This is a genomic window from Marinobacter confluentis, from assembly GCF_004785685.1.
In the GTDB taxonomy this organism is placed as follows: domain Bacteria; phylum Pseudomonadota; class Gammaproteobacteria; order Pseudomonadales; family Oleiphilaceae; genus Marinobacter; species Marinobacter confluentis.
In genome coordinates, this window is the sequence record NZ_SRPF01000006.1 from 1 (window position 1) to 114593 (window position 114593).

107 protein-coding genes, 1 tRNA gene and 1 riboswitch (1 of these 109 running past the window's edge) are annotated in these 114593 nt (G+C 57.9%); of the genes, 44 read left to right on the forward strand and 64 right to left on the reverse strand.

The window, feature by feature from the left end; all coding sequences use genetic code 11:
- The first annotated feature begins 95 nt into the window (after positions 1-95).
- Genes E5Q11_RS15695 through E5Q11_RS15715 form a run of 5 tightly spaced genes read left to right on the forward strand, consistent with a single transcriptional unit; the run spans position 96 to position 5985 of the window.
- Positions 96-1550 carry a calcium-binding protein gene (locus E5Q11_RS15695; RefSeq protein WP_135804399.1) on the forward strand — a complete coding sequence of 485 codons (1455 nt, stop codon included), beginning with the start codon at positions 96-98 and terminating at the stop codon, positions 1548-1550.
- 16 nt (positions 1551-1566) lie between these two features.
- A complete protein-coding gene (locus E5Q11_RS15700) occupies positions 1567-2298 on the forward strand; it encodes a hypothetical protein (protein WP_135804400.1) in 732 nt (243 codons plus the stop codon).
- A gap of 29 nt (positions 2299-2327) precedes the next feature.
- A complete protein-coding gene (locus E5Q11_RS15705; RefSeq protein WP_135804401.1) occupies positions 2328-3068 on the forward strand; it encodes a hypothetical protein in 741 nt (246 codons plus the stop codon).
- Between the two features lie 54 nt (positions 3069-3122).
- The gene (locus tag E5Q11_RS15710; RefSeq protein WP_135804402.1) at positions 3123-3767 is read left to right on the forward strand and encodes a hypothetical protein; all 645 of its coding nucleotides are present in this window, start codon (positions 3123-3125) and stop codon (positions 3765-3767) included.
- Between the two features lie 22 nt (positions 3768-3789).
- The gene (locus E5Q11_RS15715; protein WP_135804403.1) at positions 3790-5985 is read left to right on the forward strand and encodes a patatin-like phospholipase family protein; all 2196 of its coding nucleotides are present in this window, start codon (positions 3790-3792) and stop codon (positions 5983-5985) included.
- A 20-nt stretch (positions 5986-6005) separates the two neighbouring features.
- Here the strand turns inward: E5Q11_RS15715 and E5Q11_RS15720 are convergent, their stop codons facing one another.
- The 3 genes from E5Q11_RS15720 to E5Q11_RS15730 form a co-directional block, all read right to left on the reverse strand.
- Positions 6006-6680 (reverse strand): GntR family transcriptional regulator, encoded by a 675-nt coding sequence (locus E5Q11_RS15720; RefSeq protein ID WP_135804404.1) that lies wholly within the window; start codon positions 6678-6680, stop codon positions 6006-6008.
- Between the two features lie 103 nt (positions 6681-6783).
- Positions 6784-8220 (reverse strand): cardiolipin synthase, encoded by a 1437-nt coding sequence (gene cls, locus E5Q11_RS15725; protein WP_135804405.1) that lies wholly within the window; start codon positions 8218-8220, stop codon positions 6784-6786.
- Positions 8217-9329: an AraC family transcriptional regulator gene (locus E5Q11_RS15730; RefSeq protein WP_225315066.1), complete on the reverse strand. Its 1113-nt coding sequence runs from the start codon at positions 9327-9329 to the stop codon at positions 8217-8219. Before E5Q11_RS15730 ends, cls begins: the two co-directional genes overlap by 4 nt.
- 311 nt (positions 9330-9640) lie before the next feature.
- Here E5Q11_RS15730 and E5Q11_RS15735 point away from each other — a divergent pair, with 311 nt between their 5' ends.
- The 4 genes from E5Q11_RS15735 to E5Q11_RS15750 all read left to right on the forward strand — a co-directional run bounded on the left by E5Q11_RS15735 (position 9641) and on the right by E5Q11_RS15750 (position 13100).
- Positions 9641-10432, forward strand: coding sequence for an alpha/beta fold hydrolase (locus tag E5Q11_RS15735; RefSeq protein WP_135804406.1), 792 nt, complete (start codon positions 9641-9643; stop codon positions 10430-10432).
- 97 nt (positions 10433-10529) lie between these two features.
- Entirely contained in the window at positions 10530-11621 is a 1092-nt protein-coding gene (locus E5Q11_RS15740) for an SMP-30/gluconolactonase/LRE family protein (RefSeq protein ID WP_135804407.1), read from the forward strand.
- A complete protein-coding gene (locus E5Q11_RS15745; RefSeq protein WP_135804408.1) occupies positions 11614-12093 on the forward strand; it encodes an acyl-CoA thioesterase in 480 nt (159 codons plus the stop codon). The genes E5Q11_RS15740 and E5Q11_RS15745 overlap by 8 nt, the downstream gene beginning before the upstream one ends.
- A gap of 20 nt (positions 12094-12113) precedes the next feature.
- Positions 12114-13100 (forward strand): NADP-dependent oxidoreductase, encoded by a 987-nt coding sequence (locus E5Q11_RS15750; protein WP_135804409.1) that lies wholly within the window; start codon positions 12114-12116, stop codon positions 13098-13100.
- A gap of 24 nt (positions 13101-13124) precedes the next feature.
- Here E5Q11_RS15750 and E5Q11_RS15755 read toward each other — a convergent pair whose 3' ends face one another.
- The 3 genes from E5Q11_RS15755 to E5Q11_RS15765 all read right to left on the reverse strand — a co-directional run bounded on the left by E5Q11_RS15755 (position 13125) and on the right by E5Q11_RS15765 (position 17696).
- Positions 13125-14972 (reverse strand): cation:proton antiporter, encoded by a 1848-nt coding sequence (locus E5Q11_RS15755; RefSeq protein ID WP_135804410.1) that lies wholly within the window; start codon positions 14970-14972, stop codon positions 13125-13127.
- A gap of 27 nt (positions 14973-14999) precedes the next feature.
- Positions 15000-15797: a tRNA cyclic N6-threonylcarbamoyladenosine(37) synthase TcdA gene (gene tcdA / locus E5Q11_RS15760; protein ID WP_135804411.1), complete on the reverse strand. Its 798-nt coding sequence runs from the start codon at positions 15795-15797 to the stop codon at positions 15000-15002.
- A gap of 123 nt (positions 15798-15920) precedes the next feature.
- Positions 15921-17696 carry an acyl-CoA dehydrogenase C-terminal domain-containing protein gene (locus tag E5Q11_RS15765; protein ID WP_135804412.1) on the reverse strand — a complete coding sequence of 592 codons (1776 nt, stop codon included), beginning with the start codon at positions 17694-17696 and terminating at the stop codon, positions 15921-15923.
- Positions 17697-17849: 153 nt separating this feature from the next.
- Between E5Q11_RS15765 and E5Q11_RS15770 the strand changes: the two genes are divergently transcribed.
- Positions 17850-18593, forward strand: coding sequence for an SDR family NAD(P)-dependent oxidoreductase (locus E5Q11_RS15770; RefSeq protein ID WP_135804413.1), 744 nt, complete (start codon positions 17850-17852; stop codon positions 18591-18593).
- Positions 18594-18670: 77 nt separating this feature from the next.
- Here the strand turns inward: E5Q11_RS15770 and E5Q11_RS15775 are convergent, their stop codons facing one another.
- The 3 genes from E5Q11_RS15775 to speA form a co-directional block, all read right to left on the reverse strand.
- Complete coding sequence (locus E5Q11_RS15775) at positions 18671-19324, reverse strand: ChrR family anti-sigma-E factor (protein WP_135804414.1); 654 nt, start codon at positions 19322-19324, stop codon at positions 18671-18673.
- Complete coding sequence (locus tag E5Q11_RS15780) at positions 19321-19920, reverse strand: sigma-70 family RNA polymerase sigma factor (RefSeq protein ID WP_135804415.1); 600 nt, start codon at positions 19918-19920, stop codon at positions 19321-19323. The genes E5Q11_RS15775 and E5Q11_RS15780 overlap by 4 nt, the downstream gene beginning before the upstream one ends.
- A gap of 156 nt (positions 19921-20076) precedes the next feature.
- A complete protein-coding gene (gene speA, locus E5Q11_RS15785) occupies positions 20077-21987 on the reverse strand; it encodes a biosynthetic arginine decarboxylase (RefSeq protein WP_135804416.1) in 1911 nt (636 codons plus the stop codon).
- A gap of 213 nt (positions 21988-22200) precedes the next feature.
- On the opposite strand from speA, the gene speE reads away from it, so the two are divergent.
- Positions 22201-23082, forward strand: a complete 882-nt coding sequence (speE, locus tag E5Q11_RS15790; RefSeq protein ID WP_135804417.1) for a polyamine aminopropyltransferase — start codon at positions 22201-22203, stop codon at positions 23080-23082.
- Positions 23083-23146: 64 nt separating this feature from the next.
- On the opposite strand, the gene E5Q11_RS15795 is transcribed toward speE, so the two are convergent.
- Together E5Q11_RS15795 and glnK are read right to left on the reverse strand one after the other, a co-directional pair.
- A complete protein-coding gene (locus E5Q11_RS15795) occupies positions 23147-24427 on the reverse strand; it encodes an ammonium transporter (protein WP_135804418.1) in 1281 nt (426 codons plus the stop codon).
- A 78-nt stretch (positions 24428-24505) separates the two neighbouring features.
- Positions 24506-24844 (reverse strand): P-II family nitrogen regulator, encoded by a 339-nt coding sequence (gene glnK / locus E5Q11_RS15800; protein WP_135804419.1) that lies wholly within the window; start codon positions 24842-24844, stop codon positions 24506-24508.
- A 365-nt stretch (positions 24845-25209) separates the two neighbouring features.
- Between glnK and E5Q11_RS15805 the strand changes: the two genes are divergently transcribed.
- The gene (locus E5Q11_RS15805) at positions 25210-25467 is read left to right on the forward strand and encodes an accessory factor UbiK family protein (RefSeq protein ID WP_135804420.1); all 258 of its coding nucleotides are present in this window, start codon (positions 25210-25212) and stop codon (positions 25465-25467) included.
- A 16-nt stretch (positions 25468-25483) separates the two neighbouring features.
- Here the strand turns inward: E5Q11_RS15805 and E5Q11_RS15810 are convergent, their stop codons facing one another.
- Positions 25484-26722, reverse strand: coding sequence for a glycerophosphodiester phosphodiesterase family protein (locus tag E5Q11_RS15810; protein ID WP_135804421.1), 1239 nt, complete (start codon positions 26720-26722; stop codon positions 25484-25486).
- Between the two features lie 169 nt (positions 26723-26891).
- Here E5Q11_RS15810 and E5Q11_RS15815 point away from each other — a divergent pair, with 169 nt between their 5' ends.
- Complete coding sequence (locus tag E5Q11_RS15815; protein ID WP_135804422.1) at positions 26892-28415, forward strand: YifB family Mg chelatase-like AAA ATPase; 1524 nt, start codon at positions 26892-26894, stop codon at positions 28413-28415.
- A 62-nt stretch (positions 28416-28477) separates the two neighbouring features.
- A complete protein-coding gene (trmB, locus tag E5Q11_RS15820) occupies positions 28478-29194 on the forward strand; it encodes a tRNA (guanosine(46)-N7)-methyltransferase TrmB (RefSeq protein ID WP_135804423.1) in 717 nt (238 codons plus the stop codon).
- 30 nt (positions 29195-29224) lie between these two features.
- On the opposite strand, the gene E5Q11_RS15825 is transcribed toward trmB, so the two are convergent.
- From E5Q11_RS15825 to E5Q11_RS15870, 10 genes are all read right to left on the reverse strand, one after another.
- Positions 29225-29749, reverse strand: a complete 525-nt coding sequence (locus E5Q11_RS15825; protein WP_135804424.1) for a hypothetical protein — start codon at positions 29747-29749, stop codon at positions 29225-29227.
- The gene (hemW, locus tag E5Q11_RS15830) at positions 29749-30882 is read right to left on the reverse strand and encodes a radical SAM family heme chaperone HemW (protein WP_225315065.1); all 1134 of its coding nucleotides are present in this window, start codon (positions 30880-30882) and stop codon (positions 29749-29751) included. The genes E5Q11_RS15825 and hemW overlap by 1 nt, the downstream gene beginning before the upstream one ends.
- Positions 30879-31481, reverse strand: coding sequence for an RdgB/HAM1 family non-canonical purine NTP pyrophosphatase (gene rdgB, locus E5Q11_RS15835; RefSeq protein WP_135804425.1), 603 nt, complete (start codon positions 31479-31481; stop codon positions 30879-30881). Before rdgB ends, hemW begins: the two co-directional genes overlap by 4 nt.
- Before the next feature lie 2 nt (positions 31482-31483).
- Entirely contained in the window at positions 31484-31930 is a 447-nt protein-coding gene (locus E5Q11_RS15840) for a DUF4426 domain-containing protein (RefSeq protein WP_135804426.1), read from the reverse strand.
- An 18-nt stretch (positions 31931-31948) separates the two neighbouring features.
- Entirely contained in the window at positions 31949-32551 is a 603-nt protein-coding gene (gene metW, locus E5Q11_RS15845) for a methionine biosynthesis protein MetW (RefSeq protein ID WP_135804427.1), read from the reverse strand.
- A complete protein-coding gene (gene metX / locus E5Q11_RS15850) occupies positions 32548-33696 on the reverse strand; it encodes a homoserine O-succinyltransferase MetX (protein ID WP_135804428.1) in 1149 nt (382 codons plus the stop codon). Before metX ends, metW begins: the two co-directional genes overlap by 4 nt.
- Positions 33697-33813: 117 nt before the next feature.
- Positions 33814-35790 (reverse strand): dynamin family protein, encoded by a 1977-nt coding sequence (locus E5Q11_RS15855; protein WP_135804429.1) that lies wholly within the window; start codon positions 35788-35790, stop codon positions 33814-33816.
- A gap of 261 nt (positions 35791-36051) precedes the next feature.
- The gene (locus E5Q11_RS15860; RefSeq protein ID WP_135804430.1) at positions 36052-36633 is read right to left on the reverse strand and encodes a YggT family protein; all 582 of its coding nucleotides are present in this window, start codon (positions 36631-36633) and stop codon (positions 36052-36054) included.
- A 56-nt stretch (positions 36634-36689) separates the two neighbouring features.
- A complete protein-coding gene (gene proC, locus E5Q11_RS15865; RefSeq protein ID WP_135804431.1) occupies positions 36690-37523 on the reverse strand; it encodes a pyrroline-5-carboxylate reductase in 834 nt (277 codons plus the stop codon).
- A gap of 69 nt (positions 37524-37592) precedes the next feature.
- Positions 37593-38294, reverse strand: a complete 702-nt coding sequence (locus E5Q11_RS15870; protein WP_135804432.1) for a YggS family pyridoxal phosphate-dependent enzyme — start codon at positions 38292-38294, stop codon at positions 37593-37595.
- A gap of 143 nt (positions 38295-38437) precedes the next feature.
- Here E5Q11_RS15870 and E5Q11_RS15875 point away from each other — a divergent pair, with 143 nt between their 5' ends.
- The 3 genes from E5Q11_RS15875 (at position 38438) to E5Q11_RS15885 (ending at position 42294) form a co-directional block, all read left to right on the forward strand.
- Positions 38438-39472, forward strand: coding sequence for a type IV pilus twitching motility protein PilT (locus E5Q11_RS15875; RefSeq protein ID WP_135804433.1), 1035 nt, complete (start codon positions 38438-38440; stop codon positions 39470-39472).
- A gap of 171 nt (positions 39473-39643) precedes the next feature.
- Entirely contained in the window at positions 39644-40765 is a 1122-nt protein-coding gene (locus tag E5Q11_RS15880; RefSeq protein WP_135804434.1) for a PilT/PilU family type 4a pilus ATPase, read from the forward strand.
- Between the two features lie 116 nt (positions 40766-40881).
- A complete protein-coding gene (locus E5Q11_RS15885) occupies positions 40882-42294 on the forward strand; it encodes an OmpP1/FadL family transporter (protein WP_135804435.1) in 1413 nt (470 codons plus the stop codon).
- 27 nt (positions 42295-42321) lie between these two features.
- Here the strand turns inward: E5Q11_RS15885 and E5Q11_RS15890 are convergent, their stop codons facing one another.
- On the reverse strand, positions 42322-42714 hold the full coding sequence (locus E5Q11_RS15890; protein ID WP_135804436.1) for a hypothetical protein: 393 nt from the start codon (positions 42712-42714) through the stop codon (positions 42322-42324).
- A gap of 210 nt (positions 42715-42924) precedes the next feature.
- Positions 42925-45669: a DNA polymerase I gene (polA, locus tag E5Q11_RS15895; protein ID WP_135804437.1), complete on the reverse strand. Its 2745-nt coding sequence runs from the start codon at positions 45667-45669 to the stop codon at positions 42925-42927.
- A gap of 153 nt (positions 45670-45822) precedes the next feature.
- Between polA and E5Q11_RS15900 the strand changes: the two genes are divergently transcribed.
- Positions 45823-46122: a DUF2782 domain-containing protein gene (locus tag E5Q11_RS15900; protein ID WP_135804501.1), complete on the forward strand. Its 300-nt coding sequence runs from the start codon at positions 45823-45825 to the stop codon at positions 46120-46122.
- Between the two features lies 1 nt (position 46123).
- Here E5Q11_RS15900 and E5Q11_RS15905 read toward each other — a convergent pair whose 3' ends face one another.
- Entirely contained in the window at positions 46124-46600 is a 477-nt protein-coding gene (locus E5Q11_RS15905) for a fibronectin type III domain-containing protein (RefSeq protein WP_135804438.1), read from the reverse strand.
- Between the two features lie 254 nt (positions 46601-46854).
- Here E5Q11_RS15905 and E5Q11_RS15910 point away from each other — a divergent pair, with 254 nt between their 5' ends.
- The gene (locus E5Q11_RS15910) at positions 46855-47250 is read left to right on the forward strand and encodes a hypothetical protein (RefSeq protein ID WP_135804439.1); all 396 of its coding nucleotides are present in this window, start codon (positions 46855-46857) and stop codon (positions 47248-47250) included.
- A 61-nt stretch (positions 47251-47311) separates the two neighbouring features.
- On the opposite strand, the gene E5Q11_RS15915 is transcribed toward E5Q11_RS15910, so the two are convergent.
- Together E5Q11_RS15915 and pyrE are read right to left on the reverse strand one after the other, a co-directional pair.
- Entirely contained in the window at positions 47312-47965 is a 654-nt protein-coding gene (locus E5Q11_RS15915; protein ID WP_135804440.1) for a DUF4124 domain-containing protein, read from the reverse strand.
- Between the two features lie 78 nt (positions 47966-48043).
- Positions 48044-48682, reverse strand: coding sequence for an orotate phosphoribosyltransferase (gene pyrE, locus E5Q11_RS15920; RefSeq protein ID WP_135804441.1), 639 nt, complete (start codon positions 48680-48682; stop codon positions 48044-48046).
- A gap of 81 nt (positions 48683-48763) precedes the next feature.
- On the opposite strand from pyrE, the gene E5Q11_RS15925 reads away from it, so the two are divergent.
- On the forward strand, positions 48764-49570 hold the full coding sequence (locus E5Q11_RS15925; protein WP_135804442.1) for an exodeoxyribonuclease III: 807 nt from the start codon (positions 48764-48766) through the stop codon (positions 49568-49570).
- A gap of 68 nt (positions 49571-49638) precedes the next feature.
- Here the strand turns inward: E5Q11_RS15925 and rph are convergent, their stop codons facing one another.
- On the reverse strand, positions 49639-50355 hold the full coding sequence (gene rph, locus E5Q11_RS15930) for a ribonuclease PH (RefSeq protein ID WP_135804443.1): 717 nt from the start codon (positions 50353-50355) through the stop codon (positions 49639-49641).
- Positions 50356-50479: 124 nt separating this feature from the next.
- On the opposite strand from rph, the gene E5Q11_RS15935 reads away from it, so the two are divergent.
- The 5 genes from E5Q11_RS15935 (at position 50480) to E5Q11_RS15955 (ending at position 55156) form a co-directional block, all read left to right on the forward strand.
- The gene (locus E5Q11_RS15935) at positions 50480-51343 is read left to right on the forward strand and encodes a YicC/YloC family endoribonuclease (RefSeq protein ID WP_135804444.1); all 864 of its coding nucleotides are present in this window, start codon (positions 50480-50482) and stop codon (positions 51341-51343) included.
- A gap of 119 nt (positions 51344-51462) precedes the next feature.
- Positions 51463-52095: a guanylate kinase gene (gene gmk / locus E5Q11_RS15940; protein WP_135804445.1), complete on the forward strand. Its 633-nt coding sequence runs from the start codon at positions 51463-51465 to the stop codon at positions 52093-52095.
- 97 nt (positions 52096-52192) lie between these two features.
- Complete coding sequence (gene rpoZ / locus E5Q11_RS15945) at positions 52193-52405, forward strand: DNA-directed RNA polymerase subunit omega (protein ID WP_135804446.1); 213 nt, start codon at positions 52193-52195, stop codon at positions 52403-52405.
- A 151-nt stretch (positions 52406-52556) separates the two neighbouring features.
- Complete coding sequence (locus tag E5Q11_RS15950) at positions 52557-54701, forward strand: RelA/SpoT family protein (RefSeq protein ID WP_135804447.1); 2145 nt, start codon at positions 52557-52559, stop codon at positions 54699-54701.
- A gap of 68 nt (positions 54702-54769) precedes the next feature.
- The gene (locus tag E5Q11_RS15955; protein WP_135804448.1) at positions 54770-55156 is read left to right on the forward strand and encodes a RidA family protein; all 387 of its coding nucleotides are present in this window, start codon (positions 54770-54772) and stop codon (positions 55154-55156) included.
- Positions 55157-55220: 64 nt separating this feature from the next.
- On the opposite strand, the gene E5Q11_RS15960 is transcribed toward E5Q11_RS15955, so the two are convergent.
- Positions 55221-56099 carry an NAD-dependent epimerase/dehydratase family protein gene (locus E5Q11_RS15960; protein WP_135804449.1) on the reverse strand — a complete coding sequence of 293 codons (879 nt, stop codon included), beginning with the start codon at positions 56097-56099 and terminating at the stop codon, positions 55221-55223.
- A gap of 49 nt (positions 56100-56148) precedes the next feature.
- Between E5Q11_RS15960 and E5Q11_RS15965 the strand changes: the two genes are divergently transcribed.
- The 3 genes from E5Q11_RS15965 (at position 56149) to E5Q11_RS15975 (ending at position 60660) form a co-directional block, all read left to right on the forward strand.
- On the forward strand, positions 56149-57126 hold the full coding sequence (locus E5Q11_RS15965) for a hydrogen peroxide-inducible genes activator (protein ID WP_135804450.1): 978 nt from the start codon (positions 56149-56151) through the stop codon (positions 57124-57126).
- 8 nt (positions 57127-57134) lie between these two features.
- Positions 57135-59210, forward strand: coding sequence for an ATP-dependent DNA helicase RecG (gene recG / locus E5Q11_RS15970; RefSeq protein WP_135804451.1), 2076 nt, complete (start codon positions 57135-57137; stop codon positions 59208-59210).
- Between the two features lie 82 nt (positions 59211-59292).
- On the forward strand, positions 59293-60660 hold the full coding sequence (locus E5Q11_RS15975; RefSeq protein WP_135804452.1) for an aminoacyl-tRNA deacylase and HDOD domain-containing protein: 1368 nt from the start codon (positions 59293-59295) through the stop codon (positions 60658-60660).
- 12 nt (positions 60661-60672) lie between these two features.
- On the opposite strand, the gene E5Q11_RS15980 is transcribed toward E5Q11_RS15975, so the two are convergent.
- The 4 genes from E5Q11_RS15980 to E5Q11_RS15995 all read right to left on the reverse strand — a co-directional run bounded on the left by E5Q11_RS15980 (position 60673) and on the right by E5Q11_RS15995 (position 64610).
- On the reverse strand, positions 60673-61128 hold the full coding sequence (locus E5Q11_RS15980; protein WP_135804453.1) for a DUF2489 domain-containing protein: 456 nt from the start codon (positions 61126-61128) through the stop codon (positions 60673-60675).
- A 29-nt stretch (positions 61129-61157) separates the two neighbouring features.
- Positions 61158-63452 carry a molybdopterin-dependent oxidoreductase gene (locus E5Q11_RS15985; protein ID WP_135804454.1) on the reverse strand — a complete coding sequence of 765 codons (2295 nt, stop codon included), beginning with the start codon at positions 63450-63452 and terminating at the stop codon, positions 61158-61160.
- 179 nt (positions 63453-63631) lie between these two features.
- The gene (locus E5Q11_RS15990) at positions 63632-63886 is read right to left on the reverse strand and encodes a TIGR02647 family protein (protein WP_135804455.1); all 255 of its coding nucleotides are present in this window, start codon (positions 63884-63886) and stop codon (positions 63632-63634) included.
- A 112-nt stretch (positions 63887-63998) separates the two neighbouring features.
- Positions 63999-64610, reverse strand: a complete 612-nt coding sequence (locus E5Q11_RS15995; RefSeq protein ID WP_135804456.1) for a PEP-CTERM sorting domain-containing protein — start codon at positions 64608-64610, stop codon at positions 63999-64001.
- Between the two features lie 261 nt (positions 64611-64871).
- Here E5Q11_RS15995 and E5Q11_RS16000 point away from each other — a divergent pair, with 261 nt between their 5' ends.
- Entirely contained in the window at positions 64872-65552 is a 681-nt protein-coding gene (locus tag E5Q11_RS16000; protein WP_135804457.1) for an SOS response-associated peptidase, read from the forward strand.
- A gap of 102 nt (positions 65553-65654) precedes the next feature.
- Positions 65655-65825: riboswitch (yybP-ykoY riboswitch) on the forward strand.
- A gap of 6 nt (positions 65826-65831) precedes the next feature.
- Positions 65832-66392, forward strand: a complete 561-nt coding sequence (locus E5Q11_RS16005) for a manganese efflux pump MntP (RefSeq protein WP_135804458.1) — start codon at positions 65832-65834, stop codon at positions 66390-66392.
- A gap of 138 nt (positions 66393-66530) precedes the next feature.
- Here the strand turns inward: E5Q11_RS16005 and arsN2 are convergent, their stop codons facing one another.
- The 12 genes from arsN2 to rpsU all read right to left on the reverse strand — a co-directional run bounded on the left by arsN2 (position 66531) and on the right by rpsU (position 81270).
- Positions 66531-66956, reverse strand: coding sequence for an arsenic resistance N-acetyltransferase ArsN2 (arsN2, locus tag E5Q11_RS16010; RefSeq protein WP_135804459.1), 426 nt, complete (start codon positions 66954-66956; stop codon positions 66531-66533).
- A gap of 329 nt (positions 66957-67285) precedes the next feature.
- Positions 67286-68143, reverse strand: coding sequence for an IS3 family transposase (locus E5Q11_RS16015; RefSeq protein ID WP_168215674.1), 858 nt, complete (start codon positions 68141-68143; stop codon positions 67286-67288).
- Positions 68140-68448 carry a transposase gene (locus E5Q11_RS16020; RefSeq protein WP_210426337.1) on the reverse strand — a complete coding sequence of 103 codons (309 nt, stop codon included), beginning with the start codon at positions 68446-68448 and terminating at the stop codon, positions 68140-68142. Before E5Q11_RS16020 ends, E5Q11_RS16015 begins: the two co-directional genes overlap by 4 nt.
- A gap of 142 nt (positions 68449-68590) precedes the next feature.
- On the reverse strand, positions 68591-69247 hold the full coding sequence (locus E5Q11_RS16025) for a DUF4145 domain-containing protein (protein WP_168215675.1): 657 nt from the start codon (positions 69245-69247) through the stop codon (positions 68591-68593).
- 251 nt (positions 69248-69498) lie between these two features.
- The gene (locus E5Q11_RS16030; protein WP_135804462.1) at positions 69499-74580 is read right to left on the reverse strand and encodes an AAA family ATPase; all 5082 of its coding nucleotides are present in this window, start codon (positions 74578-74580) and stop codon (positions 69499-69501) included.
- Positions 74581-74778: 198 nt separating this feature from the next.
- Complete coding sequence (locus E5Q11_RS16035) at positions 74779-75156, reverse strand: hypothetical protein (protein WP_135804463.1); 378 nt, start codon at positions 75154-75156, stop codon at positions 74779-74781.
- A gap of 590 nt (positions 75157-75746) precedes the next feature.
- A complete protein-coding gene (locus tag E5Q11_RS16040; protein ID WP_011786638.1) occupies positions 75747-76061 on the reverse strand; it encodes a HigA family addiction module antitoxin in 315 nt (104 codons plus the stop codon).
- A 12-nt stretch (positions 76062-76073) separates the two neighbouring features.
- Positions 76074-76352, reverse strand: coding sequence for a type II toxin-antitoxin system RelE/ParE family toxin (locus E5Q11_RS16045; protein WP_011786639.1), 279 nt, complete (start codon positions 76350-76352; stop codon positions 76074-76076).
- A gap of 667 nt (positions 76353-77019) precedes the next feature.
- Positions 77020-77096: transfer RNA gene (locus E5Q11_RS16050), tRNA-Ile, on the reverse strand.
- 94 nt (positions 77097-77190) lie between these two features.
- Positions 77191-79038, reverse strand: coding sequence for an RNA polymerase sigma factor RpoD (gene rpoD / locus E5Q11_RS16055; RefSeq protein ID WP_135804464.1), 1848 nt, complete (start codon positions 79036-79038; stop codon positions 77191-77193).
- 138 nt (positions 79039-79176) lie between these two features.
- Positions 79177-80910 (reverse strand): DNA primase, encoded by a 1734-nt coding sequence (dnaG, locus tag E5Q11_RS16060; RefSeq protein ID WP_135804465.1) that lies wholly within the window; start codon positions 80908-80910, stop codon positions 79177-79179.
- 144 nt (positions 80911-81054) lie between these two features.
- A complete protein-coding gene (gene rpsU, locus E5Q11_RS16065) occupies positions 81055-81270 on the reverse strand; it encodes a 30S ribosomal protein S21 (protein WP_007153483.1) in 216 nt (71 codons plus the stop codon).
- Between the two features lie 203 nt (positions 81271-81473).
- Here rpsU and tsaD point away from each other — a divergent pair, with 203 nt between their 5' ends.
- Entirely contained in the window at positions 81474-82529 is a 1056-nt protein-coding gene (gene tsaD, locus E5Q11_RS16070; protein WP_135804466.1) for a tRNA (adenosine(37)-N6)-threonylcarbamoyltransferase complex transferase subunit TsaD, read from the forward strand.
- Here tsaD and plsY read toward each other — a convergent pair.
- The gene (plsY, locus tag E5Q11_RS16075) at positions 82526-83119 is read right to left on the reverse strand and encodes a glycerol-3-phosphate 1-O-acyltransferase PlsY (RefSeq protein WP_135804467.1); all 594 of its coding nucleotides are present in this window, start codon (positions 83117-83119) and stop codon (positions 82526-82528) included. The two genes, tsaD and plsY, sit on opposite strands and share 4 nt — an antisense overlap.
- A 167-nt stretch (positions 83120-83286) precedes the next feature.
- Between plsY and folB the strand changes: the two genes are divergently transcribed.
- Positions 83287-83628 carry a dihydroneopterin aldolase gene (folB, locus tag E5Q11_RS16080; protein WP_135804502.1) on the forward strand — a complete coding sequence of 114 codons (342 nt, stop codon included), beginning with the start codon at positions 83287-83289 and terminating at the stop codon, positions 83626-83628.
- Positions 83628-84140 carry a 2-amino-4-hydroxy-6-hydroxymethyldihydropteridine diphosphokinase gene (gene folK, locus E5Q11_RS16085; protein ID WP_135804468.1) on the forward strand — a complete coding sequence of 171 codons (513 nt, stop codon included), beginning with the start codon at positions 83628-83630 and terminating at the stop codon, positions 84138-84140. The genes folB and folK (E5Q11_RS16085) overlap by 1 nt, the downstream gene beginning before the upstream one ends.
- On the opposite strand, the gene pgi is transcribed toward folK (E5Q11_RS16085), so the two are convergent.
- The 10 genes from pgi to dksA form a co-directional block, all read right to left on the reverse strand.
- Complete coding sequence (gene pgi, locus E5Q11_RS16090; RefSeq protein WP_135804469.1) at positions 84137-85807, reverse strand: glucose-6-phosphate isomerase; 1671 nt, start codon at positions 85805-85807, stop codon at positions 84137-84139. The genes folK (E5Q11_RS16085) and pgi overlap by 4 nt on opposite strands.
- Before the next feature lie 33 nt (positions 85808-85840).
- On the reverse strand, positions 85841-86689 hold the full coding sequence (gene panC / locus E5Q11_RS16095; protein ID WP_135804470.1) for a pantoate--beta-alanine ligase: 849 nt from the start codon (positions 86687-86689) through the stop codon (positions 85841-85843).
- Positions 86686-87480: a 3-methyl-2-oxobutanoate hydroxymethyltransferase gene (panB, locus tag E5Q11_RS16100; RefSeq protein WP_135804471.1), complete on the reverse strand. Its 795-nt coding sequence runs from the start codon at positions 87478-87480 to the stop codon at positions 86686-86688. Before panB ends, panC begins: the two co-directional genes overlap by 4 nt.
- 94 nt (positions 87481-87574) lie before the next feature.
- Positions 87575-88087 carry a 2-amino-4-hydroxy-6-hydroxymethyldihydropteridine diphosphokinase gene (gene folK, locus E5Q11_RS16105; protein WP_135804472.1) on the reverse strand — a complete coding sequence of 171 codons (513 nt, stop codon included), beginning with the start codon at positions 88085-88087 and terminating at the stop codon, positions 87575-87577.
- 3 nt (positions 88088-88090) lie between these two features.
- Positions 88091-89425, reverse strand: a complete 1335-nt coding sequence (pcnB, locus tag E5Q11_RS16110) for a polynucleotide adenylyltransferase PcnB (RefSeq protein ID WP_225315068.1) — start codon at positions 89423-89425, stop codon at positions 88091-88093.
- Between the two features lie 719 nt (positions 89426-90144).
- On the reverse strand, positions 90145-91551 hold the full coding sequence (locus E5Q11_RS16120) for a sigma-54-dependent transcriptional regulator (RefSeq protein ID WP_135804474.1): 1407 nt from the start codon (positions 91549-91551) through the stop codon (positions 90145-90147).
- A gap of 7 nt (positions 91552-91558) precedes the next feature.
- Positions 91559-94516 carry an ATP-binding protein gene (locus tag E5Q11_RS16125; RefSeq protein ID WP_135804475.1) on the reverse strand — a complete coding sequence of 986 codons (2958 nt, stop codon included), beginning with the start codon at positions 94514-94516 and terminating at the stop codon, positions 91559-91561.
- Positions 94506-94682 (reverse strand): hypothetical protein, encoded by a 177-nt coding sequence (locus tag E5Q11_RS17800; protein WP_168215676.1) that lies wholly within the window; start codon positions 94680-94682, stop codon positions 94506-94508. Before E5Q11_RS17800 ends, E5Q11_RS16125 begins: the two co-directional genes overlap by 11 nt.
- Positions 94683-94732: 50 nt before the next feature.
- On the reverse strand, positions 94733-95611 hold the full coding sequence (gene gluQRS, locus E5Q11_RS16130) for a tRNA glutamyl-Q(34) synthetase GluQRS (protein ID WP_135804476.1): 879 nt from the start codon (positions 95609-95611) through the stop codon (positions 94733-94735).
- Positions 95612-95622: 11 nt separating this feature from the next.
- Positions 95623-96063, reverse strand: a complete 441-nt coding sequence (gene dksA, locus E5Q11_RS16135; RefSeq protein ID WP_135804477.1) for an RNA polymerase-binding protein DksA — start codon at positions 96061-96063, stop codon at positions 95623-95625.
- 179 nt (positions 96064-96242) lie between these two features.
- Between dksA and sfsA the strand changes: the two genes are divergently transcribed.
- Complete coding sequence (sfsA, locus tag E5Q11_RS16140) at positions 96243-96974, forward strand: DNA/RNA nuclease SfsA (RefSeq protein WP_135804478.1); 732 nt, start codon at positions 96243-96245, stop codon at positions 96972-96974.
- Between the two features lie 30 nt (positions 96975-97004).
- Here the strand turns inward: sfsA and E5Q11_RS16145 are convergent, their stop codons facing one another.
- Entirely contained in the window at positions 97005-98582 is a 1578-nt protein-coding gene (locus E5Q11_RS16145) for a bifunctional aminoglycoside phosphotransferase/ATP-binding protein (protein WP_135804479.1), read from the reverse strand.
- Between the two features lie 122 nt (positions 98583-98704).
- Between E5Q11_RS16145 and mrcB the strand changes: the two genes are divergently transcribed.
- Positions 98705-101023: a penicillin-binding protein 1B gene (mrcB, locus tag E5Q11_RS16150; protein ID WP_135804480.1), complete on the forward strand. Its 2319-nt coding sequence runs from the start codon at positions 98705-98707 to the stop codon at positions 101021-101023.
- A complete protein-coding gene (locus E5Q11_RS16155; protein WP_135804481.1) occupies positions 101020-101574 on the forward strand; it encodes a tetratricopeptide repeat protein in 555 nt (184 codons plus the stop codon). Before mrcB ends, E5Q11_RS16155 begins: the two co-directional genes overlap by 4 nt.
- Positions 101575-101618: 44 nt before the next feature.
- On the opposite strand, the gene E5Q11_RS16160 is transcribed toward E5Q11_RS16155, so the two are convergent.
- On the reverse strand, positions 101619-102566 hold the full coding sequence (locus E5Q11_RS16160; RefSeq protein WP_135804503.1) for a DUF4382 domain-containing protein: 948 nt from the start codon (positions 102564-102566) through the stop codon (positions 101619-101621).
- Positions 102567-102838: 272 nt separating this feature from the next.
- Between E5Q11_RS16160 and E5Q11_RS16165 the strand changes: the two genes are divergently transcribed.
- The 4 genes from E5Q11_RS16165 (at position 102839) to E5Q11_RS16180 (ending at position 105910) form a co-directional block, all read left to right on the forward strand.
- On the forward strand, positions 102839-103378 hold the full coding sequence (locus E5Q11_RS16165; RefSeq protein WP_263641515.1) for an RNA polymerase sigma factor: 540 nt from the start codon (positions 102839-102841) through the stop codon (positions 103376-103378).
- Positions 103379-103388: 10 nt separating this feature from the next.
- Positions 103389-104066 carry an anti-sigma factor family protein gene (locus tag E5Q11_RS16170; RefSeq protein WP_135804483.1) on the forward strand — a complete coding sequence of 226 codons (678 nt, stop codon included), beginning with the start codon at positions 103389-103391 and terminating at the stop codon, positions 104064-104066.
- Positions 104066-104476: a hypothetical protein gene (locus E5Q11_RS16175; RefSeq protein WP_225315061.1), complete on the forward strand. Its 411-nt coding sequence runs from the start codon at positions 104066-104068 to the stop codon at positions 104474-104476. The genes E5Q11_RS16170 and E5Q11_RS16175 overlap by 1 nt, the downstream gene beginning before the upstream one ends.
- Before the next feature lie 69 nt (positions 104477-104545).
- On the forward strand, positions 104546-105910 hold the full coding sequence (locus tag E5Q11_RS16180) for a tetratricopeptide repeat protein (protein WP_168215677.1): 1365 nt from the start codon (positions 104546-104548) through the stop codon (positions 105908-105910).
- A 57-nt stretch (positions 105911-105967) separates the two neighbouring features.
- Here the strand turns inward: E5Q11_RS16180 and E5Q11_RS16185 are convergent, their stop codons facing one another.
- From E5Q11_RS16185 to E5Q11_RS16210, 6 genes are all read right to left on the reverse strand, one after another.
- A complete protein-coding gene (locus tag E5Q11_RS16185; RefSeq protein WP_135804486.1) occupies positions 105968-106882 on the reverse strand; it encodes a lipase family alpha/beta hydrolase in 915 nt (304 codons plus the stop codon).
- 171 nt (positions 106883-107053) lie between these two features.
- A complete protein-coding gene (hemL, locus tag E5Q11_RS16190) occupies positions 107054-108334 on the reverse strand; it encodes a glutamate-1-semialdehyde 2,1-aminomutase (RefSeq protein WP_135804487.1) in 1281 nt (426 codons plus the stop codon).
- A 16-nt stretch (positions 108335-108350) separates the two neighbouring features.
- On the reverse strand, positions 108351-108995 hold the full coding sequence (gene thiE, locus E5Q11_RS16195) for a thiamine phosphate synthase (protein ID WP_191964487.1): 645 nt from the start codon (positions 108993-108995) through the stop codon (positions 108351-108353).
- Complete coding sequence (gene thiD, locus E5Q11_RS16200; protein WP_135804489.1) at positions 108995-109786, reverse strand: bifunctional hydroxymethylpyrimidine kinase/phosphomethylpyrimidine kinase; 792 nt, start codon at positions 109784-109786, stop codon at positions 108995-108997. Before thiD ends, thiE begins: the two co-directional genes overlap by 1 nt.
- Positions 109787-109793: 7 nt before the next feature.
- Positions 109794-110216 (reverse strand): protoporphyrinogen oxidase HemJ, encoded by a 423-nt coding sequence (hemJ, locus tag E5Q11_RS16205; protein WP_135804490.1) that lies wholly within the window; start codon positions 110214-110216, stop codon positions 109794-109796.
- Positions 110217-110219: 3 nt separating this feature from the next.
- Positions 110220-112025, reverse strand: coding sequence for a chloride channel protein (locus E5Q11_RS16210; protein ID WP_135804491.1), 1806 nt, complete (start codon positions 112023-112025; stop codon positions 110220-110222).
- 152 nt (positions 112026-112177) lie between these two features.
- Between E5Q11_RS16210 and argC the strand changes: the two genes are divergently transcribed.
- The 4 genes from argC to erpA all read left to right on the forward strand — a co-directional run.
- Positions 112178-113215: an N-acetyl-gamma-glutamyl-phosphate reductase gene (gene argC, locus E5Q11_RS16215; protein ID WP_135804492.1), complete on the forward strand. Its 1038-nt coding sequence runs from the start codon at positions 112178-112180 to the stop codon at positions 113213-113215.
- 9 nt (positions 113216-113224) lie between these two features.
- On the forward strand, positions 113225-113968 hold the full coding sequence (locus tag E5Q11_RS16220; RefSeq protein ID WP_135804493.1) for a DUF6776 family protein: 744 nt from the start codon (positions 113225-113227) through the stop codon (positions 113966-113968).
- A 1-nt stretch (position 113969) separates the two neighbouring features.
- Positions 113970-114446, forward strand: coding sequence for a bactofilin family protein (locus E5Q11_RS16225; protein WP_135804494.1), 477 nt, complete (start codon positions 113970-113972; stop codon positions 114444-114446).
- A gap of 64 nt (positions 114447-114510) precedes the next feature.
- A protein-coding gene (gene erpA, locus E5Q11_RS16230; protein ID WP_135804495.1) for an iron-sulfur cluster insertion protein ErpA crosses the window boundary here: on the forward strand, positions 114511-114593 show its start. The gene runs 271 nt beyond the window's last position; the window shows 83 of its 354 coding nt (coding positions 1-83); its start codon is at positions 114511-114513; its stop codon lies off the right edge, out of view.

The window sequence follows — 114593 nt, forward strand, 5'->3', positions numbered from 1 at the left end:
GAATACAACGATGAACGTCCCCACGATTCATTGGAAGACCTGACGCCATGGGAATATCTGGCGAAATACCAACAGGCGGAAAGCTCTAATCAGCGGTGCAACTAAAACAGGGATGTTTACACCTAGTCGAAGCCTATTATGAAGTGGTGAATGATAGCGCCAACGAAACGATCAGTTTCGATGAAGCCATCGAAGAATTCGGCAGTTTCGAACTGGTGACAGGTCCTGATGGTGAGTCAGTAAGGGTATTTAAAGATGAAGAAGGTCGCGTTGCCTACATCATACGCTCGGGCGATATAGACCGCAGTGATGCAACCGCCGATGAGGACTCTTTCGAAATTTCCTTAGTGCAAGGTATTAATCTGGTTACAGGTGCTCTGGATTACTTTACCGACGAACTGGGGCGAGTCCTGGGAACCTACCAGTTGCAGAACACACTGGAGAGCGTTGAAGAAAACCAGTTGCCAGGAGGGCGACTTGAGCTGGAATACATTGCGGAGAAAAGCGCATCGGAACTAGAGGCCCTTTTTCAAAGCGATCCCGCAGTCCGTTTCGCACTGACCAAAGGGAATGTGTATGCGATTCGCGAGGACCTGGCCGTTTACGACAGTTCAGAGTTAGCCCCCGAAAACTTCTCAGATGAGTACATCCGCGATCGCATTCGCTTCATGGAAGCCCTCCGCTTCGATTCGAATGAGGAAGACACCGCGTTCCGTGACCTGGAAAGTGGGCTCAGCGCTGGTGCGAACCCGTCGTCCGGCCTGTTCGGAGAACGCGTCATTTTTGGGAGTGAGCGCGATGAGGTTATCGAAGGATCCGAGTTTGGTGAGGATAAACTTTATGGCGGTGGCGGACGCGATGTTCTGTCGGGCTTGGGCGAAGATGATCACCTCGAGGGCAACGAAGGAAAAGACACTCTCATCGGTGGCGCAGGTGACGACATATTAGTAGGCGGCGAGGGCAATGACCAACTCACCGGCGGCACCGGCTTCGACGAATACCGCTTCCGCCCGGGCGACGGCGCAGACACTGTCTACGACATTGACGGCCTGGGTCGTATTCTGATCGGTGACGACACAGAGCTTGTTGGCACCAATGAAGTTGCGGCTCTCGAAGAGGGAAACACCGTCTGGAAAAGTGCCGACGGCGAGACGGTTTACACACTCGTGGACGGGTCCCTCGACGAGGGAACCCTCGAAATCACCGGTCCCGGATTCGAGGCGGACGACAGCATCACCATTCAGAAATTTCGCAATGGCTATCTGGGGATCAATCTCAATCCCGAGCGCGATATTACCCTGACCCCCGGCGATGGCGGCAGTTCAACGACGCTGGTTGAGGGTGGTGCGCGCGCGTTCCAGTTGGAACTGAACCGCCCCGCCGAAGCGGGTGACCGGATTGTGCTCAGTCTTGGTGGCGAGGGGGCGGATGCGGTTGTGGCCCGTTTTGGCGGTGACGTCCTACGGTTTGCGGAAGGAAAGGTAACGGTTGAAGTGAGATTTACCGCCTGTGCTGGGGCAGCGCATTCATCAAGCAAGCTAGCCTGCTGAAAGCCAGGAGTGAAATATGACCATCAATCAGTTGAGACAGTGGAGACATCAGCACGGCATTTTACTTACGCGGGTGGCAGTGTTTTTGTGCGCGCTCGGCATTTCAAGCTTTTCCAGTGCAGGTCAAAAGCCACCTGACATTCCCCCTGAGATTCAAGCGCGGCTTGATCGACTTACGGCTCCGCCACCGAAGCATCACCTCATTAAGGTTGGCCAGCATGTGTTCAAAGTGCCGGTTGAGTATGTGATGCAGTATTCTCAGAGCAGCGAAGACTTTTTTTCCATGTTGATTTATTTGCCCGGAATGATTCCCTATAAACAGTCGATAAAACAGGATGTATCTCAGGTTGTATCGGATCGGGTTGAGGTGCTCGTGAGAGATGGCGGTGTTGCAGAGGTTGAGCAGGCGGCCAGAAATTGGCAAAGAAGACTGGAGAGTAGCAGCGGGGGCCTAGTTGAATACACCGAAGTGCCAAGCCTGAAAACCACAACGTCAAAGTCCGCTTCCACCCGCGTCTACTTCGCGGAAAAAACGGACTCGATATTGAATCAAGAAATCCTGATGATTCTTTGTGGCCGTGCCGGTCCGCTTCATGAGGTCGGCACTTGCTCTACTCGATTTTCTCCTTTTCCTGGGGTGATCATAAAGTTGCGGTTCGATCGCAAAACGCTTCCTCAGTGGAGAGATGTTGTCTCCCATGTTTCCCAACTATTGAAAGACTTCAAGGACGATGAAAATGACTTATAGATTCTCCAATGCTCAAATTAACGAAATAAGTGATCTCCACAGATGACAGTGATAAAAAAAACAAGCTCATCTTTCTGGCATTGATGCTCGTCGCCGCAACGATTTTTTTTGTTTTCGTTTGGGTAGGCAACGGTAAAGGCGATCAAACGGCAAGCTCAAATTCTGGAGGGGCTGAGCGGGTGGTGCAATGCCTGTATGAAAAGGGCGAGCCATTTTTAGGGGCGATTAAAAATACAGTATATGACGCTAAGCGTGGCTGCCACGCTATGACGTATTGGATTCCGAAAAGTTTCGATCATGATCTAGTTCCAAGCTATGGCAAAACTCGACAATCGCTATCCGTCACTCTTCCCCAGGAAAGTGATATCAGCAAACAATTGTATGAGATTCATGGTGTACAGGGTGATGTTCGCGCGCAGATATGGCCATTGGACTTTGACAAACAGCTCAATGAAAAAAGAGAGTTCTCAAAAGCGCGCGGTTATCTTGATCTTTCAGAGAAGGACGAGCGTTTCTTGGTTAGGAGTACTGGAGACGAATCGAAGACTTATTACTCGATTCAGAGAGAGTATCCGTTTTTTCTCAACTGCACAATGCGGAACAAAGGATCGGATAACCCACCTGAGTTTCTATTTTGTAAGGTTTGGACCAGCACCTGTAACCGTATGGTCTTGATCTATGCGACGTTCGGTGAACCCTTTCAAAACTTGAAAAAAGTTGATGCTATTCATCAAGACTTAGTGCGACCGCTATTTGACGTCTGTGACTAATGTCCCGGGTTTCAACTATGATGTGGGTATTCAGACAAGGTCAGAGGTAGGATCATGTTCCAACTGGTTTTCAAAGGCGAGTGTACACCCGGTACCGATCCGGAAGAGGCCCGTAGCAACGCTCGAACCCTGTTCAAGGCCAATGCTGACCAGATTACCAAGATGTTCAGCGGCCAGCCGGTGGTTATCCGCAACCGGCTCGAGGAAGTCCAGGCGGAAAAGTACCGGGGCGTCTTGAAAAAACACGGCATGGTTGCCTACGTCGAGCCAATGGAGGGGGCGGCACCCAAACCGTCTTCGGCCAGAGCAGAGCCTTCCGCGCCAGAAGAGCCTTCAGCTCAGAAAAAGCCCTCGGCTCCGGAGCAACCTTCAGCTCCGCCTCAGCCGGCTGCCTCCGAATCCACTCCTTCCCGTGCTGGCGGATCAGTAAAAGTCGAACCGGGCGACAGGCCCAACGTGGCGGGCGAAAAAGTGGACAGCATTCTTTCCGGGTCTGGCCTGACGCTTGACCCGGTGGGCGTTACCCTCGCCGAGCATAAGGAAGCCGAAGCCCCGATGTTCGAGCATCTCGATGAATGGACCCTGGCACCACCCGGCGCTGAACTTGTCGAAGCCCGGGAGGCACCGCCGCCGTTAGTACCGGACGTGTCCCATCTGTCGCTGGCGGATCAGGACGATGAACCCGGGCGTAACGGGTGAGCCACCATAGTCAGGGATAGTGATGTCGTTCCAACGGATTCTGGTTTTGCTGATTACGCTAACCGCGGCCACGGTGGCCGCGTCAGAGCGCCCGAAAGTTGCCCTGGTATTCAGTGGCGGTGGTGCCAAGGGCATGGCCCACGTTGGCGTGCTGCGGGTGCTGGAGGAAATCCGGGTGCCGGTGGATATGGTGGTTGGCACCAGCGCCGGGTCGGCGGTTGGCGCGCTCTATGCGTCGGGCATGCCGGTCAGGGACATAGAGGCCCGTTTTATCAATCTGGACTGGCTCTCCAGCTTCCGGGATGATCCGGGCCGGGTGTTCAAGCCGGTCCGCCGCAAACGCCAGGATTGGCGGTTTCCCATTACTCCCGGCATTGGCGTAAGCGCTGAGGGCCTGGAGCTGGGCGGGGGCATTATCGCCGGCCAGAACCTTGGTTTTATCCTCAATGAACTTACCCGCGACGCTGCACTGATTGAGGATTTCGATCAGCTTCCCATTCCCTTTCGCGCAGTCGCAACCGATCTGGAAACCGGTGAGGCGGTGGTCATAGGCAGCGGCAATCTGTCTGAAGCTATCCGCGCCAGTATGAGTGTACCCGGCGTCTACGCACCGGTTACCCGTAACGGCAAACTGCTGGTCGATGGAGGCGTGGCGAACAATCTGCCGGTATCGGTGGCGCGGGACATGGGGGCCGATATTGTGATTGCCGTCGACATTACCGATCCGCTGATGGACAAGGGGCAATTACGGGATGCTTTTACCGTCGTTGGCCAGCTCACTACCTTGCTCACCCGCCGCAACACTGAGTATCAGCTCGACCTGCTTGACGACGATGACCTGTTGATCCGTCCGGATCTGGGCGAGCTGTCTTCTGCGGATTTTTACCAGGCAGCGCCATTTTTCGAGATTGGCGCGACCGAGGCCCGCAAGCATTCTGTCGCCCTGAACCGGCTATCGGTGAGCAAAGATGAGTGGGCGGCCTATCGACGCCAGCTGGGCACCGAATCCCTCAGCCCTTCAGTCATCAACCGCATCAAAGTGGCCGGTGGCGACCGGCTGGCATCCGACTTTATTGCCTCGCGCATCCGGCAGTCCGAAGGCGATCCGCTGGACACAGACCAGTTGGAGCTGGATCTGAAACGCATCTATGGCCTGGGTTACTACGAAACCCTGTCGTACTCGCTGGAACCGGGTGACGGGGATGGGGCCGTCCTGCTGATTCAGGCCCGCCGGAAAAGTTGGGGGCCCAATTACCTGTCGTTCGGGCTGAACTACGAGGATAACTTCGAGAACAAGACCGACTTCAACCTGGCGGCATCGCTGCGGATGACGGAGCTCAATGCTCTGGGCGCAGAATGGAGCACCGGTCTGCAACTGGGCACCGAACCCTGGGTACGCACCGAATGGTTCCAGCCCCTGGACTACGGCTATGAACGCTTTCTGACCCTGGGAGGGGAATTCCGGCGCGAGACGTTCAGCGCTTTTGATGGCCAGGGCGAGCGGATCACCGAGATTGACCTGTCTACCAGTGAAGTCGATCTGTCCCTGGGTATGGAAATGGGGGTGAACAATCAGGTCAGGCTGACCGTGAGGCGTGGGTACGCCACCGTGGATGAGCAGGTGGGCGACCGGATTGTTCCCTACAAATACATTCAGAAGGGCAATGTGAACCTGGCGTTCGAGCATGACTCCCTGGACGATGCCTTTCTGCCGGAATCCGGTGCCTTTGCCGGGTTGCGCGGACGGCTGGAGCGGCCCGGCCTTGGCTCGGACCGTGAGTTTGACTCGATCCGGGCCATGGCCCTTGGCGCGAGGACCTGGGACAAGACCACCGTGACCGGGCTGGTGTTTGCCAATGCGGTCACCGGTGGTGTGGCTGGTATCGAGAACTCGGTTATTCTGGGGGGCTTCCAGCGGCTGTCGGCGTTTAGCCAGGGCGAAGTGGCGGGCGAGGATGCGGCCCTGGCCAGCGTATTTGCCCGCCGTTCATTCGGTGGTCCTTTCCTGCCCTGGTTTGCCGGCGCCGGTGCTGAAGCGGGCAATGCCTGGTCTTCTCTGGGCGATGCCCGCTGGGAGAATCTGCTGTATTCCTGGAGCCTGTTTGCCGGCATCGAGACGGTCATTGGTCCGGTGCAGTTTTCCACGGCCTACAACAATGAAGACGACTGGAGCGCCTACCTGAACGTTGGCTTCTCGTTTACCCAACTGTTTGACTAACGGTGCTCGGCCGGGCTGAATCAGGCGGTTTCCGTGCTTGCCCCCAGGGCCTGAAGCACCTGCTGGCACTGCTGGCGGGCATAGACCGCAAGTATGTCAGCCATGCGCTCTTCGTCCTGGGCGCGAATGGCGTCGATAGAGTCCCTCACGTGTGCGAGATTGTCGTCCAGTACCTGGTTACCGCCGCTCTGAAATGCCACGAAGGCGCAACGTTTGGCGGAAGGCCACAGGTCCTGAATCGCGGACACGATAAAATAGTTGTCTGCATGAGTCAGGGATGCCTGGGTGTATTCGATGCCCTGTTCCATAAAGCCTACCAGATCATTGCGCCCGTAGCTGTCTCTCATCTGCTCATAGAGTGATTCCAGTCTGTCCATATCTTTCTGCTGCCATTGCCGAACCAGCTTGCGCCCGGTGTGGGTCAGGTACAGCTGAAGAACCTCGTAAAGACTGCGGACAAAAAACTCATCCAGCGGTGTAACAAAGGCGCCTTTGCGGGGGACGTTCTGGACCAGGTGGCGTTTTTCCAGTAGCAGCAGTCCTTCACGAATAGAACCATGGCTGACGTCCATCTGTTTGGCCATGGTGCTTTCATAAATGCGTTCGCCGGAACGCAGCTGGCCGAACGCGATCAGGTTTTCGATGTGGCGTGCTACCTGCTCGGTCAGGGTTTCACGGGGTTTGAATAGTGTCATTTTTGTCGATCGCTACCGCGCGGTTGGTCCTTGGTAGCTGAATACTCTCATATTAGCCGACGTCGGAAACGAACCCGGGGCCCAGGTTGAGACCCGGTCGGCATTACAGCAGCGGACCCATCAGGCGGACTGCACGGCAGGCAAGACGAAACGGAATGGAGCGGTCACGGTAATCGCTTTCTGTCATCAACCGACAGCTGTCCAGGTCCGTTGTCAGCATCTGTTCCATCCGTTCAACGAAGGCCGGGGACGTGTTCACCGCCATGATCTCAAAGTTCAGGCGCATGGAACGGTTGTCCAGATTGGCCGTGCCCACCGCCGCATAACGGTCGTCCACCAGGACGGTTTTCTGATGCATGAACCCCGGCTGATACCGGTAGATGGCAATACCCGCCCGGGAGGCCTGGACCAGGTAGGAATAGGCGGCCAGGCCAATCAGCCTGCTGTCGGATTTTTCGGGAATTATGATGCGAACATCCACGCCCCGCAGCGCCGCCAGCTGCAGGGCATTCAGGATCTGGAAATCGGGCACGAAATAGGGTGAGGCGATCCATAGCCGGGTGCGCGCATTGTTAATGCAGTTGAGGAAAAACAGGGAACCGGTTTCGTAATGGTCTGCCGGCCCCATAGGCAGGATCAGCACTTCTTCGTCGCCGTCAGGTACGGCGGGCGGGGTCCAGTTCAGGTCGGGAATCTCGTCGCTGGCCCAGTTCCAGTCCTCCAGCCAGGCCAGCTGCAGCCCCTGGGTGGCCGGGCCCCGAACCCGGCAATGGGTGTCCCGCCAGGGCTCTTCGTCGCCGGCTGTGGCCAGGTATTCATCCCCCAGGTTGATGCCGCCGACAAACCCGACCTCACCATCGCACACCAGCAGTTTGCGATGGTTGCGGAAATTCACCTGCAGCCGCATACGGCGCAGGTTGCCATCGCCAAAGGAGGAGACATGGGCGCCGGCGGCAGACAGCTCGTTCAGATATTTCCGGGGCAGCCAGACGCTGCCAATGTCGTCGTATATGAACCAGACCTGAACGCCCTGTGCCAGCTTGCGCTTGAGGATCGACTTTATGCGCTGGCCAACCTTGTCCGAGCGCACGATGTAGAATTCCAGCAGGATGTAGTGACGGGCGTTTTCCATGGCCTCGAACAGGGCCTCGAAGGTGGCCGCGCCGTCTTTGAGCAGGTCACAGCGGTTGCCAGAGGTGAAGGGCTGGCGACCGAGTTTGCACAGCACCTGCAGTTCGTCGCTGCACTGGTCTCTGCCGGGCTCGTCGATGACGTTGGTCTGTTGCTCAAACTGGCTGAGCGCGCCGCTGATTTTTTCCCTGTCGGGCCGTTTTGCACGTAGATAGCCGCCAAACCGGTTGCGACCAAACAGCAGGAAAAGGGGTACCGCCAGGTAAGGCAGGCCGATCAGCGCCAGTATCCAGGCAATCGCGCCCTGGGCAGTGCGGTAGCTCAGCAGTATCCGGTAGATACAGGCGGCGGCCAGGGTATAGAGCCCAATCAGGCCGTAGACGATCCAGGACGGGTCTGGTGCGCTCATGATCTGGCGCGCCCTGGCGGGTGGGCCGCGTCGACCGGATATTGGGCCCGGTGTTTCTGCCGGTACTGAACCGGGGCTATGCCGGTCCAGCGCTTGAACGCGCGACTGAAGGCGCTGAGCTCGGAAAAGCCCAACAGAAAAGCGATTTCACCCAGCGCGTAGTGATCTGAGGCGACATAGCGCATGGCTTTATCTTTTCGCACCTCCTCTACCAGTTCATGAAACCCCAGGCCTTCCTTTTTTAAGCGGCGGTAAAGAGTCTGCCGGCTCATATGGCACTGCCGCGCCAGAGTGTCGGCGTCGATGCGTTCGGTAGACATCTGCTGGGAGATCAGCCGGCGAATTTTGCGGCCGAAGGTGCGTCGGCTTTGCAACCGCGCCATCAGCGAGTTCACCTGCTTCAGAACCGCGGAGTACACAAACGGATTACGGTGCGGGATGGGATGTTCAAGGTGGCGTCGATCAAAGGCGACACGGGTCTGCTCGCAGCCAAATCGCACGGTACCGCCAAACAGTTCCTGGTACTCCACCGCATAGTCCGGTTTCGAATGGGCGATATCCAGCCACTCCGCCTTGATGGCCGGATGAATGAAATGTCGGGTGCGGCACAGCATGGATGAAATGGTGCGGTCCATGTCCTGGCGGCAGTAGTGACCGGGGGAGTCTGCTTGCCAGGTCAGCACCGCCTGATCACCGGTCTGTTCAAAACTGAGCCGGACGGACTCGTTAATCAGCCGGTGCAGCCTGGCGTACTGGGTGACGGCTTCACCCAGGGTGTCGCAGTTGAAAAATACATGTCCGACCAGGCCCATCCGGTCAGGGTCGACCGTCTGGCCAACGTGCAGACCCACCGCCGGGTCGCCGGTGACCGATTCGGCATATTCCCAGAGGTGATAGTGCTGGTCGGCTGGGATTCGAAGGTCCGGGTCGGCCAGGGCGTCCTCGGGCTGCCCGGTGATCCGCTCCACCGCCCTGGGGTCCAGAACGCCCTGGCACCGGAGATAATGCACCAGAGCCAGCGTGCTGGACGCGGCAATCATGGGTGATGTGCTGGACTTATCCTGCTCGGCGCTCACGGTAACCTTTGCGGTAGATGAAGAAGATGTCATTCCGGGTGTCACAAACTGTCAAGGGAATGGGACAGCCTGTCAATCACCCCGATGTTTTCTAACGATAGCATTGTAGTCATTGAAGGGAGCAATCGGGTTTCGTTCATCAGGAGGTGTATTATGGAACTTGAAATTTTTGTACCGCGTAACGAGCAGGAGCGGTCCAATATTGTCGCTCTGGCAGAGTACCTGAACAGCATCTATTATTGCTGATCATCCTTTTACCTGACATTTTATCAGCCGGGTTCGCCCGGCTTTTTTGTGCCCGGCTGTCTGATGTCTGACGGTTTCCTCTGCTGGAGAATGTGTTCATGAGTGTCCAACTTCATCACCGGATCAGCGGCGAAGGCGAGCCGTTGATTCTATTGCATGGGCTGTTTGGCTCCCTGGATAACCTGGGCGTGATTGCCCGGGGGCTTCAGGATAACTGGCAGATCCATGCCCTGGACCAGCGCAATCACGGCAAGTCCCCCCATGCCAGTACCATGAGCTACCCTGAAATGGCCGATGATGTGCTGGCCTACATGGATGCCCAGGGAATCGGGAAAGCCTGGGTGCTTGGCCATTCCATGGGTGGCAAGGTGGCCATGCAGTTGGCCCTCAAGGCGCCGGATCGTATTGCCGGTATCATCGTGGCGGATATCTCACCGGTAACCTACCAGCCCCGTCATGATCAGGTTCTCGAAGGCCTGAAAGCCGTTGATGTCGGTGCGCTCAGGTCCCGTCAGGATGCTGACGCGGCGTTGTCGCCGTTTGTCGAAGAAGCCGGTGTCCGGCAGTTCCTGCTGAAAAACCTGGTGCCGGTCCCCGCCGACGAGAAGGACGATTCCGGTGCCCGTTATCGCTGGCGGCTAAACCTGCCGGTCATCGATGCAAGCTACGCCGACCTGTCCGCCGCCCCTGAGGGTGAGGGGCCCTATGAGGGTCCTGTACTGTTTATCAAAGGCGCTGATTCGGCGTACATTCAAACCAAACATCGAGACACAATTTCCGGGCTTTTCCCCAGGGCGGACCTTCGAATCATCGAAGGCACAGGCCACTGGCTGCACGCCGAAAAGCCGGACACCTTTGTCGCGCTGTGCCGGCGCTTCCTTCAACAGTGAATCCAGGGTGCCAACGGCTGGTGGACCTTCGGCTGGTAGACAGGCACCCGGTGTCTGATATGGTTAGGGCACTCAGGGAACAGGACAGGCAGGCATCATGAAGTGGTTTTTGGGCATATTGTTAGTGGTATTCGTGGTTGTCGGCGGTTTTCTGCTGGCCGAATCCCCCATTGACAGTGCCGCCTGGAAAGCACCGGAGCCCGAACCCATGACCGGTGAACTGAGCCCCAACGAGCGCCTGGAATCGGCCAAACTGCTGGCAGAGGGCCAGGTTTATGGCCCTGAAGATACCACCATTGACGGCAATGGCCTGTTGTACACTGGCACCCAGGACGGCTGGATTGTGCGGGTATGGCCTGACGGCCGGGTGGAAAACTGGCTGCAGACCGACGGTCGCCCCCTGGGGATGGTGTTTGACCGTAACGGCAACCTGATTGTCGCCGATGCCTGGAAGGGCCTGCTTTCGATCGCGCCTGACAAAACCGTGAGCGTTCTGACCCGTGAAGCAGAAGGACTGCCGTTCCGCTTTACTGATGATGTGGACATTGCCCCTGACGGCCGGATCTACTTCACCGATGCCAGCTCCCGCTTCAACCAGCCGGAGTACATGCTGGATCTGATGGAAATGCGCCCCCACGGCCGTTTGCTGCGTTACGACCCCGCTACGGGCAAAACCGAGGTACTGCTGCGGAATCTGTATTTCGCCAACGGTGTAGCGGTATCCCCTGACGGTGAATACCTGTTGATGAACGAAACCTGGAAATACCGGATTCTGAAATACTGGATCGGTGGCCGTGAGCCGGGCGCCGTTGAGGTCTTCGCCGATAACCTGCCAGGGTTTCCGGATAACCTGGCGGTGGACGCTGAGGGCCGCTACTGGGTCGCGTTCCCCACCCGGCGCAACGCCCAGATTGATTCATTGCACACCCGGCCATGGCTGAAAGACCTGCTGGCAAAGCTGCCGGATGCGCTCAAGCCGACGCCTGAAATCTACGGGCTGGCGGTCGCGTTCAACGATCAGGGGCAGGTACTGGCCAGCCTGCACGACACCGACGGCCAGCACCTGCAGGAGATCACGTCGGTGAACCCCCACGACGGGGTTCTGTATTTTGGGTCACTGCACAACAACCGGATTGGCCGCATGCCCATTGAGGCCGTTCCGGGACTGAAGGAGGCAGCGAATGAGTGATACGCCAGCGCTGAACTGGGACCTGCCATCACCCTTTACCCAGCAGATTACCGTATCCCCGGACGATACCGACCGTCTGGGCCATGCCAACAATGTGGTGTATCTGCGTTGGCTGGAAGACGTGAGCTGGGCGCATATCGAAAGCCTGGGCATGACCTGGGCGCTGCATGAGGAAACCGGCAAGGCCATGGCCATTACCCGCACCGAGATTGATTATCTGGCCTCCGCCAATGCCGGTGACGAGCTTGAGCTGGGCACCTGGCTGACGGATTTTGATGGTCGTTTCCGGTCTGCCCGCCAGTTCCAGCTAATCCGAAAGTCAGATGGAAAAACCCTGGTGCGGGCGCTATCCACCCACGCCTGCGTCGACATGAAAAGCCAGCGGCCCTCCCGTATGCCACCGGAATTCAAACGGATTCTGGGCAGCGTTCTGGTCACCGGTGGCCGCGGCCTTGATCAACCCACTTCCTGAACCAGTCAGCGGAGAACGCTATGCAAAACACCACGAATGCGAGTTCTGAAGCAACCATGCGCCGGGTGGTTTATGGGCGGTTTGGCGAGGCGGAGGTTCTGAGCCTGGAGACGGCGGCCATTGGCGAGCCGGGCCCTGATGATGTGCTGGTGCACGTTGCCGGCGCGGGGCTGAACCCCATCGACTGGAAAACCCGCAAAGGGCTGGGTTTTGCCGCCCGCCAGATTGAAAACAATCTGCCCTGGACGCCGGGTTACGACATGGCGGGCGAGGTGGTTGCGGTGGGCAGGGATGTCACCACCCTGGCCCCGGGCGATCGGGTCATGGGCATGATCGGCTTTCCCGCTGGCGGCGGTGGTTATGCGGAATATGCCATTGCCCCGGCTGTTGACCTCGCCCTGGTGCCGGAGGAACTTGATCTGGTGTCTGCAGGGGCCCTGCCGCTGGCGGCGCTGACAGCCTGGCAGGCGCTGTTTGAAGTGGCCAAGCTGGAAGCGGGGCAGAAAGTGCTGATTCATGCCGGGGCCGGTGGTGTGGGCCATTTTGCGGTGCAGTTTGCGCTGGAGCGCGGGGCCCATGTGATTGCGACCGCGTCGGACGCTAACCGTGATTTTCTGGCGGCCTTGGGTGTTCACGAAGTGATTGATTATCACACCACCCGCGTTGAGGACGAATGCTACGGGCTGGATGTGGTGCTGGACCTGATTGGGGGTGAGGTTGGCAAGCGCTCCCTGCACACGCTGAGCAAGCAGGGCGTGCTGGTGACCATACCCACGGTGACCGCAGACGAGATTATTACCGAGGCCGAAGCCATGGGCCTGAGGGCCCACGGCATGACCGTGCGCCCGGATGTCTTTCATCTGGAGGAAATCGCTGAGCTGATCGAGGATGGCGATGTCAAAGTCCACATCGACCGGGCCTTCCCGCTGGATCAGGTACAGCAGGCGCACCAGACCCTGGAGGGTGGTCATGTGCGCGGCAAACTGGTGCTCGACTGCCGCGCCTGACCCGTTTCCCGGCCGGGCCCGGCTCTAGGCTTTCTCGGGCTCTGCCGGTGGTGTTTCCGGTTTTTCTTTCCGGTCCTTGCCCGGTTGGGGTGGCACCAGGCTGACCAGGGTCCAGTCTTTTTCCGGCTTAAGGCTTTCCAGATCTTTCACCGGTGAAATCCGGTCTCTGCTGTCCAGGACAAACAGCACACAGGCCTGCTGTTCGTACCTGGCCTTGAAATCCTCAAAGGTGAATTCGTCGCTCAACTGGGTGGTTTTAATGGTGTAGTGCTTGGCCGCCAGGCTTGCCAGTTTGGCGTAGCTGAGACCGTTGAACAGCCCACGGGTCATGTGAATCTTTTCTGCCGTGCGAAGCCGCGCGTTCTGGTCCTGTTCGGAATCAGACAGGGTGAACACGTTGGTGGTGCCGAACCAGTCCAGGAAGTGATAGGTCGCCAGCGAATTCATGTGTTTGTAGGGCGAAACCACAAGCAGGTTGCCGATGCCGGTCAGGTCCAGGTGAGTGGAAGCATGCTCGGACACCGGGTTCCCGAAGTACACCTGCAGGTTTTCCATTCGCGCCAGTTTGACGTTTTCGTAGTTGGTGTCTGTCAAAATGACCGGCACCTCCAGTTTCTTCAGGGCCACGCCGATTTTACGGGCAATGGGGTTGGCCCCCAGAATCAGGAACCCGTAGGCGGCGGGCTCGGCCACTTTCAGAAGACGGGCCAGAGGTCTTGCAGTCAGGCTCTGGATGGTCACCGTCGCAATGATCAGCATGAAGATCAGTGGCACCAGTGCGGCCGCGCTTTCATAACCCTGCTTCTGAAGCTGGAACGCAAACAGGGCGGACACGGCGGCCGCCACAATGCCCCGAGGCGCCACCCAGCTCAGGAAGAGCTTGTCCCGCCAGTTCAGGGAAGTGCCGATGGCAGACAGGAAAATGCTCGCCGGCCTGGCCACCAGCATCAGCAGTGCCAGAACCGCCACCAGGCCCCAGCCCAGTTCAGCGATGGCGGCAAACTCCACCCGGGCGGCCAGAATGATAAACAGCGCGGAAATCAGCAGTACGCTTAACGATTCCTTGAATTCCAGAATGCTGTCGATCGGCACCTGTTTCATGTTCGCCATCCAGATACCCATCACGGTAACCGTCAGAAGGCCTGACTCGTGGGCCATTTCATTGGACAGCGCATAGACTCCCAGCATGAACGTGAGGGTGCCCGCATTGTGAAGGTACTGGGGGATCAGGTGTTTGCGCAGGGCCAGGCCGTTAAGCCAGCCCGCCAGCGCGCCGATGACAAAGCCGACCGCCAGGGTTTTGGCGAAGATCCATAGGGAGTGGCCGAAAACGTTGCCCTGGCCCCAGGACACGATGGCCTCGAACACCAGAACCGCCAGCAAGGCGCCCACCGGGTCAATGATGATGCCTTCCCAGCGGAGAATATTGGCGAGTTTGGATTTCGGGCGAACCGAGCGTAACAAAGGCGCTATGACTGTTGGCCCGGTGACAATGGAGATGGCACCAAACAGCAGGGCCACTTCCCAGGACACATCCAGAATCCATCGGGCTGAGAGGGTGCCGATGATGCAGGTCACCACCGAGCCCACTGGAATCAGGTTGCGGACCATCTTGCCGTGACCGGCAATGTCACTGAAACGCAGAGTCAGGCTACCTTCAAACAGAATAATCGCCACTGATAGGGAAATCAGCGGGAACAGCAGGTCACCGAATACGGCCTCAGGGTCGAGCAGGCCAAACATGGGGCCGGCAGCGATGCCGCCTGCCAGCAGAAACAGAATGGCGGGCATCTTTACCCGCCAGGCCAGCCATTGGCAGAAGAGCGAAATAATACCAATGCAGGCAAGTAGAAAGACTGTACTGACGGTCATGATGCGGTCAGTTCCCTCTGGTCAGGATCAGTGTGTGGTGGTGGCCTTACGGGCCAGACGGCCAAGAAGTCTTGCCGCGGCAAAAAAACCGAAGCTGGCGGTCACCGGGCTGGCCGCGCCGAAGCCGGTGGCACAGTCGAGCCGCACCGGGCCATCGGTCACCGGCTTTTGCAAACAGACTTCGCCATCCTCGGCAGGATACGTCAGCTGCTCCAGGGAGTACACGGCCTCAATGCCGAAGCGCCGCTTGGGGTTGCGGGAAAAACCGTACTCCCGTCGCAGAAGGTTACGCACCTTGGCCAGCAGCGGGTCCTGGGTGGTGCGGCTGAGGTCACCGACCTGGATCTGGGTCGGGTCCATCTGGCCACCGGCGCCACCGGCGCAGACCAGGGGAATTTTCTGGCGTTTGCAGTGGGCAATCAGCGCGGCCTTGGGTTTGACGCTGTCGATGGCATCGACAACGCCCGACAGCTCGCCGGTAATCAGTTCTGCCACATTTTTTGCGGTCACAAACCCGAAATGCACCCGGATATCGGCGTGCGGGTTAATCGCTCGCAGCCGCGCCGCCATGGCGTCTGTTTTGGTCTGGCCAAAATGGCCGTCAAGGGCGTGTAACTGACGGTTGGTGTTGGAGACGCAGACATCGTCCATATCAATTAGAGTAATGGTGCCAATGCCCGAGCGGGCCAGCGCTTCCGCGGCCCAGGAACCGACACCGCCCAGGCCGACAATGGCAATGTGGGCTCCACGAAACGCTGCTAGCGCCGTGCGGCCATACAGGCGTTCAATGCCGCCAAAGCGGAACTGGTAGTCGTCTTGAGTCACGGTGTGTCTCCGGTTTTTCGGGGGCCCGATTGTACCCCAGTCTTTCTTTCATCAGAAAACGCCTATAAAAAAGGCCGCGCATTTGCGCGGCCTTCAGATCTGACCCAAACCCCTGGAGGGCTATCAGGCTGCCCAGTGGTCGTCATCCAGATCCATCATCGAATCCTTGCCGGTTTCGATGTCCTGCTTCAGCTGCTCGATTTCCGGAAGAATCTTCTCGAAGTAGAAGCGGGCGGAAATCAGCTTGCCTTCCAGCAGCGGCTTGTTGCCCTCGCCCGTGTCGAGCTGGGCCTGGGCCACGCCCGCCATCCTGGACCAGAGATAGGCGATAACGGTCAGTGCCGTCAGGCGGAGGTAGGGTGTTGCCGCTGCGCCCGCTTGCTCCGGATCTTTCGGGGCATTCTGGGCAATCCACATAGTGGCAGATTCCAGCGCCTTGACGGCGCCTTTCAGCTGCTCGCGGTGCGGCGCCTCTGGATTATCCTTGAGGAAGCCAGTCAGCTCGCCAAACAATGTGCGCACCAGTTGGCCACCTTTGATGCTCAGTTTCCGGCCGACCAGATCCATGGCCTGAATGCCATTGGTGCCCTCGTAGATGCGGGCAATTCGACCATCTCTGACCAGCTGTTCCAGTGGCCAGTCAGTGGTGAAGCCGGAACCGCCGAGTACCTGGAGCCCGGTGTCCGCATTCTTGTAGCCCTCGTCGGTAAGGAATGCCTTGACGACGGGCGTCAGCAGTTGCACCAGGTCGTCAGAGCTCTCACGCACGGCCTCATCCGGATGGGCAACCGACAGGTCCAGTTTCTGGCCGGTGAACAGCGCCAAGGCGCGCATGCCTTCGTTCAGAACTTTCTGGCGCATCAGCATGCGACGCACATCCGGGTGGACAATGATCGGGTCCGCCGGGCCGTCGGGGTTCTTGGGGCCACTCAATGAACGGCTCTGCAGGCGCTCGCGGGCAAAGCCCAGGCTTTCCTGATAGGCCATTTCCGCCAGGCCCAGGCCCTGCATGCCAACCATCAGACGGGCTTCATTCATCATGGTGAACATGGCGCGCATGCCGTCGTTGGGCTCGCCCACCAGCCAGCCTTTGGCACCTTCAAAGTTCATGACACAGGTAGCTGAACCCTTGATGCCCATCTTGTGCTCGAGACCGCCACAGAAGGCCGGATTACGCTCACCGCTGTCCGGCAGCACCTTGGGCACGACGAACAGGGAAATACCCTTGGTGGTGTCCGGGGCGCCCGGCAGCTTGGCAAGAACCAGATGGATAATGTTGTCCACCAGATCGTGCTCGCCGCCGGTAATCCAGATCTTGGTGCCTTCGATGGCGTAGGAGCCGTCATCGTTCGGCGTTGCTTTCGTGCGGATCATGCCCAGGTCGGTGCCGCACTGGGGCTCGGTCAGGCACATGGTGCCAGTCCATTCGCCGGAGATCAGCTTCTCCAGATAGGTGTTCTTCAACTCGTCAGATCCGTGGGAATGCAGCGCGCTTATGGCACCGTGAGTCAGTCCCGGGTACATGCCCAGGGACAGATTGGTGGAGCACATCATCTCATCCACGACGAACTTCAGGGTGTGGGGCAGGCCCTGGCCACCGTATTCAAGAGGCGCGTCCAGCGCAGTCCAGCCGCCCTCGACAAATTTTGCATAGGCTTCCTTGAACCCGTCCGGAGTGGTGACGTCGTGGGTTTCAGGGTTGTATTGGCAGCCCTGGCGGTCGCCGATCTGGTTTGTCGGCTGAATCACCTCGGAGGCCAGTTTGCCAGCCTCCTCGATCACGGCGCTGATCAGGTCAGGGGTTGCATCGGCGTATTTCTCCAGTTCGTGGAGCTTGTCGACGCCCAGTACATCGAACAACAAAAAGCTGAGATCATTAGCCGGAGCCTGGTATTGCATGGAAATCTCTCCTCAAACCGTCTTGCTGGTGGAAACACACCTGTTAATGACACAAATTCATACGGGCGTTTGAAATTTTTGGTTCACCGGAAATCAGTCGTTCTGAAAATATTTTTCGTACTGATGACAGGAACTTTCCCAGGGGAGCAGCATATGAAGCGCATTCTGATTGCCGGTGTTTCCGGTGCCATCGGGCAGGCACTGGCCGAACATTATCTGACGCAGGATGATGGCCTGCAGATTATCGGGCTCTGCCGGAATCCTTTGGCCGTTAAATTCGATGCGACGTTTGCCGAGCGGGTGCAACTGGTTGCGTGGGATGCTGCAGCGTCAACCGACCCGGCCAGGATCGCGTCGGATCTTGAGCAGGTACTGGCCACCGAGGATGGGCTGGACGGTGTCATTTATGCGGCGGGCTTTCTGCATGGCCAGGGTATTCAGCCAGAGAAACGGCTGGAAGATCTGGATGCGGGCGCCATGGCCCATTCGTTTGCAGTGAATGCCACCGGATTTGCCGTGCTCATGCGGGCTCTGGCGCCCTGGCTCCGGCACCGCAGGTTCAAGACCGTGGTGGCGATTTCAGCAAAGGTGGGTTCGATTACCGATAACGGATTCGGTGGCTGGTATGCCTACCGCAGCTCCAAGGCCGCACTCAATATGCTGGTCCGTAATGTTTCCATCGAGTTGCCGCGCAAGTGCCGGCCGGTTGCCTGCGTTGCGATCCACCCGGGAACCACGCTTTCCCCACTCAGTGAACCCTTTTCCCGGTCACTGGCGCAACTGAAGGTCCATCAGCCGGCTGAGACAGCGGCAAATATCGCGGGTGTGATTGACGGTTTGAGCCAGGATAACAATGGTCAATTTCTGAGCTGGGACGGTTCATTGCTTCCCTGGTAATCGATAGGCAAAAAAATGGCCGGGAAAATCCCGGCCCAATAAAACGTGCTTCGTTAAAACATTGCAGATCGCGCGGCTCAGCGGATGAAGGGGTTCAACATCCGACCGAAAGTACCGGTCAGTTTTACTGGAGCACTAAGCACTGACAGTGTGATGCAGTCTTCGCATCCTACCGCAACGGGCTTGTGATCATCTTCCTGGTTCAGAACCACGAAGTCCCACTGGTTGAATACTCCCTTCTGGTCGGCGAAAGCGCCTTGCAGAACAACCGTTGTTTCCTCGCCGCGATGGGTGTGGGATGGAGCTTTGCCTCCGGCCGCCAGTTTTTGTAGCACAACCTGTTCCCTTTGCCCGGGAAACCGATCGGTGATATCAAGAACGCTGACGTCGCCCATCTGGCGTTTCCATGGAAGACTGTTCAAATCTTCACCCAGAAGCTTTTCAAGTGGACTGATGCGTGCTGTGCCTTTGGCAACCGTCGTGACCTGCTGACCCGAAAGGTCTGCGTCACTATCGATACGCGACAGAATGGAATCAAACATACCTGATGACACTTCCGTCTGGGGCTGGCTCTCCATCATGACAGCACCCAGGCTGTCCAGGGTATCAACCCTGCTGCGGCAATCCCCACACTGGTCCAAATGAAGCCGGATACACAGGGCATGGGGCTCGCTCAGGTTGCCAGCGCTGAATTCCATCAGGGTAAGCGTATCGGGGTGGTGCACATTCATACGTTTTGATCCTGCAAAATCACTTTTAACTTGTTCAATGCCAGGCGCACCCGGCTTTTTACGGTCCCCAGCGGGATGTTCAGTTCGTCCGCTACCATCTGGTGGGACTTGCTTTCCATGTATACCTTGGCTATCACGGTAATCTGCTCTTCGGGCAGATGTTTCAGGGAATCCCTTACCCTCCGCTCAGACATCAGCCGGTGCAGAGAAGTCACTGGCTCGTTTTCATGCTCACCGGGAATTTGCCAGAGATCTTCTGTCTCAACCGGCATTTCCGCACTGGTACGCTGCATCTTCCGCAACATATCAATGCGCTGGTTACGGGCAATGGTGAAAATCCAGGTTGAGGCAGCAGCCTTTTTCCAATCGTACAGGCACGAGCGGCGCCAGATAGACACAAACACTTCCTGTACTAGCTCCTCAGCATGGTTTGCCATGCCGTTCGCCATCGCGTAATACTTGATCTGCGGGCCAAAGTGCTGGAACAGCGCGTGGTAAGCCTCGCGGTCCTGGTGTTTGCCCACTTTTTCCAGCAGTTGGCTCCAAGGGTCCTTACGGCCCTCGGCTCGTGCTGGCTTCGTATCCAGTGTGGACACCGGACGCTCCTTGACTGTTGCATGACTTGAATTCGTATTGTTCATCATTCTATGCGCTCGTCCTGGATTTGTCAGTGTTGAATTTTACGACTGTCCAGAGCTGACGGATTGCCCGCTGCGAAAAAAGATGTGTTTCCAAATGTGACCGACTCAGCATTATTCCTCAAGATAGGTGTAACCGCTTAATCCACCGGCCAGCTCCCCGAGCAGTTTTTCCTGCGTTGCGGCATTCAGATCGCTGGCGGCAAATTTTCGTTCATAGGCTGCAATCAGAGCATTTGGCTCAAAGTTCACGTACTGCAGCACCTTGGCCACGGTATCACCATAAATCGGGTCGCTGATGGTATAACCACCGTTCTGATCGCCGCGGACATCCACTGAATGAGTATCACCAAACAGGTTGTGCATGTCCCCGAGTATTTCCTGGTAGGCACCGGTCATGAAAAAGCCCATCAGCAGAGGCTCTCCCGGCACGTCTTCCGGTAAAGGCAGGGTGGTTTCAATGCCCTGGCCGTCGACGTAGCGGTCTATGCGGCCGTCGGAGTCGCAGGTAATGTCCTGGATCACGGCGCGACGGTTCAACGGGCGGTGCAGGCCATTGATCGGCATGATCGGGAAAATCTGATCAATGCCCCAGACGTCCGGGAGTGACTGGAAAAGCGAGAAATTGATGAACAGCTTCTCGGCCAGTTTCTCGTTCAGTTCGTCGATGATTTCCCGGTGGGCACGGTTGGCCTGGCTCAGTTGCTTCTGCAGCGACCTGCAGCAGGTTTTGTAGAGGGTTTCAGCATGAGCCCGGTCAGTGAGTGACAGCACGCCATGGGCAAATTGCGCGTGCACGTCTGCCATGGCGTGCAGTATGTCGTGATAGATTTCCGCCAGTGATCGACCGGAGCTGCGGTCTTCCAGGCTGTCCAGGTCGCGGCGCAGCGAATGCAGGGGTTCCGGGGCATTGGCCGGGGGCCGCGGGGCTGGCTGATGGTCCTGAACTTCACGGTCGATCACATTGGTGATCAATACCGAGTGGTGCGCGGTCAGTGCCCGCCCCGATTCACTGATCAGATTGGGGTGGGGGATGCCAGCGCGGTCGCATTCTGATTGCAGGATATGGACCACGTTGTAGGCGTATTCCTGAACGCTGTAGTTCATCGAGCAGCTGCTGCGGGAGCGGGTGCCCTCGTAATCAACACCGAGGCCGCCGCCGATATCCACGGTGCTGATCGGTGCCCCCAGATGCCGGAGTTCACTGTAGAAACGCGCGCACTCACGCAGGCCGGTCTGAATATCGCGGATATTGGCGATCTGCGAACCCAGGTGAAAGTGCAGAAGTTGCAGCGAGTCCAGGGCGTCTGCCTGGGTGAGGGTATTGACCACATCCAGAACCTGGCTGGCGGACAGGCCGAATTTCGACTTCTCGCCCCCGGTGTTCTGCCAGTTGCCTTTGCCAATGGTGGCCAGCCGGGCACGAACGCCAATCAGCGGTGTCACGCCCAGGTCGTTTGCCTCCTGTAGAATCAGCGGCAGCTCTGACTGCTTCTCCACCACAATAAATACCCGGTGCCCCAGCTTCTGACCGATCAGCGCCAGCCGGATATATTCACGATCCTTGTAACCATTACAGACAATCACCGACCCCGGCTGACGGGATAGCGCCAGCACCACCATCAATTCCGGCTTGCTGCCGGCTTCAAGACCGATCTGGTTGTTGTCTGCCGCTGGCTGGGCGCGCAGCAGTTCTTCCACCACCCGGCGCTGCTGGTTGACCTTGATCGGATAAACCGCGGTGTATTGGCCGCGAAAGCCCTGTTCGCTGGCAACCTTATTGAAAGCACCGCAGAGGGTATTCACCCGGTCATGGAGAATGTCGGTAAAGCGGGCAAGCACCGGTAGCTGGATACCACGACTGGTCAGTGTATGGGCCAGCTCCGGCAGGCTGATGCTGCCAAGATTGCGACCCTGGTCCGGGTGTATCTGGACGTCGCCCTTATCACTGACGCCAATGTAGCCGTCGCTCCACTGGGCAATGTTGTACACCTCGTAGGCTGCACCTTTGTTCAATTCGCTCATCTTGCCTGTACCTGTCTGTATTCCGGGGCAGAATTCGCCCGAAGCTGGCGCTTATTGTAGGGATTCCCTGGCATGGCCGAAAGAAAAGACCGTAGATTTAGCCGTGCCAAGGCTTTAGCTACCGGCACCAGACACCTACAATAGCCGCAGAATAAACCCATCATGCAAAACGAGCACCGCCAAGGCGCGGGCATCGCCCTTCGGAGACACACCATGGCAGAACTGAACGACGGCTGGTTTACCGAGATTTTTCAGGATCACGGCACCGCTTTTTCACTGAAAGTGACGAAAAAGCTCCATGAAGAACAGAGCCAGTTCCAGAAACTGGAAATCTGGGAAACCGAAACCTTCGGCAACCTGATGGTGATTGATGGCTGCGTGATGCTGACCAGCCGCGACAACTTCCTGTACCACGAGATGATGACCCATCCGGCCCTGTTTACCCACCGTGACCCGAAAAAAGTAGTGATTGTGGGCGGCGGTGACTGCGGAACGCTAAAAGAAGTTCTCAAGCACCCCGGTGTGGAAGACGCCTGGCAGGTGGAAATCGACGAGCGGGTCACCCGCCTGTCAGAGGAGTATTTCCCGGAGCTGTGCACATCCAACAGTGACCCTCGCGCCAACTTCTTCTTTGGCGACGGCATCCAGTGGATGCGTGATGTGGTCCCGGACAGCCTGGACGTCATTATCATCGACAGCACCGACCCGGTGGGGCCGGCAGAGGGCCTGTTCGCCCTGGATTTCTACCGCGACTGCATGCTGGCGCTGCGCGACGGCGGCATCATCGTCCAGCAGAGCGAATCTCCGCTGTTGCACACCAACACCATCATCAAGGACATCCATGATGATATGAGGAAAGCCGGCTTCGATCACGTCCGCACCCTGCCATTCCCGCAGCCGGTTTATCCCACTGGCTGGTGGAGTTGCACCATGGCGGGGAAGGAAAAACCGGTGGTTTATTTCCGGGAAGAGGATGCGGATCAGCGGCCGTTTGTGACCCGGTATTACAATGCGGATATTCATCGGGGGGCGTTGGCGATGCCGCAGTTTATGGTGGATGTGCTGGAAGATGAGGTGATGTCCAGCGAGCGATAGGGGGTTGGAAATATAAAAAGGGCGCCCGCAGGCGCCCTTTCTGTTTGCAGTAAGTCAGCTGATATTACTTGGCGCTGACAAACTCCGGGTAGGCTTCCATGCCGCACTCGGCAACGTCCACACCCTCGTACTCGATTTCTTCGCTAACCCGCAGCCCAAAGACCGCCTTGATGATGGCCCAGGTGATCAGGCTGGTCACGAAGACCCAGACGAAGATGGTCAGGGTGCCTACCAGCTGGCCCATGAAGGTGGCGTCAGCGTCGGACAGCAGTACCGCGAAGATACCCCAGATGCCTACCACGCCGTGCACGGAGATGGCGCCGACCGGATCGTCGATGCGGATCTTGTCCAGGAACACGATGGAGAAGACAACGATTACGCCACCGATGGCACCGATGATGGTAGCCAGCAGGGGAGTCGGATCTGCAGGCTCGGCAGTGATTGCAACCAGACCAGCCAGGGCGCCGTTCAGGGCCATGGTCAGGTCAGCCTTGCCGAACATGATGCGACCAACCAGCAGGGCTGCGATCAGACCACCAGAGGCAGCAGCGTTGGTGTTCAGGAACACGTTAGCCACTTCGTTGGCGACACCGATGCCACCCAGCTTCAGGGTAGAACCGCCGTTGAAGCCGAACCAGCCCATCCACAGGATGAACATGCCCAGGGTTGCCAGGGGCAGGTTTGCACCCGGGAACGCCTTGATCTGGCCGTTCGGGCCATACTTGCCTTTACGGGCACCCAGCAGAAGCACACCGGCCAGAGCTGCAGCAGCACCTGCCATGTGAACGATACCGGAACCGGCGTAGTCGCTGTAGCTCAGCTCGTACATGCCGAAGACGGCATCACCGTTCCAGGTCCAGGCGCCTTCCATCGGGTAGATGAAGCCGGTCATCACAACCGCGAAGGCCAGGAAGGCCCAGAGCTTCATGCGCTCGGCAACCGCACCAGAAACGATGGACATGGCAGTTGCCACGAACACAACCTGGAAGAAGAAGTCGGAAGCACCGGCGTATTCGCCCATGTCGCCGAAACCAGCTTCAGCTGATGCAGCCAGAACGCCTGCAACCGCCGCATCGTCCATGCCGGCAACAGTGGTGATGCCGCTCAGGAACAGACCGCCGCCATACATGATGTCGTAGCCGCAGATCAGGTACATGGTACAGGCGATCGCAAACAGGGCGACGTTCTTGGTGAGAATTTCAGTGGTGTTCTTGGCGCGAACCAGGCCGGCTTCAAGCATTGCGAAACCAGCGGCCATCCACATGACCAGTGCGCCGCAAATCAGGAAGTAGAAGGTGTCTAACGCATACTGCAGTTCAAAAATGTGATTGAGATTACTTTCCATTGGTAAGCCCTCCGCACGAGGCTAATCATTTGGCATTAAAGTTTTTTTGCGTTGGCTGATTCTGATCGTGTTACCGGATCAGACGGCCTCTTCGCCCGTCTCGCCGGTCCGGATACGGATGGCCTGTTCCAGTTCAGTCACGAAGATTTTGCCGTCACCGATCTTGCCGGTGTTGGCTGCCTTGGTGATGGACTCGATAACCTGGTCCAGAAGGTTTTCGCCAATGGCGACCTCAACCTTCACCTTGGGCAGAAAATCCACCACGTATTCTGCGCCACGGTAGAGCTCTGTGTGGCCTTTCTGGCGACCGAAGCCTTTGACTTCAGTGACCGTTACGCCTTGTACGCCAATCTCGGAAAGTGCCTCACGGACATCATCCAGTTTGAAAGGCTTGATGATCGCTGTCACAAGTTTCATGGGTTTCTCCTTGGTAAAGCCGTCTCAAAAGTCAGGATTCTTCGGGTCCCTTGTATTGAGTTCGGGATGCTGCCACCTCGCACACCAATTGTGCGGATTGCGTACAAGGCTTTTAGCATCGTGTGTGCCAACGCAAAAAAGTTCTTAACTTTCAGTAATCTAACAATGTAGTGATCCAAAATGGATCGTTTTGCTGCACCAAAATGGCGCCTTGCTATGGCAAGTGAACCAAAATAACGCACGGATTCTGTGCGCGGTTCTCTGCCGCTCGGTCACCATTATAGGGGCTATCGCCTTCAGTATGGCAGGGGTCATGGTGTGATACACTCCCGGCTAATTAACCGGCGTTGTTTGAGAGGTGATGTGTGAAAGGTCCGCAGGATTTATTTGCCCAGTTGCAAGGACAGTTTGGCCAGTTCGTGCCGGATATGGCCCGTGCTGCCCGTGATGATTTTGAAGCCCAGGCGCGGGCAACCGTGATGACGGTCATGTCGCGCCTTGAGCTGGTTACCCGGGAAGAATTTGATGCCCAGCAGGCCGTATTGATGAAAACCAGAGAGAAAGTGGAAGCGCTGGAAAAGTCCGTGGAAGCGCTTGAAAAGGCGGCTTCCACTCCCGAATAACGTCAGTGCGGTTGGATCAACGACCCTTGCCCGCCATGCCCATGCAGTTTGCGTAGAAAGTGGTGGTGGCGGGCCAGTCCGAAAAAATGCCGATTACCTCCACGTCCTGTGCCAGCACGTCGATGACCGTAAACAGATCGCCGTCGTTATTGATGGCGTCGGTCACCGTCTGGAAATACCATCCACCGCCTTCCGCCAGCGGGCCACTGCGCTCCACGGTCCAGGCAATAAGATCCAGGCCGGCGTTGCGGGCATTGTTTGCATAAGCCGATGGAACTATGTCGCCGTTATCGTCGAGCGTCAGCATCTTCCAGAGTGCCGGGGCGATAATGTTTACGCCTCTGGATTCAAGATTCTCCATGTACTGCAATGACGAGGTTTCCGGCATCAGCTCCTCCTGATCCAGAAACACCGCCTGGCGGCCAAATTCCGGTGTCTCATTGACCCAGAACAGTACATCCTCAAGATTGAAGGACTGCGGCCAGACGTCCTGCGGTTTCACTCCGGCGTCCACGTAGTCCTGAATTATCTGGCGGGCATAGTCCTGCTTGCTGTAATCGCCTTCAAACGGCATCTCCACCACCGGTGATTTCAGCTCGGGGGTGAATTTCACGCCCAGGCTCTTGAACAGCTCGATGCTCTCCCGATGAGTCATCAGGGTGCCGCGGCTGGTGTAGAGGTCCGTACGCCAGTCTACAGTGCCACCGAGGTAGTCTTCCGGCGTTGTCGCCATGGGATTGAACGCATCCATCTTGCCTTCCAGGGTTCTGAATTCGGCCAGGGTGATATCGCTGGTACGGCATTCCGCCCTCGCTTCCGTGCCCTTTTCCGGGTCGGCGGGCTCGAAAGGCTGGGTGCATTTGGCGTTCAGCTCCGGCACGGCGACGATGTTGGTGGTGGTGTGCAGATCGTTCTGGGCGTGTCGGCATACCAGTTCCCGATCTTTGGTGAAGGCCACGTCGCATTCCAGAATGCCTGCGCCCATGCGGGCCGCTGCAATGTAGGATTCCCGGGTGTGTTCAGGAAACTGCAGTGGCGCACCGCGATGGCCGATGGAAAAGTCTGATGACTGGAACTGTTTCAGGTCACATGACTGCAAGCGCTCTTTCAGCGGACCCTCATCCATGTCAGCGACCAGCCAGAACGGGCGGGGTCCTATCTGAATGGAGTCTTTGTCGGGACTGGCCTGGGCGAGGCCGGTCGAGAGTAAAGTGACGGCAGCCAGTAGCCCGTTGACGAACGTATTCAGCTTCATGATCAGCTTCCTTGTGAAATGAACAGTGCCAGTGATACAGCATCTACCGGCTGAGTTACCAGATGATGACGTTTGAATTTTACCTGCGGCCCGCTGAAGCGAGGTTGCACATTGGACTGAGCCAGACATAATGGTCGCCAAATGATGTCTGAAACCATGGAAGGTTCTCATGTTAGCTCTGGTCCACACTCGCGCCTGTGTCGGCGTGTCTGCGCCGTCGGTGACGGTGGAAGTGCATCTGTCTGGGGGTTTGCCCGCTCTCTCCATTGTCGGTTTGCCGGAAACCGGCGTACGCGAGAGCCGGGAACGGGTAAGAAGTGCACTGCTGAATTCCGGTTTTGAATTTCCCGCCAAGCGAATCACCATCAACCTTGCCCCGGCGGACCTGCCAAAAGAAGGTGGCCGTTTCGATTTGCCGATTGCCCTGGGCATTCTCGCCGCCTCCGGCCAGATTCCGCCCGAAAGCCTAGAGGACATTGAGTGTCTGGGGGAACTGTCCCTGGATGGCGCTCTACGTCCGCTTAAAGGCGTACTTCCCGCGGTTCTGGCCGCTCGCCGTGAACAGCGCCGGCTGCTGATCCCCCTGGCCAATGCCCAGGAAGCCGCCCTGGCCAGCGAGGACGACGTGTTTGCCGCTAACCATTTGCTGGCGGTGTGCGAGCATCTGTCTGACCGGGCCAAGCTATCGCCCGTAGCGCCCGTGGAATTTGACGGTAGCGCTGCTGAAGCGCCCGATCTGGAGGATGTCCGGGGCCAGAAAGTGCCCAGGCGAGCGTTGGAAGTAGCCGCTGCTGGCGGTCATAACCTGTTGATGTTTGGGCCGCCGGGCACCGGCAAGAGCATGCTGGCCAGCCGTTTACCCGGTATTCTGCCACCATTGACCAACGAGGCGATGCTGGATGTGGCCAGCATCTATTCGGTGGCGGGCCTGGCCGTGCCCGAAGGCAACTGGCATTGCCCGCCATACCGTGCGCCTCACCACACGGCGTCATCGGTGGCGATGGTGGGCGGTGGTGGCAGCCCCAGGCCCGGCGAGATTTCCCTAGCGCATCGGGGCGTTTTGTTTCTGGATGAACTCCCTGAATTCGGCCGCCGGGTGCTCGAGGTGCTGCGCGAACCCATGGAAAGCGGCGAGATCGCCATCAGCCGGGCAGCGCGCCAGGTGGTGTTTCCCGCAAGGTTCCAGGTGGTCGCTGCGATGAATCCCTGCCCCTGTGGTTATCAGGGCCATCCATCCATTGAATGCCAGTGTACGCCGCAACAGGTGCTGCGTTATCGGGCAAAAGTCTCCGGGCCGCTGTTGGACCGTTTCGACCTGCATGTGGAAGTCCCCGTACAAAGCCCGCAATTGCTGATGACCGCTGCCAGTGAGAGTGAAAACAGTGCGTCGGTACGCCAGCGGGTCAATCGTGCCCGTAATCGCCAGAACAGCCGCGGCGCCGTTAATTCCATGCTGGGCGGCCGCGAACTGGACCGCCATTGCAAACTGGAGGCGGCCAGTGAATCCCTGCTGACTGGCGCAATGGAACGTCTGGGCCTGTCGGCCCGGGCCCTGCATCGAATTCTGCGGGTGGCCCGCACCCTGGCCGATCTGGATGATGCGGACGCCATTGCCCAGTCGCACCTGGTGGAAGCGCTGGGCTACCGTAAACTGGACCGGCAACAGTCCCGTAATGCTCAGGTGTCCGTGTAGATCTGATAAACTTGTCATTAAACGAATGAACCAAGCCCGTCCAGGGCGCTTGAGGACATCCGATGAGCGAACAGAACAATGAGTCCGGCGATTCACCGGTCACCACCCGCAAGGGCGTGCGCAGTTTCGTGCTGCGCCAGGGCCGGATGACCGAAGGTCAGAAAAAAGCCTACGAGCGCAACTGGCCAAAATACGGCCTGACCCGGGAGCAGGGCATGATCGACCCCCGGGAAATTTTTGGCCGGGACAACATGCTGAACCTGGAAATCGGTTTCGGCATGGGTCAGTCACTGGCAGACATGGCCGAAGCGGCGCCAGAGCAGGATTTTATTGGCGTTGAAGTGCATCTGCCCGGGGTTGGCGCGCTCTTGAAAGAAGTCGAGGATCGTGGACTGGAAAACATCCGGATTTACGCCATCGATGCGAACGATGTGGTGGATCTGTGTCTGCCGGATGCTGCTCTGGATAGAGTCATGGTGTATTTCCCGGACCCCTGGCCCAAGAAAAAGCATCACAAGCGCCGCCTGGTTCAGCACGATTTCGTCCAGCGCCTGCGCCATAAACTGCGGGTGGGCGGTATTCTTCATCTGGCCACAGACTGGGAGAACTATGCCGAGCACATGATGGAAATCATGGGTGAATCCGAAGGCTTCGAGAATTCAGTAGAGCCTGGCGCCTTTGCACCGCGCCCGGATGAAAGGCCGATGACCAAATTCGAGAAGCGGGGCGAGAACCTGGGCCACGGCGTCTGGGATCTGCTGTTTTACCGTACGAATTGATCCGAAAGGTCGCCCGGGCGGGTTTAGACTTCAGCCGTGCGACAGGGGATGACGCCGGGCGGCGCGAAGGATAACAAGCCCGGCCAGCCCCAGAATCAGCCCGGTGAACTTGGCCAGTGCGCACAGCACGGCTGCCAGGCTCATGGAATCACTGGGCGCATCCAGGTTATTCAGTAAAAACACGTTTTCCGCGATGTCGCTGACACCAGCCCCGATAAAAAGCCCCTTGACCCATCGGGAGACCGTGCGTTCGCGCACCCCAGGGCGATCCCGGGAGAGATGCTTCGTCAGCAGCAGAAGGGTGATTACGTAGGCGCCCGCAAATGCAAAATCGAGCCAGAGGGATGTTCGGGCTGACGATAGCCCCTGGCCGTTCCAGCTTGCCAGGATTTCGGACGCCTGGTCGACCGTGCCCGCCATCTGAAAGCTGATGATGCCCTTCGGGGCCGCACTGGTCTGAAGTGGTTCATTGATGAGCAGCAGAGCGATAAACAGGATCAGGGTAACCAGCAGACCCAGGGTGAGGGCTTTGGGAAAATCAGCGGGTATGACCATTATAAAAAACGCTCCAGCAGGCTGTTCAGGTAGCGTTGGCCAAGCTCGGTGGCTTGAATGCGGCCGCGCTCCAGCAGGCGATCCGTTCGCAATGCTTCAAGTTTTACCTCAACCACGCTCAGGGGTAAACCTGTACGTTCTGTGAACAGGTTTTCCGGCACACCCTCCGTCAACCTCAAGGCGTTCATCATGAACTCCAGAGGTAGCTCTTCCTCATCAACCCGTTGGTGACCGGCGGTGCGGCTTCCTATCCGGTTCAGATAGGCCTCCGGCTGGCGGGTTTTCCAGAAACGGCGGATTTCCCCGTTTGCCAGTGTCACTTTGCCGTGAGCGCCGGCACCCAGCGCGAGATAGTCCCCGAATGCCCAGTAATTCAGATTATGCCGGGAGGCCGAGCCCGGCTGGCTCCAGGCGGATACTTCATAATCACCGTAGCCCCTGCTGCGCAGCAGCTCTGCGCCCTGGCAGTAGATGTCCCAGAGCCGGTCATCGTCTGGCAGGTCAGGCGGGCGGCTGTAGAACTCGGTGTTGGGCTCCAGGGTGAGCTGGTACCAGGACAGATGCGGCGGCGCCCAGTCAATGGCGGCCTGAAGGTCGGCCACCGCCTGCTCCGGGGTCTGGTCCGGCAGGCCGTGCATCAGGTCCAGATTGAAATTGTCGAAACCGGCCTTGAGCGCAGCCTCTATCGCCCGATGGGCAGCCTGGTCGTCATGAATCCGCCCGAGTGCTTGCAACTGGTGAGGATGGAAGCTCTGGATGCCCAGCGATAGCCGGTTGATGCCGGCGGCCCGGAAACCGTTGAACCGGCCCTGCTCCATGGTGCCGGGGTTGGCTTCCAGGGTAATCTCGGCGTTGTCGGCCAGGCGCAGGTGTGCCCGAAGACCTTCAAACAGCCTGTGATAGAAATTCGGCGACATCAGCGAAGGCGTACCACCGCCAATAAAAATGGTCTGGATCTCGCGGCCCTGAACCAGGGCAAGATCCTGTTGCAGATCGTCCAGAATCGCCTGCAGATAGCTTTGTTCGGGAATATCGCCGGTCAGCGCGTGGGAATTGAAATCGCAGTAAGGGCACTTCTTCACGCACCAGGGCATGTGCAGGTATAGGCTCAGCGGCGGCGGTTCCGGGCTCAACGGGCCTCCAGCTGTTCAAGCAGAAGCGCCAGAGCGCGGCCCCGGTGGCTGATGCGGGCCTTTTCTTCCCGGGTCATCTCGGCGGCACTGGTGTTGGTTTCCGGTGCCAGGAATATCGGGTCGTACCCGAAGCCGCCTTCGCCTCGCGGCTGCTCCAGCACATACCCGGGCCAGCAGCCGTGGCAGACGATGGGCGTAGGGTCATCGGCGTGGCGCAGATACACCAGCACGCAGTGAAACTGGGCCCTACGGTTTTCCGGAGCTACATCTCGCAGGGCGGCCAGCAGGGCGTCCACGTTCTGCTGATCGGTGGCAGAGTCGCCTGCAAAACGCGCTGAGCGAACGCCGGGCCGACCACCCAGGGCATCCACCGCCAGTCCGGAGTCATCGGCCAGCGCCGGCAGCCCGGTGGCTTTTGCGGCGTGGCGGGCCTTGATGATGGCATTTTCAATAAAGGTCACCGCCGGTTCTTCGGCTTCACTGACCCCCAACTCGCCCTGGGCAATCGGGGTGAGGTTCAGCGGGGCAAGCAGTTCCCCGAGCTCGACGATTTTTCCGCGGTTGTTGCTGGCGATTACCAGCCGGTTATCCTGGGTCATGGTCAGTCGTTAAACAGAGTGTGGGCGAAACGAACCGGTAGATCGCTTTTTGACCCGGTAGGCCTGGCGGTGATCTGGAAAGTCATCAGTTCGGCATTTGAATACTGGTACTCGGCAATAAAATACACGGAGTCGCCCTCCTGAATCCGGCGAAAAGCCAGGAATCTGGCCTGCTGAATATCGTTCAGGGCTTTGCCTTCAACCTGGCCGGATACGGTACTCATTCCGCCATCCTCGTTCTCGGTCATGATGGCGATATTGACCACCCCGATACTGCGGCTTCGGTTGAGGCCGTTTTCCTTTGCGATTTCAGGCGTCAGGAAAGTGCTCGGGAAGACACTCCACTGGACCGTATACTCGCCAAAATCCTTGGACCCGGCCTGGCTGATAGTGGTGAATGCCAGCAGGCTCAGGGCGACAATGAACCGGCGGATGCTGCTTGGACTCATAATAGTTCTCCTCTGGGCTTACCCGTTCTTGCGGGTGATCCGGTAAATGGCAATCTGCCCCAACATATTCGGCCAGAGACGACTGAGCCAGTGATCCTGGTGTTCGCCGTCGACCACCGTGCGGTTCAGAATCTGGAAGTCCTTGCGATGACACAGGGCCTCGAAATCCTTGAACGTGCACAGGTGAATATTCGGGGTGTTGTACCACTTATACGGCAGAGTTTCAGATTCGGGCATACGGCCGCGACGCATCAGGTACCAGCGCAGTTTCCAGTAGGCGAAATTGGGAAAGGTCACTATGCCTTCGCGGCCGACCCTCATCATTTCGTCCAGCACCATGTCGGGTCGCCGGACCGCCTGCAGTGCCTGGGTCATCAACACGGTATCAAAGGTATGGTCTTCAAAGTTGCCCAGGCCCTGGGTGTCCAGGTTCTGTTCGATCACCGACACGCCCCGGCCCATGCAGGTGGTGATGTGGTCCTGGTTGATCTCCAGGCCGAAACCTGTGGCCTGTTTTTCCCGCTGTAAGTAGTCCAGCAGGGTGCCGTCGCCGCAGCCCAGATCCAGCACGTGGCTGCCGGAATTGATCCACTGTTCGATGATTTTCAGATCGGTTCTCATGCCCCTACCTCCCTGGCGACCCGATCCATATAGGCGGTGAACATGTCGGTGTAGCGCGGTGTGGGAATCAGAAAGGCATCGTGGCCCCAGGGCGCGTCTATCTCGGCGTAGCTGACCTTGCACCGGGCCGCGATCATGGCATTGACCAGTTCTTCGGAGCGGGCCGGTGTGAAGCGCCAGTCAGTGCTGAATGACAATACCAGGAACTCGCATCGGGCCTGCTGCAGGGCCCTGGACAGGTCGTTATCGTGCTCATACGCGGGGTCGAAGTAGTCCAGCGCCCGGGTCATCAGCAGATAGGTATTGGCATCAAAGGTCTCGGAGAAGCGTTCCCCCTGATAGCGCAGGTAGCTTTCCACCTGGAATTCCGCGTCATAGCCGAACTTGTAGGCCTGGTCCCGCAGTTCCCGACCAAATTTCTCGCCCATCGATGCATCAGACAGATAGGTAATGTGGCCGACCATTCGGGCCAGCATCAGGCCACGGCGGGGCAGGGTGTTGTGTTCGTAATAGTGGCCATCGTGGAAGTCCGGGTCTGAGGTAATGGCCTGCCGTGCCACTTCGTTGAAGGCAATGTTCTGGGCGCTGAGCCTGGGGGTGGAGGCAATGACGGCGGCATGACGGATCCGGTCCGGATAGTCGAGGCTCCACTGCAGTGCCTGCATGCCGCCCAGGGAACCGCCCACAACCGCCGCCCAGCACTGAATGCCGAGGCGGTCGGCAAGCAGTGCCTGGGACTGTACCCAGTCCCGCACGGTGATCACCGGGAAATCCGGGCCATAGGGCTTGCCGGTTTCCGGGTTGTTACTGCAAGGGCCGGTGCTGCCGTGGCATCCCCCGAGATTATTCACGCTGACCACAAAAAAACGGTTGGTGTCGATGGGCTTGCCAGGGCCGATACAGCTGTCCCACCAGCCCGGTTTGCGGTCATCGGCGCTATGGTAACCGGCAGCGTGGTGATGGCCACTCAGGGCATGGCAGATCAGTACGGCGTTGCTGGCATCGGCGTTGAGGGTGCCGTAAGTCTCGTACACCAGGTCGTACTGCTCCAGCGTTCGATTGCACGCCAGGGTGATGGGCGTGTCGAAATGCAGTGTCTGTGGGGTGACTATCCCGACAGAATCCGTTGGCATGGATTCGGGCATTGGCGCGACTGGTTCCTGATTCGATCAAGCACCGGAGTTTAAAGCCCGCTTTCACGGGCTGCAACCGCCGTTGTACGGCCGCCTGCCCAGGGGACTCTGATCACAGGCTGTTACGGATCACAGTGCGCCGGAGAGATTGACCACTTTCTGCTGGATCATGGTCGGTGCCGGCTTGCGAATCTGTTTGTGCATGGCATCCACCAGTTCCAGCTGACGCTTCAGGTCTGTGATGGCATTGTGCAGGCGTTCGCGTTCTGCGCGGCCATCGCGGTCGTTCCTTACCATGTCCCGCAGGCGGCGAATCTGGTGCTCCAGCAGCTGCTTCTGCTCCATGGAATACTGCATGATCGGCAACATGGCTTCTGACGGCCACCGCTCGACGTCAGCACGGACGCGCTGGTGCAGGGTCCTGGCTTCACTCACCATCACGTTGAAGAAGCGCTTCACCAGAATGGACTGTTCAGTCAGCAGGTTAGCCGGGCTGATCCGGAAGCGGCGGGCTTTCTTGCGGAGCTCGCGAATGGCGATTACGTGGCGCCCGGAACGCAGGGGTATCGGTTCCAGATGCCGGGCCCGGGTATCCTCGTTGTAGCGACGGTAAATAGCGCTGACCATTTTCTCTGCCAGCCGCCCTTCACTCATCAGGTTGTTCAGGTCGCTTTCCAGCAGCTCGAAAAAGTTTTCCATGCTGCGGTTCATGCCGAGGGTGGTCCAGCTGCTGGACATCTGTTTGCGGATGGCTTCCGCGTGGCTTTCGAAGCGGTCGCCGCTGACCAGCTGCTTCAGGGCTTCGCCCTGGGAATCCATCAGTCGCCGGCTTGAACGCAGGGTAATCAGCTTCTTGTAATAGAACTCATAATCACGCTGGGCGCGGTCAGCCAGCAGGCGAACGGCCTTTTTGTCCACCGTAGCGCCCGAGCAGGCCTGGATTTCTTCATTCAGCGCATCCAGTCGGTTCTGCATGGCTGCCTGGCTGTTCTGCAGCATACCCAGCAGGTCGTTGATCAGGTTCTGGGTGATCAACTGCTCCTTGTGCATCAGAATTCGCTGGATGATCAGTTGTTCAAGCTGGCCAAGGTTCGAGCGCTCGAACAGCTCGGTATCCTTGCGGACCCTGGCTGTCAGTCCCTGTTTGGCGGACAGCGGAATAACGTCTTTCTCACGCATGCCGAGGTGATCAGCGGTGTAGCTGCGAATCCTGTCGATGGCATCCTGAGTGTACTTTTCGCCCTGCAGGTCGTCCCAGAGCACGTCGATCTTGTTCAAAACCGCAAACCGACCCGCCCGGTGGTCGGCATGTTCGGTGTCTATGTGCTCTCGCCAGATGGTCATGTCGCTGGCGGTCACGCCGGTGTCGGCGCTGAGCAGAAATACCACCGCGTGGGCCCGGGGCAGCATGCTGATGGTCAGTTCGGGCTCGGAGCCCAGGGCGTTGAGGCCCGGGGTATCCAGAATGCGCAGGCCGCGCTCAAACAGGGGGTGGCGGATGCTGACCTGCGCGTTGCGCCAGGCGGGGACCAGAACCTGGCCAGGCTGGGCACGGTCGTTCTCCAGCATGTCCTCGTCGAAACCGAGTTTACGGGCTTCTGCGGGAGTAACGCTTTTCACCCGGGCCACTTCTGCCAGTACTTCCCGCATGACCTGGGGGTCGCGCTCGTCCAGGTCATGCTTTACCCAGCGTTCGGGCTGCTTGCGCAGTTGCTGCAGGGAAAGTTCACCGGTGCGGGTTTCAATGGGCAGAAGGAGCAGATAGTTGCTGTTGCTGTTGCGGTCAAAGAACAGCTCAGTCGGGCACATGGTGGTCCGGCCCGCCTGGGATGGCAGCATACGCTGACCATAGTCGGAGAAAAACAGCGCGTTGATCAGCTCGGTTTTGCCACGGGAATATTCGCCCACAAACGCAATGGTGAGCTCGTCTTCAACCAGCAGTTCCAGGCCGTTGCGGATGCGGGTGCTTATGTCATCGGAGAACAGGTTGTTGTCCTGAAGCCATAGGCGATAGCGGCCGATCTGCCGGATCAGTTCTTTTTTCCATCCGTGATAGGCCTCTACCTGATGGGACAGGGTGCCATTGAGAGAGCTGTTCTTGCTCATCCTGGAATCCTTCTGCGCGACTTGCGGGCGACGACAATGATTCGGTAAACGGCGAACCGCTTAAAACAGTGCGTGAAATATAGCTAAGGTTACGGCTTTTTCATCAAAAGTCTTTAGGAGTTGTGCAAAGCCCGAGATTGGCAGGGTTTGTTAAGACACAATAAAAAGGCAGCCAAATCAATCAGGTGAAGTGGCTGCCAGGAATATTGCGGATATTATTTACTTTGTAACAAAGTGTGTTTCTGGGAACTGGCCCACATTCTAGACGCCGGCCAGTGCGCCCATGCCGGCACTGATCTTCAGGTTGTCGATGACCACCTGGAGCACGTTCAGGATCAGAAATACGATGATCGGAGACAGGTCCAGGCCGCCCATGGAGGGCATCAGGTTGCGCACGGGCCGCATGACCGGCTCGGTAATCTGGGCCACCAGCTGAATGGCGGGGTGGTTGCTGCCCGGCGCTATCCAACTGACCACAACCACCGCAATCACTGACCAGAAATAAATGGTCACGATCAGGCTCAGAACGTTCAGTACCGACCAGGTCAGCACCGTCAGCGGGTTTAGGCTTGGAACCCCGCCGTTCAGTGCCACCAGCATCAGGAAAAAGGCAATAGCCTGGATGATGACGGCCAGCACCAGTGACGCGCCATCAATACCACCCCATCCCGGAATTATGCGTCGCAGAGGCTGCAACAGCGGGGTGGTTGCCTTTACCGCAAACTGGGTAATGGGGTTGTAGAAATCAGCCCGGGCAAGCTGAAGCAGGAACCTGAGCAGCACGATGGTCAGGTAAAAGTTGGACGCAATAAGCAGGATGGTGATCAGAATATCGGCCAGCATGGAGCTGTGTCTCCCGTTACTATTTAATTCGTCAGCGTTAGCGGTTTGGCAGTGAACTACTGTTTGGCTGCTAGCTCTTTAGACATTTCGCCCGAACGGTCATAAGCGGCCGAGTAGGCCTTCTTGACCAGCTCACGCAGGCCGCCATCCTCGAAAGTATGGATCGCCTTTTCGGTGGTGCCACCGGGTGACATCACGTTGCGTTTGAGCTGGCCGGGATCATGTTCGCTACGGCCTGCCATTTCGGCGGCGCCGGCCATGGTCTGAATAGCCAGTTTTCTGGCAGTTTCGCCGGGGATGCCTTTTGCCGTGGCTGCTTCTTCCAGGGCTTCAAGCATCAGGAAAAAATAGGCCGGCCCGCTGCCAGAGAGGGCGGTAACCGCATGAAGCAGCGATTCATCCTCAACCCAGAGCGCGGATCCAATGCTGCTGAACACCGATTCAACGCTGGCTTTCTGCTTGTCCTTCACCTGGTCGTTGGCGTACAGGCCGGCCGCACCCTTACCTACCAGGGAAGGCGTGTTTGGCATCACCCGTACCAGCGGCATGCCACCACCGAGCCATTCGTCCAGCGTCGCGGCTTCAAGACCGGCGGCAATGGAAACCATCAGCGGCCGGGTGTTCTGAACCACCGGAGCAATGTCGACGCACACATCCCGCATAACCTGAGGCTTGACCGCCAGAATGACGATGTCCGCCTGCTGGGCACAGTGGCGGTTATCGGTTGTGATGCTGACCCCGAACTGCTTGCGGATAGACTGAAGATGGCCGTCATCGGGGGCACTGACCCAGATTTTCCCTGCTTCAAATCCGCTCTCCAGCATGCCACCGATAATGGCGCTGGCCATATTGCCGGCACCGATAAACGAAATGGTTGGTGATGTGCTCAAGATTCACTCCCGCTTGTGGTCGAAAGCGGCCTATGGCCGCATTATTCTGGATGATAACAGGAACTGCTTCTATGGGCTTGCCCGTGCGCCAAACAGCGCGGTACCGACCCTGACCCAGGTTGCGCCAGCGTCAATCGCGATTTCCAGGTCCCCGGACATGCCCATGGACAGGGTATCCAGGCTTTGCGCATCCGGATTGTCCCGGCGCAGGTTGTCCAGGGCGTCTGCCAGTTTCTGAAAGCTGGCCTTGAGGTCCGCTTCTGACTGGTCAGGATCGGGAATGGCCATCAGCCCTCGCAGGCAGATATTAGGCAGGGCCAGGATTTCCCGGGCCAGCCCAGGCACGTCGGCCAGAAGGCACCCGGCTTTGCTGGCCTCTTCGTTTAGGTTTACCTGAAGGCAGATGTTCAGTGGCGTTTCAGCACCCTCGCGCTGCTCACTAAGCCGGCGCGCGATTTTCAGTCGGTCAACGCTGTGTACCCAGTGGAATGCCTGGGCAATCTGACGAGTCTTGTTGGATTGGATGGGGCCGATGAAGTGCCATTCAAGATCCGCCAGATCGGAAAGGGCGTCGATTTTTTCCAGGGCTTCCTGAAGGTAGTTCTCGCCGAAGGCGATCTGGCCGGCTTCATGGGCGGCGCGAATGTCACTGGCAGGGCGGGTCTTACTAACCGCCAGAAGCCTGACTGAGCCGGCCTCCCGGCCTGCATTCAATGTTGCTTTTTGTATGCGTCGGGTTACGGTCCCCACGTTGTCTGCTATGCTGCTCATAGAACTTTTCCGCCGATGCCGCTATGCCCCAGATACGGTGACACGTTACCCGCAGGTCACTGAAATGCCAAGTGAAGGCAGGGGTTCTGGTGCCATCACAAATGGAAAACAGGATAGAAGAATAACGCCTTCCGAGGACCCCTATGGATATTACTGAACTGCTTGCTTTTTCAGCGAAACAGGGCGCGTCTGACTTGCACCTGTCTGCTGGCCTGCCCCCGATGATACGGGTCGATGGTGATGTTCGCCGTATCAATCTGCCGCCGATGGAGCATAAAGAAGTCCACGGCCTGATCTACGACATCATGAACGACAAGCAGCGGAAGGATTACGAGGAGTTCCTGGAGACAGACTTTTCCTTCGAGGTGCCCGGCGTTGCCCGCTTCCGTGTCAACGCCTTCAACCAGAACCGGGGCGCCGGCGCGGTGTTCCGGACCATCCCCTCCAAGGTTCTGACCATGGAAGACCTGGGCATGGGGCAGGTGTTTAAAGACATTGCATCCGTTCCTCGCGGGCTGGTGCTGGTAACGGGGCCGACCGGTTCCGGTAAGTCCACCACCCTGGCGGCGATGATCGACTACATCAACGACAGCCGATATGAGCACATCCTCACCATCGAGGACCCTATCGAATTTGTTCACGAATCCAAGAAATGCCTGCTGAACCAGCGGGAAGTGCACCGGGACACCCTGGGCTTTAACGAAGCCCTGCGTTCCGCCCTGCGGGAAGACCCTGACATCATTCTGGTGGGCGAGCTTCGTGACCTGGAAACCATCCGCCTGGCGCTGACCGCCGCGGAAACCGGCCACCTGGTATTCGGCACATTGCACACCACCTCCGCCGCCAAAACCATTGACCGCGTGGTCGACGTCTTTCCGGCGCAGGAAAAGTCCATGGTGCGCTCAATGCTGTCGGAATCCCTGCAGGCGGTTATTTCCCAGACCCTGATGAAAAAGATGGGCGGCGGCCGGATCGCGGCTCATGAAATCATGATCGGCACCTCGGCGATCCGGAACCTGATCCGCGAAGACAAGATTGCGCAAATGTACTCGGCCATTCAGACCGGCGGTTCCCTGGGCATGCAGACGCTGGATCAGTGTCTGGAAAAACTGCTCAAGAAGGGGCTGATTTCGCGCGAAGCGGCCAGAATCAAAGCGAAAATGCCGGATAATTTTTAAAGCGGTTGTGTTCTAAGGTCTGCAACCAGTTCGGAGGGAGTCGGGCATGGCTGCCCAGGGACGTCAAAAACATGGATGTTTTTGTCGAGCTTACAGGGATGTATTTACAGCGTGCCCTGGGCAGCCATGCCCGACTCCCGGAAACCGATAGCCAGAAACACGGGTGACAGCATGGATTTTGAAAAGTTATTGCGTTTGATGGTTGAGAAAGGTGGTTCCGACCTGTTTATTACAGCCGGGGTTCCACCCTCCATGAAGCTGAACGGTAAAGTTCATCCGGTGACCAAGAACGCGCTGACGCCGGAGCAGACCCGGGAATTCGTGTATGGGGCGATGAACGAGAAGCAGCAGCAGGAATTTGAAGCAAGCCACGAATGCAACTTTGCCATCAGTGCCCGTGGCATTGGGCGGTTCCGGGTGAGTGCCTTTTTCCAGCGTAACCTCTGCGGCATGGTGTTGCGGCGGATTGAGGTCAAGATTCCCCAGATTGATGACCTGAGCCTTCCGGGTGTCATCAAGGACCTGGCCATGACCAAGCGGGGTCTGATCATGTTTGTGGGCGCTACCGGCACCGGTAAGTCGACGTCGCTGGCCGCCATGCTCGGGCATCGGAACCGGAACAGCCGGGGCCACATTATTTCCATCGAAGACCCCATCGAATTCGTTCACCAGCACCAGGGCTGCATCGTGACCCAGCGGGAAGTGGGTATCGATACCGAAAGCTTCGAGGTGGCGCTGAAAAACACCCTGCGCCAGGCGCCGGACGTAATTCTGATTGGTGAGGTGCGTACCCGCCAGACCATGGAATACTCGGTGCAGTTCGCGGAGACCGGTCACCTGTGTCTGGCCACCCTGCACGCTAACAACGCCAACCAGGCACTGGACCGGATTATCCAGTTTTTCCCGCCAGAACAGCACAACCAGATCTGGATGGACCTGTCGCTCAACCTCAAGGCCATTGTGGCGCAGCAACTGATTCCCACACCGGACGGGCAGGGCCGTAAGGCGGTTATCGAAGTACTGATCAACACGCCGCTGGTCGCAGACCTGATCCGCAAGGGCGAGGTTCACCGGCTCAAGGAACTGATGTCCAAATCCCGGGAATCCGGCATGCAGACTTTTGACCAGGCGCTGTACGACCTTTATTCCGAAGGCTCGATCACCTACGAGGATGCTCTGGCCCATGCCGATTCCGCCAATGACCTGCGTTTGATGATCAAGCTGGGCGCCGACTCCCAGGGGGCGGACAAGCTGTCTTCCAGTGTCGACAAGCTTTCGATTCAGGACGACTGAGCAGAATCCGTTGGCCAGGCCCCTGAAATGAAGAACTCTGTTCATCGAAGTTAAGAGTTCTTCATTTGCAGTTAACGATCTGCACTGTTGTACTTTCCCTCTATAGGGGGGAATTTATGTTTAAAAACAAAGTGTTGCTAAAGTCGGCCATTCATCTTGGAATCCTTTCAGCTGTGGCCGTTCCCGGTGTCGCCTTAGCCGGCGGTTTTTCGCTGAACGAGCAGAGCGCCAGCGCCATGGGCGTTGCCAACGCCGGCACCGCCGCCAACCCTGAAAACGCCACGACCGTTTTTTTTAACCCTGCGGGCATGAGCCAGCTGTCCGGCACCAATATGTCGTTCGGTGCTGCGGTTCTGAACATTGATGCCGAGCTCAAGGATGGCACTGGCAGTGCCCGTCGTGATGACGGCCGTCCGGTGAACGGCGAAAGTGGCGGCGACATTGCCGACCCGGCGGTACTTCCCAATTTTTACATAACCCACGAGGTCAACGACTGGCTGGATGTAGGCTTTGGCCTTAACGCGCCATACGGCCTGGCGGCCGATTACGAGGATGACTTCAAGGGTCGCTTCTTTGCCGACGAGACCGAGCTGACGGCGATCTCCTTTAGCCCTTCCTTTGCCGTGAATGATGGTAACGGCTTCTCCATGGGTGCCGGTATCAACATCATCTACGCCGAAGGCAAGCTGACCAAGTTCCAGGATTACAGCGGTACGGAAGCCCAATTACGCAGCGCTGGTCAGACCGTACCGCCGGGAACACTGAGAGACGGCTATGCCGACATCGAAGGCAATGATGTAGCGGTCACTTTCTCCTTCGGTATGCTCTGGGAGCTGACCGAGAAGACCCAGGTTGGCTTTTCAGGGCAGACAGGCACGGAATTGGAACTGGAAGGCGATGCGGAAATCGGGAATTTCCCCGCGTTTTCGCCAACAGCAGGACTCAGCCAGGCAACCGTCACTGAAAAAGCGCAGGTGCCGCTGGAAATCCCTGAAAGCATTACCTTTGGCGCACGCCACCGCCTCACTGACTCCGTCACGCTGCTGGCGGGTGCAACCTGGGCAAAATGGAGCCGTTTTGAGGCTCTGGACGTTGAGAGCCGGGAGGATAATGGTCCGGTGTCATCACGGACCGGGCCCGGCCTGGGGGATGACGACCTGATCGCCCATGTGTCAGAGAACTGGCAAGACACCTGGCAGGCCAATCTGGGTGCGATCTGGCAGACGTCGCCAGAGTGGGCCCTGAAAGCTGGCTATGCCTGGGACGAGTCGCCGGTGAACGACGAGTTCCGCACAGCGCGGATTCCTTCCGGTGACCGCGAATGGCTAACATTGGGCGCTCAGTATGCGCCAGCCCGCTCAGGCTGGACGGTGGATCTGGCGGCAGGTGTTCTGCTGTTCGATGACGAAGAAGTAGATGAACAGAACTACGACGTTAACGACAACCCCACGCCCGGTCAGGCGCGGTTCCAGGGCACTTACGAACTGGATGCATGGAGCGCGGGGGTTCAGGTCAGCAGGAAGTTCTGAAGCGGCTGACCTGACCCGATGCGGGAGTTAATGCTCGACGACCTGGCCACGGTAGATGATGGTTTTGCGCCGGGTCGGCGCTGACTCACCGTCAGACACTGGGGTGGGGGGTTCCGGGTCGGCCACGGGTTGACCCCGGTACATCCGTCTGGGTCTGCCCTGGTTGCTACCATCACTTCCGGTTTCCTCCGCCCTGGGCATTTCCAGGTGCGGGATCTGGGGCGCAAGAGTCTCCCAGGTTTTCATCAGATGGGATGACCGGGTTTTACCCGCAAACTCGGCCAGACGGCGTTCAAGGTGATCTTCGGTAAGGTGCAGTTTGACTCCGAATTCGGACTGGATCAGCCGGCGACACTGGTGAACAAGCTTCAACAGGCCGGGATTCAGCAGCCAACTGCGTTCGGATGCCATAGTGGACATGGTGGGTGCCTCGAAAGTAGAGATGTCACAACCTGGCCAATGAACCGGTCTGTTCACTGGCCGACCAATCTCTACTTTGCGAAATCCGTGCCGTTCGGGCGATGATCCGCCGAAAGCCGCCTAGAATCGGGCTTTCAGGGAGTGAGGCTGGGTTAGCTCCAGCTGTTTCAGGCACAATTTCTGGGCAGAACCGAACTCCGGCGCCAGTATTCAGTGCGCTTCATCCCAGTTGTTGCCCACACCTGCCTCTACCAGCAGTGGTACATCCAGGCTAGCAGCAGCCGACATCCGGGATTCCAGGCCCTTGCAGATGGTGTCCAGGGCATTTTCTTTCACTTCCAGAATCAGTTCGTCGTGTACCTGCATGATCATGCGGGCATCGTCGGCATGATTATTGATTAGCCAGTCCTCCACGCTCATCATCGCCAGCTTGATGATGTCAGCAGCACTGCCCTGCATGGGCGCGTTAATCGCTGTGCGCTCCGCGCCCTGTTGCAGTTGTTTATTGCGGGCGTTGATTTCCGGCAGATACAGGCGCCGGCCGAACAGCGTTTCCACGTAGCCGTCGTCGTGGGCCTGTTTGCGGATGTTGTCCATGTACTTCAGAACGCCGGGGTAGCGCTCGAAGTAGCGGTCAATGTATTCCTGGGCCTGATTCCGCCCGACGTCCAGTTGCCGGGACAGGCCAAAGGCCGACATGCCATAGATCAGGCCGAAATTGATAGCCTTGGCGCTCCGGCGCTGGTCGCTGGAAACGCCGTCCACCCCGACACCGAAGACTTCTGCGGCGGTCGCCTTGTGAATGTCTTCGCCTTTCTCAAACGCGGTCAGCAGGCCTTTATCGCCGGATAAGTGGGCCATGATACGCAGCTCAATCTGGGAGTAGTCCGCCGCCACCAGCTTGTAGCCTTCCGGCGCAATAAAGGCCTGGCGAATACGCCGCCCCTGCTCACTGCGAATGGGAATGTTCTGCAGGTTGGGCTCTGACGAGGACAGCCGTCCGGTTGCCGTTACTGCCTGGTGGTAGGAGGTATGAATCCGCCCGGTGCGGTGGTGGATGAGCTCCGGCAGAGTGTCGGTGTAGGTGGACTTCAGCTTGCTGAGGCTGCGGTGTTCCAGAATCAGGTGAGGTAGACGGTGATCGTGGGCCAGTTCCTGCAATACCGGCTCGGCGGTCGAGGGAGCGCCCTTGGGGGTTTTCTTGACCACCGGCAGCCCCATCTTTTCATAGAAGATGGTCTGAAGCTGCTTGGGGGAACCCAGATTGAAGACCTCGCCTGCCTCTTCGTGGGCTTCCTTTTCCAGTTCTGCCATCCGCTCAGCCAGTTCCTGGCTGTGGCGGCGCAGGGTGCTGGCGCTGATCATGGCGCCACGCTGCTCCATGCGCGACAGCACGGGCACCAGCGGCAGGTCGATTTTCTCGTAGACGTCTTTCAGGCGGCCGGTTTCGGCAAGTCGGGGCCTTAGCACCTGATGCAGGCGCAGGGTGACGTCGGCGTCTTCCGCGGCATAGGGGCCGGCCTGTTCCAGATCTATCTGGTTAAAGGTCAGCTGCTTGGCGCCTTTGCCGGCAATGGATTCAAAAGAAATGGTCTGTTCACCCAGATACTCCAGCGCCAGCGCATCCATATTGTGGCGGGAAGCCACGGAATTGAGCACGTAGGATTCCAGCATGGTGTCTTCGGCAATGCCCTGGAGTTGGATACCGTGATTGGCCAGCACGTTCATGTCGTATTTCAGGTTCTGGCCCACTTTGGCCTGTTTCGGGTCTTCCAATATGGGGCGCAGTTGCTCCAGAACATAGTCACGCTCCAGCTGTTCCGGCGCGCCCATGTAATCGTGCCCGAAAGGCACATAGGCGGCTTCACCCGGCTCGATGGCGAAGGACACGCCCACAACTTCGGCGTCCATATAACGCAGGCTGGTGGTTTCCGTATCGAAGGCGAACAGGGTCGCTTTTTTCAGGCGTTCAAGCCATTTGGCCAGCGTTTCCTTGTCGGTGATCACGCTGTAGTTCTTTTTGGTGCTGGTCTGTTCGGGTGTGTCGCTACTGGTTTCTGCGCCTGTTGCTTGCGGGTCGGTCGCATTTTCACTGCCGCTTTCCAGCTCATTGATCCAGGACCGGAACTCGTATTCCCGGAACAGGTCCAGCAATTCCTCATCGTTCTGTTCACGCAGTTGCAGGTCTTCCAGGCCGAAATCAAGCTCCACATCGGTGCGGATGGTGGCCAGATCGTAACTCAGTGGCAGGGTTTCAGCGGCTTCGCGGAGGTATTCGCCGATCTTGCCTTTCACTTCGTCGGCGTGCTCGATGACTTCGCTCAGGCTGCTCCAGGTCTGCAGCCATTTAACCGCGGTTTTGGGGCCGCATTTGTTGACGCCGGGAATGTTGTCGACTTTATCGCCGACCAGAGCCAGGTAGTCGATGATCTGTTCCGGTTTGACCCCGAATTTTTCAACCACGCCGTCCCGATCCATCCGGGTATCGGTCATGGTGTTGATCAGGGTGACATGGTCGCTGACCAGCTGGGCCATGTCCTTGTCACCGGTTGAGATCACCACATCGATGCCCTTGCTGGTGGCTTCGTGAGCCAGGGTGCCAATGACGTCATCGGCTTCCACACCTTCAACAATGAGCAGCGGGAGGCCCATGGCTTTCACGATCTGGTGAATAGGCGGAATCTGCACCCCCAGGTCTTCCGGCATGGGGGGGCGGTTGGCCTTGTAGTCTTCATACATATCGTGGCGGAAGGTTTTACCCTTGGCGTCGAAAACCACCACCATTTTTGACCCCGGGTAATCCTGCTCCAGCTTGCGGAGCATGCTGATCACACCCTTGATGGCGCCAGTGGGCTGGCTTTTGCTGGTCATCAGTGGCGGTAGCGCGTGGTAGGCACGGAACAGGTAGGATGAGCCGTCTACCAGAACGACTGGTGGAGTATTCTTCGATGTCATGTCAGAACGGACCCGGATAGTGATTGAAGCAAGGGTTGGCTTGTGCAAATCTGTGGTTATCAACAACCGTTGGCATCAGAGGTTAACATGAAACCAGATTTGATCGCCGCTATCACCTCTTTGACCCCACTCACGGCTGTCACCCTGGCAATAATGGCCATTGCGGCAACGCCGACGTCGGCACAGCAGACCAGTGAGCCTGTTGAGACGCCAGATGAACCTGTGGTTGTGTCGGATTATCAGCCGCCGGGCTCAGCGGCGCAGATTGTGATTCGCCCGGGCAATGATAACGAAGTCTTCTACGAGTATCGCGTTAATGGCGAACTGGTGGAGATCAAGGTAGTGCCGGAAATTGGCCCGGAATATTATCTGGTGCCCGCCGATGGTGGCGGCTGGATCCGGGAAACGGAAACCGACCTGTTGGTGCCCAGCTGGGTGCTGTTTCGCTGGTAACTCAGATCAGATCGACCGCAACCCCGTCTGACCGACGGCTTTCCCGGCCTTCGCTGTCTACTGCGGTTACGCTGAATTCATAGGCGCCAGGCTTGAACGGATCCAGAGGGAAGGCACTGCCGTCGCTGACTGGATGGGAAATGCTCTGGAAGGCGGTCTGATGCCTCAGCCGGTAATAGATCCGATACTCACTGATGTCGCTTTGATAAAGACGGGAACCGTCCTCCCGGGTGGTAGGTGCTTCCCATCTCAGCGTTGGACGATCCGCCGTTCCGCGGGGTGTCTGGCCCAGGGTGTCCTGAAGGGAAGACACGGCGCCGTTCAGCCGGTTTTCAGCCACAACTGCCGCATCGGCGGAGTCTGCCCTGGAGGACTCGCCTGAACTGACTTTGCAGCCGCCAGCCAACAGGGCAAAGGCAAGAATCAGGCACAGGGCGGTAAAGGCGCGGGCTCTGTGGGAAGGTTTGCTGTCTGTCATGAGGGGTCTCTTGGTCAACAGGTTCTATCAGCCAACGGGTCGGGAGTATGCCTCGGGGAGAAAAATCATCAAGTGACAGTTCTGTAAATCTTGCCCTTCAGCGCAGCGCAGATTTTTTTCCTATTAGTATGATCATTCTAATTTTTGAGCTTACTCTGCAACGGTGAAGTCAGAAAACGGCCCGATAAACGTGGCCATGACGATGCAGCTTTAAAACCAGTAAACACGCATCAAGACCTTTAAGGAGAAAGACTATGGGTAAGCTCAAAACATATCAGGAACAGCTTCAGGAAATCGTAGAGAAAGGCATCAATGCCGCTGAAGAGCAGCAGAAGAAGCTGGCCTCCAAGCCGTTCGAGTACGCCGAAAAGCTTGAAAGCGAAGCTCGCGAGTACAGCGTTAAAACTCTGCGTACCCGTTACTATGGCTACAGCGAAAACCTGTTCGAGCAACTGCGTTCGCTGAACACCAAGTTCGGTAGCTTTGCTGCTGACCTGGTTGCCAAGCTTGAGAAAGAAGTGGCTGAAGGCGCTGACGAAGTTTCTGACGCCGCTGACTCTGTGAAAGAGTCTGTAGAGGCCAAGAAGCCAGCTGCCAAGAAGCCAGCGGCCAGAAAGCCGGCTGCAAAGAAAGCAACTGCTTCAGCCTGATAGGGCAGAGTCAGAGTGCAGAGAGGCCGCCTCCGGGCGGCCTTTTTATTGGTTGCGAGGTCTAGGAATTATTGTTTTCCGGTGGTACTTCAAGCGGAAGTGTTCGGGGCTTGTCGGTAATAATCTCGAGCCGCTCGATGTCTTGCAGGAACTGACGCTTCACCGCGTCAATGTCGGCTTGCTGAGCACTGATTTCACGCTCGATTTCCCGAATGTTGGATTCAAGTCGACGGATTTTTTTCAGAATGCCCTCGGGGATCTCGCGGCCTGAACGCTCAAGATCAGCGGCACGCTCCTGCTCCGAATCCAGCTGGCTTTCGATGACCGAAATGTTGCCGCGCTTGAGCTGGGAAAGACCTCTGAGTTCGCGGATTTTTCGGTACATGGCCCGTACGGCTTCATCCGGGTGACTGAACCGCTCCAGCAGTTTTTTATCCAGAGCCAGTTGGCGGGCCTTTGCCTCTTCCTGGCGTTTGCGGGCTTCCCGCGCGGCGATTTCTTCCGCAGTTGGCGCCGGATCAATGGTTTCGATGACGCGGCCATTGTTGTTGAGGATGTCGTAGCCGCGCTTGGATGCAGACTGGGGAATGGTGTTGCTGATGACGACCTGACCGTTTTCGTCAGTATAGCGATACATATTGGCGGTCGCCGTTGCCGCAAAAAGTAGCAGGGCGACAGCGGAAGCTGCGATAACGGGCTTGATCAGCTCATTCATGGTAATGGGTCGCACTCGGGTAAACGGATGAAGCTTATCGAAGCATACCAAAAGCCACGCAATATGCCATGTGGCGTATCAGATCCCGTAGGCCTGCTGGTAAGTGGCAACCCGTGCCGCATGCTCCTCGAAGCCGGGTCTGGAGTTGAGGTAGTCGAGGACCTGGTCCAGCTTGATAATGCTGACCACGGGGATACCAAAGGTGTCCTGGACTTCCTGGATGGCCGATTTGTCGCCGGTGCCCCGTTCCTGGCGGTCCAGGGCAATCAGCACTCCCGCGGGCCTGGCGCCAGCGTTATGGATCAGATCCATGGATTCACGAATGGCGGTACCGGCGGTAATAACGTCGTCAACCACCAGGACCTCGCCCTGCAATGGAGCGCCAACAATATTGCCGCCTTCGCCGTGATCTTTCTTTTCTTTACGGTTGAACGCAAAAGGTTTGTTGATGCCATCTGCGGCCAGGGCCATGGCAGTCACGGTCGCCAACGGAATGCCCTTATAGGCTGGACCGAAAATAATGTCATAATTCAGGCCGCTGCGTTCAAGCGCGGCGGCATAGGCTTTGCTTAGTTCTAGCAGGTCTTCGCCAGTATTGAACAGGCCCGCGTTGAAAAAGTACGGACTGGTACGGCCGGATTTAAGCGTGAAGTCGCCGAAACGCAGAACATCGCGACGAATGGCGAACTCGATGAAATTCTTCTGATAGTCATGCATGGCAAGGTGTCTGGCGGGTCTGAAGCTTTATTTGAGACGTAAAAACAGTATCATACACTCAAACAAGATCAGGGAACACGTATGCGTGTCGTAACGATTAGCGTCAACGGCCTGGCTCAAGCCGTTGAGAAAGGTTTCTTTGAATGGCTGGCCGGGCAGGATGCCGATGTGGTCTGCGTTCAGGATCACCGTATGCGCGCCTACGAAGTCGAGGATTTCAACCTTATCCCTGAGGGTTACCAGGCCTACTTTATAGACGGCGAGCGCAACGAGGACGGCGGCGTTGGCATCTACACCCGCCATTTCCCCAAGGCGATCATGTATGGCTTTGCCAATGAACAGGCGGACCGTGAAGGACGCTTCATTCAGGCGGATTTTGACAAGGTGTCTGTTGCTTCCGTTCTGGCACCCTGCGCGCTTGGCCGTGAGGAAGAACTGACCGGTAGCGACGATCTGACGGTTCTGGACCACAAGGATGAGTTTCTGGAGTCTTTCGGGCTGCATATGCAGAAGACCCTGCGCAAGCGCAGGCAGTTTATTTTCTGCGCCAATCTGCAGACCGCCCACCACGTGACCGATGCCAGCCCCTTGTACCACAAGCTGGATTTCTCTGGCTTCCTGCCCCATGAGCGGGCGTGGCTGGACCGTCTGTTTGATGAAATGGGCTGTGTTGATGCATTCCGCGATCTGAACAAGCAGAGCAATCAGTTCACCTGGTGGCCGGAGCAGGCGGAAGGTTCCCGTAAAAAGGCGGGGATTCGGGTGGATTACCAGCTGCTCACGCCGGGTATTCGCAAAACGGTAGTGGACGGCTGGATTGATGACTCAACCCGGTTTTCTGACCATGCGCCGGTGATTATGGATTACGATATTGAGATCGGCATCTAGGGCTTTTGGCGCGGGAGTAAGCGTGCCCGGAAAAGACACCCTCTCCGGACACGCGGAACGGAGGCACCTTAGCCGGCCAAAGCCGCCTTCTGAGCCTCAAACAACTGGTTAATCCCCAGCTTCGCCAGCTTCAACATTCCATCCAGTTCTTCCTGCTCAAACGGCGCACCTTCCGCTGTTCCCTGAATCTCAATGAACCCGCCTTTGTCCGTCATGATCACGTTCATGTCGGTCTCAGCTTCTGAATCCTCTGGATAATCCAGGTCCAGAACGGGCGTTCCTTTGTAAACGCCCACAGAGAATGCAGCGATCATCTGCTTCAGCGGTGATGTCTTCAGCCGACCCTCTTTAACCAGAAAGTTCAGCGCATCCACCAGGGCCACGCAGCCACCGGTAATGGCAGCGGTGCGGGTGCCGCCGTCGGCCTGGATGACGTCGCAGTCGATGGTGATGCTGTGCTCGCCCAGTGCCTTCATGTCAACGGCGGCTCGTAGAGAGCGGCCAATCAGGCGCTGGATTTCAACGGTGCGGCCACCCTGTTTGCCACGGGCGGCTTCGCGGCCCATGCGGCTGCCGGTGGAGCGGGGCAGCATGCCGTATTCGGCGGTGATCCAGCCCTGTCCCTGGCCACGGAGGAAAGGCGGCACCTTGTTTTCCACGGAGGCGGTGCAGATCACTTTGGTATCGCCAAACTCAACCAGTACCGAGCCTTCGGCGTGGCGGGTAAATTGGCGGGTGATTCGGATATCGCGGGGTTGTTCCGGCGTTCTTCCGCTCGGTCTCATAATGATTCCTGATGCTGCTGGTGTGTGGAAAGGGCGCAAAGTATAACACGCACGGATAAACGGGGTGTTCTGCTAGACTGAACGTTGAACACATCAGCAAAACCGGGTGCCTTACGAGGGATTTATGATTCGAAGTATGACAGCGTTCGCCCGCTGTGATGTTCAGGGTGACTGGGGCGCGCTGACCTGCGAAATACGAACGGTCAATCACCGCTACCTGGAGCCGTCTTTCCGTATTCCGGACGCCCTCCGTGAGCTTGAGAACCGCTTTCGCGACCAGCTGCGGACCCAGCTTCGCAGAGGCAAGGTCGACGTTGCGCTGCGCTTTCAGTCCACCGAAACCAGCTCCAGCCTGCAGGTCGACGAGTCCATGGTTCATGCGGTCAATGAGGCGGCCCGGCAGATCAACCGCATGCTGGATAACCCGGCCGATCTGAATGCTCTGGATATTCTGCGCTGGCCCGGCGTTCTTATCTCAGCGGAACAGGACTACAGCGCTGCCAGGAAAGCCGCAGAAAGCCTGTTTGCGGACACGGTCGCGCAACTGCAAACCGTTCGCGAGCGTGAAGGTGAGCGCCTGCGCCCCCTGTTCGAGGAGCGGCTGAATACCATGGCAATACTGGTGGCAGATGTACGGGCATTGATGCCAGAGTTGCTCAAGGCCCAGGAAGAGACGCTGAGAAAGCGGTTCGAGCAGGCAAAAGTGGAACTGGCCCCGGAGCGTATAGCCCAGGAAATGGTGATGCTGGCGCAGAAGTCTGATGTGGCAGAGGAACTGGACCGCCTGGATGCCCATATTCAGGAAGTGACTGATGTCTTTCTCAGTGACGAGGCCATCGGCCGCAAGCTGGACTTCCTGATGCAGGAGCTGAACCGGGAGGCCAATACCCTCAGCAGCAAAAGCATTGATGCCAGGGTCACCCGCGCTGCGGTGGACCTGAAAGTGCTGATCGAGCAGATGCGAGAGCAGGTGCAGAACGTTGAATAGGTGTCGCAGGGTGCGGCAGCGATTCAAAGACCTTATAATCCCGGCTTCATTGTTTCGGTGGCAGCCGGGCTTGTCCCGCGGCAGCTGTTAATCCGTGTAGGCCCGGAGTTGTTTGCGTCATGAGTCAGAAATCAGAACAAGGCACCCTTTACGTGATTTCCGCCCCGTCAGGCGCTGGCAAAACCAGCCTTGTGGCGGAAATGCTTAAGGCGGACGAGAAACTGGGGGTTTCTGTATCACACACAACCAGGCCCATGCGTGCCGGTGAGCAGGACGGCGTAAACTACCATTTTGTCAGCCGTGCGGATTTTGAGGCGATGATCAATCGCGGCGATTTCCTGGAGCACGCGGACGTTTTCGGTAACTACTATGGCACGTCTCAGGTCTGGGTGAGAGAGACCCTGGCCCAGGGACAGGACGTTATCCTGGAGATTGACTGGCAGGGCGCGGAACAGGTGCGGCGCCAAATGCCCGACTGCGTCGGTATTTTTATTGTGCCACCGTCGCCGGAAACCCTGAAAGCTCGTTTGACCGGCCGTGGTACAGACACGCGGGAAGTGGTGGAGCGGCGCCTGAACGAAGCGGCGGACGAATGCAGCCATGCCGGTGAGTTTGACTACCTGGTGGTCAACGATGATTTCGCGGTGGCGCTGGCGGACCTGCTGGCGATTGTACGCTGCCACCGTCTACGCATGCAGGCCCAGCAGGCCCGGTATTCGGGATTGCTGATCCGCCTGTCCGAGCGGCACTGAAGTGTCTGGCCCGCTTATTTCTGTATACAAATTGAGCCGGCGCCAGTAAACTACGCGGTCTGCTGAAATCAGCCATTTTTTCAATATCGGGGATGTTATGGCACGAGTAACTGTTGAAGATTGTCTCGAAAACGTTGATAACCGCTTCCAGCTGGTAATGCTGGCCACCAAGCGCGCGCGTCAGCTCGCCACCAAGGGTTTCGAGCCTCTGGTACCGGAAGAAAACGACAAACCAACAGTGATCGCCTTGCGCGAAATCGCCGAAGGCAAGATTGGCCGTGAGCTGCTTGCCGAGGAAGACGACGAATAAGCTGCAAGTTTCTGCAGTAGAGCATTGAAATCCGTTGCTCCGCTTTTATAGTGTATAGATAGAGTGCATTGACGGAATCACCTCGGAAGGACCCGAATGTTCGCATTCGGGTTTTTTTGTCCCTGAACAAAGGATCAAAGACGGAGGCGCGGTGTCGGCAGAGGCGACAGTTGAGGTGCTGGCCGGTGAGCTAAGTACCTATCTCGATTCCAATCGCATCAACCAGGTGCGACGTGCCTACTATTATGCCGAACAAGCCCACGAAGGCCAGATGCGCCGCAGCGGCGACCGTTACATCACCCATCCGCTGGCGGTTGCCCATATTCTTGCCAGCCTGAGGTTGGACCATCAGAGCCTGATGGCGGCCATGCTCCACGACGTTATTGAAGACACCGGAATTCCCAAGGAAGCCCTGGCCGAGCAGTTCGGGGAAGACGTCGCCGAGCTGGTGGACGGTGTCAGCAAACTGACCCAGATTGAATTTCGCACCCGTGCCGAAGCCCAGGCGGAAAACTTCCAGAAAATGACCCTGGCCATGGCCCGGGATATCCGCGTGATTCTCGTGAAACTGGCCGACCGGCTGCACAATATGCGCACGTTGGGCCCCATGCCCTACGAGAAACGCCAGCGGATTGCCAACGAAACCCTGGATATATACGCCCCCATCGCCAACCGGCTGGGTATGCATTCGATCTGTACCGAGCTGGAAGATCTGGGTTTTTCGTCGCTTTACCCCATGCGGTCGAAATACATTTCCAAGGCGGTGGCCAAGCTTCGGGGCACCCATCGGGAAATCATCGATGACATCCGCGGCAAGCTGGAAGAAAAGCTGGCCGAGCGGGGCCTGCCGGGCCGGATTCAGGGGCGCGAAAAACACCTGAACAGCATCTACAACAAGATGAAGTTCAAGCACAAATCTTTCCATGAAATCATGGACGTTTATGCCTTCCGGATCATCACCGACACGGAAGACGACTGCTATCGTATTCTTGGCGCGGTTCATAGCCTCTACAAGCCGCTGCCCGGCCGTTTCAAAGACTACATCGCCATGCCCAAGGCAAACGGCTACCAATCATTGCACACCACGCTGTTTGGCATGCACGTGAACATCGAGATCCAGATTCGTACCGAGGAAATGGAGCATATCGCCAATAACGGTATTGCCGCTCATTGGATGTACAAGAACGAGCCGTCGAACATTACCACCGCCAACCAGACCCGCGTCGACCAGTGGGTCAAAGGGCTGATGGAAATGCGCGAGCGGGCCGACGATTCTCTGGAATTCATCGAGCACGTCAAAGTTGACCTGTTCCCGGATGAAATCTACGTGTTCACGCCCAAGGGCCGGATCATGGAGCTGCCCCGTGGCGCCACGCCGGTGGATTTTGCCTATGCGATTCACACGGATATCGGCAATGCCTGTGTCGCCTGTCGGATCAACCGTAATCTGGGTTCACTGAGCCAGACCCTGCAAAGCGGCCAGACCGTCGAAATTATTACCGCGCCCGGTGCCCGCCCCAATCCCGCGTGGCTCAGCTTCGTGACCACTGGCAAGGCCCGAAGCAGCATTCGCCATGTGCTGAAGAATCAGCGCAGGGCAGAATCCCTTGAGCTTGGCCGCACACTGCTGAAAAAATCCCTGAAGGGCTTTGGCGCAAAATTGTCGGATATTGGGGAAGCCCAGATCGACACGGTGGTCAGACACAACCAGGTTGAAAGTTTTGATGACCTCGTTAGCGACATCGGTCTGGGCAATCGCATGGCCTATCTGGTGGCGCGGCAACTGGTCAGCGGTGCGGGTGACGATGGCAAGTCGGACATATCCGCCACCGACATGAGCACAAACGACCGTGGATCGGTCACCATTCGTGGCACTGAAGGCCTGCTGGTGCGCTTTGCCAACTGCTGTAAGCCGATTCCGGGCGACCCGGTGGTGGGTACCATGGATTCCGGCAAGGGCCTGGTTATCCATTCTGACACCTGCTCGCGGCTGCCGGAGGACGACGAAGCCCGGGCCAATCTGACCCAGCTCAAATGGGCCAAGGACATTGCCGACGAGTTCTCCGTAGAGCTGCGTGTCGAACTCGAGCGCCAGCGTGGTGTTATTGCCGAGCTGGCCAACGCGGTGGCCATGGCCGATGGCAACATCGAGCGCATCAACGTTGAAGAGCAGAATGCCAAGCTCGGCGTTGTCAGCCTGGTGGTGCACGTGCACGGAAGGCGCCATCTGGCCCGGGTGATGCGCCGGATCCGCAACATCAAGGCGGTCACCCACATCAATCGTGTGCGTAACTGAGCGGGCTGTTGACAGCCCGGGTGCCGCAGGGTGACGATTGGCGTTTTGAACAGGGGAACAGAAAGTTCATGACCAACAAATCAATCATCCAGACTGAAAACGCACCGCAGGCCATTGGTACCTATTCCCAGGCTGTGAAGGCGGGCGATACAGTTTATCTGTCCGGCCAGATTCCACTGGACCCGCAAACCATGGAAGTCGTATCCGGTGATTTTGCTGCCAAGACCCGTCGGGTGTTTGAAAACCTGAAGGCGGTCTGTGAGGCCAGCGGCGGCGAGCTGAAAGACATCGTCAAGCTGAATATCTACATGACCGACCTGAGCAACTTCGCCACGGTCAATGAAATCATGGCGACTTACTTTCAGGAGCCTTACCCCGCCCGCGCAGCGGTGGGTGTCGCGGCGCTGCCCAAGGGCGTGCCGGTGGAGATGGAAGCGGTGATGGTTCTGAGTTAACCACGAAACCACGTGTCAAGACGTGGGTTCAGACGTAAAAAAGCGGCCCTTGGGCCGCTTTTTTTTATGAGTGCTGTTTCTGTTGCTCGATCATTTCGCCGTAGCCTGCCCGGAAATCCGGATAGGAAAACCGGAAGCCGGTGTCCAGCAGGCGCTGGTTGCTGCAGCGTTTACTGCCTGCGCGGCCGCCTTTGCGGGCGTCCGGGTCTGGTGCTTTGCAGGGAAGCTGTTGCCGTACCCAGGCGACAACTTCATCCAGCCGCGCGGGTTCGCAGTCGCTGGCCAGATAACAGGGCTCCAGGGGCGCTCCTGCAAGCGCCAGCCGGGTCAGATGACAAACCGCGCCAGCTGCATCAGCTTCATGAATGCGGTTGCTGTAGGGCGCCGGAGAGGCTGGGTCCATCTCGCCTTCCATCACAGCTTGCAGAAAACGCCTTCGGGACGGCCCGTAGATGCCGCTGAACCGGACTATGGTCGCCGGATGGGCGCTGGACTGGGCCGTTTTTTCGCCGTCCAGAATGATTTCGCCACTGAAACGGGCGGGTTCGGTCGGGCTGGTTTCATCCACCCAGGAATCGTCGTTCTGGGAATAGACACTGCTGCTGCTAATGAAAAAAAGCCGCTTCAGGGACTGGCCTTCAAGGGCATGGAGCAGATTGTTCAGGCCAGTGACGAACGCATTCTGATAGCCGGTCTCGTCATACTGGCTGGGGGTCAGGCAGTAGATCACGATGTCCAGTTGCTCCGGCAGGACAGACGCGAGTTGATCTCGATCCAGAAGGTCTGCTGCAACCGGTTGAACCGCCTCAGGAATCTGGCTGGCAGTGCGGCGCATGCCGAACACGCGAAAGTCTTCTGCAAGGCGCGAGGCGATGGCGCCGCCAAGGTTGCCGCAGCCGGCCACGAGAATCCGGGGTATTTGTTTGTCTTCAGTGATTGCCATAGGCAAACTCAATCCTTATGCTTTGGATAATAAATTACCGGAGCCCGCCATGACGCTCACCGAGTTACGATACGTTGTTACCCTGGCCCGCGAAAGGCATTTTGGCCGCGCAGCGGAGCGTTGTCACGTTAGCCAGCCTACCCTCAGTGTGGCTGTGAAAAAACTGGAAGACGAGCTGGGCATCCCGCTCTTTGAACGCAGTAAAAACAGTATCCGGGTAACGGAGACCGGAAAGCGGATCATCGAGCAGTCCCAGCGGGTGCTGGATCAGGTCAGCCTGATCAGGGACATGGCGCAGGATGGCAAGAATCAGCTGAACGCCCCACTGAAAGTGGGTGCGATCTACACCATCGGGCCCTATCTGTTCCCCCATCTGCTGCCGGAGCTGCGCCGTGGCGCACCGGATATGCCCCTGTATATAGAAGAAAACTACACCGCGACCCTGCGCCAGAAACTGCGCCAATCCGAGCTGGACGCCATCATCATCGCGCTGCCGTTTGAAGAGCCGGAAGTGGTTACGCTGCCCCTTTATGATGAACCGTTTGTGGTGCTCCTGCCCGGCGGACACCCCCTGACGAAACACGAAAGCCTGACTGCAGAACAGCTGGCGCAGGAGCAGTTGTTGCTGTTGGGCCCAGGCCATTGTTTCCGGGACCAGGTGCTGGAATCCTGCCCGCCGCTGGTGGCGGCTGTCAGCCGGCCCAAGGCCGCCAACGCCAAGTCGCCGGCGCTGGTGACGGAAGGCAGCTCCCTAGAGACCATTCGGCACATGGTGGCCTCTGGTCTGGGTATTACCGTTCTACCGCTGTCTGCGGCTACTGCGATGCAGTATGACGAGGATATCCTGGCGGTCAGGCCCTTTGCCCAACCGGTTCCTTATCGCACGGTTGCCCTGGCATGGCGGGTAACCTTCCCGCGGCCCAAGGCCATCGATGTGCTGTCCCTGGCCGCCAGCCAGTGCCGGGTGATTGAGAAGGCCAGATTGAAAAAAGCGGCCGACGCTGCTGCGTCTGCGACCTCTTCCTGAGCTGACGCATGACGTCACTGGACGACATCGACGTAACGGTTCTCAAAGGCGTTGGCAAAGCGCTGGCGGAGACCCTGGCGAAATTGGGTATCCATTCCCTGCAGGATCTGCTGTTCCATTTGCCGCACCGCTACGAAGACCGCACCCGAGTGATCTCCATGGGCCAGTTGCGAATCGGAGACGTGGCTGTGGTGGAAGGGGAGGTCATGAAAGCCGACCTGGTAATGGGCCGGCGCCGCAGCCTGCAGGTGACCCTGAAAGACAGCAGCGGGTTTCTGGTGATGCGGTTTTTCCACTTCAATGCCGCGCAGAAAAACCAGTTGTCCGAGGGCGCCCGGGTGCGCTGCTTTGGTGAGGTCCGACCAGGCCGTGCCGGTTATGAATTCTACCACCCGGAATACCAGGTTAATCCGCCGCCCATGCCTTCCCAGGGTGAAGCAACCCTGACGCCGGTTTACCCCCTCACCGAAGGTATTCAGCAGCCCCGGGTACGTTCCCTGTGCCAGCAGGCACTGACTTACCTGAAACGCTATCCCATCCGCGACTGGTTACCTGCCAGCATTATGGCGCAGTACCAGCTGCCGGGAATTTCCGAGGCTGTGGCACTGGTGCACTCACCGCCTGCCAATGCCCCGGTCCATCTGCTGATGGAAGGTCGTCATCCGGCCCAGCAGCGGCTGGTGATGGAGGAGTTGCTGGCCCATCAGCTCAGCCTGTTGAAGGTCCGCCAGCAGATCCAGGCTCGGGAGGCGCTGCCGCTATTGCCCACCGGAGACCTGCCAGAGCGCTTTCTGGATGCCCTGCCATTCAGACTGACCGGTGCCCAGCGCCAGGTTATGACCGAAATCCGTCAGGATCTGAGCCAGCCCCTGCCCATGCTCCGCCTGGTTCAGGGGGATGTCGGGTCCGGCAAAACCGTCGTAGCCGCCCTGGCGGCTCTGCAGACCATCGGCGCCGGAGCCCAGGTGGCTCTGATGGCGCCTACAGAGATTCTGGCCGAGCAGCATTATCAGAACTTCAAGGGCTGGCTGGAACCCCTGGGTATCCAGCTTGCCTGGTTGTCCGGCAAGGTGAAGGGAAAGCCCCGTGAAGCCGCTCTGGCAGCGGTCGCCAGTGGCGAGGCTGCGGTCATTATTGGCACTCATGCGCTGTTTCAGGGCGACGTTCATTTCAACCGGCTGGCGCTGGTGATCGTCGACGAGCAGCACCGCTTCGGGGTGCACCAGCGCCTGGCACTGCGCGAAAAAGGCGTGGGTGGAACCCTGGCACCCCACCAGTTAATCATGACCGCGACGCCCATTCCCCGCACCCTGGCGATGAGCGCCTATGCGGATCTGGACACTTCGGTCATTGATGAGCTGCCACCGGGCCGCAAGCCCATTGAAACCATTGTGATCCCGGACAGTCGCCGGGACGATGTCACTGATCGGGTGAGGAAGGCCTGCATGGCAGGGCGACAGGCCTATTGGGTATGCACGTTGGTTGAGGAATCCGAGGCTCTACAGTGTCAGGCAGCGGAGGCCACGGCGGAAGAGCTGGCAGAAAGGTTGCCCGATCTCAAAGTGGGCCTGGTTCACGGGCGGCTGAAAGCCGCTGAAAAAGCGGAAATGATGGACCGCTTCAAGCAGGGCGAGCTGGACCTGCTGGTGGCGACCACGGTGATTGAAGTCGGGGTTGACGTTCCAAACGCATCGCTGATCATTATTGAAAATCCCGAGCGCCTTGGCCTTGCCCAGCTGCATCAGTTGCGCGGGCGGGTGGGCCGCGGCGAAGAGGCCAGTTTCTGTGTGCTGATGTACCACCCGCCGCTGTCACAGAATGGCAAGGCCCGCCTGCAGGCCCTGCGGGACAGCCAGGATGGCTTTGTGATTGCAGAGAAAGATCTGGAAATCAGGGGGCCCGGCGAAGTACTGGGTACCCGCCAGACCGGCATGATGCAGTTCCGGTTGGCCGATTTTGAGCGTGACCAGGGATGGATCGAGCCCGTCCGGGCCATGGCCCCGCAGCTTATGGGGCAACCGGACCGGGTTGACGGCCTGATACGTCGCTGGCTGGGTGAACGCACTCGATATGGTGATGTGTAAGGTTGCCGAGCTTTTTCTACCCTATAATCAGAACCAGGAAAACGGTGGAACCGACACAGCAGACCGACCAAGGGAGAAATCTATGGAACTACCTGTCGCAGTCAGGCAGGCGCTGGGCGAGGCCGCATCGGAGGTATCACTCCGGGACCTGGGCCAGGCCAGGCAAGAACAGCTGTTGCGAATGGTACTTCTCAGCGATGACCAGGGCAGCCTGCAGGCTATCTGCCGGCATGGGGATCTGCTGGACATCAGCGCCCTGAACAAAAAACTGAATCGTGACCTGCGCATGATGAACAAACGCGATCAGGCGCAGGCCAGACAGCGGGCAGGGCTGAGCGAAATGCCACCCCTGCCGTCCCTGACGGGCTGGCGAACCGTGGTCGATGAACGGGTCGACCGGATGTCTTCGGTGGCCATCGCCCTGGTTGAACAGAACCTGTGCCTGGTCATGCCCCGTGAGGACTTCCAGGCCGTGATCCAGAGCGCCGAGCGGCATTCGTTTTCGGTCGCTTCGGACTCCATTGCGGTCAACCTGGACAGCCCGGAGGAAGACCAGGCGCAGTTACATTCCGCGATCCGCAAATTCACCAGCCTGCGTATCCAGCAGCGTCTGGAAGATACCCTGGAGCTGCCCCCACTCCCGGAAACCGCCCAGCGGATCATCCATTTGCGGGTGAATCCCAATGCGGTCATGGGGGATCTTGTGGACGTTGTGGAAAGTGACCCCAGCCTGGCAGCACAGGTGGTCAGCTGGGCCTCGTCGTCTTTCTACGCGGCGGCGGGCCAGGTCAAATCCGTTCATGACGCGGTGTCGCGGGTGCTTGGATTTGACCTGGTGATGAACCTGGCCATGGGGCTGTCTCTCGGCCGAGCACTGAAGACGCCACAGGACCATCCCGAAGGCTATGTCGATTACTGGCAGCAGGCCATCTGGCAGGCCCAGTCGTCCGGGATACTGGCCAGCATGATGCCAAGGGGGCAGCGTCCGGTTTTTGGTCTGTCCTATCTGGCGGGCCTGCTGCACAACTTTGGTTATCTGGTGCTGGCGCAGGTGTTTCCTCCGCATTTCAAGCTGGTCTGCCGGAATCTGGAAGTGAATCCGCATATGGACTCGTCCGTGGTTGAGCATTTCCTTCTGGGCGTCAGCCGCGAGCAGATTGCTTCTCAGCTGATGCAGAACTGGGGCATGCCGGATGAAGTCAATCTGGCGATTCGTTACCAGAAGAACCCCGGTTACGACGGCCCTTATGCGGTCTACGGCAAGCTGCTGTGGCTTGGGCGCCAGTTGCTGATCGAACGGGGCGTTGCGCTGGGGGCGGGGCAGGAAGTGCCCTCGGAACTCTATGCATCTCTCGGGCTTGACCGGGACAAGGTCTCAGAGCAGTTTGATCAGCTTGTGGAAAGCAAAGACGTGGTCATGGCCATGGCAGGGATGATGAACCCGCAATAAGCAAGAGGAAAATCAGAGGGCCTGTTCGCGCAGGGCGACGGCAGCCTCGCGAATACGGCCCGCGTGGGTTTCTTCGATCGCCCGGCGCTCCTTATCCATTTTTTCTACGAACCGTGTGTCGGTCTCCTGCCGGGCCCGATGCGTGGGCATGTGCTGGATCAGGTCGTGAACTTCCTGAAATACCGCAAATGGCGGTTGCTCCAGCAGTTCAGGTTTGACGTGGTCAAGTAAACCCTTGATGCGCAGGCAAGCCTCGGAATACTCCATCTGCTCTGCCTCTACCGCCATGGCCAGCACCTGAATGCTTTCTACCATGCTTGCGCGCCGCTGCTTCTGGAACGCCTCGGTTTTTTCCTGTCGCCGTTTGCTGGCCTGCAGGGTGCGGAGCTGGCGGACAATAAAACCGGCCAACAGAGCGATGGCGATTACACCACCGATGATCAGGGCCCACTGCAGCCACTGGGGCATAGAATTCTCCAGGATTGATGATGCGCCGGTCAGGCGCGTTTGCGCTGGCGGTCTGCTCGCCAGACTTTTACGTTAACGCTCTGGCCATTGAGTACGGATGTGCCCGCCAACGGATCAACCTGCTCGTCGCTGATAATATCGTTAATGCTGGCTCCGGCGTGGGCTTCGGCCACCGATTGTCCGATGCCAGTACGGTCGTGGCCCCAGCCGTGGGGCACGGACACGACGCCTGGCATGATGTCGTCAGTAATTTCCACCGGCAGTACAATTTTCCCGGTGGCCGAGCTCACCTCCGCCGAATCACCCGCCTGAAGGCCGGAGCGCGCAGCGTCCTTCGGGCTGATGATCAGGGTACAGCGTTCCTTGCCTTTTACCAGCCGCTGGCTGTTGTGCATCCAGGAGTTATTGCTGCGCACATGGCGACGACCTATCAGCAACAGGTCCATTGTTGCCGGTTGCGCCAGAAGCTCGTGCAGCCGGTCAAGGTCCGCAAGATAACGCCTGGGAGCAAGATTGACTTTCTGGTCTGGGGTGAACAGCCGCCCTGGCATACAGGGGCGAAGCGCGCCCAGGTCTACGCCATTTGGTAACTGGCTCAGCGCCTTGATGGACAGGCCCTTGGGCAGATCCTGCCAGTGACGGTTCAGGGGGCTCAGTTTCGCCAGGCCCCGAACCGGATGGTTCTGCGGCAGAATATCCATCACCAGATCAATGGCGGGCTGAACAAGGCCCCGGGCAGGCCCGATGTCGGCGCCGTAGGGGCCGGAGCGCAGCATCAGATCCAGGATCGGGTCCGGGCCTATCTGTTTGAACGCGCGCCAACCCGCTTCCATACGCAGTGGGAGGCGCCCGCCTGCATTGAGCTTTTCCAGGCGGTGGGCCAGTTCCAGCATGATCTGCCAGTCGTGGCGGCTGTCTTCGCCTGCATCATAAAGCGCGGGGCTGTACTTGGCGGTGTTGCGAACCGCGAACATGCTGAAAATCAGGTCGTAGTGGCTGCGTTCCAGCCCCGCCGTGGGCGGCAGAATCACGTCCGCATGGCGGGTGGTTTCGTTCAGGAAGTAATCCACCGACACCATGAAATCAAGATTGCTGAAGGCTTCGTCCAGGCGGCTGCCATTAGGGCTGGACAGTACCGGGTTCCCTGCAACTGTTACAAAGGCGCGAATCTGGCCTTCACCGGGGGTCAGCATTTCGTCGGCCATGGTGCTTGAGGGAAACTCGCCGCCGAATTCCGGCAGCTTTTTAACCCGACTGAAGCGGCGGCCAAAGTGCCCTTTCTGGCCGCCCACAGCGCCCAGGGCGACCATATCGATGGCGGGCTGGGTGAACATCACGCCGCCGGTGGTGTCCAGTTTGCCGGTGAGAATATTCAGCACATAAGCCAGCCAGGTGGCCAGGCCGCCGAAGGCCTGGGTGCTGGTGCCCATCCGGCTGTAGAGTGCGGCTTTGCGGGTGTTGGCCAATTGGCGCGCCAGATTGCGAATGTCCTCAGCGGCCAGCCCGGTATGGTCGCTGACGGCTTCCGGCCTGAAGCCAAGGGAGGCCAGACGGATCAGGTCCACGTCTTTGGTCCATTTCTCGGCATGACCAAGATCCACCAGTTTTTCTTCGAACAGCGTGTGCACCATCGCCATCATCAGCAGAGCATCGGTGCCGGGGCGAATGAAATGGAATTCGTCGGCAATTTTCGCGGTTTCGGTGCGCCGGGGGTCGATGACCACCAGCTTGCCGCCCCGAGCTTTCAGGCTTTTGATCCGGCCCCGGAAATCCGGCACCGACATCAGGCTGCCGTTGGATGCCATGGGGTTCGCGCCAATGCAGATGAACAGATCGGTGCGGTCAATATCCGGAATCGGAAACAGGATCTGATGGCCAAACATCTCCAGACTGGCCAGCATATGGGGCAACTGGTCGTTGGACGTGGCTGAAAACCGGTTCTGGGTGCCCAACGCTTTCAGGAACGGCATCCCGGCGATCAGCGCGCCGTGGTTATGCACGTTGGGGTTGCCCAGGTAGGCGCCGACGCTGTTACGGCCATGTTCCTTGCGCACCCGGTGAAGCTTTTCTGCCACCAGGTCCAGAGCTTCGTCCCAGTCCATTTCCTGCCAGCCATCGGCGGTGCGGCGCACCGGTTTGCGAAGCCGGTCCGGGTCTTCGTGCAGGTCCTGAAGTGCCGTGGCCTTGGGGCAGATGTAACCCTGGCTGAGCGGATCGTCAACGTCACCCTTGATCGACTGGATGTGCCCATCCTGAACCTCGATGGCAATGCCGCACATGGCCTCGCATAAGTGACAGGTGCGGTAATGGGTGCCGTTTTCCATGGGCTTTTTCTCCGGTTCTTCATCATCAGATTGTCGGGTTCAGGTGCAAATCAGATTATCAGGAAAGCCGGGTGATGGGAAAACAGGGCACTGCGGGCCCGGGATCAAAAAGGCCAGTCGCGGGGACTGGCCTGACCGTACTGAACCCAAAGTTCAGATTGGTGGCGCTGATGATGATTTCAGGCCGGCGAATTCTCGTCACTGGAGAGCACTGACAGCAGGCGTTGCGCGTGCTCGGCCGCTTCACTGCCTAGACTGGTGAGGTAGCCGCCATCTTTTTGCGTAATCAGTCCCTTTCCGTGCAATCTTTCCGCTGCCGCCACAGCGTCGGCCGAGGCTGAATGGCTGTGTACCTTGATGCCCTCGTTGATCGAAGAGAGGTTGAACAGCGATAGCAGATTCAGTTCTGCCAGGTGGTCATTGGTGAAGGCCATAACGTTTCCTCTGAATGGGCGTTCATACAGTCTGGAAGCGAGTTGGTGGTTTCGCCAGTTTTAATACAAGAAAACCGGCCACAGAGGGCCGGTTCGCTGATCACCTGTGGGTTCAGGCAGCTTTTCTGCGGCGCGCCACGGTGAGGCCGGCCAGGCCAAGGCCGAGCAGCGCCAGAGTGCCGGGTTCCGGAACGGAAGCAATGCTGACGTTGTCCAGAAGGATGCCAATGTTGTCGCCACCAGTGTGGTTGAAGATAAGGTTGTCTGTTGTTGCGCTGTTAACGGTGAAGATATAGCTGATGGTTGTCCAGGGATCGTTCCCATTCAGCGTGATGGTTTTATCCAGAATACCGCCAAGAATCAGGTCCACGGTGTCGTTGCTGCCGTTGCGCTGGTTGCCGGACACATCGAAGCTCAGGGAATAAGTGCCAGCGTCAAGCAGCAGATCGATGCTGGTAAAAATACCGGCATTGCCGGTTGAGCCGTCCAGATCAACACACTTGCCGGTATTGCCGGCGCATTCCAGCGACCAGTCACCGTTGGCCACCAGGTCAACCGTACCTTCGCTGACGGTCCAGTTCGTAAAGCTGGTGTAGTTGGTGTCTGAGCCGGTCTGCACCAGCACATCCGGTACTTCCGAATCGAAGTTATCAGAGAAGATGACGCCTGCGTTGGCGCTCATGCAGCTTGCAGACAGCAGTGCGGCAAGGAATGTTTTTTTCATGACTGACTCCGGGTTCAGAAAAGTAAAACGTGTTTTGGGACCGGTTACGGATCGTTGTTTATGTGAAAGCAATATCCGGGCCTAAAAAAATATGCATATGAATCAGTCTTCTAGAGTCTTGGGTTTTAGTGGGTGTAAATAAACTCGACATAACCTTCAGGGGGATAGGTTATTGCTGTGGTGAGGCTGTGGCGTGTTGTCTCGATTGAAATCTGGTTAACTGGAATAGGGAATAACAGGGTCCAATGCAGCAGGTGGAGTATGTGCGGTCGCTACAACGTCATCGATGACTTATTGGTTCAGGAACTCCTTGAAGCCCTGGAAGTGGCTTCGAAAGTTCAGACACGGCTGAACATAGCGCCGGGCGCCAAAGGCCAGATTGTCTATGAAACCTGTCAGGGCAGAACTCTGCAGGATGCCATCTGGTCACTGCTGATCGAACCGAAACCCGATGGCACCGGCTATCGGCCCTCGCCAAAATACAGCACCTTCAACGCCCGGGCTGGAAGCCTCGGCAGCAGCCCGCTCTGGAAAAAGAGGTTCCACTCCCAGCGTGCCATAATCCCGGCCAGCGGTTTTCATGAATGGACCGGTGAGAAAGGCCGGAAACAGTGCTACAACATACGGCAGGTTGATAGCGCTATTGCCTTTGGGGGGCTGTATGAGTTGTGGGATTTTCAGGGAGCGATCGTTCCTTCATTCACGATCATTACGCTTCCGCCCCACCCGAATTTCAGCCACATTCATCCGAAGAGTATTCCGTTAATGCTGAGGCCAGAGGATTTTGATCTGTGGCTGGACCCGCATGTGACCAATACGGACCCATTGCAGCATCTGCTGCGCACCAGAATCAGCGCGACATTGTTAGCCGAGCCGGTAAAATCGCCGGAGCACCTGGAAAAGGCCGGCGAGGGGGAGATAATTGAGGCTGATGAAAGCTGATTGGTTCTTCCGGAATGGATACCATCAAGTAGTCGACAGACCGATTTCTGAACGAACGCACCTGCGGTGCGCGTTTGCAATCGCCCCCATGGATTGCTAATTTACCGCTTCGTTGGGGAGTAGCCTGCTTCCAGCACTCGGAAGAGTTCGCATCAACATACTTGGCCACATGCCATGGTGCGAACGCCTCTCGGTTGGCGAGACCATCGATATGTCCATGCCCAAGGTCGGGCGTGTGGACGTATCGTGGACTCGATTTGCCCGGCCGGAGACTGTGTAATGAATCCGATTGCCCTCCTTTTGCTCGCATTTGCCATGTCTACCGACGCGTTCGCTGCTGCGATCGGCAAAGGCGCGAGCCTCAAGAATCCACGTCTCATTGAAGCCTTCAAAATTGGGCTTATATTTGGTTCGATTGAAGCCGTTACCCCGCTCATCGGCTGGCTAATTGGTCAGTCAGCGTCCGCTTATGTGGAAGCCTGGGACCACTGGATCGCCTTTTCGCTGCTTTTGATTCTGGGCTTGCACATGATTTACGAGGGCATCAAGCCTGAGGCGGAAGGTTCGGCAAAAACAGCGGAGCAGTCTTTCCTGAAGACCGGTTTAACGGCGCTTGGTACGAGCATCGATGCGATGGCAGTTGGCGTGGGGTTGGCCTTCACCAGCGTGAACATCCTGGTCGCTGCAACTCTGATTGGATTGGCAACAACCCTCATGGTCACGATCGGCATTATGATGGGCAAAGTTGTCAGCGCTGTTCTTGGCCACTGGGCTGAAATTTTCGGTGGCTTTACGCTTATTGCCGTCGGTATATGGATACTTGTTGGTCACCTGCAATGAATGGCGTTGTCTGGAAATATTCAGCGGCAACACGCTGGATAATGGTCAATGCGTGACGGGAAGCCCAACGCGCTTCAATACAGCGCATCCTTCACGTTAGCGACAGGCCGATCTGCCAACCCTTGATAAATCTGGTGCTCACAAGAGCTTACGCATGAAGCTCGAAGTTGACGGACACAGGTCTGAAAACTGGTTTGTTTCTCTGATAGCAGCCGGAGCGTGCTGGCGACAAAGGTGCTGATACCCCAGACGTGAAAAAAAATCAGCCGCCGTGGTCGTTAAAAGATAAAGGGCTTCGATTTCCATGAGCGAAGCGTTCAATTCTGCGTGCTTCACTAGCGCTTGTCCAAACCCTGATTTTCGCACGTCTTCGTGGGTTGCCAGCGAGCGGAGCATCGCAACTGTGTCGCAAATCTCGATGCCGACGGAACCGATCAATCTGCCACTCTGATGGCAGCCGAAGAAGTAAATCGACCCGGGCTGGTTGATGTCTGAGGTTGGCAGGCCAGAGCGCTTCAGAAGTTCAACCAGAGCATGATCGGGTTCAATTGGAATAATCTTCATATCAATTCAGCCAGTAGTGCCTGTGGGTGATCGGTTGGCCGTGCCATTTCCGACGGGTTGTCCAATTCAGGCTTATTTTTTCCCTCAGGCCCCTTTCTAACAACGGGATAAAATCTCTTCATGATTAGCTTTTAGTTAACTAAAATCGATGGCATTCGTGTCATCAGCCAAAACCCAGAACCAGGCCATGCGCCGGATGCCAAAACCTCCGCTTCGCTCTGGTTTTGTCACCGGTGATTGCGGTTTACCGAAAATCTTAATGTTCGCGTTGGTCGCAAAGCGAACATTCAGATGGTGCGTGGTCCTACCCACGAAAAGTAGACACTCGTTTATGCGCATCTGCGCTCATATTCCACCGGGCTGAGATAGCCCAAAGCGGAGTGTCTTCTCTTTCGGTTATAAAACACTTCGATGTACTCGAAGATAGCGGATTTGGCTGCCGCGATCGAATCAAAAAGCTCGGCGTAGATCAGCTCCACCTTGAGGCGGCTGAAAAATGATTCCATGGGTGCATTGTCCCAACAGTTTCCCTTGCGGCTCATGCTGGGTACACACTGTCTTGATCGCAGGTAATCCTGATAGCCGGTTGATCGGTATTGAACCCCGCGATCCGAATGCACAATCAGCCCTGGTGGCACCTCTCGTCGTCCGTACGCCATGCTCAACGCATCGGTAATCAACCGCTCGGTCATGCTCATGTCCAGGGACCAGCCAACGATCTGGCGGGAATACAGGTCCATCGCGGTTGCCAGGTACAGCCAGCGATCCTTCACCCAGATATAGGTGATGTCGGTCGTCCACTTCTGATTGGGGCGCTCGGCGGCGAACTGACGCCACAGCAAGTTATCGGCGACATTGGCCATTGCCTCAGAAGTACGACTGTATTTGAAAGCCTTGCCGTTGCGGGCACGGATTTCCTTTTCCCGCATGATGTTGGCCACGTAGTTCACAGAGCAGGGCACACCCGCAGCCGTTAATTCCCGGGCGATGCGTGGGGCACCATAGCGGGCTTTGAAGCTGGCGTAGGTGTCCACGATGGCGGCTTCAGTCGCTTCCCTTCGCTGCTCCCTGAGACTGACTGGGCGCTGTCTCCAGCGATAATAACCACTAGCTGACACCTCCATTACGCGGCACATCAGGCGAACGCTATATTGCTGACAGAATTCACTGATCAGCGCGTACTTCACTCTTGGGATTTCGCGAAGTACGCAGACACCTTTTTTAGAAATTCATTCTCCTTCTTCAGGGTCTCGTTCTCACGCCGCAGCTTGCGTATGGCCTCGCTCTCGGCCTTGGAGTAATCCACGCCGTCAACGCTGTTAAACTGCTTGTCCGACAGGCGGGTAAACTGACGACGCCAGTTATAAATCTGGCCCGGATGAATGCCCAGCTCACGGGCGACCGAAGCGGCAGTATTACCAGGTTGATCGGATCTGCGAACGGCTTCCCGACGAAATTCCTCAGTGTAGGACTGGGTCTTCTTACGGCTCATGGAGCACCTCCGTGTAGGGGCTACCCTAACTATAGAAGGTGTCTACTGTTCGTGGGTAACTCGGAAACTTAACGCTGAGCTTTGAGGAATTTTTGGAGCCGAAAAGCGGCGGAAAAAAATATACAATAACAGCGACTCGTTATCACTCCTCGACGTTCGATCTGAGCGAGCGATAATGCTCCATTTTCTCCCTAAATTCGTTGAGTTTGTGGGGAGCGACATACACATACTCAACAATCACCCTGAAAAAATCGTCAATTGCCGCTGCCTGAATAGGAAGAACCGACTCATTGATACCATGAGCTCCAAGATTACCCAAAAGTCTTAGAACATCGCTAAGCTCTGAAAGCGTCGGTGGAATTTCCCCTTTATCAACAAGATTTGCCAATCTTTTTTGCAGCGATCCTTTGCCAGCCCCTCTATCCTCACAAACTGCTTCCAACGACCTACGTATCTGTACGGCAAAAGCATTCGGAGCCAGTTCTTTTATACGGAAAGCTTCCTGGTAAACCTTTCGGATCAACTCTGGTACCGAGTGGTGAAGATTGCCGGATTTCGGATAAATAAGGTCTGCTTGATCAAACTCTTTATCGGAGAGCTGATCACCCATATTGTCGTAAAGGAGAACTTGATGGCAGGTTTCACAAACAACGATGAAAGTAGACCATGGATGTTCGTCTTCAGAACCGTCAGAAACCGACCAGGTTTTCTCCATATGTCTCTGAGTATGAATCAGACGTTGCGGAGCTTGATTACCGCAATGAGGGCAATACTGAACTCTCGTCAAAGGCTCCGTCATAATCAATCCCTCTGTGATAACGCCCCGCATCACTTGCCGGCGGAGGGGGGGCGAAGCCCGCTGTAGCCGGTCAGGTACATGCGGATGTTATGCGGCATCTTGGTTTATGCAACCGCTGGTTGTCCACTTACGACCCGAAAAGATCATTGGGTGACCGACTTACCACTAGTTCTCCAAGTGCTTGGCGAAAATCCTTGAAACAACTCACGACACATCTTTCAGCCAGTTCCTTGGAAAGAGGTTGGGGAGCATCAGGCCGCTGGCGTAACGAAATCGTCCCGCATCCTGAACGCGGCGGAGGAACCACTCTCCACCAGAACATCGAGCACATACACGATCGCCTCGCGCAGGGCTGGATCGCGCTTGAGTTCAAGCGGCCGCGCGTAGACATGCCGTTGTAGAAGAACTTCAAGCATGAATACGGTGTTGGATTCGCGCAGCATGTCAGCGGGATTTCCGCGCCTGAGCACGTTCGCGATGCGCACAAACCCGGCTGGCATGGAACGCTCGCCGATGTGATAGAGGAAGCGGACATAGTTGTCCACCACGATCCAGACCGGCGGCAGCGCGTCGAAGAGCGCGTCGACGTTATGGGCATAGCCTTCAAGGCTCCGCCAATGACGGACGTTGTCCTTCCACCACGCGGTCAGGAAGATCGTCGACAGCACCTCGCTGCCTCGGGGATGTTCCCTGTTGAGATGCGTGAGCCACTTGGCGCGCTTGACCCGCTCGGCAAACAGGTTCCATAGGAACCAATAATGCGGCGTATTGGGATTGCGGTCTTCGCTGCTCGTGAACCCCTGGATTACGGTGTGGACCTCGCGCGGATGCCGGTCAACGGCCTCGAGGATTGGCTGGAGGACTTGCTCAGCATCGGCATCTGACGCGCGCATCACAAATTGCTGGATGCGGTCGGATATCGCCTGCTCCCTATGAAAGTTTCTTTCGCGCCTGTCAGGAGCGCAATCGTGCTCACGGTTCCAACACCCCACGAGGTCTTCGCTGGCGCGCCGGTGTGCGGCTACGGCCAGAGGCTCGTTTGGAACATGGCCCAGAATTGTAAGAATTTTCGCGTGCACCTCAGCTCCGAATATCTCGGTGATGTCGAACCTTACGTGCGCATCTTCGGCGATTTCCCCTTCGATCCAGAACCGCCCGCGAACGTCTGCGGCCGCGACGGCCAAGATCGTGCCCACCGTGCGCCGCTTATGGTAATGCTTCTTCTCCTCAGCGTTCCAGTCGCGATCGGCAAGAGCGGCCTCGGTTGCGAGGGCATTGACAGCGCGCATGGCAAGAGCGGGATTCGCGGCCCATAACTCGTCATTTATGCCCCAAGTGGCGTACCAACGGACCTCATCGATAGGATGGGTTAGAGCGGCAATAAAGGCCTGCCGTACGCGCGTCGTCTGTGCTTCAGTAAGGGGCTTGGAGAGCAGCAGTGGCACGACGAAGGCACAGGGACGGTCTGCCAGCATCGAAAACCTCTGCATGCGGTTGATGGTTCCCCACTGGTCCGCGTTTCTGAAGATTTCGGAGCCGATAACGTCGGTGCACCAATCCCTATCTTCCGGTGACATTTCGTCCCAGTGATCGCGGGCGCAAACGGCGGCCACAAATCCGGGAGCGTTACAGCTGTTGTCGGGATGTGCCGCAGTGCGATCCATCCCTTTGGCACTTGCCAACTTCTCCCGCCACTGGTCAGGATCGGCAGAGCCGGCCTCCCGCTGGAAGACTTGGAGGCCCCACATGTAAATACCCAGACGGGTATTCATCTCGCCCATCCTCTTCGAGCTCTCGTCAATGAGCTGCTGAACTTCCGGAGCCGGAGCTTTGGGGTCGAGGCGAACGTAATTTCTCGCAGAGCCCTCTCTGTCCGCTTCCGAGGTTTCGCCCGCTTCGGGCTGGTCGTCGGCCACGTCATACTGACGAAAGTCCATCCGGTGAAGGGCGAGCTGCCATGTGAGGTCGTGGTTATTGCATTCGTCCGGCCCCGGCAGTGCCGCGACGTAGCGATCTATGATGGCGTGAACCCGCGGTGCCATAGCACCAAGTTGCAGGTTTGCGATGGCCGCTTCAAGGTCGTGCTTGCGGTGCGGCAGCGCGTTCGACTTTTCCCGCTCCTCTTCGTAGATCTTGTTTTCGGCGCGGAAGGTCGGGAATAGTCCCGTGAGGCTCGAAGTCTGGCGCTCGCCGGCCATGCGGCTACGATCGATCTCGATGTAGTCCTGCACCGACAGCAGCACCAGAAGGGCCTCGCCCGACCGGTGAGGGTGAGCGGTCGCCACGCTTGCGACGACAGCTGCGAGCGCGGCGGAATCGGTGCGTTGTAGAGTTTCGAGCAGTACCGCGTCGAGCCCCTCGGGATGGAATTTTGCGTAGTCGAGCAACCACTTCTCGAAAGCCATCAGCAACGACTGGAGCAAATAAGGCCCGACGGTCATGCCACGATACAAGCCCCAGAGACGCGGGTTCACCCATTGCTTGCGCCTGGTCCCGTTGGCAAACGTGAGCTCGACTTCCCAGGCTGGTTCGAGGGGGTCAGGGAGACGCGGATGCGCGTACCACTCGGCACTGTGACCGAAGACTTGGATCAGGAAGTCGAGGCCTTCTCTCGGATGGTGCGTAAGCAGATTTATCCACGGCCCCCGAAAGGCACTAGCAGGGAAGAAATTATGGTGCAGGTGTTCTTTGATGCCGAAGTAAAGGTCAACGTCGATGGATGAGCGGCCATAGGGTTCCGCGCATAGATATTCCTCCGTGGCGAGGAAGGTATCCAGTGCGACGGAGATCAGGAGGTCCGGCAGGTCGCGCGCGGCGGGCGCGCCATCTAGCCCCGCAAGGAGGATGTCGCGGAATTCCTCGGCGACGGGATCGCGGTGGTGTCCTTCCTTGATCTGTCCGCGCAGGACGGCTTCGAAGCGCGCTGGGTCGGCTTTCGGGATCTTCGCAATCACCTTCAGAATGCGTTGACGCGTGTCTCCTCCCCTGTAGTGGTCAAAGCTCGGGAGGAGCCAATGGGCAATGCCGGCAACATGTACGGCCCCGTCGATGTCAGGTGCCCACCAGCTAACGCCCCGCACGGCATCCTCGATCAACGCGATAAGCAGCGGTGCGTCTTCTGGTCCGAAACTGCCTAAGTTGCGATGCACCAGCCTCACGACGGTTGCCCAGACCGCACCTTCTGGCACGTTCAGGATCGAGCTGTGGCCGCGAACATCGGCAAGCCACGCGGGCGACGTCACACAGGCGACGCGCAGGAGGTGGATGACCCGCCTGAGGATGGCGCGGTCATTGTCGAGCAGCTCGGCCTCGTGACGCGTGAGGAATTCTGGCGCGGACGGTGCCTTAAGCAGCGAGACCAACGTATCGTCGCGGAACTGGGCGGGCACGTCCGCCTGTGTGATGGCCGCGCTGAACAGCCGGTCCGCTGCGGCTGCGTCGCGGTCGATCAGTTCGGCAACCCACTTCCGGTACGAGCGGCGCACCGCAGGATGGGGTCCTATCGCTGACGACAATGCCTTGAACGCCGTCTCATCCGTAAGGTGCAGCTCCTCGATCCATTGAAGGATAGCCCAGTCCTCGAGGACGTCGTGCGCCGTCGCCACGAGCAAAGCGTTGCTGTCGGGCGAAACAACGAGGGAGTCCTGCTTGAGGAAGGCGATGGCTGCGGCGTTGAGTCCAGTAGCTGGCACGTAATCCGACAGGGCACGTGCCCGGCGCACCGCCAGCTCCTGCAATGCGACTTCGCGCAGCCGCGGCATGCCGTCGGCCGGATTCTGGTCCGCGCGCGCGATCTGCCGCCAGAAGACGGCGCGGAAATCGCGCTCGTTCTTCGGAAGCGGACGTCCCGCATCCCAGGGAATCTGCAATGCCTTATCGATAAAGTACGGATTGCGCAAGATTTCGCGCAGGGCGGGGGTGGCGAGTGGCACTGCCAACGACGGAAAGGCGGCCTGAATTTCCTGCAATTCGGTGTCGTCAAGCGGCGGAACTTCGATGACCGCGTGATCAATCCCCGCCACCTGGAGAAAACTGGCCCGTACCTGCTCCACTGAATAGTCGCGGCAGGTCATGAGGATACCGAGGCCGTCGTCGGAATGGGCGAGCGTCATGAGGTCACTGAAGCCGTCGCGCGTCGGTTTCTCAAGCAGGCGTTCGACACTCTCGATCAAGAGTGCCTTACGGTCCTGAGCGCCGAGGATGGCTTGAAGCTCTGTGGCGCGCGCAGGAATCTGGCTGTTGTGGAGTGTTTCGTCGATGTGGGCGACGGCGAACTCCTCAACCCGGAACCCGAAAGCGAAAAATGCGCGGGAGAGAAAAGCCACCGCTTCCTTCGCGATGACAGATTTGCCGCTGCCCGCCGGGCCCGTTATCAGGACGACTTGGTTCGCCTCCATGGCCGCAAGCACTTTGTGGACGATGGCAGCGCGCCGCAGGTGGAAAGCAGGCCCGATCGTCGTCTGGATCTTCCGAAGCACGAAATCCGTGTGATTCTTCAGTGCGGTCAGTACCCGCTGCTCCTGTGCGCCCACCTCGCCGTACGCCTGAACGAGAGCGACTGGAAGGTCGGTGCGTTTCAGGCTCCGCGCTCCCGGTCCGGCCTCGCTGGCATGGCCTAGAAGAGCATCCCAGGCAGCCGCCGCACTGGCAAGGGGATCTGGGTCGGTAGACTTGAGCGCGAGCAGCGTCTTGATGTGCGCCTCGGTCTGGCGAGTGGAGCTGTGCAGGTCAAGGCTCAGGACGTGGAGCACCCGCAGGAAAGGCCAGAGGTCTTTGGCGAAGACGGGCGTTCCTTCCAATGCGCTGACGATGCGGCAGAGCTCGTTACACTGGTGGATGGACTTCTTCGAGATGAAACCGTCGAGAGACAGCCGCCGTTGGAATTCTTCGCCGTCGGCCGCGCCCCGCGCGCAGTCGAGCAGCCCAACGAAATTCTCTAGAAGAGTATTTGTGCCGCGCAGCGTGACAAGCACAAAGCGGTCATGCTGGGGATTGAACGGGTCGGCCTCCTTGAAATCTCTCCAGAAGTCGCCAATGGCCTTCTTGCATTCGTCGTCGGCGGCACTGATGGTAAAGCTGCGTTTCACCTGCCCGACGAGCCGCGCAGTGACCGAGCCTGCGCGCGCGCAGACGATGAGAATATCGTCCGTATTGAAGCCGAGATGTTCGGTCTGGAAATGGACTTCGGTGACGCCGGTATCGGTCAGGATCGGCGGGATGCTGCGCACGAGCAGCTGCGCTAACCAGTACGCCGCGACGTGTTGCTCGAAGAACACACCCTCGCCGCCCGTGGAGATCGGACTTGAAACTCGTTTCTGGCTTGGGCCATCCATGCAATTCACCAAATTTTCCATTGTTTCGCTAGTCGGGGAAAGTCTTTCAAGACTAGTTCGATGACGACGTCATGCGAGTGGTTCCACGTCCCGTCCGATGGTTGCACGGACCAAGTGTACTAAGAACGCTTGATGTCGCGTAATGCCATGCGCAGCGGCCGGTTTGTTGCGCGAAACCTGACAAACCAGTCCGACTAATTAAAGATTTTCCAGGCGACTATCACTACACCATACGTGCTCATCGCCGTGTAAGGAGCTGTAAATTATTCGCACTGCAAACTCATGATCTAGGCTTTGGAACTTCTCAGAGTCTTCTAGCAAGAACGCGATTTTCGCTAATGTGATTTCTTCGCCTGCCGCCATAACACCGTGCTGACCCAGGTTGGTGATTGAGGAACTATGGCGGATGTCGTTCTTGTTGAGCATCTCCTTGACCGATTCCCCAAAAGGTTTGTCCTCAATTGGCTGTAAGTTCAAAAAATATTGAACTTTTTTAAAATACGCCGGGCCGTTTCCCTTGTTCGTTATCGAAAAAGAGTATCCAGTTGGACCCTCATTTTCATGCCCAACGATCACGGGAGACTGTCCTAGCCTGTTATTTCGGCGAGTCTCATAAATGCTATAAGCCGAAGCCACAAGGGCTAGGCCTGAAATTATCAAACTCGCGTCCATAAATACCTATGTTTAAAGCGACTAGGCAGTGCGCTTCATCAGTGCAGAAATTTGACTGCGTCATTATTACTGACTTTGAACCATCAATCACGCTGCACGTGGATTGATAAAACAATAGCTTAGCCGAGCATAGCCATCTCTGCTATGTAATCATTCAACGCCTGCAATTTGCTCCGTCAATCTATTGGATGAAAGCGCTGTGATTAGTTTGGAGGCTCTGGCGGAAAGCCCTGACTCGAATGTTCGCTTTTGTTTAAGAGCGTGGGGAGCTTGGTTTGGTCGCAAAGCGAACCATGTTCTTTGTAGCAACGGGTGTAACCAGATCGTTTAGCGGGAATCCTTTACCATTCGGAGGAAGGAAGTGCGAGGGATGCACAAGGCCGTCTCGCAAAGCGGGATGAGCGAATAGCGAGCCCGGAGAAGCACGCCCCGAAGGGCGCGCTCAGGTGATCGCGATCAAAGTGTTGGTGTACTAACCAGGTGACGGGCTGAGCTCAGGCCGCCTCATGATCAGACTTTCGAGGCTTGATGAGCTTCTTGATTTGATCGGATTTCTCCGCGCGGACACGACGCAGGTCATAATCGGTCTGCAAATTGAGCCAAAACTGCTCAGTAGTCCCAAAGTAACGAGCCAAACGCATGGCCGTATCCGCGGTCACACCACGACGCTCGCGAACAATCTCGTTCAGGCGCTGTGCAGGAACATAAAGTTCTTTTGAAAGCGCATTCACACTCATGCCAAGAGGCTCAAGGTAATCCTCAAGTAAAATCTCTCCTGGATGGATAGGGCGCATACCTACAGTAACCATTGCGCGACCTCCTTAGTGGTAATCAACAATCTCCACGTCTTCCGCCCCTTCATCTGTCCAGCGGAAACACAATCGCCACTGGTCATTGATCCGGATGCTGTGTTGCCCCTCTCTGTCTCCAGAGAGCGGCTCAAGTCTATTCCCGGGCGGAGACTTTAAATCTTTAAGAGCTTCAGCGCTTAGCAGCTGCTGTAACTTACGCTCGGCCGTTCGCTGGATTGCATTGAAACGCCGAGTCTTACCTGTTTTTACAAGCTCCTCTGTGTGCTTGCACTTAAAGCTCTTGATCATGGTTACCCACCTTATAACGTTGCACGTTAAACGTGAAATACGATTTAGTTATATAAGAACATTTTTTATAACTTTCTGAATCGAGAAAACACTTGGCGGGAGTGCTGCAGTTTACCACGAAAACGCATCATCCGGTCGCACTTGCGAACCATATAAAAAGGCCCGAGAAAGCGGGCCAGGAAAAAACAAACCAAACTTACCAAGCAAAGCCTGGCAGTCTGATTTTACGAGAGACGCTACCATAGCGATTGATTACTGAGTGTAGGAGACCGTTCTCTGGCAAACTTGGCAGTTTCAAAGCTCTGTACAATTTATTCGATAGTCAGCAGAGCCCACTGTATAAAAAGGTCCGTCAGGGTCGAAGTGCTCCGGAAATCCGCACCGAAAATGGTAGCGCACGGTTTCAGTAACGGACATTACTAAGGAGCAGTTGGATTAAATACCGGGGGCAGGTCATGCAGGCCAAAATCAAGCATCTTCAGAGATCTGTCCGCGGTAACCGCAGAATTCGTGAGGACAAAAGGTCCGCTTCTGTTTAGCAGCAACCGATGTACCGGAAAAGATGGATAAGAGCGGCCAAAACTCCCGGGTTAGATCACCATAATGTGGCCATTCCGGCCAAATTATGGTTTCACGACCACAGCTTTTCGAAAACAGGGTGCAAGGATGGTGGGCCCAGGTGGACTCGAACCACCGACCAAGGGATTATGAGTCCCCTGCTCTAACCAACTGAGCTATAGGCCCTTTTTAACGGGTTCCGCTCCCAGGCGGGAGCAGGAAAGCGGGCGCCATTATACCCGTGAGGGTAGGCGCCCGCTACTGTTGCGGCAGGTGTTTGTTAACCGTTGCCCTGGTCGTCAATGAAGCCGCGCAGGTGGTCGGAGCGGGAAGGGTGGCGCAGTTTGCGCAGGGCCTTGGCTTCGATCTGGCGGATTCGTTCGCGGGTGACGTCGAACTGCTTGCCCACTTCTTCCAGGGTGTGGTCGGTGTTCATTTCGATACCGAACCGCATGCGCAGTACCTTGGATTCCCTGGCAGTCAGACCAGAGAGCACGGAGCGTGTGGCTTCGCGCAGGCCTTCGGCGGTAGCGGAATCGACCGGTGACAGAGCCTGGATATCCTCGATGAAATCGCCCAGGTGACTGTCTTCGTCGTCGCCAATAGGGGTTTCCATGGAGATCGGCTCTTTGGCGATCTTCAGTACCTTGCGGATTTTGTCTTCCGGCATTTCCATGCGCTCGCCCAGTTCTTCAGGGGTGGGCTCGCGGCCCATTTCCTGAAGCATCTGACGGGAGATGCGGTTGAGCTTGTTGATGGTCTCGATCATGTGCACCGGGATACGGATGGTCCGGGCCTGGTCCGCGATGGAGCGGGTGATGGCCTGACGAATCCACCAGGTGGCGTAGGTCGAGAACTTGTAACCACGGCGATATTCGAACTTGTCGACGGCCTTCATCAGGCCGATGTTGCCTTCCTGTATCAGGTCCAGGAACTGCAGGCCGCGGTTGGTGTACTTCTTGGCGATGGAGATAACCAGGCGCAGGTTAGCTTCCACCATTTCTTTCTTGGCGCGACGGGCCTTGGCTTCGCCGATGGACACGCGACGGTTGATCTCTTTGATGTCGACAACGTCCAGATCCACTTCGGTCTGGATGTTCTGGATGCGCTTCTGCAGGCGGACCACTTCGTCAATGCGTTCGGCGATCAGTGGGGCGTAGGCTTTCTTGCTCTTGGTGAGCTTTTCCGCCCATTCCAGATTCACTTCGTTGCCCGGGAAGGCCTTGATGAAATCCTTGCGCGGCATCTTGCACTCGCGAACGCAGATTTTCATGATCGCGCGTTCGTTCTCGCGAACCAAATCGTTGGTTGAGCGAACCACTTTGACCAGCTCGTCAAACGCTTTATTACCCAGCTTGAAGGGCGCGAATACCTGGCCGAGCTCGTTCAGAGCTTCCTGGGTTTTCTTGTGGCCACGGCCGTGTTTTTCCAGCGCTGCGTCGGCGGCTGCACGCTTTTCTTTCAGCAGCTCGAAGCGCAGGCGGGTTTCTTCCGGATCCGGACCGCTCTCGGTTTCTTCTTCGCTGTCGTCGTCATCGTCGCCATCGGACGAGTCGTCTGAGTTATTGGAAGCATCATTGGAGGTATCTTCCTCCATGAAGGGCTCTGCTCCGTCCGGGTCGAGGAAACCGGTGACGATGTCGCTGATGCGGCCTTCGTTCTCGATGATCCGGTCGTAGGCCTGGATAACGGTGCCGGTGATGCCGGGGAAGTGGGCAACCGCAGCCATCACGTCGCGGATGCCTTCTTCGATGCGCTTGGCAATGACGATTTCGCCTTCGCGGGTCAGCAGCTCTACCGTGCCCATTTCACGCATGTACATGCGAACCGGGTCGGTGGTGCGGCCAGCATCGGATTCGACAGCGGCGAGGGCGGCAGCGGCTTCGGCGGCTGCGGCTTCATCGGCGGTGGAATCGCCGTCGGTCATCAGCAGTGTGTCGGCGTCTGGCGCTACCTCTGCAACCTGGATGCCCATGTCGTTGATCATGCGAATGATGTCTTCGACCTGATCCGGGTCTGCAATGTCTTCCGGGAGGTGGTCATTTACCTCGGCGTAAGTCAGGTAACCTTGTTCCTTGCCTCGTGCAATGAGGTCTTTGAGACGTGATTTTTGCGAATTGCCTGACATAGACACCTGTGAACTCGCTTATAGAAGGAAAAAAGTTAAACAGCCATTATAGCTGTCGCCCAGTTGCTCTGCCACCGGATGGTTAGATGGTGATCAACTTTTAAGTTTCAAGTGCGGTACGGTTTTACCCCTACTGCCTCAATCGTTCTGCCCGCTCAGTGCTTTCAGTTCCCGGCGCTCTTCTTCGCTCAGATCTGACAGATTCCGTTTTTCTGACAGCAGCGCTGCCAGTCTCTGTTTGCGGGCCACTTCCTGATTGGGATTGAGTAGTTCCCGGGCACCGGCCAGGGTCTGTTCTCTGGCGGGTACGTGCTCAATACCGTCAAACAGCCCGTAAAAACGGGTTCTGGCGCCAGTGTCTGTCGCCAGGCGCCCGACCAGCGCTTTGCGGTCGGTTACGCCCTGTTCAAGAATCCATGCTGCAAACTGCCCGGCCTGCCGGTATTCCCGGCTGCTGCTGCACAGCTCATCGATTTCCCGCGCCATGTCTGGCGCTTCCAGCAATGCCAGGCAAAGCTGCGTGTCCTTGCTCAGCCGGACATCAATCCGTTCTTCCTGGGTGCGTTGTTCGCCCCATTTACCACTGCCTTTGCCGCCCCACTGGCGCTGGCTCTGCCAGGTACTCTGGTTGCGGCACAATCGCAGCATTTCGTGCCACATCGCGTCCCGCAAAGTACTGCGGGGCATTTTTTTCAGCAGTGGCTCTACCCGGGCCTTCAGTTCGCCCCGATCTTCCGGCAGTGCCAGGTCCAGCCCTTCGCTCTGCCGGTTAAACAGGTAACGCGAAAGCGGCGTCGCGCTGTCGATGCGTTCCTTGAATGCATCCGGGCCCTCCTGTCGCACCAGGGTGTCCGGGTCTTCGCCGTCTGGCAGCATCAGGAACTGCAGATGCATGCCGTCGGCCAGCAGTTCCAGCGCATTGTCGAGGGCGCGGTCGGCGGCCCTGAAACCTGCCGAATCACCGTCAAAACAGAAAATTATATGCCGCGCCTGCTTGAGCAGCGCGGACAGACTGTCCTGATTGGTGGCTGTGCCCAGGGTGGCAACGGCAAAATGAATGCCGTTTTGCGCCAGCGCAATCACGTCCATGTAGCCTTCAACCACCAGCAGGCGGTCCACCTGTTTCAGTGCCTGCTTGGCTTCATAAAGGCCGTAGATTTCCCGGCTTTTATGGAATACATCCGACTCCGGTGAGTTGATGTATTTTGCCTTGTCGTCCCCCAGGGTCCGGCCGCCAAAGGCAATGGTGCGGCCCCGGCTGTTGCGGATGGGAAACATTACCCGGTTCCGGAACAGATCCCTTGGGCGCCCGTATCGGTCAGACACGGTGCCGGTCTCGATCAGTGGGCCCTGAATATCTTTGCCGGCGCTGTCATAAAGCGCCGTGCCGGTGCCCGGTGCAAACCCCAGCTTGTACTGGTTGATGATGTCCTGATCCAGCCCACGCTGTTGCAGGTAATCCCTGGCAAACTCTCCCTGCTGGCCCTTGAGAGCCCCGTGATAGAAGTTGCTGGCGTAATCCAGCGCATCCGTCAGGGTTTTCGCCTGTTTCATTTCCTGCTTGGCGTTTTCATCGTAGGGCACTTCCAGCCCTGCACGCCTGGCCAGTTCTTCTACCGCGTCCGTAAACCCCAGGCCGTCAAACTCACGAACGAAGCTGATGGCATCGCCATGGGCGCCGCAGCCGAAGCAGTGATAAAAGCCTTTATCGGGCCTGACATTGAATGACGGCGTTTTCTCGTCATGGAAGGGGCAGCGGGCCTTGTAGTTGCCACCGGCCTTTTTCAGAGTGACCCTGGACCCGATCAGCTCGGCCAGATCAATCCGTTGCAGCAGGTCTTCCACAAAGCGTTGCGGGATCAGTCCACTCATGTTGTCTCCGGGGCCTTGTTCAAGGCCGGTCCTGCGAGTACAGCCAAAAATGCCGCCGAAGCCAGGCCTCGGCGGCATTTAAGTTGCCCATCACACGGCAACGCCGGTAACGGCAGTTACTTGCAGAGCAGCGTCCGGTATAGCTTAGTACAGACGCTCGAACTTACGCTGTTCACGCTGAAGCTTCTTGAGATGACGCTTAACAGCAGCAGCGGCCTTGCGCTTGCGCACGGCTGTCGGCTTCTCATAGTGCTCGCGACGACGAACTTCTGAAAGTACGCCTGCTTTTTCGCAAGAGCGCTTGAAGCGACGAAGGGCTACGTCAAATGGTTCATTCTCTTTCACTTTGACAGCTGGCATTCGGAAATCACCTACCTGATTGATTCGATTTCGGTTTTGATCGGTCAGTTGGCTAAAACATGACCAGTGCTCAATTAAGGGCGGCAATGATAGCGCTAGCAGGCGGGTAAGGTCAATGTTTGTTCCATGAAACTGACGGGCGGTTTCGACTTTCTGTTAAAATGCCGACTTCGATAAATCCCGCTCGGCGAGTTGGCCTTTTTATGCTCATTCTCGGTATTGAAACTTCCTGTGATGAAACCGGCGTTGCCCTGTACGACAGCGAAAAGGGCCTGTTGGCCCACGCCCTGTTCAGCCAGATTGATATGCACGCGGATTACGGCGGCGTGGTGCCGGAACTGGCGTCCCGCGATCACGTTCGCAAGCTGCTGCCGCTGTGTGATCAGGTGCTGGCGGACGCCGGCAAAACCCGCAGCCAGATTGAGGGCATTGCCTACACCGCCGGTCCGGGGCTGATCGGCGCCCTGATGGTCGGCGGCGCGGTGGCGCATTCGCTGGCTTTCGCTCTGGGCGTGCCGGTGCTCGGCGTTCATCATATGGAAGGCCACCTGCTGGCACCCATGCTGGAGCCGGAACCGCCCGCCTTTCCATTCGTCGCATTGCTGGTGTCCGGTGGTCATACCCAGCTGGTGCTGGTTAAAGGCATTGGGGAATATGAAATGCTGGGTGAATCCGTGGATGATGCCGCCGGAGAGGCTTTTGACAAAACCGCAAAAATGCTTGGCCTGGATTACCCCGGTGGGCCCCGGGTAGCAGCTCTGGCGGAGAAAGGAACCCCCGGTCGCTACAAGTTTCCGCGCCCGATGACGGATCGGCCCGGGCTGGATTTCAGTTTCAGTGGATTGAAGACGTTTACCCTGAACACGGTTACGGCTGCCGAAAAGGCGGGCGAGCTCGATGACCAGACCCGTGCGGATATTGCTCTGGCGTTTGAAGCAGCGGTAGTGGATACCCTGGTCATCAAATGCCGTCGGGCCCTGGAGCAGACCCACAGCAAGCGCCTGGTGATTGCCGGCGGTGTCAGCGCCAACAAGCGGCTGCGGGCTGGACTGGAAGCCATGACCGACAGGAAACAGGCAAAAGTGTTTTATGCCAGGCCGGAATTCTGTACCGATAACGGTGCCATGATTGCCTACGCCGGTTGTCAGCGTTTGCTGGCCGGCCAGCAGGATGGTGACCGGATTGTGTCGGTGCCCCGATGGCCGATGAACACCCTGCCGCCGGTGTCAGAAGTTCGTTCCAACGGTCTGGTCGACTAGAAGCCCGGCTCCCGGCCCTGGGCCATGCGGATCAGGTTGTTGCGGTGCCGGACCACAATCAGCAGGGCCAGTAGCCCGAACAGGGGCAGGGTGTCCGGTTCCAGAAAGGCGCTCAGCAGTGGCCCGCTCACAATAGCCACAATGGACGCCAGCGCCGAAATGCGCCAGCGCCACATCACTATTGCCCAGATGGCGCAAAGCAGCAACGTGGTCAGTGGTGCCAGTGCCAGCCCGGCTCCCAGAGCCGTGGCCACGCCTTTCCCGCCTTTGAAGCGATAGAACACCGGGATCATATGCCCGGTCACTGCACAGAGTGCCACCATGGCCTGGGCGAAAATGGACAGGTCGGCCAGGCTGGCCAGCCACACCGGAAAACCGCCTTTTGCCGCATCCAGAGCCAGCGTCAGCAGGGCCGGTACCCAACCGCCGGTGCGGTATACGTTGGTTGCTCCCGGGTTGCCAGAGCCCTGCGCCCTGGGGTCCGGCAGGTGCCAGGCCCGGCACACTGGTAGTGCAAATAGGACCGACCCGGCCAGGTAAGCCAGGAGGCAAAGAAGTACAGTCAGCACCGGATCGCTGATATAGGTCATGGTGGCAAAGACGTATCAGGGTGGTTTGTGAGAAAATGCGGCGCCCGGGCAGGTGTCGCAAGTATGAATTCAGAGTATCCCGTGCCTGTACGTTATTCAATCAGTCTAGAGTCGAAGCCCGCTGAGACCGTGTCAGTGGCAGGAGCATACCCGTGACAGATAGCGTGATGATCGAAGGACTTGCCGTTGAAACCGTCATCGGAGTGTATGACTGGGAACGGGAAGTCAGCCAGTGCCTGTTGATTGATCTGGAAATGGCCTGGGATAACCGGGTGCCGGCTGGCTCTGACGATGTCGCGGATGCCCTGGACTACGCAGCGGTCAGCGAAAGCATTACCCGCTACCTGTCAGAAACCCAGCCGCAGCTTCTGGAAACGGCGGCCGAAGGTGTATCCGACCTGTTGCAGAAAAAGTTCGGAGTGCGCTGGCTGCGCCTGGTGATTCGCAAGCCCGGGGCTGTTCCATCGGCCAGGTCGGTGGGTGTTTCAATTGAGCGGGGTGTTCGTTGATGGCCAGGGTTCATATCAGTATCGGTAGCAACATCGAACGCGAGAAAAGCGTGCGCGCGGCCCTGGATGCGCTTCATGGCTGGTTTGGCGAACTGACACTGTCCCCGGTCTACGAAAGTGAAGCCGTGGGCTTTGACGGTGAGCCTTTTCTGAATCTGGTGGTGGGCGTGGATACCACGCTGACAGTGCAGGAGCTTTCTCTGCGGTTCAAACAGCTGGAGGCGGATAACGGCCGTCGTCGGGATGTGCCGAAATTCAGCGGGCGGACCCTGGACCTGGATATCCTGACCTACGATGACCATGTGGGGCAGGTAGACGGCGTTGAGCTGCCGCGGGGCGAGATTCTGAAGAATGCCTTTGTACTGAAGCCGCTGGCCGACATTGCACCGGACGAGCGTCATCCGGTCTGCGGCATCACCTATTCCGGGCTCTGGCAATCCTACAACCGGGATCAGAAGTTATGGCCAATCGATTTTACCTGGCAGAACAGGCTGATCTCCCGGGCGTTTTAAAGGCCGGTTTCTGACTGATTGCGGAACAGCCGGATCAGGTTGTCTGTGGAGCTGTCGCTGGCGCCGGTTGCTTCGCCGGTTTCGCCCGTCAGGCGGTCCAGAATGCCTTTGCCCAGCTGTTTTCCCAGTTCTACGCCCCACTGATCGAACGAATCCACGTCCCAGATGATGCCCTGGACAAAGGTGCGGTGCTCGTACAGGGCAATCAGCGCCCCCACGGTCTCCGGTGTCGCCTTGTCCATCAGCAGGGTATTACTGGGTTTGTTGCCGGGTATGACTTTGTGCGGAGCCAAGAATTCTACATCCGCCGCGGAAAGACCTTCTTTTTGCAATTCTTCTGTGGCTTCCTGCAGGGTTTTTCCGGCCATCAGTGCCCGGGACTGGCTCAGGCAGTTGGCAAACAGCGTAGCGTGGTGGCTGGCGACCGGGTTATGGCTTTTCAGGGGAATAATGAAATCTGCTGGAATCAGCCTCGTGCCCTGGTGCAAAAGCTGGTGGAAGGCATGCTGGCCGTTGGCGCCAACGCCGCCCCAGATAACCGGCCCGCTGTGATAGGTCAGCGGTTCGCCCTGCTGGGTTACCCGCTTACCGTTGCTTTCCATGTCCAGTTGCTGAAGGTGAGCCGGCAGACTGCGCAGGTAGTGATCGTAGGGCAGGATTGCGTGGGTTTCCGCGCCCCAGAAATTGCTGTACCAGATGCCCAGCATGGCCATGACAACCGGCAGGTTCTGCTCCAGGGGGGTGTTGCGGAAGTGGTTGTCCATTTCATGGGCGCCCTGGAGCAGGGCCCGGAAGTTCGCCATGCCGATGGTCAGGGCGACGGGCAGGCCAATGGCTGACCAGAGTGAATAGCGCCCGCCAACCCAGCCCCACATCGGGAAGATATTGTCTTCCGCCATGCCAAAGCTGATGGCTTCGGGGGTATTGGCAGTCACTGCCACAAAGTGTTTTTCTATGTCCGCGTGCGCACCGCCGTTGTCCAGAAACCAGTCCCGGGCGATCTTGCTGTTCTCCAGGGTTTCCTGGGTTCCGAAGGATTTGGACTGGATCAGGAACAGAGTGGTTTCCGGATTGACCCGCCTGAGCACCTCGGCAATGTGGGTGCCGTCGATGTTGGCCACGTAGTGTGGTTGAAGCTGCTCATGCCAGTAGGGTTTGAGCGCTTCGGACACCAGTTTGGGGCCAAGAAAAGAGCCGCCAATACCGATGCTGACGACGTCGGTGAAGACTTTGCCGGTTCGCCCGGTGCGGCGCCTGTTCAGGATGTCCTGTACAAACGCTTCCATCCGGTCAAGCGTGTGTCTGACCTCGGGGGTAATGTCTTCCCCGCCCACAAGAACGGGTTCCCGGCCCGGATCGCGAAGCGCCACGTGAAGCGCGGGCCGCTTTTCGGTGATGTTGATGGCCTCGCCGCGGAACATGGCTTCAATGCGCTCCGGAACGCCGCAGGCGCGGGCCAGTGCCGTCAGCTTGCCAAACGTCTCATCGGTTGCCCGGTTACGTGAATAGTCCAGGGAAAGCCCGCCACCGGTGATGAAAAACCGGCTTGCCCGCTCCGGATCCTTCCGGAACAGCTCCCGCATCTGGGTGTTCTCCAGATCCTTCTGGTGACGGGCCAGTGCCTGCCATTGCTGGCGGCTGGTCAGTGAAGCTGATCCTTCAGGCATGCTGGATTTCCTTTTAACGGATGCTCGATTGAGCTATCGCGCAACCGAGAGGTTATCAATCAATCGGGTAGTGCCCAGAAACGCGGCGGCCAGAACGGTTATGTCGGCATCGTCAGGCGTTGCAGGTTTCAGGGTCACGCTATTGGCGATGTTGAAATAATCAGGGCGAAGGCCGGCATCGTTCAGGGCCTGGCTGGCTTCGGCTTCAATAGTCTTGAAGTCGGTCCGCCCCTGGCGGATTTTTTCAACGGCCGCCTGCAGTGTGCTGTAGATCACTGGCGCCTTGGCCCTCTCGGACTTTGACAGATAGCCATTGCGCGAACTTTTGGCCAGACCGTCTTTCTCCCGAATGGTCGGGGCACCAACGATTTCCACCGGTAGCATCAGGTCGCGGGTCAGCTTGCGGATGACCGCCAACTGCTGGAAATCCTTCTCGCCGAACACGGCAACGTCGGGCTGCACCATGTTGAACAGCATGGTGACCACCGTAGCCACACCTTCGAAATGCCCGGGTCGGCTTGCGCCGCAATGGCCTTCGCTGACTTCCGGAACCACTACCCGGGTCTGTCGGGCCAGGCCTTCGGGATAGATTTCACTGTTGGAAGGGGTGAACACCAGAGTGCTGCCCGCCTTGTCCAGAGCGTCCTGATCTTCCTGCAGGGTACGGGGATAGCTGTCCAGGTCTTCAGTTGCGCCAAACTGCATCGGGTTGACGAATATGCTGGTCACGACAATCTCAGCCGTCTCACTGGCGCGTCTGACCAGAGAAATATGTCCTTCGTGCAGGTTGCCCATGGTGGGTACCAGCGCAATGCGCTTCCCCTTCTGGCGATAGCCACGAAGCATGGTCCGGAGTTCTTTAAGCGTGTGTACGGTTCTCATGCTTTAAACGTATGCTCCTCGGCCGGGAAAGTGCGGTTGCGTACGGCGTTCACGTAGGCCTCGATGGCGCCCTGAACGGAGTCGGATTCTGCCAGGAAGTTTTTGACGAATCGGGGTTTACGGCCGGTGGTGATGCCAAGCATGTCGTGGACTACGAGAACCTGGCCATCGGTATCCGCGCCGGCGCCTATGCCGATAACCGGCGCCTGAACGGCCTGGGTGATGCGCGCGGCCAGGGGAGCCGGTACACATTCCAGAAGAATGACGTCTGCCCCGGCTGCCACCAGCTCGCAGGCGTGCTCAATCATCAGTTCGGCGTGTTTTTCGTCCCGGCCCTGAACCTTGTAGCCGCCAAACTTGTTGACGAATTGCGGTGTCAGACCCAGGTGGGCGCATACCGGCACGCCACGCTCGCTCAGGGCATGAATGGTGTCTTTCATCCAGGCGGTGCCTTCCAGCTTGACCATGTGGGCGCCCGCGCGCATCAGCTCTGCTGCATTCTCGAGGGCCGCGTCGACCGTGCCGTAAGTCATGAACGGCATATCGGCCATAATGAGCGAGCCCCGGTTGCCTTTCACCACTGACGAAACGTGATACACCATCTGATCCATGGTGACTGGCAGTGTGCTGTCGTGGCCCTGCAGAACCATGCCCAGAGAGTCGCCGATCAGAATCACGTCTACACCAGCTTCGCTGACGATCTGGGCGAAGGTAGAGTCGTAGGAGGTGAGCGCTGAAAACGCCTCGCCCTTCTGTTTATATTCGCGAAGGGTATTGATGGTAACGGCCATAAAATCCTTGCCTTGTCGGTGGATGGGCCTGTTAAGGGTAATCCGGGGGTGGGTCAGAGGCAATAGCTGGCGGGCCTCACTGCCCGCCCGGAGACTAACCCGTGAAGGGGTTTCTGGGAATCGGGTCCAGTTTCTGCAACTGATTGTCCGGGCAGAGTAGCCGCAGGTCGGCGATAAAGGTCCCATCGGGCAGCGCCAGTGACGGTTCCAGGTCGAGCAGCGGCTGAAGAACAAAATCCCGGTTGGGCAGTTCCGGGTGGGGGACGGTCAGCCGGGTGCCGGAAATGGCTTCGTTGCCATAGATCAGCAGGTCGAGGTCCAGAGTGCGCGGTCCCCAGTGTTGAACTCGTTCGCGACCATGAGCCTGTTCAATGGCCTGAAGATGGTCCAGCAGAGTCAGTGGGGCCAGACCCGTGCGCAGCCAGGCGGCGCCGTTAATGAAATCCGGTTGATCCTGAGGGCCTACGGGTCGGCTTCGGTAAAAAGGCGACTGCGCCACCAGTTCGGTTTCCGGCAAGCCGGCCAACGCGATCACTGCCTGCGCAAGCTGCACCGAGGGGTCCGCAAGATTGCTGCCCAGGCCGATAAACGCATCCACTGCTGCCACAAATCAGTCCTTCCTGGCGGCAGGCTTTTTACGGCGGCGTTTCTTGGGGGCAGCGCTGCCGAGTTCGGTCAGCATGCGTTCCTGGCCCTTTTCATCGAGTTCCTGGAACTCTGTCCACCACTGTCCCAGCCCCGGTTCAATTTCACCGGCGTCTTCGCGCACCAGCAGGAAGTCATAGGCAGCGCGGAATCTGGGGTGGGATAGCGTCACGAAAGAACGCTTGCCCTGCCGGCGTGGTAGTCGAACCTGCAGCTCCCAGATTTCCTTCATCGGCCCTGAGAAACGTTTCGGTATGGATGTCGCCTGTACCTGCTGGCCTATAACCCGGCCAATGGCCTGGTGCAGGGCGGGCAGCGGCGGCTCGCCGTTATCCTGCCGTTTACGCCAGTCAGCTTGCAGTGCCGGCCAGAGCATCGCGGCAAACAGAAAATAGGGTGTGACAGACTTGCCCTGGGCGATGCGCTTATCGGTGTTCTGCAGCGCCCGTCGGATCAGCTCGTCACTTTCGCCATTGGCGATGGCGGCGGCGGTTTCCGGAAACAGAGGTGCCAGCAGGTCATAGTCACTGAGCAGTTTATAGGTCGCTTCGCCGTAGCCGGCGGAAAACAGTTTGAGTACCTCCTCGAACAGCCTTGCCGGTGGGATATGGGTCAGCAGTGGTGCCAGTTTGCGGATGGGCTCCTCGGTTTCACGTTCAATGGTGAAGCCGAGCTTCGCTGCAAAGCGGATCGCCCGCAGCATCCGCACCGGGTCTTCACGGTAACGGGTCTCCGGGTCGCCAATCAGGCGCATCTGTCGGTTCTTGAGGTCCTTCATGCCATCGGCAAAATCGACCACAGTGAAGTCGCGGATGCAGTAATACAGGGCGTTAACGGTGAAATCCCTGCGCAGGGCGTCTTCTTCCATAGACCCGTAGACGTTGTCGCGAAGCAGCAGGCCGTGCTCGCTGGTGCGGCGATCGTCGTCATCTTCTTCGACGTCCGCATCGGCCGCATTACCACGGAAAGTGGTGACCTCGATCACCTCGCGCCCGAAGAGCACATGCACAATGCGGAAACGGCGGCCGATCAGGCGGGAGTTACGAAACAGCTCGTGCACCTGTTCTGGCGTTGCACTGGTGGCAATGTCGAAATCCTTCGGCTGTCCACCCAGAAGAATGTCGCGCACACCGCCGCCCACCAGATAGGCCTCGTACCCGGCGTTATTGAGGCGGCTGAGCACCTTTTTTGCCGGTTCGCTGATGGCCGAGCGGGACACGTTGTGCTGATCCCGCGGAATATCCCGCCGCTGATACGCCGCTGTTTGTTTGCCTGCCGTGCTTGAAAACAGGGAGGACATTCTGTCGATGATATTATTAAACATTGAATTCCGTTGAATGCGCTGAAGCAAAAGCGAGAGTTTACCGGTTTGGACAGGATTTGAACACGTTTGGAGGAGGAGGGAGATAATCAAAAGGCGGACCTGTTTTCACAAGCCCGCCCTCAAAGCGTTGACGATCTGCATTGTTGTTGTTTTTTGTCGGGATTTTTCTTGGTTTTTTTGCCCCATCGCTGTCCCCAAGTTGGAGACGATACTACGCAAACGGAAAGCTTTGAATACACAGAGTGGACAGAGGCTTGGAGCGGGTCATTCAGGTACATGCAGCGCCGTCTGGAAAACGATTCTTCTCTACATCTACAACTCGCTCGTGCCGGGGGACCACTAAAAAGCAAAGTACCCAAAACACTCAGTTCGCACACGTTCTGTTTTTGTTTTTGTTACTGAACGTCTTACTGCAGCTTTTTGTTCTTGTTTTGACGCTGCTTGATCATTGTTGTTTTTGTTTTAGTGCGCTCTAAAGAGTGCAGGGCGTGTGCCAGTTTTAGAAATGTGTTCATTAACAGCGAGTTAGTCTTTGGCAACCTTTGTAGGGGATTGCCCCTATGACAAAGGTGTTACTCATTCCGCAGTTTGCTGAAAGCAAGTGTTACCTTGAGGAACACCCGGTAACAAATGAGCAGCCGTTCACACTTTGGATGTGCGGGGGTTCCGAGTCTCACCACCGCCCGGTTCGTTAATTAGTTCGAGGAATTTTTCTTTCGGGGTATGCCCAGGCGCTGCCGACGTTCCCACAGTGATTTGCGGCTGATGCCAAGTTTCTGGGCCAGTTCCGTTTCGCTCATGCGGTCCTGGTTTTCCAGGACAAAATGCTGGAAATAGTCTTCCAGTGACAGGTCGCTGGACGTGTCAGTTTCCTGTGTCTGGGCCTGTTCATGATTGCCGTCCACCAGAGTCTCGGGAATTCTGACCTCGTCAACGCCGTCTTCCAGGTCCAGCAGTGCCGGTGTGATCAGGTCGTTGTCGCAGAGAATGGTGGCGCGCTCGATGGCGTTTTCCAGCTCGCGAACGTTACCGGGCCAACGGTGGCGTTCCAGCACTCGCATGGCCTCAGGGGTAAGATTAAGCGAAGGCTTGTTCATCTTGCTGCCCTGCCGGCGGAGAAAATTCTGGGCCAGGCCAAGAATGTCCGGCTGGCGTTCACGCAGGGGCGGAATGCGGATCTGCATGACGTTCAGGCGATAGTAAAGGTCCTCGCGAAATTCACCGGTGCGGGTCATGGCTTTCAGGTTGCGGTGGGTGGCGGCAATCATCCGCACGTCAACCTGGCGGCTCTGGGTTGAGCCCACCTTGCGGATCTCGCCTTCCTGAAGTACCCGCAGCAGGCGCGCCTGGGCCTCCGCTGGTAATTCTCCAATCTCGTCCAGAAACAGACTGCCGCCGTCGGCGGCTTCAATCAGTCCGGTGCGCGCCGATACCGCGCCGGTAAATGACCCTTTCTCATGGCCGAATAACTCGGATTCAATCAGGCTCTCGGGAATGGCAGCGCAGTTCACTGAGATCAGCGGGTTAGAAGCCCGTGGGCTCATCAGGTGAAGTGCTCTTGCGGCCAGTTCCTTACCCGTGCCGGATTCGCCCTGAATCAGTACTGTGGTCTCGGTTGGCGCCACTTTGCGGATCAGGGTAAACACTTTCTGCATGGCATCGCAGTTGCCGAACATCAGGCTGGCCGGGTCACTATCGGTCCGGGCCTGCTCTTCGGGTGTGACGGCGGTGTCCGCCGAGCGGGTGGTGTGGTTCTGCCGTGCCAGTATGGTTTCAACTGCTTCCAGCATTTCATCGTGATCAAACGGCTTGGCGATGTATTCAACGGCACCCATTTTCATGGAATCCACGGCCGAGCGCAGGCTGGCGTAGCTGGTCATGATCAGAACCGGGGTGTCCGGTGCCCGGCGGATAAGCTCAGTGCCCGGTGCGCCGGGCAGGCGAAGGTCCGAGATGATCAGGTCGAAGGTGTCGGGTTCGTGCCGTTCGGTCGCCTCTTCGACCGAGCCGGCGTCTTCAACGGTATAACCGGCATGGGTCAGAAGCTTGCGCAAGGCTGAACGAATGATCTCTTCATCTTCTACAATCAGGATTCGGGGCATAACCGTTCTATGACCTTTGGTTCTGGCTGGTGGAGGCTGCCGATTCCGGCTCGTAGGCCGGCAGCCTGATCCGCACGGCGGTGCCGCCACGGTCAGCGTGAAGTGGGCTGTCCACCTGAATGTTGCCGTAGTGCTCTTCTACGATGCTGTAGACCAGTGACAGTCCCAGGCCGGTTCCCTGGTTGGGCGCTTTGGTGGTGTAGAAGGGCTCGAAGATATGGTCCAGTTGCTGTGGCGGAATGCCGGACCCCTCGTCAGTGACCTCGATCATAGCGGAGTAGCCGTCATGCTTTCCACTGATTCGCACTTCGCCACCATCGGGCGAGGCATCCCGGGCGTTGGCCAACAGGTTAATGAAGACCTGAACCAGCCGCTGTTCGTCTCCCAGCACCATCAGCCCGTCCGGGCAGTCATTCAGGTACCGGATACCCAGGCCCTTGTCGCTGAGTGACAGCAGGTTGATGGATTCGTCCACGCAGCGGCGGATCAGCACCGGCTCGTAGCGGTTGGCGTGGGCGTGATTGCCGGTGCGGGCAAAGTTCATCAGCGACTGCAGGATGGTAGAGATCCGCCGGGTCTGCTGCTGGATCTGGTCTGCGGTGGACAGAATGTCCGGGTCTTCGGTTTCCAGTTTCAGGTTCTGGGCCAGAGACGAAATCCCGGTCACCGGGTTGCCGATCTCGTGGGCGACGCCCGCAGCCAATCGACCCACGGAAGCCAGTCGCTCACTGTGCATCAGCTCGTCTTCCAGCAGGCGGGTCTCGGTCTGGTCTTCCACCAGGATGATGCTGCCACCCTCGGGATGATCGGGCCCGGCCAGGGCGGCTTTGTGCAGGTTCAGCCAGTGAGGGCGCCCGCCAAGATCAAGCCGGTGCTTGTAACGGTGCAGGTCTTCCCCGGAATTAAAATCATCCAGCAGCAGATGCCAGTGCTCTGGCAGCGCCAGCAGCTTTGCCCCCACCACGTCGTCCGCGGTAATGCCGGTCAAATCCTCCATGGCGTTGTTCCACATCAGGATTTCGCCGTCGTCACCCATGGAGCACGCAGGAATCGGCAGATTGTGCAGGGTCTGGCGGTAGTGGCGGCGCAGATTGTCCAGTTCTCCCGCCAGGCCGGTCAGTCGGTTTTCGTAGTCGCCCAGTGCCCGTTCAACGTAACGGATGTCCTGCCCGGTGCCGCCACCGGCCATTGGCTTGAAGCCAAGGTTGCGCTTTACCAGGTCCCGGGCCACGGCCGGGCCAAGCAGGCCCGACAGGTTCGCTTCCACCCGGTCCCGCAGGCGACGCAGCTGGTAGGGTCGATATTCGACGCTGGGTAATTTCAGTTGTTGCAGCGCCCGGTCAATTTCACGCCTTGCCACGCCCATGCCCAGAGGCGCCGCAAGCTGCAGCACAAAATCTTCCGAGGACGAGGCCAGCAGTTCCCGGCGCTGTGGCCGTGAAAGCGCGCCAACAGAACAGGCTTCTGCGGCACTGGATTCTTCTCGGGAACTGGCGCTGAGCACCGATACCAGGGCAAAGAGCGAAATATTCACCGTCAGGCTGATGAAAATGAAGATATGCAGGTTGCTGCGGTCCGGCACCAGGGGCGCGTCCAGCAGAGCCAGAACATTGGCGGTGTGAGAGAAGGGTAACACCAGGGTCAGCGCCCATATGATCAGGCCAGCACAAAGGCCGGCGTTCAGGCCTCGGCGGTTGCCTTCGGGCCAGTAGATGACGCCCAGCGCGCCCGGCAACAACTGAAGCATGCCCGACAGCGAAATGATACCCAGTATGGACAGGTCCAGATGTTTGCCCAGAGTCTCGTGAAACAACAGGGCGGTGAGAATGGTGATGGCAATCAACAGGCGCTTCACCCAACGCAGCCATCGGTATATGTCGCCCTGGTCCCTGGGGGTGCGAAGCGGCAGAACCATGTGGTTGAGTACCATGCCGGCCAGGGCAAGCGTGCCCACAATCATCAGGCCGCTGGCGGCAGACAGGCCGGCAATATAAACCAGCAGGGTCAACGCCGGATTTTCAATAGCCTGGGATACCCCAATGGCGAAGAAGCTGGGGTCGGTGCTGGCGGACAGCGCCTGGCCACCCCAGAGAATCAGAGGTACCGGCAGGCCCAGCAGCAACAAATAGAGCGGCAGGCCCCAGCTCGCCTTTGCGAGGGCTTTGGGCGACGGGTTCTCACCAAAAGTCATATGGTACATATGGGGCAGCACCAGGGCGCCGGCAAAAGACATCAGCATCAGCGCCCGCCAGCTGCCATCGTCAATCCGCAGTGCCATGGCGGTTTCCGGGCGGGTCTGGTCGGCAAGCCAGTTTTCCAGGCCAGACATGCCGTCGAAGACACTGAACAGAATCACGCCGCCCAGGACCAGCAGGGACACCAGTTTGACCAGCGAATCGAAGGCGATGGCCACCACCAGCCCCTGATGGCTGTCGGAGCCCTGATCACGTCGGGCGCCGAAAAGCGTGGCAAACAACACCACAATCAGGCTGAAACACACGCTGATCAGAACCGGTGAGGTGTTGGGTGCCAGCAGGCTTGCGGAAGTTGTCACCGCTTTGATCTGCATGCTCAGCAGCGACAGGATTGCCGCGCCGGAACAGAGGGTGACCAGCGTGCCCGCCCACTGGCTGCGGTAACGGTAGGCAAAAAGGTCCGCCAGGGAGGTCAACTGATAGGCTCGGCCAATACGAAGAATCGGATTCAGCAGTACCGGTGCCAGCAGAAAAGCGCCACTGATGCCCAGATAGTAGGCCAGAAAACCATAGCCATACTCCGCCGCCGCGCCTACCGAGGCATAAACTGCCCAGATACCTGCATAGACGCCCAGGCTGAGGGTGTAGACAAGGGGATGGCGTACCCAGCTGCGCGGCAGCATGCCCCTTTCGGTGATCCAGGCGATGCCGAAAAGCAGCAGCAGGTAGAGGAAGCTGGCCGCAAGCAGGCCAGAGGCACTAAAACTCATTCGGGTCCCGCCGCCATTCCAGCCAGAAGCCCATGGCAATCAGCCCCGCCCAGATAACGTAAGGGCTGTACCAGGCATTTCCTGGTGAGGTCCACCAATCCAGAATATTTGGCGAAAAGATATAAATGGCCAGTACCAGAAGAAAGACCAGACGGTAGATATACATCGGAAAAGGTATCCCCACTGCCGTGTGAAGGTCAGTTTATAACACGGGGTTCAGCGGGATGTCAGGTGAATCCGTGCTGGCTTCCAGCGGTCGGCGGCGGTTTGCAGAATATTCGCCACGGAGTCGCGCGCGCTCAGGCCAGAAAGGTCCTGCGCCAAAGCGGCCAGTGCTTCCAGCAGATTGTCAGCAGCCAGGGTGTCGTCCAGAGCCGGCGCCAGGTTCTGCTTGCTCAGCTTCTGGCCCTGATCGTTCAGAATCACCGGGATATGGAGCCAGGCCGGAATGGTGCCGCCAAGTGCCCGGTATATCTGGCACTGCTGGGCAGTCATGTCCAGCAGGTCTGAACCGCGAACCACGTGGGTGATCTGCTGGTCGATGTCATCTGCCACCACAGCCAGTTGATAGGCATAGAAGCCCTCCTTGCGCCGGATGACCGGGTCATCGACTTCAGCGCACACCTGCTGGTGTTGAGGGCCGAGCAATTGGTCTTGCCAGACGCTGTGTTCGTCTTCCAGGGCAAATCGAACGGCAAAAGGTTGGTCGCCTACATCAATCGCAGTGTCACGGCATTTGTGGGGATGTCGGCCCCTGTTGGCCTGGAGCTCCTTGCGGGAGCAGATGCAACGGTAGGCGAATCCCTGCTTTATGAAGTGGTCAACGATGTGTTGGTAACGATCGTGACAGTGGGACTGGAACCGCACGGGTTCATCGGATTCAAGGCCGTGGGCGGTCAGGCTGGCCAGAATCTGTTCGGTGGCTTCCGGGGATTCCCGCAGAGGATCCAGATCCTCGATCCGCACCAGCCAGTTCCCGCCATGGGCGCGGGCTTCAAGGTAGCTGGCCAACGCGGTCACCAGGGAGCCGAAATGCAGGGGGCCAGTGGGCGAGGGGGCAAACCGCCCCCTGTATTTCCGGTCAGAGCTGTTCAAATGCCGACCGATCAGATGCCGGTCTGGCGCTCGCGGATCTCTGCGAGGGTTTTACAATCGATACAGAGCGTCGCCGTCGGGCGAGCTTCAAGCCGGCGAATACCGATTTCAACGCCGCACTGGTCGCAGAAACCGTAGTCGTCTTTGTCGATGCGGTCGATGGTCTGATCGATCTTCTTGATCAGCTTACGCTCACGGTCCCGGGTGCGCAGTTCCAGGCTGAACTCTTCTTCCTGGGTTGCGCGGTCGCTGGGATCGGCGTAATTTGCCGCATCTTCCTGCATGTGGTGCATGGTGCGGTCGACTTCTTCCATGAGTTCCTGCTTCCACTGCATCAGCAGGCCCTTGAAGTGCTCGAGCATTTCCGCACTCATGTAGTCTTCACCCTTCTTCATTTCGTAAGGGGTGAAGCTGGTAATGCGTTCGCGTGGTTGGTCAGCGGTCTTTGCCATTGAACCCGGCCTCTTGTTAGTACTTCACAAGAACGTTCTGCTTCCCACCGCACAAGCCCCGTGGCTAAGCGGTTTTACCCTGGATGAAGCGTTCGTCCTGAAACGGGAATTTGCGGAAAATAGCAGATTAGTCACGGGGGTGCCAGCCTTGTCGCAACGACTTTTGTACGGAGACATAGATGAAGATACCAGGCCCGGTGACCGAAGGTCGACTGATCCGGCGCTATAAGCGCTTTCTTGCCGATGTCATTTTGCCGGATGGCAGTGAAGTGACGGCCCATTGCCCGAATACCGGCTCCATGTTGGGCTGCCAGCCTGATAACGCCCGGGTGGTGCTGAGTGTCAGCGATAACCCCAAGCGCAAACTGAAATATACCTGGGAGCTGGTGGAAACGTCAGCGGGCGTTTGGGCCTGCGTTAATACCGCGCGCCCCAATGCCCAGGCCAGAGAAGCGATTGAACAGGGCGTGGTAACCGAGCTGAGTGGTTATCCGGTCTGTCGGCCGGAAGTGAAGTATGGCAGCGAAAAAAGCCGGATAGATTTACATCTGTCCGGGCACGAATCCCTGCCAGACGCCTGGGTTGAGGTGAAGAACGTCACCCTGTGTGACGATCAGGGGCTGGGCTATTTTCCTGACGCGGTGAGCACCCGTGGGCAGAAACACTTGCGGGAACTGATTGCCCAGGTCGAGGCGGGTGACCGCGCGGTACTGCTGTTTGTGGTTAACCATACCGGCATTGAACTTGTGAAGCCGGCCGACCACATTGACCCGGCCTACGGCAAGCTGTTGCGCGAAGCCGGGGCGGCGGGTGTGGAAGTGCTTGCTTACCGGTCAGGACTTGTTAACAAGGGAGAGCCGGATGGTGATCTCTCGCTGGTGGGGCCGGTGCCTGTCAGCCTCCAGGCCTGATAGCGATCAGGCCTGGCAAGGGAAGGCTGGTCAGGCGCTGGGCATGCCGAAATGCTGACGGATACGGTCCGCAACGGCTTCGGCCAGATGATCCTGATCGGTGTAAAGGTGGACGGTGTGGGTTTTCTCCTGGTCCGTCAGTGGCTCGAACCAGCCCGCCTGGGTTTCCAGAAGCTCTTCAGTCGCTTCGGATGCATCGCCGTCCCGCGTACGGATCCATTGGCGGCGGCTTTCTTCCGGTGCCTCGCAGTGAATGAGTGCGAAGGGCAGGCCAAGATTTTCCGCCACATCGGTCAGCAGGTCGCGCTCCGCCTGTTTCAGGCAGGCAGCATCGACAATCACCGGCATACCTGCCAGCAAAAGCTCTTTTGAAAGGTCAGCAAGCCGTTGGTAAGTCCGCTGGTTGGCTTCCTCGGTGTAAAGGTCCTTTCCAATGCCTGATTTGCTGCTCTCCAGCGGCCCCAGGCCAAACAGGCGCTTGCGCTCGACGTCAGAGCGCAGCCGGATCAGCCCCAGCTCAGCGGCCATGTCCTTGCTGATCACCGATTTGCCGCTGGCGGACAGTCCTGTGGTGGCCAGCAGGTAGGGGTTGGGGAAGCTGCTGTAATCTTCGGCCAACTGGGCGTAGTCCCGGTAACGCTGCATCAGATCGGCTTTATCTGCGTCGTTGAGCGATGGATTCCCCATAGTGAAGAGTGCGATTTTGCCGCGAACCATGGCGCGATAGGCCTTGTACAGGGTCAGCAGCGGCAGCGCCTGAAAATCGCCGCGGTATTCCAGATAGTGATTCAGCACCAGATTGGCCAGGCGGTTTTCACCACGTGATTCCAGGTCCATCAGCAGGAAGGCCAGATCGTTGATGACGTCAATCCAGCGGAAGGGCTCACTGAATTCGATGCAGTCGAAGACCGTTACGTCACCCTGGTAAACGGTGATGTTCGCCAGATGCAGATCGCCATGGCACTCGCGCACAAAACCGTCGGCGTGGCGCTGCGCGATCAATGGCTGGACGCGCTCGAAGGTGGCGCGGGTCCAGGCTTCCAGGTTATCAAGCTGGTCCAGCAGGGACTTGTCGTCGATCATCGGGCGAATCTGGTCGAAATTTTCCTGCATGCCGGCAAAAACCGCCTCTGGTGTGCCCAGGGGTTTACCGTCAGCAACCGGGGGCAGGGTCTCGTGGAATTCTGCGACCTGGCGGGCCAGGCTGGTCAGTTGCTCAGGCTTGAGTTGGCCACGTTCCTGTTGCTTGTCGAACAGTTCGTCCTGGTCGAACTGGCGCATTCGAATGGCGTATTCAAACGGCTCGCCACTGCCACCGAGTGTTGGTGAATCCGCCGAGCCTGTGATGGGCAGAACGTCAAGATAGAGAGAATCGGCCAGGCGCTTGTTCAGACGCAGTTCTTCTTCGCAGAAATGCTTGCGACGATCCAGGGTAGAGAAGTTCAGAAAGCCGAAATCCATCGGTTTCTTGATCTTGTATGCGAAATCACCGGTGAGAACAACCCAGGAGATGTGAGTTTCCAGAACCTGAAAATTCTGCACCGGATGGTCGTAGAGTTCAGGGTTCTGCAAGGCCTTGATCAGGTCATTGGATGGTGCATCGGTCACGTTTCTCTCCAGGCATTATCAGGTATTGTCAGAATTCAAAGGAAACATCATAACGGTCAGGTTACACAAATGACACATGGATGCGTTGCGGTATGGCAGGGCGGTTTCGGTATAATCCCGCCATGAAAAAATCTGCTCCTCAAAAGAAAAGCCCGAAAAAGCGGTCCCCCAAGGGCAAGAAACAACCCTGGTTCTGGCGTCTGTTTCTCCGGGTTTCACTGATCGGGCTGGTACTACTGGCCGGTTGGATGGTGTATCTGGATGCCGTGGTAACCTCCCGCTTCGAAGGGCGGCGCTTTGAAGTGCCGTCCCGGGTCTATGCCCGCCCGCTTGAGCTTTATGATGGGGCCAGTGTCAGCGCCAGTGCCTTGCAGCGGGAGCTGGAGCTGGCGGGCTATCGTTCCGGAAGCGCGGCTGCCGCTGGCAGTTACCGACGCAGCGGCGGGCAGTTCGAGATTCACACCCGCGGTTTCCGGTTTTCCGACGGTGAGGAGCCCCGTCGTCGGCTGTCACTGAGTGTTTTCGGTGACCGGGTGCAGCAGTTCAGTGTGGTAGACGGCCCGACGTCCCCCATCGTGCGCCTGGAACCTGCCCAGATTGGCGGTATTTATCCGGCCCATAAAGAGGACCGGGTGCTGGTCGAGCTGGACGAAGTGCCGGAACTTTTCCGTAACACCCTGATGGCGGTTGAAGACCGGCAGTTCTACGATCACTTTGGTATTGCGCCCATGTCGATAGCCCGGGCCATGCTGGCCAACATCCGGGCCGGGGGTATCGTGCAGGGCGGCAGCACCCTGACCCAGCAGCTGGTCAAGAACTTCTTCCTGACCCGGGATCAGACGCTGCTACGAAAGGGCAACGAAGCCCTGATGTCGCTGCTGCTGGAACTGCACTACGAAAAAGACGACATTCTTGAAACCTATATTAACGAGGTTTATGTCGGTCAGGCCGGAACCCGGGCCATTCACGGTTTCGGGCTGGCAAGCCAGTTCTACTTTGGCGAGTCCATAGCCGACCTGGACAGCCATCAGATAGCCATGCTGGTAGGGCTTGTAAAAGGCCCGTCCTATTATAACCCGCGCCGGCACCCCGAGCGGGCGAGATCCAGGCGCAATCTGGTGCTAGGCGTCATGGCAGACAGCGGCCTGATCAGCGAGCAGGAGGCCTCCCGTGCCCAGGGTCAGCCACTGGGCGTGGCCAGCAAGCCATCCTATTCAGAGAACCGGTATCCGGCCTATATTGACCTGGTGCGCCGTCACCTCGCCCGGGACTATCGTCAGGAAGACCTGCAAAGCGAAGGTTTGCGGATCTTTACCACCCTGAACCCGGCCATTCAGTACGCCGCTGAATTCGCGGTCACCGACACCCTCAAGTCTATGGATGGGCGCTCTGAAGGCGTGCTGGAGTCTGCCATGGTGGTGACCTCCCGTGACAGCGGTGAAGTGTTGGCACTGGTCGGCGGCCGGGACCCGCAATTCGCCGGGTTCAATCGGGCGGTGGATGCCAGGCGGCCTATCGGTTCGCTGGTGAAACCCTTCATCTATTTGACCGCTCTGCAGAACCCGGACGAGTACACACTGGTTACCCCGGTTGAAGACAAATCCTTCTCGCTGGTGTTTGATGACGGGCGCCGTTGGGAGCCGAAAAACTACGATGGTGAAGAGCGCGGCGAAGTGCCTCTGCACCTGGCGCTGTCCAGGTCTTACAACCTGCCGGCGGTCAGGGTGGGACTGGACGTGGGCATTGATGCAGTCAAGACCACCCTGCAGAATTTCGGCGTGTCTGACGGTATTTCTGATTACCCCTCCATGCTGCTTGGCTCGGTATCAATGACGCCGGTTACGGTGGCGCAGATCTATCAGGGCCTGGCAACCTCCGGGTTTAATACACCGCTGCGAACCATCAGACAGGTCACGGATTCCGATGGCCAAGCACTGAGCCGTTACAGCCTCAAGGTCGATCAGGTCGCGGACTCGGCCTCTGTGCACCTGGTCCAGTATGCGATGCAGGAAGCCATGCAGGAGGGCACCGGGCGTTCGGTTTACCGCACTGTGCCGGACGAGCTGACGCTGGCGGGCAAAACCGGAACTACCGACGATGGGCGGGACTCCTGGTTTGCCGGTTTCAGCGGTGACCTGCTGGCGGTGACCTGGGTAGGCCGGGATGATAACGGCCCGACCCCACTCACTGGTGCGACCGGGGCGCTCCCGGTCTGGGCCCGTTTTATGAGCCGGGTACCGCAACATGGCTTCTCGCCGGTGGTACCGGACGGAGTGGCCTATCACTGGGTGAATTCAGAACAGGCCGCCATCACTGAGCAGGGTTGTGAAAACGCGCGTTTCATGCCTTTTATCGTGGGCAGCGAGCCCGACATTGAGGCCTCTTGCGGCGGCAGTATACAAAGCCGCGTACGGGGCTGGTTTGAAGGATTATTCGAATGACCTCAAAGCTGATACAGAAGTTCACCATCATCGCACTGGCCGCTGCCCTCTCGGCCTGTGCAACCGGTCCCGGCGGCGGCTCGATCTATGTGCCGGCAGAAACCGATGACACCACCGCGCCAGAACCGCCCCGGATTGACCCGGGTGCGGATGAGCCCAGGGTAGAACGTAAAAGTGAACAGCCCGATACCGAACGCAGATCCCCCAGTTACCAGGATGAGGGTGATGAGTTGCCAGCAGCTGCGCGAGGGCTGATCGGCCAGGCAGAAAGCCTGCTGGCGGCCGGCGACGCCCAGGGGGCCGTCAGCCAGTTGGAGCGGGCCCAGCGCATTGCGCCGCGTTCAGCGGAAGTCTATTTCGGATTGGCAGAGGCCTACGTTGCGCTGAATCAGCTGGGTGCCGCCGAGCAGTTTGCACTTAAAGGCCTTTCATTGGCTGGTAGCGATTCGTTACTGCAACGAAACGGCTGGCTCTTGATGGCGGATATTCGTCGGGCTCGTGGCAATGTGGCGGGGGCGGATCAGGCGGAGGCCAGAGCAGGGGCCCTTTAACTAAAAAACCCCGCCGAAGCGGGGTTTTTCTTATTGGTCAGCGATTAGTTAACCAGTGGGATGGTTTGGGCTTCGGTCTCTATGCCAGCTTCAACGGTTACGTTTTGGGTGCCGTCGAACTCGATTTCATCGTCGATTTCATTGTCGTCAACCTGGCAAGAGTAGCTGATGGTGTACTCACCCTCGGTCAGGAAGGCAGCTTTGTAGCTATACAGGCTATCGCCGTCCTTCAGCGAAACCGGCACAACCATCAAAGGGTTGCCTTCTTCGTTGTTCACGTTTAGGTCTGTCGGTATAACGTCGGCGCCCTGGTAGACATAAGCTGAGCCTTCGTAGCCTTCGGTGCAGTTCGCCTGTGTCTCATCGCTGTTTCGGGCTTGATTGATGGTGGCGTAGTCCACCTCGCCTGAAATGGAACCTACTTCCAGATTGCTAACCAGGCGCAGGGAAGGCTTGAGCAGATAATCTGCGAGAGATTGGCCTTGAGGGTTCACGATAGATTTCTTGACATCAAAGTCGATGGTGAAATCCGTTGTGGTGTCTGCGGCCACCAGAAATTCACCTTTTAGCTTCAGGCCACTCTGTTCACCGGACGGAACTGCCAGCGATTTTTTGACATCCGGCTGATCCTTCAGCGTCACAAAGGAGGCAAGCTCTGTGGTGTCGACGAGGAGGCGAAGTTCGGAATAAGGGCCCGCCGGCACTTCTTCATCCGTAATGAGTGGTTCGCTCATGCCACCCTGAAGATCCAGCAGGTTCCAGGTTTTGGGTGTGTCGAAACTGAATTCGACCCATTCACCGTTCTGAGGTTTCAGAGAAATTCCGGTAAATGAAACGGTTACATTGGAGAACTCCATGGCCGGCGCATCAGTCACATCAAAAGAAACTGTGCCAGTTGAACCTGTGTCATCACTGCTGCTACCGCTACCACCGCAAGCTGCCAAAGCGCCGGCGAGGGTAGCGACGGTAAAGAGTTTGAGAGACTGATTCATCATAACGCTCCATTGGTTAATGTGTCGGGATCTGCCTGTGTTTGATTGATCCGTAGAGGTAGAACGACCTTGTCGTTGGTTGCGTTCCATCGTGCCTGGTTAATATTTTTTAACACCGGACTTGAGTCAGCCCGGGAACGGTCGCCTGCAATATACTTGGCTCCGGGTTGCAGCTATGCTGTTCAGAACCTTAAGTATTCATGCTCGTACGGATAGCCGATTTGGCATTACTTCCTTTTAGAACCAGTCGCTCAAAGCGCTTCGAGAGTCTAGTGCAGCCTCACCTCGAGCCGATGTATCGCTTCGCCTTTCGTTTGGCAGGCCAGCAGCAGGACGCTGAGGATCTGGTGCAGGATGTGGTGGTCAAGCTTTACACCCGATTGGATGAACTGGAGGCGGTTGAACAGCTTCGGCCCTGGTTGAATCGGGTGCTTTATCGCCAGTTCATTGACTCGGTTAGGCGAAAAGGCAGACGTGCCGATGTTGCGATAACGGAATTTGAGCCCTCCGGCGATACCAAACTTTTAGACGACCAGCCCGCTGAGCTACCGGATATTGCCGAGCAACTGGACCTTGCGAAGCTTGGGCCAGCCCTTGATCGGGTCATGCGAACCCTGACCCCGGATCAGCGAACGCTTATCCTGCTCTACGACGTGGATGGCTGGAGTCAGGAAGATGTCGCCATTGTTCTGGATATTCCACTAGGCACGGTAAAATCCCGAATCCATCGCTGCCGGGCAAGACTTCGTAAGAAACTGCAGGAATCACCGGAACTTTTTCCGGATTCCAGACGTGTTGGAGTGAAGGATTGAGGTGAACACTATGTCGTGCAGTGCATTTATAAACCGGCTACAGCCCTGGCTCAGAGGCGAACTTTCCAGTGACGAAGCCGCGGCGGTTGAGCGCCACGTTGCCGGCTGTTACGCCTGCGCGACGATAGTCGAGAACGAAAGCGCGATCTTGGGCGCCCTGAAATCCAGGTATGGCGTTCCCCCTGCCTCGCCCGGTTTTGAGCAGAGAGTATTGTCCCGGGCAGCCGCCCTGCCCGTGGAGAGCGACAATGAAGCAAAGCGCACAATGAGCCTGCCTTTGGCGGGCGGTGCGATAGCAGCGGCTTTGGCACTGGGCATCGCGTTAGGCCTGGGGTTGCAGCCTGAAACGACAGACCGAAGCGAGCAGATGGCGGTCAAGGATTCGTTGGTTGGCGAACGCCCTTATACAGTGAAGCTGGCCTTCGATTCCGCCGAAGCCATGGATAATGTGATGCTGACCGTGGAACTGCCTGCTCACGTCGAAATGCTGAGCTACCCCGGGCAGCAGCGCCTGAGCTGGAATGTTGATCTTGATGCCGGCGAGAACATTCTGAAGCTGCCACTGAATGTTCTGTTTCCCGGTGAGGGGGAGCTGGTGGCTCACCTCCACAAGGGTGAGCAGCAGAAAACCTTCCGGACGCCACTGTCGCAGATGGATGTCGGGAATTCATCGGAGCCCGTTTTATGATGTCGGTTCGGTTTAAACTGTCTCTTGTTGTTTTTGCCCTGGCGGCAGGGCTGCTGTCATCGCCGGCCACACTGGCCAGCGACGACCTGGATGTCACCATGCGAATGGTGACTGATGATGAGGCTCTGACCGATTCGGTGGTACGAGAAATCCGGCTTGATCAGCCGATCGTTCTGGAAGAAGGCCCCGGCGCTTCCGGATCTGGAAAAGGGTCCGAAAGGGCAAATGAAACGGCCAGACAGGCACGTGAACAGGGCAGGGCGTTCGGCCAGGCCGCAGCAGAGCGCGCCAAGGAAGCGGCAAGGGTGCGTGAGGATGCCAGGGGGAACGGCTCGACGAACAGGCCTGAAGTGCCAGGATCTGGAAGCGGGCCTCTCAATCCCGGAAATTCTGGCGGAGGTCCCGATTAACCAGCTATTCTGATGGCTGGCCGCCGGGGTTCTGACTCCGGGATTCTGAAGGGAAGCTCAGGAGTCACTTTGAAGTACGTTCCGCTGCCTGGTTTGCTCGTTCTGCTCGCTGTGTGGTGGGGTGGCGCTGTTGCTGACTCTGACCTGCAACCAACGGTGCCTGAGATCAGCCCGCGCACGGCGTTCGAGTCCGGTGTTGCGGCCTTCCAGTCGGGTAATCTGCAACAGGCCAGGCGCTTGCTGGAGCAAGCTCGAGATGCGGGCCTGGCATCTTCTGCTCTGCTTTATAACCTCGGTGTGGTTTATTACCGTCTCGGTCTGTATGACCAGGCCAGCGCCGCTTTTACGCCATTGCTCGACAGCCCTCACGCGCCACTTGCCCGGTATAACCTCGGCCTTGTGTTGCAGAAGCAGGGCGATACTGAAGCCGCCAATGCCTGGTTTAGCCAGGCGGCTGGGGACTCCGCGCCTCGCGAGATTCAGTTACTGGCGCAACGGCAACTGGCCAGTGGCGGTTCCAGCTCGGCTACCAGCACTTCTGCCAGCGCTGCCGGTGCGACTCGAACGGTCGTATTTCTATCTGCTGCCACGGGTTACGACAACAACATTGCCGGCGCGCCCAGCGATGCGACCTCAGACCAGGCCGGGGCCTTCGGCGATCTACTGGCATCCGGCCGTGCCTATCTGGGCCGGGGAGAAGGCCGTGCAATCCGTCTGGAAGCCGTTGCACTTGCCCGCCAATATCCCAGTGAATCAGAATTCGACAATCTCTATTTGAGCGTCGGCGCAGGCTGGCAGCAACCACTCGGGGCTGCCAGGTTCGTGTCTGATCTACGCATATCCCGGTTCTGGTTTGGGGGCGACCTGCTGGAACAGCAAGTAAGTCTGGGCGCATCCTATAACCGCCCCGGCTGCTTCTGGCCGGAGCAGTTGATGGTGGACTGCAAGCTTGCGGCCTTTGTTTCGACAATCCAGGGCGGATCGGATTTCTCGGCCTATGACGGCGCACTTTACGGCGGTGAGATAAGCGCCGGGAAAAGCCTGGACCTCTGGCGTTTTGACGGGGCATGGCGGCTGGAGTTTGATCGCCGGGACGACCTGGAGGTAGGGGAAGAGTTCTTCAGCCTTTCGCCCGTCAGGCAAACGCTGTCCGTTGTTGCTGAACGGCAGATCACGGATCGTCTGAGCCTGGGCGCGGAACCGATGTTTCGTTCAAGTCGCTATGCTGACCCCCATCGAGTCATCAGCGGCGGCCAGCTTATCAGCCGCACCCGAGACGATGAGCAGTTCAGAACAAGGGTATTTGCGGGTTATCGGCTGGACAGGCGCTGGCAATTAGGGCTGGACCTGGTGTGGGTGGATAACCGCAGCACCCTCGGCCGCTACCAATACGATCGGGGGGAGTTGATGCTCAGCCTCGACGGCGTTTTTTGATAAGGCAACAGACGCAGGGCGTCCTTGCCCTGCGATACCCGATACGAAGCCGGCCGGTCAGAGCCCGGCGTTTTTCAGGCGGTTGGCCTGCTGGCGGAACACGGTTTTGGGATCGGTTTCAAACAGGCTGTGCAGTCCAAGAGCCTGGTTGACCTCATCCAGATGATTCATGAAATAGTTGTCGCGAATAACCTTGCCGAAGTGGTTGCTGCAGCGCCCGACCAGGCCGTCGTTGGCTGAGAAACCGAACGCCAGACTTGTGGTGCCCAGCAGTGCGTCAGACGGGTCCAGAATATTGGTCAGCACGCCGGTGCCGCCCCAGGAATAGAAGCGAACACCGTTGGCGGCATAGGCGCCCTCTCCACAGCTGCTGGCAGGCATGCCTGCCGGCGCGAACCGGTTGAATTCGGCGCTGCCCTGGGTGGTCAGGGAATAAAGGCTGGAACGCAGGTCCTGGTTGTAACCGCCGCCGGACAGCAGGTCGATCAGGCTGCCCAGCGCGTTGCCCAGTGATGCCGCCAGGCTTTCAGCCGGCGAACCGTAGATCAGATCCGCAACTGGCGAGCCCTTGTGGGGCGAGCCAACCGTTGTGACGGACGCCACCAGGTCTGGTCGGACCCGGGCAACATAGCGCGCCGTGGGCCCGCCGTGGCTATGGCCAACGAGATTTACTCTGCCATGAATTGCGGCGATTGAGGCAATCTGCGGCAACAGTGCCTCGCCGCGGGCGATGGTGCTGTCCAGCGCCGGCACCTGAGTGGTGTAGACATCCGCGCCTTCGCGGCGGAGATCTTCCGCAACGCCGTACCAGTAATCCACGCCTGCAACGGAATCAAAACCGAACATGCCGTGAACCAGCACAATCGGATAACGGGTGTCGGCATAGTCGGAGGGGGACCACCACCATGCCATGGAAGGCGCAGACCACGCCATCACCACAAGCACAGTCAGTGCTTTTAGCCATTGTTTCATTGTTATACCTGCAGTTTGCTGTTGTATTTGTTGTCAAACTATCTCTGTCGAGATGCGAACATAATTTGATCAGCAGGCCTTGGAAGTCAACGGCAGAAGGGGCACTGGTGCGCCGGTCACCGAAATCTGTGACCGGCGTCACGCTTGTTGGTCGATCCGCTGTCCTTTTCGCTAGAGGGTTTTCATGACCTTGCGGGCGGCGTTGATGGTGAATTCAATGTCTTCATCGGTCAGCGCGGCGGTCGTGAACCCGGCTTCAAAAGCAGAGGGCGCCAGATAGACGCCTTCTTTCAGCATGCCCTGGAAAAACGCCTTGAATCGCTCGATGTTGCAGGCAGTAACCTGATCAAACCGGGTGACCGAGGGTTCGTCGGTGAAAAAGAAGCCAAACATGCCGCCTGCGCTCTGAACCGTCAGGGGGATGCCTGCCTCGTCTGCCGCCTGTTTGAAGCCATCTTTCACCGCATTGGTTTTTTCAGTAAGGCGGTCGTGGAAGCCGGGCTCGGAAATCGCGTTCAGAGTCGTCAGGCCAGCGGCCATGGCCAGCGGGTTCCCGCTCAGCGTGCCAGCCTGGTAAACCGGCCCCAGTGGTGAGATATGTTCCATGATTTCCCGTTTCCCGCCGAAGGCGCCGACGGGCAGCCCGCCACCGAGCACCTTACCCAGGGCGGTCAGGTCAGGTTTGACGCCATAGAAGCCCTGGGCTCCACCCAGGGAAACCCGGAACCCGGTCATCACCTCATCAAAGATCAACACGGTGCCGTGCTGGTCGCAGACGTCCCGCAGGCCCTCAAGAAAGCCCGGTACCGGTGGCACACAGTTCATGTTGCCGGCAACCGGTTCGACAATGATTGCAGCAATCTGATCGCCGATTTCGTCAAAGACCTTGCGCACGCCATCAATGTCGTTGAAGTCCAGCGTCAGGGTGTGCTCGGCCAGGCTGGCGGGTATCCCGGGGGAATTGGGAACGCCCAGGGTCAGTGCGCCGGAACCGGCTTTCACCAGCAGTGAATCAACATGGCCGTGATAGCAGCCTTCGAATTTAACGATCTTGTCGCGACCGGTGTAACCTCGGGCCAGTCGAACGGCGCTCATGGTGGCTTCGGTGCCGGAGTTCACCATGCGCACCAGTTCGATGGAGGGCACCAGCTCGCAGACTTTCTTCGCCATGGCGGTCTCTATGGCCGTGGGAGCTCCGTAACCAATGCCAAGGTCCACCTGGGCGTGCAGGGCGTCTTTGATCAGTTTGTTGGAATGGCCCAGAATCATTGGGCCCCAGGAGCCAATGAAATCAACGTACCGACGGTTGTCCTCATCGTAGAGATAGGCGCCCTCGGCGTGTTTGAAGAAGATCGGAGTGCCGCCCACGCCTTTGAACGCCCGCACCGGCGAATTGACGCCACCGGGGATATATTTCTGCGCTTCTTTGAATAGCGTTTCGGACTGGGTCATCTTGCCTTACTCCTGATCATCGGGAACTAGAAAGTGGATGGTGGGCCGTAAACAGCCGGGTAAATTGCCGGGCCCGATCTTCAATCACTTGGTCGTCGCCGTCAAACAGGCCACCCACCACCGCCAGCATATCGGCCCCGGCGCGGATCAGCGACTCTCCGTTCTCAAGGGTAATGCCGCCGATGGCGGTTACCGGCTTTCCGAAGCCACGTGCAGTGGCCAGTATCTCGCGGCTGGCTTCAGGGGCATCCGGCTTTGTTGATGATTGAAAAAAACGGCCAAAGGCCAGATAGTCTGCCCCGGCTTTGTCTGCGCTTCTGGCCAGGTCCAGTCGGGCGTGACAGGTTGCGCCAATAATGGCGGCGTCGCCAAGGGTTTTACGTGCTTCGCCCAGATCGGAATCGGACTGGCCCAGGTGAACGCCGCTGGCACTCACTCGTCTGGCAAGCTCGGGGTCATCATTGATGACCAATGGCACCTGCGCAGCGTTGCAGGCAGACACAAGTCTTCTGGCCTGGCTGAGTCGCTCAGTAAACGGCAGCTTTTTCTCGCGGTACTGAACCATCACCGCGCCACCTCTTAATGCCGCCTCTACCGCCCCAATCAATCGCTCTGGCGGCAGCAGTGCGCCATCGGTGATGGCGTAGAGCCCCGGGCGCATCAGTTTGTCCACACAATACCCCGGTCCGGAACCGGCTGGCCCTGACCGACTTTCAGGGCGTGGCGGATGGCATGGGACACAAAATTCTGGGCCTGGACGATAGCGGGGTGGGTGCCCAAACCACTGGCACGCCCGGCGGCAATCGAAGCGGCAAGAGTGCATCCGGTGCCGTGGTATTCTCCGCCAACCCGCTCAACATGAAAGCTCTCTGGTGCCTGATTGTGGCTGTAGAGAACATTAACGATATCTTGCCCAGTGCCGTGGCCACCGGTGCCCAGCACGCTCTGGCAGCCGGTTTCCAGAAGTCGGGCGGCGGCGGTTCCGGGGTCTTCGCTTTCGCCCAGTAGCTGCAGTTCAATGCCGTTCGGGGTCAGCATTTCGGCCAGGGGAAACAGCCGCTGTGTCATTCGCTGAATCAGTGCTTCGTCTGCCAGGTCGCCACCGCCTGCAGCCTTGATAACCGGGTCAGTGATCAACGGGATGCCCGAATGCTTTGCCAGAAATTCCACCAGAACGTCTACCACGTCGGCGTTACCCAGTGCGCCGGTCTTGATGGCGTGAATGGGCGAATCTTCGGCCAGGCTTGCCAGTTGCTGGCGGATGACCTCCGGGTCAATGGGCGCGGCGCCGTATACGTTGCGGGTGTCCTGAACCGTCACGCAGGACAGCACCGGCAGGGGGTGACAACCAAGCGCGGTAATGGCCTGGATGTCGGCCTGTATGCCGGCGCCACCAGAGGGGTCAAGGCCGGAGATCACTAGAACGTGAGGGCGGGAATTCAGCTCAGTCATGGTGTCCTCAGAAGGGTCGAACGGTGGCAAGAATGACTACAGCCACCAGAATGAAAACCGGCAGCTCGTTGAACCAGCGGTAAAACACGTGGGAGCGGGTGTTACTGTCGTCCTGAAAGACCTTCACCAGATGGCCACAATAAAAATGATAGGCTACCAGAATGGCGATCAGCAGTAGCTTTGCGTGGAGCCAGTCCTGGCTGAAATAGCCGGTCGGGTTATAGCTCACAAGCCAGAAGCCAAACACCAGCGTGGCCACCATGGACGGGGTGGTGATTCCCCGGTAAAGCTTTCGCTCCATGATCTTGAAGCGTTCGCGGCCGGGCTTGTCCTCGCAGGCAGCGTGGTAAACGAACAGGCGCGGCAGATAGAAAATGCCGGCGAACCAGCACACCATGGCGATCAGGTGAAGGGCTTTAACCCAAAGCATTGGTCAGCTCCGTCGGTATTGGTAGTAACTTTCGATGTCGGATTTTAGCAATACCCCGTAAATACGCTGAATAGTCGGCGCGACGTGGCGCTGAACGTATAGGGCTTCTACGCTGGTCTGGTCGAATACGTTCAGTGCTTCTTCCAGGGTTGCCTGATATTGCACCGGCCCTATGTCCCGGCGGTTGGCTGGAATGTTGATCAGGTCGATTTTCTCAGGCTCGCTGCTGCTATCGGTTTTAGCATCGCCGGTTTCGGCACCGGTGTCGTCAGGAGATTCGTGGCTGTCCTCCATGTAGCGGGCCAGGTCAACAGCGGGCATCAGTGCCGTCGGTCCGCTACTGCCTTCGATAATCAGCCATTTGGGTTCGGATTTCAGCACTTTCCGTGCCTCTTCGGCGGTCAGAAAGCGTTCCGTGCGCAGTATGTTTCTTTCCATAATAGCCCCAACCGAAACTCGCCTCAGCGCCTGGATGATGGGGGAGTTCTGGTAGCTCAGGCCCTGGCTTTTGAGCATGGTCAGGAACAGCGATCTTTTGCCGAAGGCCTCGCTGGTAATCAGACTGGACGTCGTGATGATCAGCATTCCGGGCAGAATGATGTTCGGGTTGCGGGTCAGCTCCATCAGCGCCATCAGCGCGGCCAGCGGCGCCTGCAGTACCGCGCCCATCATCGCGCCCATGCCCAGCATGGCATAGAAACCAATGGATGATGCCATGTCTGGAACAATCTGGGCGCCAATCAGCCCCATGGCGCCGCCCAGAGTCGCACCCATGAACAGCGTTGGACCTATCACACCACTGGGCATGCCCAGACCAATGGTGACCGATGTAATCAGCAGCTTGGCAACGCCAACTCCCAGCAGCAGCCAGAACGACATCTGGTGGTCAATTGTGAGTTGAACCGTGTCATAGCCGATACCCATGACTTCCGGAATCAGGATGGCGAAGGGCACCATCAACAACCCCGCCAATGTCAGCCGCAGAATCACCGGCCGGTGGTGGTGTTTGCCAAAAGTTTCGACAAGGTGAATAAACGCGGCGGCTGCGATGCCGATGATTAGCGCAATGGCAATAATCCAGGGGATTTCCAGAAGCGAATTCATGACCAGCGGCGGAACGCTGAACGCAGGTTCTGAGCCATAGGCGGCCTGGCTGATGACGGCTGCCGTAACAGAGGCGAGAATGATTGGGGTAAATCCGGCGATGGTATATTCCATCATTACCACTTCCATGGCGAAAATGACCCCGGAAATAGGGGTGTTGAAAGACGCGGAAATGGCGGCAGCACACCCGCAGGCCACCAGCGTTCGTATACTGTTATTGGGCAAGCGCATCCACTGACCCATCAGGCTGGAAAACGCCGCCCCCAGGTGTACGGCGGGGCCCTCCCGCCCGGCGGACTGGCCGGTAATCACCGTGGATACCCCGGTGACGAATTGCAGCAGCGCGCTGCGCACTGAAATGTAGCCCTGATGATAATTCAGCCGCTCCATCACGTGAACGACGCCCACCTTGCGGTCCTGGGCCGATAACCGATGCAGTAACAGCCCCAACGCGACAGCGCCGGCTAACGGCAGTATGCCGCGGGTAACTAGGTCAAGTTCTTCGAAGGATTCTGAACCTGTGCCTGGCAGAAAGTGGTCCAGCGGCCATTCAATGGCCAGGCGGAACAGCAGAATGACGCAGCCAGTAACCAGGCCGGAAAGCAGGCCGAGCACCGCCAGCTGTGGCAGGGCATCCACGCCCGACAGCCGGCGACGGAACACGGGAATCAGGTTCTCAGTGATCTTGTGCCAGGGGGCTTTCATGGATGTTGGTACCGGTGGCCGATAATTTCTTTCGGTATTGTAACCAGAGCCCGGGGCCCTGCAACTAAGTCATTGGTTTATCATGTTAGACTATAGGGTTAGCGAGGGCTTTCTGCCCATCTGGTATTTTGTGACATTTGCGGGAGTTGCTGGTGATCAAGGTAGGTATTGTCGGAGGCACCGGATACACCGGTGTGGAGCTTCTCAGAATTCTGGCGGTTCACCCGGACGCGGAAGTGAGCTGTATTACGTCGCGTTCCGAGGCGGGCCTTGCCGTTGCCGAGATGTATCCGAATCTGCGAGGCCATTATGACCTTGCCTTTTCGGAACCCGATGTGGCCAAGCTGGCGGCCTGTGACCTGGTGTTTTTTGCCACGCCTCACGGGGTCGCCATGCGGATGATGCCCGAGTTGATGGCCGCCGGCGTCCGCGTGGTGGACCTGTCTGCCGATTTCCGGTTGAAAGATCTTGACGTCTGGGCGCAATGGTACGGCATGCCCCACGAAAGCCCGGAATGGGCAGAAAAGGCGGTCTACGGCCTGCCGGAAGTGGCTCGCGAGGCGATTCGGGGGGCGCAACTGGTTGCCAACCCTGGCTGCTACCCCACGGCGGTGCAGTTGGGTTTTCTGCCGCTGCTTGAGTCAGATCTGGTGGATTCCACCCGACTGATTGCAGATGCAAAGTCAGGTGCCAGCGGCGCCGGGCGTCAGGGCAAGATCGGCATGCTGCATGGGGAAATCGGGGAGAGCTTCAAAGCCTATGGTGCTTCTGGCCATCGCCACCTTCCGGAAATTCGCCAGGGCCTGCAGCAGGCTTCGAAATTACCGGTGGGTGTCACCTTCGTGCCGCATCTTATCCCGATGATCCGGGGCATAGAGGCAACGCTTTACGCCGAACTCACGAACGCTGGCGATTTCGAGCGCCTCCAGCGTGTATTTGAAAACCGTTTCCGCAACGAGCCTTTTGTGGATGTCATGCCGTTTGGCAGCCATCCGGAAACCCGGAGTGTGAGAGGTGCCAACACCTGTCGCATGGCACTTCACCGCCAGGAGAACAGCAATATCGTGATTGTTTCCTCGGTCATCGATAATCTGGTGAAGGGCGCAGCGGGTCAGGCCGTACAGAATATGAACATCATGTTCGACCTTCCAGAGACCCGGGGGCTCGAAGCCCCGGCTCTGCTGCCATAGGGTGCCCGGGTGAGCGAGCAACCCAGAAAGCCATCCGAAGAATATATTGTTATCCGGCACCGTCCGGGCTATAGGGTGCGCCGAACGGCCATCCTGCTGACCTTTTCGGTGGTTGCTGCCATTCTCGGCTACGTGACCGGCATGGCGCAGGGTGGCTTCCGCTTCTCGACCGCTGAGGAATCCCGCGAACGGCTTTCCAGCCAAGTTGAACGGCTTCGCGATGAAAACCGTGAAATGAGTCAGCGGCTGGTGAACCTGGAGCGGGGTCGGGCGGTGGACAAACAGGCCCTCAATCAATCCAGGCGGACCATTGTGGGGCTGGAAACCGAGCTATCATCCCTGCAGTCGGAACTGGTGTTCTACAAAAACATCATGGCGCCTTCCGACAGTAGTCGTGGTTTGCAGATTGATCGGTTGACCATGCGCAATGCCGGCTCACCGGGTGCCTTTGATTTCATGGTTGTGCTGGTTCAAAGGGGCGACAACAAAAGCTATCTGTCTGGCTATGCCGAGGTCAATGTTGTCGGTCTGCAGGGCGATGAACGCGAAAGTATTGCGCTGAGAGACCTGTCGGACGATATTGAAAACACCGATATCAAGCTGCGCTTCCGGTATTTTCAGGAGGTAAAGGGTCGGCTGCAGCTGCCGGAAGGGTTCGAGCCTTTGCATGTGGAAGTGATGGCAAAGCGCGATGGGTCGGGCTCAGCACAGGTTGAGCGAACATTTGATTGGGAAGAATTGACGGAGAACTAATATGCTGGGCAAAAAGAAGCAGAAGCCACGTCGCCCAACCGGACACTTTGATACTCTGGTTTCCTCCAAAGCCACCATTCATGGTGACGTGCATTTTTCCGGTGGCCTGCATGTGGACGGTAAAGTCTGTGGGACACTGATTGCAGACGATGGCAGTGATGCGGTTTTAAGAATTTCCGAAGTCGGCACCGTGGAAGGGGATATCCGTGCACCCCATGTGATCGTCAATGGCACCGTTCAGGGTGACGTCTATGCGTCCGCTCACCTGGAGCTGGCGGAGAACGCGGCCATTCACGGTAACGTTTATTACAACCTGATCGAAATGGCCATGGGTGCATCAGTTAACGGTAACCTGGTTCACCAGAGCGAGCCGTCAGGGCTGCTGACCCAGAACCGGAAACCGGGGCTGGGCGTGGACACGCCCACAGCATCTGATTCGGCAGGGGTAGAGGAAGATTCGGGCGGCGCCAGGGAATAGTTGATTGTTTTAGTCAGGAATACGATAATCAGATTACCCATCACAGCATTACCCGGAGGCATTCTTGAGCGTAGTTCAGCAACAGACTATTACCCCGCTGTTCCTCAGTGACAGTGCGGTATCCAAAGTACGTGAGCTGGTCGAAGA

Bases quoted from the DNA above. Each gene is read 5' to 3' on its own strand.
- E5Q11_RS15700 (WP_135804400.1), top strand. From the start codon at position 1,567: ATGACCATCAATCAGTTGAGACAGTGGAGACATCAGCACGGCATTTTA.
- E5Q11_RS15710 (WP_135804402.1), top strand. From the start codon at position 3,123: ATGTTCCAACTGGTTTTCAAAGGCGAGTGTACACCCGGTACCGATCCG.
- E5Q11_RS15715 (WP_135804403.1), top strand. From the start codon at position 3,790: ATGTCGTTCCAACGGATTCTGGTTTTGCTGATTACGCTAACCGCGGCC.
- E5Q11_RS15720 (WP_135804404.1), bottom strand. From the start codon at position 6,680: ATGACACTATTCAAACCCCGTGAAACCCTGACCGAGCAGGTAGCACGC.
- cls (WP_135804405.1), bottom strand. From the start codon at position 8,220: ATGAGCGCACCAGACCCGTCCTGGATCGTCTACGGCCTGATTGGGCTC.
- E5Q11_RS15730 (WP_225315066.1), bottom strand. From the start codon at position 9,329: ATGACATCTTCTTCATCTACCGCAAAGGTTACCGTGAGCGCCGAGCAG.
- E5Q11_RS15735 (WP_135804406.1), top strand. From the start codon at position 9,641: ATGAGTGTCCAACTTCATCACCGGATCAGCGGCGAAGGCGAGCCGTTG.
- E5Q11_RS15740 (WP_135804407.1), top strand. From the start codon at position 10,530: ATGAAGTGGTTTTTGGGCATATTGTTAGTGGTATTCGTGGTTGTCGGC.
- E5Q11_RS15745 (WP_135804408.1), top strand. From the start codon at position 11,614: ATGAGTGATACGCCAGCGCTGAACTGGGACCTGCCATCACCCTTTACC.
- E5Q11_RS15750 (WP_135804409.1), top strand. From the start codon at position 12,114: ATGCAAAACACCACGAATGCGAGTTCTGAAGCAACCATGCGCCGGGTG.
- E5Q11_RS15755 (WP_135804410.1), bottom strand. From the start codon at position 14,972: ATGACCGTCAGTACAGTCTTTCTACTTGCCTGCATTGGTATTATTTCG.
- E5Q11_RS15765 (WP_135804412.1), bottom strand. From the start codon at position 17,696: ATGCAATACCAGGCTCCGGCTAATGATCTCAGCTTTTTGTTGTTCGAT.
- E5Q11_RS15770 (WP_135804413.1), top strand. From the start codon at position 17,850: ATGAAGCGCATTCTGATTGCCGGTGTTTCCGGTGCCATCGGGCAGGCA.
- E5Q11_RS15775 (WP_135804414.1), bottom strand. From the start codon at position 19,324: ATGAATGTGCACCACCCCGATACGCTTACCCTGATGGAATTCAGCGCT.
- speA (WP_135804416.1), bottom strand. From the start codon at position 21,987: ATGAGCGAATTGAACAAAGGTGCAGCCTACGAGGTGTACAACATTGCC.
- speE (WP_135804417.1), top strand. From the start codon at position 22,201: ATGGCAGAACTGAACGACGGCTGGTTTACCGAGATTTTTCAGGATCAC.
- E5Q11_RS15795 (WP_135804418.1), bottom strand. From the start codon at position 24,427: ATGGAAAGTAATCTCAATCACATTTTTGAACTGCAGTATGCGTTAGAC.
- glnK (WP_135804419.1), bottom strand. From the start codon at position 24,844: ATGAAACTTGTGACAGCGATCATCAAGCCTTTCAAACTGGATGATGTC.
- E5Q11_RS15810 (WP_135804421.1), bottom strand. From the start codon at position 26,722: ATGAAGCTGAATACGTTCGTCAACGGGCTACTGGCTGCCGTCACTTTA.
- E5Q11_RS15815 (WP_135804422.1), top strand. From the start codon at position 26,892: ATGTTAGCTCTGGTCCACACTCGCGCCTGTGTCGGCGTGTCTGCGCCG.
- trmB (WP_135804423.1), top strand. From the start codon at position 28,478: ATGAGCGAACAGAACAATGAGTCCGGCGATTCACCGGTCACCACCCGC.
- E5Q11_RS15825 (WP_135804424.1), bottom strand. From the start codon at position 29,749: ATGGTCATACCCGCTGATTTTCCCAAAGCCCTCACCCTGGGTCTGCTG.
- rdgB (WP_135804425.1), bottom strand. From the start codon at position 31,481: ATGACCCAGGATAACCGGCTGGTAATCGCCAGCAACAACCGCGGAAAA.
- E5Q11_RS15840 (WP_135804426.1), bottom strand. From the start codon at position 31,930: ATGAGTCCAAGCAGCATCCGCCGGTTCATTGTCGCCCTGAGCCTGCTG.
- metW (WP_135804427.1), bottom strand. From the start codon at position 32,551: ATGAGAACCGATCTGAAAATCATCGAACAGTGGATCAATTCCGGCAGC.
- metX (WP_135804428.1), bottom strand. From the start codon at position 33,696: ATGCCCGAATCCATGCCAACGGATTCTGTCGGGATAGTCACCCCACAG.
- E5Q11_RS15855 (WP_135804429.1), bottom strand. From the start codon at position 35,790: ATGAGCAAGAACAGCTCTCTCAATGGCACCCTGTCCCATCAGGTAGAG.
- E5Q11_RS15860 (WP_135804430.1), bottom strand. From the start codon at position 36,633: ATGCTGGCCGATATTCTGATCACCATCCTGCTTATTGCGTCCAACTTT.
- E5Q11_RS15870 (WP_135804432.1), bottom strand. From the start codon at position 38,294: ATGAGCAGCATAGCAGACAACGTGGGGACCGTAACCCGACGCATACAA.
- E5Q11_RS15875 (WP_135804433.1), top strand. From the start codon at position 38,438: ATGGATATTACTGAACTGCTTGCTTTTTCAGCGAAACAGGGCGCGTCT.
- E5Q11_RS15880 (WP_135804434.1), top strand. From the start codon at position 39,644: ATGGATTTTGAAAAGTTATTGCGTTTGATGGTTGAGAAAGGTGGTTCC.
- E5Q11_RS15885 (WP_135804435.1), top strand. From the start codon at position 40,882: ATGTTTAAAAACAAAGTGTTGCTAAAGTCGGCCATTCATCTTGGAATC.
- E5Q11_RS15890 (WP_135804436.1), bottom strand. From the start codon at position 42,714: ATGTCCACTATGGCATCCGAACGCAGTTGGCTGCTGAATCCCGGCCTG.
- polA (WP_135804437.1), bottom strand. From the start codon at position 45,669: ATGACATCGAAGAATACTCCACCAGTCGTTCTGGTAGACGGCTCATCC.
- E5Q11_RS15900 (WP_135804501.1), top strand. From the start codon at position 45,823: ATGGCCATTGCGGCAACGCCGACGTCGGCACAGCAGACCAGTGAGCCT.
- E5Q11_RS15905 (WP_135804438.1), bottom strand. From the start codon at position 46,600: ATGACAGACAGCAAACCTTCCCACAGAGCCCGCGCCTTTACCGCCCTG.
- E5Q11_RS15910 (WP_135804439.1), top strand. From the start codon at position 46,855: ATGGGTAAGCTCAAAACATATCAGGAACAGCTTCAGGAAATCGTAGAG.
- E5Q11_RS15915 (WP_135804440.1), bottom strand. From the start codon at position 47,965: ATGAATGAGCTGATCAAGCCCGTTATCGCAGCTTCCGCTGTCGCCCTG.
- pyrE (WP_135804441.1), bottom strand. From the start codon at position 48,682: ATGCATGACTATCAGAAGAATTTCATCGAGTTCGCCATTCGTCGCGAT.
- E5Q11_RS15925 (WP_135804442.1), top strand. From the start codon at position 48,764: ATGCGTGTCGTAACGATTAGCGTCAACGGCCTGGCTCAAGCCGTTGAG.
- rph (WP_135804443.1), bottom strand. From the start codon at position 50,355: ATGAGACCGAGCGGAAGAACGCCGGAACAACCCCGCGATATCCGAATC.
- E5Q11_RS15935 (WP_135804444.1), top strand. From the start codon at position 50,480: ATGATTCGAAGTATGACAGCGTTCGCCCGCTGTGATGTTCAGGGTGAC.
- gmk (WP_135804445.1), top strand. From the start codon at position 51,463: ATGAGTCAGAAATCAGAACAAGGCACCCTTTACGTGATTTCCGCCCCG.
- rpoZ (WP_135804446.1), top strand. From the start codon at position 52,193: ATGGCACGAGTAACTGTTGAAGATTGTCTCGAAAACGTTGATAACCGC.
- E5Q11_RS15955 (WP_135804448.1), top strand. From the start codon at position 54,770: ATGACCAACAAATCAATCATCCAGACTGAAAACGCACCGCAGGCCATT.
- E5Q11_RS15960 (WP_135804449.1), bottom strand. From the start codon at position 56,099: ATGGCAATCACTGAAGACAAACAAATACCCCGGATTCTCGTGGCCGGC.
- E5Q11_RS15965 (WP_135804450.1), top strand. From the start codon at position 56,149: ATGACGCTCACCGAGTTACGATACGTTGTTACCCTGGCCCGCGAAAGG.
- recG (WP_135804451.1), top strand. From the start codon at position 57,135: ATGACGTCACTGGACGACATCGACGTAACGGTTCTCAAAGGCGTTGGC.
- E5Q11_RS15975 (WP_135804452.1), top strand. From the start codon at position 59,293: ATGGAACTACCTGTCGCAGTCAGGCAGGCGCTGGGCGAGGCCGCATCG.
- E5Q11_RS15980 (WP_135804453.1), bottom strand. From the start codon at position 61,128: ATGCCCCAGTGGCTGCAGTGGGCCCTGATCATCGGTGGTGTAATCGCC.
- E5Q11_RS15985 (WP_135804454.1), bottom strand. From the start codon at position 63,452: ATGGAAAACGGCACCCATTACCGCACCTGTCACTTATGCGAGGCCATG.
- E5Q11_RS15990 (WP_135804455.1), bottom strand. From the start codon at position 63,886: ATGGCCTTCACCAATGACCACCTGGCAGAACTGAATCTGCTATCGCTG.
- E5Q11_RS15995 (WP_135804456.1), bottom strand. From the start codon at position 64,610: ATGAAAAAAACATTCCTTGCCGCACTGCTGTCTGCAAGCTGCATGAGC.
- E5Q11_RS16000 (WP_135804457.1), top strand. From the start codon at position 64,872: ATGTGCGGTCGCTACAACGTCATCGATGACTTATTGGTTCAGGAACTC.
- E5Q11_RS16005 (WP_135804458.1), top strand. From the start codon at position 65,832: ATGAATCCGATTGCCCTCCTTTTGCTCGCATTTGCCATGTCTACCGAC.
- arsN2 (WP_135804459.1), bottom strand. From the start codon at position 66,956: ATGAAGATTATTCCAATTGAACCCGATCATGCTCTGGTTGAACTTCTG.
- E5Q11_RS16020 (WP_210426337.1), bottom strand. From the start codon at position 68,448: ATGAGCCGTAAGAAGACCCAGTCCTACACTGAGGAATTTCGTCGGGAA.
- E5Q11_RS16025 (WP_168215675.1), bottom strand. From the start codon at position 69,247: ATGACGGAGCCTTTGACGAGAGTTCAGTATTGCCCTCATTGCGGTAAT.
- E5Q11_RS16030 (WP_135804462.1), bottom strand. From the start codon at position 74,580: ATGGATGGCCCAAGCCAGAAACGAGTTTCAAGTCCGATCTCCACGGGC.
- E5Q11_RS16040 (WP_011786638.1), bottom strand. From the start codon at position 76,061: ATGGTTACTGTAGGTATGCGCCCTATCCATCCAGGAGAGATTTTACTT.
- E5Q11_RS16045 (WP_011786639.1), bottom strand. From the start codon at position 76,352: ATGATCAAGAGCTTTAAGTGCAAGCACACAGAGGAGCTTGTAAAAACA.
- rpoD (WP_135804464.1), bottom strand. From the start codon at position 79,038: ATGTCAGGCAATTCGCAAAAATCACGTCTCAAAGACCTCATTGCACGA.
- dnaG (WP_135804465.1), bottom strand. From the start codon at position 80,910: ATGAGTGGACTGATCCCGCAACGCTTTGTGGAAGACCTGCTGCAACGG.
- rpsU (WP_007153483.1), bottom strand. From the start codon at position 81,270: ATGCCAGCTGTCAAAGTGAAAGAGAATGAACCATTTGACGTAGCCCTT.
- tsaD (WP_135804466.1), top strand. From the start codon at position 81,474: ATGCTCATTCTCGGTATTGAAACTTCCTGTGATGAAACCGGCGTTGCC.
- plsY (WP_135804467.1), bottom strand. From the start codon at position 83,119: ATGACCTATATCAGCGATCCGGTGCTGACTGTACTTCTTTGCCTCCTG.
- folB (WP_135804502.1), top strand. From the start codon at position 83,287: ATGATCGAAGGACTTGCCGTTGAAACCGTCATCGGAGTGTATGACTGG.
- folK (WP_135804468.1), top strand. From the start codon at position 83,628: ATGGCCAGGGTTCATATCAGTATCGGTAGCAACATCGAACGCGAGAAA.
- pgi (WP_135804469.1), bottom strand. From the start codon at position 85,807: ATGCCTGAAGGATCAGCTTCACTGACCAGCCGCCAGCAATGGCAGGCA.
- panC (WP_135804470.1), bottom strand. From the start codon at position 86,689: ATGAGAACCGTACACACGCTTAAAGAACTCCGGACCATGCTTCGTGGC.
- panB (WP_135804471.1), bottom strand. From the start codon at position 87,480: ATGGCCGTTACCATCAATACCCTTCGCGAATATAAACAGAAGGGCGAG.
- pcnB (WP_225315068.1), bottom strand. From the start codon at position 89,425: ATGTCCTCCCTGTTTTCAAGCACGGCAGGCAAACAAACAGCGGCGTAT.
- E5Q11_RS16120 (WP_135804474.1), bottom strand. From the start codon at position 91,551: ATGCCCCGAATCCTGATTGTAGAAGATGAAGAGATCATTCGTTCAGCC.
- E5Q11_RS16125 (WP_135804475.1), bottom strand. From the start codon at position 94,516: ATGAGTTTTAGTGCCTCTGGCCTGCTTGCGGCCAGCTTCCTCTACCTG.
- E5Q11_RS17800 (WP_168215676.1), bottom strand. From the start codon at position 94,682: ATGTATATCTACCGTCTGGTCTTTCTTCTGGTACTGGCCATTTATATC.
- dksA (WP_135804477.1), bottom strand. From the start codon at position 96,063: ATGGCAAAGACCGCTGACCAACCACGCGAACGCATTACCAGCTTCACC.
- sfsA (WP_135804478.1), top strand. From the start codon at position 96,243: ATGAAGATACCAGGCCCGGTGACCGAAGGTCGACTGATCCGGCGCTAT.
- mrcB (WP_135804480.1), top strand. From the start codon at position 98,705: ATGAAAAAATCTGCTCCTCAAAAGAAAAGCCCGAAAAAGCGGTCCCCC.
- E5Q11_RS16155 (WP_135804481.1), top strand. From the start codon at position 101,020: ATGACCTCAAAGCTGATACAGAAGTTCACCATCATCGCACTGGCCGCT.
- E5Q11_RS16160 (WP_135804503.1), bottom strand. From the start codon at position 102,566: ATGAATCAGTCTCTCAAACTCTTTACCGTCGCTACCCTCGCCGGCGCT.
- E5Q11_RS16170 (WP_135804483.1), top strand. From the start codon at position 103,389: ATGTCGTGCAGTGCATTTATAAACCGGCTACAGCCCTGGCTCAGAGGC.
- E5Q11_RS16175 (WP_225315061.1), top strand. From the start codon at position 104,066: ATGTCGGTTCGGTTTAAACTGTCTCTTGTTGTTTTTGCCCTGGCGGCA.
- E5Q11_RS16185 (WP_135804486.1), bottom strand. From the start codon at position 106,882: ATGAAACAATGGCTAAAAGCACTGACTGTGCTTGTGGTGATGGCGTGG.
- hemL (WP_135804487.1), bottom strand. From the start codon at position 108,334: ATGACCCAGTCCGAAACGCTATTCAAAGAAGCGCAGAAATATATCCCC.
- thiE (WP_191964487.1), bottom strand. From the start codon at position 108,995: ATGCGCCCGGGGCTCTACGCCATCACCGATGGCGCACTGCTGCCGCCA.
- thiD (WP_135804489.1), bottom strand. From the start codon at position 109,786: ATGACTGAGCTGAATTCCCGCCCTCACGTTCTAGTGATCTCCGGCCTT.
- hemJ (WP_135804490.1), bottom strand. From the start codon at position 110,216: ATGCTTTGGGTTAAAGCCCTTCACCTGATCGCCATGGTGTGCTGGTTC.
- E5Q11_RS16210 (WP_135804491.1), bottom strand. From the start codon at position 112,025: ATGAAAGCCCCCTGGCACAAGATCACTGAGAACCTGATTCCCGTGTTC.
- E5Q11_RS16225 (WP_135804494.1), top strand. From the start codon at position 113,970: ATGCTGGGCAAAAAGAAGCAGAAGCCACGTCGCCCAACCGGACACTTT.